Source organism: Chryseobacterium shigense (genome assembly GCF_014207845.1).
In the GTDB taxonomy this organism is placed as follows: Bacteria; Bacteroidota; Bacteroidia; order Flavobacteriales; family Weeksellaceae; genus Chryseobacterium; species Chryseobacterium shigense_A.
The window spans coordinates 1-115,343 of record NZ_JACHLC010000006.1; the positions used below are offsets into that span (position 1 = coordinate 1).

General features: G+C 37.0%; 122 protein-coding genes, 1 tRNA gene and 1 other RNA gene (1 of these 124 running past the window's edge). 69 read left to right on the forward strand and 55 right to left on the reverse strand.

Annotation, left to right across the window (positions count from 1 at the left end; all coding sequences use genetic code 11):
- From HNP36_RS17250 to HNP36_RS17275, 6 genes are all read left to right on the forward strand, one after another.
- The coding region (locus tag HNP36_RS17250; protein ID WP_184166414.1) for an RHS repeat-associated core domain-containing protein at positions 1 to 2,460 on the forward strand (2,460 nt) is incomplete at its 5' end.
- Complete coding sequence (locus tag HNP36_RS17255) at positions 2,460 to 2,891, forward strand: hypothetical protein (RefSeq protein ID WP_184166410.1); 432 nt, start codon at positions 2,460 to 2,462, stop codon at positions 2,889 to 2,891. The genes HNP36_RS17250 and HNP36_RS17255, both read left to right, overlap by 1 nt.
- Before the next feature lie 12 nt (positions 2,892 to 2,903).
- Positions 2,904 to 3,353 carry a hypothetical protein gene (locus HNP36_RS17260; RefSeq protein WP_184166407.1) on the forward strand — a complete coding sequence of 150 codons (450 nt, stop codon included), beginning with the start codon at positions 2,904 to 2,906 and terminating at the stop codon, positions 3,351 to 3,353.
- A gap of 142 nt (positions 3,354 to 3,495) precedes the next feature.
- Positions 3,496 to 3,681, forward strand: coding sequence for a hypothetical protein (locus HNP36_RS17265; RefSeq protein ID WP_184166404.1), 186 nt, complete (start codon positions 3,496 to 3,498; stop codon positions 3,679 to 3,681).
- 206 nt (positions 3,682 to 3,887) lie between these two features.
- Positions 3,888 to 4,763 (forward strand): reprolysin-like metallopeptidase, encoded by an 876-nt coding sequence (locus HNP36_RS17270; protein WP_184166401.1) that lies wholly within the window; start codon positions 3,888 to 3,890, stop codon positions 4,761 to 4,763.
- A 1-nt stretch (position 4,764) separates the two neighbouring features.
- Positions 4,765 to 5,064 carry a hypothetical protein gene (locus tag HNP36_RS17275; protein ID WP_184166398.1) on the forward strand — a complete coding sequence of 100 codons (300 nt, stop codon included), beginning with the start codon at positions 4,765 to 4,767 and terminating at the stop codon, positions 5,062 to 5,064.
- Positions 5,065 to 5,495: 431 nt separating this feature from the next.
- On the opposite strand, the gene HNP36_RS17280 is transcribed toward HNP36_RS17275, so the two are convergent.
- Positions 5,496 to 5,569: transfer RNA gene (locus HNP36_RS17280), tRNA-Gln, on the reverse strand.
- A gap of 257 nt (positions 5,570 to 5,826) precedes the next feature.
- On the opposite strand from HNP36_RS17280, the gene der reads away from it, so the two are divergent.
- Together der and upp are read left to right on the forward strand one after the other, a co-directional pair.
- Positions 5,827 to 7,137, forward strand: coding sequence for a ribosome biogenesis GTPase Der (gene der / locus HNP36_RS17285; RefSeq protein WP_184166395.1), 1,311 nt, complete (start codon positions 5,827 to 5,829; stop codon positions 7,135 to 7,137).
- 80 nt (positions 7,138 to 7,217) lie between these two features.
- Positions 7,218 to 7,871 (forward strand): uracil phosphoribosyltransferase, encoded by a 654-nt coding sequence (upp, locus tag HNP36_RS17290; RefSeq protein ID WP_184166392.1) that lies wholly within the window; start codon positions 7,218 to 7,220, stop codon positions 7,869 to 7,871.
- Between the two features lie 3 nt (positions 7,872 to 7,874).
- Here upp and HNP36_RS17295 read toward each other — a convergent pair whose 3' ends face one another.
- The 3 genes from HNP36_RS17295 to HNP36_RS17305 form a co-directional block, all read right to left on the reverse strand.
- Entirely contained in the window at positions 7,875 to 8,564 is a 690-nt protein-coding gene (locus tag HNP36_RS17295; RefSeq protein WP_184166389.1) for an alpha/beta fold hydrolase, read from the reverse strand.
- Positions 8,565 to 8,723: 159 nt separating this feature from the next.
- On the reverse strand, positions 8,724 to 9,377 hold the full coding sequence (locus HNP36_RS17300; RefSeq protein ID WP_184166386.1) for a ComF family protein: 654 nt from the start codon (positions 9,375 to 9,377) through the stop codon (positions 8,724 to 8,726).
- Positions 9,378 to 9,427: 50 nt separating this feature from the next.
- Positions 9,428 to 10,912, reverse strand: a complete 1,485-nt coding sequence (locus HNP36_RS17305) for a helix-turn-helix domain-containing protein (protein WP_184166383.1) — start codon at positions 10,910 to 10,912, stop codon at positions 9,428 to 9,430.
- Between the two features lie 124 nt (positions 10,913 to 11,036).
- Here HNP36_RS17305 and aceB point away from each other — a divergent pair, with 124 nt between their 5' ends.
- The 8 genes from aceB (at position 11,037) to HNP36_RS17345 (ending at position 18,190) form a co-directional block, all read left to right on the forward strand.
- Positions 11,037 to 12,614 (forward strand): malate synthase A, encoded by a 1,578-nt coding sequence (gene aceB, locus HNP36_RS17310; RefSeq protein WP_184166380.1) that lies wholly within the window; start codon positions 11,037 to 11,039, stop codon positions 12,612 to 12,614.
- Between the two features lie 159 nt (positions 12,615 to 12,773).
- Positions 12,774 to 14,054, forward strand: a complete 1,281-nt coding sequence (aceA, locus tag HNP36_RS17315; RefSeq protein ID WP_184166377.1) for an isocitrate lyase — start codon at positions 12,774 to 12,776, stop codon at positions 14,052 to 14,054.
- Positions 14,055 to 14,174: 120 nt separating this feature from the next.
- Positions 14,175 to 14,564: an acyl-CoA thioesterase gene (locus tag HNP36_RS17320; RefSeq protein ID WP_184166374.1), complete on the forward strand. Its 390-nt coding sequence runs from the start codon at positions 14,175 to 14,177 to the stop codon at positions 14,562 to 14,564.
- A 93-nt stretch (positions 14,565 to 14,657) separates the two neighbouring features.
- Positions 14,658 to 15,104: a 6-pyruvoyl trahydropterin synthase family protein gene (locus HNP36_RS17325; protein ID WP_184166372.1), complete on the forward strand. Its 447-nt coding sequence runs from the start codon at positions 14,658 to 14,660 to the stop codon at positions 15,102 to 15,104.
- Between the two features lie 30 nt (positions 15,105 to 15,134).
- Positions 15,135 to 15,926 (forward strand): UDP-2,3-diacylglucosamine diphosphatase, encoded by a 792-nt coding sequence (locus HNP36_RS17330; RefSeq protein WP_184166370.1) that lies wholly within the window; start codon positions 15,135 to 15,137, stop codon positions 15,924 to 15,926.
- Between the two features lie 180 nt (positions 15,927 to 16,106).
- Positions 16,107 to 17,090, forward strand: coding sequence for an acyl transferase (locus HNP36_RS17335; protein ID WP_184166367.1), 984 nt, complete (start codon positions 16,107 to 16,109; stop codon positions 17,088 to 17,090).
- Between the two features lie 31 nt (positions 17,091 to 17,121).
- Positions 17,122 to 17,622, forward strand: a complete 501-nt coding sequence (locus HNP36_RS17340) for a phosphate ABC transporter permease (protein ID WP_184166364.1) — start codon at positions 17,122 to 17,124, stop codon at positions 17,620 to 17,622.
- A 22-nt stretch (positions 17,623 to 17,644) separates the two neighbouring features.
- Complete coding sequence (locus HNP36_RS17345) at positions 17,645 to 18,190, forward strand: hypothetical protein (protein ID WP_184166361.1); 546 nt, start codon at positions 17,645 to 17,647, stop codon at positions 18,188 to 18,190.
- A gap of 53 nt (positions 18,191 to 18,243) precedes the next feature.
- Here the strand turns inward: HNP36_RS17345 and HNP36_RS17350 are convergent, their stop codons facing one another.
- Both HNP36_RS17350 and aqpZ read right to left on the reverse strand, forming a co-directional pair.
- Positions 18,244 to 19,023: a T9SS type A sorting domain-containing protein gene (locus HNP36_RS17350; protein ID WP_184166358.1), complete on the reverse strand. Its 780-nt coding sequence runs from the start codon at positions 19,021 to 19,023 to the stop codon at positions 18,244 to 18,246.
- Positions 19,024 to 19,254: 231 nt separating this feature from the next.
- Positions 19,255 to 19,971 (reverse strand): aquaporin Z, encoded by a 717-nt coding sequence (gene aqpZ / locus HNP36_RS17355; protein ID WP_184166432.1) that lies wholly within the window; start codon positions 19,969 to 19,971, stop codon positions 19,255 to 19,257.
- A gap of 219 nt (positions 19,972 to 20,190) precedes the next feature.
- Here aqpZ and HNP36_RS17360 point away from each other — a divergent pair, with 219 nt between their 5' ends.
- From HNP36_RS17360 to HNP36_RS17405, 10 genes are all read left to right on the forward strand, one after another.
- Positions 20,191 to 20,811 carry a DUF5715 family protein gene (locus HNP36_RS17360; RefSeq protein WP_184166355.1) on the forward strand — a complete coding sequence of 207 codons (621 nt, stop codon included), beginning with the start codon at positions 20,191 to 20,193 and terminating at the stop codon, positions 20,809 to 20,811.
- Between the two features lie 151 nt (positions 20,812 to 20,962).
- On the forward strand, positions 20,963 to 21,700 hold the full coding sequence (locus HNP36_RS17365) for a hypothetical protein (protein ID WP_184166351.1): 738 nt from the start codon (positions 20,963 to 20,965) through the stop codon (positions 21,698 to 21,700).
- Positions 21,701 to 21,719: 19 nt separating this feature from the next.
- Positions 21,720 to 22,343, forward strand: coding sequence for a hypothetical protein (locus tag HNP36_RS17370; RefSeq protein WP_184166348.1), 624 nt, complete (start codon positions 21,720 to 21,722; stop codon positions 22,341 to 22,343).
- Positions 22,344 to 22,393: 50 nt separating this feature from the next.
- On the forward strand, positions 22,394 to 23,122 hold the full coding sequence (locus HNP36_RS17375; RefSeq protein WP_317168983.1) for a sensor histidine kinase: 729 nt from the start codon (positions 22,394 to 22,396) through the stop codon (positions 23,120 to 23,122).
- Positions 23,091 to 23,768 (forward strand): response regulator, encoded by a 678-nt coding sequence (locus HNP36_RS17380; RefSeq protein ID WP_184166345.1) that lies wholly within the window; start codon positions 23,091 to 23,093, stop codon positions 23,766 to 23,768. Before HNP36_RS17375 ends, HNP36_RS17380 begins: the two co-directional genes overlap by 32 nt.
- Positions 23,769 to 23,904: 136 nt before the next feature.
- On the forward strand, positions 23,905 to 25,245 hold the full coding sequence (locus HNP36_RS17385; RefSeq protein ID WP_184166342.1) for a T6SS phospholipase effector Tle1-like catalytic domain-containing protein: 1,341 nt from the start codon (positions 23,905 to 23,907) through the stop codon (positions 25,243 to 25,245).
- A gap of 264 nt (positions 25,246 to 25,509) precedes the next feature.
- Positions 25,510 to 27,438: an ABC-F family ATP-binding cassette domain-containing protein gene (locus HNP36_RS17390; protein ID WP_184166339.1), complete on the forward strand. Its 1,929-nt coding sequence runs from the start codon at positions 25,510 to 25,512 to the stop codon at positions 27,436 to 27,438.
- Between the two features lie 244 nt (positions 27,439 to 27,682).
- Positions 27,683 to 28,039, forward strand: coding sequence for a hypothetical protein (locus tag HNP36_RS17395; protein ID WP_184166330.1), 357 nt, complete (start codon positions 27,683 to 27,685; stop codon positions 28,037 to 28,039).
- 344 nt (positions 28,040 to 28,383) lie between these two features.
- Positions 28,384 to 30,768 carry a TonB-dependent receptor gene (locus HNP36_RS17400; RefSeq protein ID WP_184166328.1) on the forward strand — a complete coding sequence of 795 codons (2,385 nt, stop codon included), beginning with the start codon at positions 28,384 to 28,386 and terminating at the stop codon, positions 30,766 to 30,768.
- A gap of 48 nt (positions 30,769 to 30,816) precedes the next feature.
- Complete coding sequence (locus HNP36_RS17405) at positions 30,817 to 31,386, forward strand: hypothetical protein (RefSeq protein ID WP_184166326.1); 570 nt, start codon at positions 30,817 to 30,819, stop codon at positions 31,384 to 31,386.
- Positions 31,387 to 31,439: 53 nt separating this feature from the next.
- Here the strand turns inward: HNP36_RS17405 and HNP36_RS17410 are convergent, their stop codons facing one another.
- Positions 31,440 to 31,970, reverse strand: a complete 531-nt coding sequence (locus tag HNP36_RS17410) for a DoxX family protein (RefSeq protein WP_184166324.1) — start codon at positions 31,968 to 31,970, stop codon at positions 31,440 to 31,442.
- A gap of 357 nt (positions 31,971 to 32,327) precedes the next feature.
- Between HNP36_RS17410 and HNP36_RS17415 the strand changes: the two genes are divergently transcribed.
- A complete protein-coding gene (locus HNP36_RS17415) occupies positions 32,328 to 33,662 on the forward strand; it encodes a trigger factor (protein ID WP_184166321.1) in 1,335 nt (444 codons plus the stop codon).
- Positions 33,663 to 33,859: 197 nt separating this feature from the next.
- Positions 33,860 to 34,546: a hypothetical protein gene (locus tag HNP36_RS17420; RefSeq protein WP_184166318.1), complete on the forward strand. Its 687-nt coding sequence runs from the start codon at positions 33,860 to 33,862 to the stop codon at positions 34,544 to 34,546.
- Between the two features lie 107 nt (positions 34,547 to 34,653).
- On the opposite strand, the gene HNP36_RS17425 is transcribed toward HNP36_RS17420, so the two are convergent.
- Positions 34,654 to 35,238: a DUF3109 family protein gene (locus HNP36_RS17425; protein WP_184166315.1), complete on the reverse strand. Its 585-nt coding sequence runs from the start codon at positions 35,236 to 35,238 to the stop codon at positions 34,654 to 34,656.
- A gap of 5 nt (positions 35,239 to 35,243) precedes the next feature.
- Entirely contained in the window at positions 35,244 to 36,149 is a 906-nt protein-coding gene (locus HNP36_RS17430) for a DUF6427 family protein (RefSeq protein WP_184166312.1), read from the reverse strand.
- 42 nt (positions 36,150 to 36,191) lie between these two features.
- Between HNP36_RS17430 and HNP36_RS17435 the strand changes: the two genes are divergently transcribed.
- Entirely contained in the window at positions 36,192 to 36,425 is a 234-nt protein-coding gene (locus HNP36_RS17435; RefSeq protein ID WP_184166309.1) for a DUF6341 family protein, read from the forward strand.
- A gap of 78 nt (positions 36,426 to 36,503) precedes the next feature.
- Here the strand turns inward: HNP36_RS17435 and HNP36_RS17440 are convergent, their stop codons facing one another.
- From HNP36_RS17440 to HNP36_RS17460, 5 genes are all read right to left on the reverse strand, one after another.
- Complete coding sequence (locus tag HNP36_RS17440) at positions 36,504 to 36,941, reverse strand: universal stress protein (RefSeq protein ID WP_184166306.1); 438 nt, start codon at positions 36,939 to 36,941, stop codon at positions 36,504 to 36,506.
- A gap of 58 nt (positions 36,942 to 36,999) precedes the next feature.
- Positions 37,000 to 37,605, reverse strand: coding sequence for a fumarylacetoacetate hydrolase family protein (locus tag HNP36_RS17445; protein ID WP_184166303.1), 606 nt, complete (start codon positions 37,603 to 37,605; stop codon positions 37,000 to 37,002).
- Between the two features lie 50 nt (positions 37,606 to 37,655).
- Positions 37,656 to 38,078 carry a putative signal transducing protein gene (locus HNP36_RS17450; RefSeq protein ID WP_184166299.1) on the reverse strand — a complete coding sequence of 141 codons (423 nt, stop codon included), beginning with the start codon at positions 38,076 to 38,078 and terminating at the stop codon, positions 37,656 to 37,658.
- Positions 38,079 to 38,081: 3 nt separating this feature from the next.
- Positions 38,082 to 38,846 carry a 3'-5' exonuclease gene (locus tag HNP36_RS17455; protein WP_184166295.1) on the reverse strand — a complete coding sequence of 255 codons (765 nt, stop codon included), beginning with the start codon at positions 38,844 to 38,846 and terminating at the stop codon, positions 38,082 to 38,084.
- 106 nt (positions 38,847 to 38,952) lie between these two features.
- The gene (locus HNP36_RS17460) at positions 38,953 to 39,666 is read right to left on the reverse strand and encodes a CDP-alcohol phosphatidyltransferase family protein (protein ID WP_184166292.1); all 714 of its coding nucleotides are present in this window, start codon (positions 39,664 to 39,666) and stop codon (positions 38,953 to 38,955) included.
- 88 nt (positions 39,667 to 39,754) lie between these two features.
- Between HNP36_RS17460 and HNP36_RS17465 the strand changes: the two genes are divergently transcribed.
- The 13 genes from HNP36_RS17465 to HNP36_RS17525 all read left to right on the forward strand — a co-directional run bounded on the left by HNP36_RS17465 (position 39,755) and on the right by HNP36_RS17525 (position 53,644).
- Positions 39,755 to 41,683, forward strand: coding sequence for an LTA synthase family protein (locus tag HNP36_RS17465; protein WP_184166290.1), 1,929 nt, complete (start codon positions 39,755 to 39,757; stop codon positions 41,681 to 41,683).
- A 153-nt stretch (positions 41,684 to 41,836) separates the two neighbouring features.
- Entirely contained in the window at positions 41,837 to 42,256 is a 420-nt protein-coding gene (locus tag HNP36_RS17470; RefSeq protein WP_184166286.1) for a DUF2147 domain-containing protein, read from the forward strand.
- Positions 42,257 to 42,316: 60 nt separating this feature from the next.
- Positions 42,317 to 42,631, forward strand: coding sequence for a hypothetical protein (locus HNP36_RS17475; protein WP_184166283.1), 315 nt, complete (start codon positions 42,317 to 42,319; stop codon positions 42,629 to 42,631).
- Positions 42,632 to 42,700: 69 nt separating this feature from the next.
- Positions 42,701 to 43,681: a pyruvate dehydrogenase complex E1 component subunit beta gene (locus HNP36_RS17480; protein ID WP_184166280.1), complete on the forward strand. Its 981-nt coding sequence runs from the start codon at positions 42,701 to 42,703 to the stop codon at positions 43,679 to 43,681.
- A gap of 116 nt (positions 43,682 to 43,797) precedes the next feature.
- Positions 43,798 to 45,792 (forward strand): KUP/HAK/KT family potassium transporter, encoded by a 1,995-nt coding sequence (locus tag HNP36_RS17485; protein WP_184166277.1) that lies wholly within the window; start codon positions 43,798 to 43,800, stop codon positions 45,790 to 45,792.
- Between the two features lie 68 nt (positions 45,793 to 45,860).
- A complete protein-coding gene (locus HNP36_RS17490; RefSeq protein ID WP_034706517.1) occupies positions 45,861 to 46,334 on the forward strand; it encodes a Fur family transcriptional regulator in 474 nt (157 codons plus the stop codon).
- A gap of 3 nt (positions 46,335 to 46,337) precedes the next feature.
- A complete protein-coding gene (locus tag HNP36_RS17495; RefSeq protein ID WP_184166274.1) occupies positions 46,338 to 48,071 on the forward strand; it encodes an OstA-like protein in 1,734 nt (577 codons plus the stop codon).
- A 273-nt stretch (positions 48,072 to 48,344) separates the two neighbouring features.
- Positions 48,345 to 49,268: a hypothetical protein gene (locus HNP36_RS17500; RefSeq protein WP_184166272.1), complete on the forward strand. Its 924-nt coding sequence runs from the start codon at positions 48,345 to 48,347 to the stop codon at positions 49,266 to 49,268.
- Between the two features lies 1 nt (position 49,269).
- Positions 49,270 to 50,097: a hypothetical protein gene (locus tag HNP36_RS17505; protein ID WP_184166269.1), complete on the forward strand. Its 828-nt coding sequence runs from the start codon at positions 49,270 to 49,272 to the stop codon at positions 50,095 to 50,097.
- Positions 50,097 to 50,876: a hypothetical protein gene (locus HNP36_RS17510; RefSeq protein WP_184166266.1), complete on the forward strand. Its 780-nt coding sequence runs from the start codon at positions 50,097 to 50,099 to the stop codon at positions 50,874 to 50,876. Before HNP36_RS17505 ends, HNP36_RS17510 begins: the two co-directional genes overlap by 1 nt.
- Positions 50,877 to 51,004: 128 nt before the next feature.
- Positions 51,005 to 52,180 carry an aspartate aminotransferase family protein gene (locus HNP36_RS17515; RefSeq protein ID WP_184166426.1) on the forward strand — a complete coding sequence of 392 codons (1,176 nt, stop codon included), beginning with the start codon at positions 51,005 to 51,007 and terminating at the stop codon, positions 52,178 to 52,180.
- A 190-nt stretch (positions 52,181 to 52,370) separates the two neighbouring features.
- Positions 52,371 to 52,757 (forward strand): START-like domain-containing protein, encoded by a 387-nt coding sequence (locus tag HNP36_RS17520; RefSeq protein ID WP_040998091.1) that lies wholly within the window; start codon positions 52,371 to 52,373, stop codon positions 52,755 to 52,757.
- A 77-nt stretch (positions 52,758 to 52,834) separates the two neighbouring features.
- Positions 52,835 to 53,644, forward strand: a complete 810-nt coding sequence (locus HNP36_RS17525; protein WP_184166264.1) for an aminotransferase class IV — start codon at positions 52,835 to 52,837, stop codon at positions 53,642 to 53,644.
- Positions 53,645 to 53,726: 82 nt separating this feature from the next.
- Here HNP36_RS17525 and HNP36_RS17530 read toward each other — a convergent pair whose 3' ends face one another.
- Complete coding sequence (locus HNP36_RS17530) at positions 53,727 to 54,308, reverse strand: N-acetylmuramoyl-L-alanine amidase (protein WP_184166261.1); 582 nt, start codon at positions 54,306 to 54,308, stop codon at positions 53,727 to 53,729.
- Between the two features lie 106 nt (positions 54,309 to 54,414).
- The gene (locus HNP36_RS17535) at positions 54,415 to 54,963 is read right to left on the reverse strand and encodes a YqgE/AlgH family protein (RefSeq protein ID WP_184166242.1); all 549 of its coding nucleotides are present in this window, start codon (positions 54,961 to 54,963) and stop codon (positions 54,415 to 54,417) included.
- 24 nt (positions 54,964 to 54,987) lie between these two features.
- On the opposite strand from HNP36_RS17535, the gene pdxH reads away from it, so the two are divergent.
- A complete protein-coding gene (gene pdxH / locus HNP36_RS17540; protein WP_184166239.1) occupies positions 54,988 to 55,629 on the forward strand; it encodes a pyridoxamine 5'-phosphate oxidase in 642 nt (213 codons plus the stop codon).
- Positions 55,630 to 55,912: 283 nt separating this feature from the next.
- Here the strand turns inward: pdxH and HNP36_RS17545 are convergent, their stop codons facing one another.
- Entirely contained in the window at positions 55,913 to 56,203 is a 291-nt protein-coding gene (locus HNP36_RS17545; protein WP_002976900.1) for an HU family DNA-binding protein, read from the reverse strand.
- A gap of 398 nt (positions 56,204 to 56,601) precedes the next feature.
- Here HNP36_RS17545 and panD point away from each other — a divergent pair, with 398 nt between their 5' ends.
- The 6 genes from panD (at position 56,602) to HNP36_RS17575 (ending at position 61,248) form a co-directional block, all read left to right on the forward strand.
- Positions 56,602 to 56,952 carry an aspartate 1-decarboxylase gene (panD, locus tag HNP36_RS17550; protein ID WP_040998077.1) on the forward strand — a complete coding sequence of 117 codons (351 nt, stop codon included), beginning with the start codon at positions 56,602 to 56,604 and terminating at the stop codon, positions 56,950 to 56,952.
- Positions 56,953 to 56,955: 3 nt separating this feature from the next.
- Entirely contained in the window at positions 56,956 to 57,984 is a 1,029-nt protein-coding gene (locus HNP36_RS17555; protein WP_184166236.1) for a lysylphosphatidylglycerol synthase transmembrane domain-containing protein, read from the forward strand.
- Between the two features lie 196 nt (positions 57,985 to 58,180).
- Complete coding sequence (locus tag HNP36_RS17560) at positions 58,181 to 58,441, forward strand: TerD family protein (protein WP_228456428.1); 261 nt, start codon at positions 58,181 to 58,183, stop codon at positions 58,439 to 58,441.
- A 181-nt stretch (positions 58,442 to 58,622) separates the two neighbouring features.
- Positions 58,623 to 59,159: a vWA domain-containing protein gene (locus HNP36_RS17565; RefSeq protein WP_184166233.1), complete on the forward strand. Its 537-nt coding sequence runs from the start codon at positions 58,623 to 58,625 to the stop codon at positions 59,157 to 59,159.
- Positions 59,160 to 59,179: 20 nt separating this feature from the next.
- Entirely contained in the window at positions 59,180 to 59,734 is a 555-nt protein-coding gene (locus tag HNP36_RS17570) for a VWA domain-containing protein (protein WP_184166230.1), read from the forward strand.
- Positions 59,735 to 59,736: 2 nt separating this feature from the next.
- Positions 59,737 to 61,248 (forward strand): helix-hairpin-helix domain-containing protein, encoded by a 1,512-nt coding sequence (locus tag HNP36_RS17575; protein ID WP_184166227.1) that lies wholly within the window; start codon positions 59,737 to 59,739, stop codon positions 61,246 to 61,248.
- 111 nt (positions 61,249 to 61,359) lie between these two features.
- Here the strand turns inward: HNP36_RS17575 and HNP36_RS17580 are convergent, their stop codons facing one another.
- The 13 genes from HNP36_RS17580 to HNP36_RS17640 all read right to left on the reverse strand — a co-directional run bounded on the left by HNP36_RS17580 (position 61,360) and on the right by HNP36_RS17640 (position 72,756).
- On the reverse strand, positions 61,360 to 61,827 hold the full coding sequence (locus HNP36_RS17580; protein WP_184166224.1) for a GNAT family N-acetyltransferase: 468 nt from the start codon (positions 61,825 to 61,827) through the stop codon (positions 61,360 to 61,362).
- A 43-nt stretch (positions 61,828 to 61,870) separates the two neighbouring features.
- Positions 61,871 to 62,638: a hypothetical protein gene (locus HNP36_RS17585; RefSeq protein WP_184166220.1), complete on the reverse strand. Its 768-nt coding sequence runs from the start codon at positions 62,636 to 62,638 to the stop codon at positions 61,871 to 61,873.
- Between the two features lie 14 nt (positions 62,639 to 62,652).
- Positions 62,653 to 63,162, reverse strand: a complete 510-nt coding sequence (locus HNP36_RS17590; protein WP_194304150.1) for a 3'-5' exoribonuclease domain-containing protein — start codon at positions 63,160 to 63,162, stop codon at positions 62,653 to 62,655.
- 12 nt (positions 63,163 to 63,174) lie between these two features.
- Entirely contained in the window at positions 63,175 to 63,717 is a 543-nt protein-coding gene (locus tag HNP36_RS17595) for a hypothetical protein (RefSeq protein ID WP_184166215.1), read from the reverse strand.
- A gap of 57 nt (positions 63,718 to 63,774) precedes the next feature.
- Positions 63,775 to 64,968, reverse strand: a complete 1,194-nt coding sequence (gene tyrS, locus HNP36_RS17600; protein ID WP_184166212.1) for a tyrosine--tRNA ligase — start codon at positions 64,966 to 64,968, stop codon at positions 63,775 to 63,777.
- Positions 64,969 to 65,460: 492 nt separating this feature from the next.
- Complete coding sequence (locus HNP36_RS17605; RefSeq protein WP_184166209.1) at positions 65,461 to 66,081, reverse strand: TetR/AcrR family transcriptional regulator; 621 nt, start codon at positions 66,079 to 66,081, stop codon at positions 65,461 to 65,463.
- A gap of 193 nt (positions 66,082 to 66,274) precedes the next feature.
- Entirely contained in the window at positions 66,275 to 67,006 is a 732-nt protein-coding gene (locus HNP36_RS17610; protein ID WP_184166206.1) for a hypothetical protein, read from the reverse strand.
- Between the two features lie 27 nt (positions 67,007 to 67,033).
- A complete protein-coding gene (locus tag HNP36_RS17615; protein WP_184166203.1) occupies positions 67,034 to 67,654 on the reverse strand; it encodes a hypothetical protein in 621 nt (206 codons plus the stop codon).
- A gap of 140 nt (positions 67,655 to 67,794) precedes the next feature.
- The gene (locus HNP36_RS17620; protein WP_184166200.1) at positions 67,795 to 69,039 is read right to left on the reverse strand and encodes a hypothetical protein; all 1,245 of its coding nucleotides are present in this window, start codon (positions 69,037 to 69,039) and stop codon (positions 67,795 to 67,797) included.
- Positions 69,040 to 69,142: 103 nt separating this feature from the next.
- Positions 69,143 to 69,769 (reverse strand): hypothetical protein, encoded by a 627-nt coding sequence (locus HNP36_RS17625; protein ID WP_184166198.1) that lies wholly within the window; start codon positions 69,767 to 69,769, stop codon positions 69,143 to 69,145.
- Between the two features lie 51 nt (positions 69,770 to 69,820).
- On the reverse strand, positions 69,821 to 70,984 hold the full coding sequence (locus HNP36_RS17630) for a lactonase family protein (RefSeq protein ID WP_184166196.1): 1,164 nt from the start codon (positions 70,982 to 70,984) through the stop codon (positions 69,821 to 69,823).
- Positions 70,985 to 70,986: 2 nt separating this feature from the next.
- Positions 70,987 to 71,787 (reverse strand): DUF4919 domain-containing protein, encoded by an 801-nt coding sequence (locus HNP36_RS17635; RefSeq protein WP_184166193.1) that lies wholly within the window; start codon positions 71,785 to 71,787, stop codon positions 70,987 to 70,989.
- Between the two features lie 309 nt (positions 71,788 to 72,096).
- Positions 72,097 to 72,756, reverse strand: coding sequence for an NAD(P)H-dependent oxidoreductase (locus tag HNP36_RS17640; RefSeq protein WP_184166189.1), 660 nt, complete (start codon positions 72,754 to 72,756; stop codon positions 72,097 to 72,099).
- A gap of 99 nt (positions 72,757 to 72,855) precedes the next feature.
- On the opposite strand from HNP36_RS17640, the gene HNP36_RS17645 reads away from it, so the two are divergent.
- The gene (locus tag HNP36_RS17645; RefSeq protein ID WP_184166185.1) at positions 72,856 to 73,245 is read left to right on the forward strand and encodes a winged helix-turn-helix transcriptional regulator; all 390 of its coding nucleotides are present in this window, start codon (positions 72,856 to 72,858) and stop codon (positions 73,243 to 73,245) included.
- A gap of 25 nt (positions 73,246 to 73,270) precedes the next feature.
- Here the strand turns inward: HNP36_RS17645 and HNP36_RS17650 are convergent, their stop codons facing one another.
- Positions 73,271 to 74,095 carry an alpha/beta hydrolase gene (locus tag HNP36_RS17650; RefSeq protein WP_184166182.1) on the reverse strand — a complete coding sequence of 275 codons (825 nt, stop codon included), beginning with the start codon at positions 74,093 to 74,095 and terminating at the stop codon, positions 73,271 to 73,273.
- An 86-nt stretch (positions 74,096 to 74,181) separates the two neighbouring features.
- Here HNP36_RS17650 and HNP36_RS17655 point away from each other — a divergent pair, with 86 nt between their 5' ends.
- Positions 74,182 to 74,559, forward strand: a complete 378-nt coding sequence (locus HNP36_RS17655) for a winged helix-turn-helix transcriptional regulator (RefSeq protein ID WP_184166179.1) — start codon at positions 74,182 to 74,184, stop codon at positions 74,557 to 74,559.
- A gap of 29 nt (positions 74,560 to 74,588) precedes the next feature.
- On the opposite strand, the gene HNP36_RS17660 is transcribed toward HNP36_RS17655, so the two are convergent.
- The 6 genes from HNP36_RS17660 to HNP36_RS17685 all read right to left on the reverse strand — a co-directional run bounded on the left by HNP36_RS17660 (position 74,589) and on the right by HNP36_RS17685 (position 79,635).
- On the reverse strand, positions 74,589 to 75,023 hold the full coding sequence (locus HNP36_RS17660; protein ID WP_184166176.1) for a DUF1801 domain-containing protein: 435 nt from the start codon (positions 75,021 to 75,023) through the stop codon (positions 74,589 to 74,591).
- Between the two features lie 37 nt (positions 75,024 to 75,060).
- Positions 75,061 to 75,696: a DKNYY domain-containing protein gene (locus HNP36_RS17665; RefSeq protein WP_184166174.1), complete on the reverse strand. Its 636-nt coding sequence runs from the start codon at positions 75,694 to 75,696 to the stop codon at positions 75,061 to 75,063.
- Positions 75,697 to 75,729: 33 nt separating this feature from the next.
- Entirely contained in the window at positions 75,730 to 76,242 is a 513-nt protein-coding gene (locus HNP36_RS17670; RefSeq protein WP_184166171.1) for a hypothetical protein, read from the reverse strand.
- Positions 76,243 to 76,276: 34 nt separating this feature from the next.
- Positions 76,277 to 76,813, reverse strand: coding sequence for a hypothetical protein (locus HNP36_RS17675; RefSeq protein ID WP_184166167.1), 537 nt, complete (start codon positions 76,811 to 76,813; stop codon positions 76,277 to 76,279).
- Positions 76,814 to 77,001: 188 nt separating this feature from the next.
- Positions 77,002 to 77,328, reverse strand: a complete 327-nt coding sequence (locus tag HNP36_RS17680) for a hypothetical protein (protein ID WP_184166164.1) — start codon at positions 77,326 to 77,328, stop codon at positions 77,002 to 77,004.
- Between the two features lie 258 nt (positions 77,329 to 77,586).
- Positions 77,587 to 79,635 (reverse strand): M3 family metallopeptidase, encoded by a 2,049-nt coding sequence (locus HNP36_RS17685; protein ID WP_184166161.1) that lies wholly within the window; start codon positions 79,633 to 79,635, stop codon positions 77,587 to 77,589.
- Between the two features lie 263 nt (positions 79,636 to 79,898).
- Between HNP36_RS17685 and HNP36_RS17690 the strand changes: the two genes are divergently transcribed.
- Positions 79,899 to 80,429 (forward strand): SRPBCC family protein, encoded by a 531-nt coding sequence (locus HNP36_RS17690; RefSeq protein WP_184166158.1) that lies wholly within the window; start codon positions 79,899 to 79,901, stop codon positions 80,427 to 80,429.
- A gap of 102 nt (positions 80,430 to 80,531) precedes the next feature.
- Here HNP36_RS17690 and HNP36_RS17695 read toward each other — a convergent pair whose 3' ends face one another.
- Positions 80,532 to 81,830, reverse strand: coding sequence for a M24 family metallopeptidase (locus tag HNP36_RS17695; protein ID WP_184166155.1), 1,299 nt, complete (start codon positions 81,828 to 81,830; stop codon positions 80,532 to 80,534).
- 75 nt (positions 81,831 to 81,905) lie between these two features.
- On the opposite strand from HNP36_RS17695, the gene HNP36_RS17700 reads away from it, so the two are divergent.
- From HNP36_RS17700 to HNP36_RS17710, 3 genes are all read left to right on the forward strand, one after another.
- A complete protein-coding gene (locus HNP36_RS17700; RefSeq protein ID WP_184166152.1) occupies positions 81,906 to 82,355 on the forward strand; it encodes a hypothetical protein in 450 nt (149 codons plus the stop codon).
- A gap of 134 nt (positions 82,356 to 82,489) precedes the next feature.
- Positions 82,490 to 83,128: a DoxX family membrane protein gene (locus tag HNP36_RS17705; protein ID WP_184166149.1), complete on the forward strand. Its 639-nt coding sequence runs from the start codon at positions 82,490 to 82,492 to the stop codon at positions 83,126 to 83,128.
- A gap of 41 nt (positions 83,129 to 83,169) precedes the next feature.
- On the forward strand, positions 83,170 to 83,682 hold the full coding sequence (locus HNP36_RS17710; protein ID WP_184166147.1) for a nitroreductase: 513 nt from the start codon (positions 83,170 to 83,172) through the stop codon (positions 83,680 to 83,682).
- A gap of 22 nt (positions 83,683 to 83,704) precedes the next feature.
- Here HNP36_RS17710 and HNP36_RS17715 read toward each other — a convergent pair whose 3' ends face one another.
- Entirely contained in the window at positions 83,705 to 84,181 is a 477-nt protein-coding gene (locus HNP36_RS17715; RefSeq protein ID WP_184166145.1) for an AAA family ATPase, read from the reverse strand.
- Positions 84,182 to 84,381: 200 nt separating this feature from the next.
- Between HNP36_RS17715 and HNP36_RS17720 the strand changes: the two genes are divergently transcribed.
- Positions 84,382 to 84,945: a 30S ribosomal protein S16 gene (locus HNP36_RS17720; protein ID WP_184166143.1), complete on the forward strand. Its 564-nt coding sequence runs from the start codon at positions 84,382 to 84,384 to the stop codon at positions 84,943 to 84,945.
- A 12-nt stretch (positions 84,946 to 84,957) separates the two neighbouring features.
- Positions 84,958 to 85,500, forward strand: coding sequence for a ribosome maturation factor RimM (gene rimM / locus HNP36_RS17725; RefSeq protein WP_184166141.1), 543 nt, complete (start codon positions 84,958 to 84,960; stop codon positions 85,498 to 85,500).
- On the opposite strand, the gene HNP36_RS17730 is transcribed toward rimM, so the two are convergent.
- Positions 85,501 to 86,559 carry a hypothetical protein gene (locus HNP36_RS17730; RefSeq protein WP_184166139.1) on the reverse strand — a complete coding sequence of 353 codons (1,059 nt, stop codon included), beginning with the start codon at positions 86,557 to 86,559 and terminating at the stop codon, positions 85,501 to 85,503.
- A gap of 151 nt (positions 86,560 to 86,710) precedes the next feature.
- The gene (locus HNP36_RS17735; RefSeq protein WP_317168985.1) at positions 86,711 to 87,655 is read right to left on the reverse strand and encodes an XRE family transcriptional regulator; all 945 of its coding nucleotides are present in this window, start codon (positions 87,653 to 87,655) and stop codon (positions 86,711 to 86,713) included.
- Between the two features lie 89 nt (positions 87,656 to 87,744).
- Here HNP36_RS17735 and HNP36_RS17740 point away from each other — a divergent pair, with 89 nt between their 5' ends.
- The 4 genes from HNP36_RS17740 (at position 87,745) to rpoN (ending at position 92,332) form a co-directional block, all read left to right on the forward strand.
- Positions 87,745 to 88,386 (forward strand): LA_2272 family surface repeat-containing protein, encoded by a 642-nt coding sequence (locus tag HNP36_RS17740; RefSeq protein ID WP_184166137.1) that lies wholly within the window; start codon positions 87,745 to 87,747, stop codon positions 88,384 to 88,386.
- Entirely contained in the window at positions 88,383 to 88,982 is a 600-nt protein-coding gene (locus HNP36_RS17745; protein WP_184166136.1) for a CDP-alcohol phosphatidyltransferase family protein, read from the forward strand. Before HNP36_RS17740 ends, HNP36_RS17745 begins: the two co-directional genes overlap by 4 nt.
- Positions 88,983 to 89,261: 279 nt before the next feature.
- On the forward strand, positions 89,262 to 90,710 hold the full coding sequence (gene asnS, locus HNP36_RS17750; protein ID WP_184166134.1) for an asparagine--tRNA ligase: 1,449 nt from the start codon (positions 89,262 to 89,264) through the stop codon (positions 90,708 to 90,710).
- Between the two features lie 158 nt (positions 90,711 to 90,868).
- Positions 90,869 to 92,332 (forward strand): RNA polymerase factor sigma-54, encoded by a 1,464-nt coding sequence (gene rpoN, locus HNP36_RS17755; RefSeq protein WP_184166133.1) that lies wholly within the window; start codon positions 90,869 to 90,871, stop codon positions 92,330 to 92,332.
- Positions 92,333 to 92,627: 295 nt separating this feature from the next.
- On the opposite strand, the gene HNP36_RS17760 is transcribed toward rpoN, so the two are convergent.
- The 3 genes from HNP36_RS17760 to HNP36_RS17770 are packed head-to-tail and all read right to left on the reverse strand — an operon-like array spanning position 92,628 to position 95,473.
- A complete protein-coding gene (locus HNP36_RS17760) occupies positions 92,628 to 94,256 on the reverse strand; it encodes an AMP-binding protein (RefSeq protein WP_184166132.1) in 1,629 nt (542 codons plus the stop codon).
- Between the two features lie 58 nt (positions 94,257 to 94,314).
- Positions 94,315 to 94,989, reverse strand: coding sequence for a beta-carotene 15,15'-monooxygenase (locus tag HNP36_RS17765; protein WP_184166131.1), 675 nt, complete (start codon positions 94,987 to 94,989; stop codon positions 94,315 to 94,317).
- The gene (locus HNP36_RS17770) at positions 94,982 to 95,473 is read right to left on the reverse strand and encodes an RNA polymerase sigma factor (protein WP_184166130.1); all 492 of its coding nucleotides are present in this window, start codon (positions 95,471 to 95,473) and stop codon (positions 94,982 to 94,984) included. Before HNP36_RS17770 ends, HNP36_RS17765 begins: the two co-directional genes overlap by 8 nt.
- 157 nt (positions 95,474 to 95,630) lie before the next feature.
- Here HNP36_RS17770 and rnpB point away from each other — a divergent pair.
- An RNA gene (gene rnpB / locus HNP36_RS17775) (RNase P RNA component class A) lies at positions 95,631 to 95,954 on the forward strand.
- A gap of 135 nt (positions 95,955 to 96,089) precedes the next feature.
- Here rnpB and HNP36_RS17780 read toward each other — a convergent pair.
- Together HNP36_RS17780 and HNP36_RS17785 are read right to left on the reverse strand one after the other, a co-directional pair.
- Complete coding sequence (locus tag HNP36_RS17780; RefSeq protein WP_184166129.1) at positions 96,090 to 96,959, reverse strand: polyphosphate kinase 2 family protein; 870 nt, start codon at positions 96,957 to 96,959, stop codon at positions 96,090 to 96,092.
- A 78-nt stretch (positions 96,960 to 97,037) separates the two neighbouring features.
- The gene (locus tag HNP36_RS17785; protein WP_040997965.1) at positions 97,038 to 97,502 is read right to left on the reverse strand and encodes a DUF1573 domain-containing protein; all 465 of its coding nucleotides are present in this window, start codon (positions 97,500 to 97,502) and stop codon (positions 97,038 to 97,040) included.
- Positions 97,503 to 97,630: 128 nt separating this feature from the next.
- Between HNP36_RS17785 and HNP36_RS17790 the strand changes: the two genes are divergently transcribed.
- From HNP36_RS17790 to HNP36_RS17820, 7 genes are all read left to right on the forward strand, one after another.
- Positions 97,631 to 100,333 carry a valine--tRNA ligase gene (locus tag HNP36_RS17790; RefSeq protein WP_184166128.1) on the forward strand — a complete coding sequence of 901 codons (2,703 nt, stop codon included), beginning with the start codon at positions 97,631 to 97,633 and terminating at the stop codon, positions 100,331 to 100,333.
- 68 nt (positions 100,334 to 100,401) lie between these two features.
- Positions 100,402 to 100,752, forward strand: a complete 351-nt coding sequence (locus tag HNP36_RS17795) for a GIY-YIG nuclease family protein (protein WP_184166112.1) — start codon at positions 100,402 to 100,404, stop codon at positions 100,750 to 100,752.
- A 14-nt stretch (positions 100,753 to 100,766) separates the two neighbouring features.
- Positions 100,767 to 101,402, forward strand: coding sequence for a DUF4241 domain-containing protein (locus HNP36_RS17800; RefSeq protein ID WP_184166109.1), 636 nt, complete (start codon positions 100,767 to 100,769; stop codon positions 101,400 to 101,402).
- Positions 101,403 to 101,466: 64 nt separating this feature from the next.
- Positions 101,467 to 102,357 carry a ribokinase gene (locus HNP36_RS17805; protein WP_184166106.1) on the forward strand — a complete coding sequence of 297 codons (891 nt, stop codon included), beginning with the start codon at positions 101,467 to 101,469 and terminating at the stop codon, positions 102,355 to 102,357.
- Between the two features lie 91 nt (positions 102,358 to 102,448).
- On the forward strand, positions 102,449 to 103,294 hold the full coding sequence (locus tag HNP36_RS17810) for a serine aminopeptidase domain-containing protein (RefSeq protein ID WP_184166103.1): 846 nt from the start codon (positions 102,449 to 102,451) through the stop codon (positions 103,292 to 103,294).
- Entirely contained in the window at positions 103,291 to 103,935 is a 645-nt protein-coding gene (locus HNP36_RS17815) for an HD domain-containing protein (RefSeq protein WP_184166100.1), read from the forward strand. The genes HNP36_RS17810 and HNP36_RS17815 overlap by 4 nt, the downstream gene beginning before the upstream one ends.
- Before the next feature lie 38 nt (positions 103,936 to 103,973).
- The gene (locus HNP36_RS17820; protein ID WP_184166097.1) at positions 103,974 to 104,564 is read left to right on the forward strand and encodes a hypothetical protein; all 591 of its coding nucleotides are present in this window, start codon (positions 103,974 to 103,976) and stop codon (positions 104,562 to 104,564) included.
- Positions 104,565 to 104,618: 54 nt separating this feature from the next.
- On the opposite strand, the gene HNP36_RS17825 is transcribed toward HNP36_RS17820, so the two are convergent.
- The 9 genes from HNP36_RS17825 to HNP36_RS17865 form a co-directional block, all read right to left on the reverse strand.
- The gene (locus HNP36_RS17825) at positions 104,619 to 104,849 is read right to left on the reverse strand and encodes a hypothetical protein (protein ID WP_184166094.1); all 231 of its coding nucleotides are present in this window, start codon (positions 104,847 to 104,849) and stop codon (positions 104,619 to 104,621) included.
- Positions 104,850 to 104,976: 127 nt separating this feature from the next.
- Positions 104,977 to 105,867, reverse strand: a complete 891-nt coding sequence (locus HNP36_RS17830; RefSeq protein WP_184166091.1) for a DUF72 domain-containing protein — start codon at positions 105,865 to 105,867, stop codon at positions 104,977 to 104,979.
- 89 nt (positions 105,868 to 105,956) lie between these two features.
- Entirely contained in the window at positions 105,957 to 107,924 is a 1,968-nt protein-coding gene (locus HNP36_RS17835) for a T9SS type A sorting domain-containing protein (RefSeq protein ID WP_184166088.1), read from the reverse strand.
- Positions 107,925 to 108,088: 164 nt separating this feature from the next.
- Positions 108,089 to 109,657 carry a hypothetical protein gene (locus HNP36_RS17840; RefSeq protein ID WP_184166085.1) on the reverse strand — a complete coding sequence of 523 codons (1,569 nt, stop codon included), beginning with the start codon at positions 109,655 to 109,657 and terminating at the stop codon, positions 108,089 to 108,091.
- Between the two features lie 6 nt (positions 109,658 to 109,663).
- Entirely contained in the window at positions 109,664 to 110,236 is a 573-nt protein-coding gene (locus HNP36_RS17845) for a hypothetical protein (protein WP_184166082.1), read from the reverse strand.
- Positions 110,237 to 110,984: 748 nt separating this feature from the next.
- On the reverse strand, positions 110,985 to 111,803 hold the full coding sequence (locus HNP36_RS17850; RefSeq protein WP_184166079.1) for a hypothetical protein: 819 nt from the start codon (positions 111,801 to 111,803) through the stop codon (positions 110,985 to 110,987).
- A gap of 8 nt (positions 111,804 to 111,811) precedes the next feature.
- Entirely contained in the window at positions 111,812 to 112,615 is an 804-nt protein-coding gene (locus HNP36_RS17855) for a hypothetical protein (RefSeq protein ID WP_184166076.1), read from the reverse strand.
- Positions 112,616 to 112,617: 2 nt separating this feature from the next.
- Positions 112,618 to 113,442, reverse strand: a complete 825-nt coding sequence (locus tag HNP36_RS17860; RefSeq protein WP_184166073.1) for a hypothetical protein — start codon at positions 113,440 to 113,442, stop codon at positions 112,618 to 112,620.
- Positions 113,443 to 113,691: 249 nt separating this feature from the next.
- Positions 113,692 to 115,343: the 3' portion of a ribonucleoside-diphosphate reductase subunit alpha gene (locus HNP36_RS17865; protein ID WP_317168987.1), read on the reverse strand. It continues 16 nt past the right edge of the window; 1,652 of the gene's 1,668 nt are visible here — the last part of the coding sequence; the start codon falls outside the window, past its right edge; it ends in the stop codon at positions 113,692 to 113,694.

The window sequence follows — 115,343 nt, forward strand, 5'->3', positions numbered from 1 at the left end:
GATACCTATCCTCCATACAGTTTCAATCCTTCCTTCCCGTCAACCATCCAGGGAGAACCCACCTTGTCCGATGCTCCGTCCACAGATGGCAGGAGTACCAAGGGACTTCCCGTAATGAGTCTTGTAAAAAACATTGAAGACGATAACTGGACAAGGAATTATACCTATTATGATAAAAAAGGTAGAGTAATCGGAACCCATTCTATCAATCACCTGGGAGGATATACCAGAAGTGAAACTCAACTGGATTTTGCGGGGGTTCCTCAACAGATTCTTACCTTTCAGGTGAGAAAAGGAGGCGAATCAGGTGTTATGGTGAAAGAAAGATTTGTGTATGATAATCAAAACAGGCTAAAACAGCATTACCACCAGGTAGACGACAGGCCGGAGGAACTGCTGGCAGAAAACACCTACAACGAATTATCACAGCTGACCAATAAAAAAGTGGGAAATAACCTTCAAAGCATTGATTATGCTTACAATATCCGTGGCTGGATGACAGACATTAATAAAAACCAGATGCTCCTTCCTGATCTGGGAGGCAAGCTGTTTTCCTACAAAATCAAATACAACCAGAAGGACGGCATTGAAAATCCTGATTCAGCACAATTTCCGGGGAAAAACGTAAAGGCAAAATACAACGGGAATATCGCAGAAGTAGATTGGCGGGCTGTTGAATCTCTGGGAGCCAATCCACCTATAGAGCCAAAAAGATATGGTTATGCTTATGATGGATTAAACAGGTTAACGGCAGGATACTACCAGAACCCTAATAATACAGGAAGCAAAGAAAATACAGAATCAATAGACTATGATTTAAATGGAAATATTACCAGTCTTTACAGGACATCAGTGATGGAAAATGGTAGTACTACCGCAACCATGATTGATAACCTTGCCTATACCTATGTAGGAAATCAGGCTGTAAGGATTAAAGATAACAGCGAAAACAGTACAGGGTATGAAGGCACGGCAGGCTTCCCTATCGATTACGACCTGAATGGAAATATGAAAAACATGCTGGATAAACAGATTACAGGAATTAACTATAATTATCTGAATCTTCCTTCTGTTATGAACATTGGCTTTGATCAGATAACCACCCAGATTAAAACAAATTATCGTGCTGACGGAGTAAAGCTTAGAAAAGAAAGCACCAAAAGCTCTGTGGGAATTTCAGGGACAGATGTAACCACACAGGTTACAGATTACCTGGACGGTTTTCAGTATTTTAAATCTACTTCTACAGGTTCAGGAGGTAATGGTGACATAGATCTTTCAGACAGTATGCTTTCAAGAGCTATGGAACCGCAGGCTTTTTCAAAGGATCCAGGAGACCTGTCTATCATGACAATGGCAACGCCTGATTTGCAGTTCTTTCCTACCGCAGAAGGATTTTATGATTATATAAAAAATCAATATATTTACAGTTATGTGGATCATTTAGGAAATGTGAGATTAAGTTTTGGAAGAAACAGCGCAGGAGGTCTTGAGATTATGGATGCCAACGATTATTATCCTTTTGGGATGAGCCATTTAAAAACCGGAAATGCCTATTTTGGGATGGGTTCATATAAGGCATATAAGTACAATGGTAAGGAATTGCAAGAGACTGGTATGTATGATTACGGAGCAAGAATGTATATGGCGGATATTGGACGTTGGGGTGTGGTAGATCCATTGGCGGAAAAGATGACGAGACATAGTCCATATAATTATGCATGGAACAATCCAATTATGTTTGTCGATCCAGATGGAAGATTTGCAATTCCCCCAGATGATTATATTGATGCTTCAACAGGTAAATATCTGGGCAGCGATGGAGCTGCAACAACTAATGCAAGAGTCATATATAAACAAGATTGGAATAGTATCACTTCCGAAAAAGGAAGTTCTACATCGGCCGATGCTATGGCTGCTTTACAAAAGAGTAGCTCAATAATAACTGTTAATACTACTCAGATTAGTACTGACTTGAACAATGCAAATAAGGAAACGATTGCAGATCAAACAAAAGAAAGGCAAGTTTATTTAGGTATTGATGTGACACGAGGAGATATTCCAACTGCACAAGTAACTTCAGTAAGAGGACCAGACGGAATAGATGGGGAGACCGTATTCAGCATTGATAAATTTGAAGATAGAAGCGGTAATATTATAAAACAGACTGTTTCTGGGACTAATCTAATCTCACTAGGACAAGCGCATACACACAATCTTATTACAACTCCTGGAATGGAAAATGGTATAGGTACATCAGCAAAAGATGTGAAAACAGCCAAAGAATATAATACATCAATATATGCAGTAGATTCATGGACTGGTGCGAAACCGGGAGGAAATGCTATTCACAGAGTTACAGGAAATGGAACCCAAACAAATAATGTAGGTACAACCACAGGATTTAATATGGGGCACGACGCATTGAAAAATTTTATAGAAAAACAAAAAGCTCGATAATGAAAAACATTATATTACTTTTACTACTAAACTTTTGTTTATTTAGTTGCTACTCTCAAAAGACAAATTCAGAGATTGTATATTTTTTACCTTCTACTGTCAGAGTGAAAATATTAGAAAAATTAAAAACAATAAATGACTCCGATAAAACTTCTTTTGTACTAGGAAATGATGAATTTGGAAATTATATTATTTATATTAATTCAACAAAAGAAAGTAAATTCTGGGTAGAAAATACAAATAGAGTTTTGTTTTTGGATGGTAAATTTTATCCACTAATATTTGAAACTGATGAATATTTCTCTTATCCGGAAAGCAAAACTCTAATTATGGAGAAAATGGCAAAAGAAGAAGGAATAAGAAAAATAACAACAATTAGAGATAATGTATTTTCTGTAAAATTCACAATCAACGGGGAAATAATTAATTAACAATGTTGATAGATGAAAAAAACATTACTACTATTATTATTATTATTATTATTAAATTTTTGCTTGTTTAATTGTTACTCTCAAAAATCGAATTCAGATATAATATATTTTTTACCTAATTCTGTCAATGATGTACTTAACAAAGAAATTCAAAAAAGAAATAATAATAAAGAAATTTATTTAGTTTTAGATAAAGACAATTCAGATACTTATATAATATATCTAAATGAGATTCCCAGTTCTGCGGAAAATATTTGGGTTAAGTATAGTAATAGAGCTGTTTTTTTACAAGGAAGACTAATACCTCTTTATTTTTATTCCGATGAATATTTTTCATTTGCAGAACGAGGAAATAAAGTTTTGAAAAAACTAGGAACAGAAGAAACTATAAAAAAAAATATAAGTATTAGAGAAAATTCATTCAGAGTTAAATTTAAACTGGGAGGAGAAATCACAAAGTAACAAACAATAAAAGGGCAGGATGATGTTTCAAATTTATTGCTACAACTAAATTCAGAATATCAAAGAACATTTAAAAGTACATAGATAAGTGAACCCGAAGGTTCACTTATCTATTTTTTAGATTATATTGAAACATGAAAGCATGATGGATAAACAGATTACAGGAATCAGCTACAATTTCTTAAACCTTCCTGATGTTTTGAATATTGGTTTAGACCCGATAACCAGCCAGATAAAGACAAATTACCGTGCAGACGGCGTAAAACTGAGAAAAGAAAATATAAAAACTTCCGTAGGAATTGCAGGGGTCATGTTCCAAACATGTTAGTAATAAATTATAGCGTTGATTTTCAACGCTATATTCTAAAAAATTAAATAAAGTTTGAAAATTCGAAATGATATTTTGATAGTCGAAATAGAAAAAAATTGAAAATAAGCTACTTAAAATATTGAGAATCATACAAAGTGTTTCAAACGTGTTGGTAAGAAGATCAGTATATTTACCAGTATAAAGACCATTTAGGAAATGCCAGGGTGAGTTATGCAAGAAATAATAGTACAGGAAGTATTGAAATAACGGATAGCAACGATTATTATCCATTTGGGATGAATCATTTAAAGACAGGGAATGCTTATTTTGGAGCTGGAAAGTATCAGAATTATAAATATCAGGAACAGGAATTACAAGAAACAGGTTTTTATAGTTTTAAATGGAGAAATTACATGCTGGATGTAGGAAGATTTTTTAATATATATCCTCTATCAGAAAAATATAGTTATCAATCACATTATAATTTCTCTGAAAACAGAGTCATTGATGCAAGGGAATTGGAGGGACTTGAAGCTAAATTGATAAAGGATGCAGAGGTAAATTTGCAAGTGTCTAATAATCCATTTAAATTGAGTGTAGAATATACTCCAGCAAAATATGAACTAAAAGCAAATGTTATTCAGGGGGCTTTTTCAAACCTAGACGTACAACAAAAACTTTCAACAGTGGAAAACAATTTTAAATCGAAAGGGTTTGATCTAACAATTATCCAAGATAGTAATGCAACTTATAATATTGATATGACATTTCCAGGACAATCTGTAGTTGTGAATAATAGTGATGGTACGACTACAATGGGAATTGTTACAGGAGATGCACCACAAGGAAACCCTATCACAGCTACAGTAAATGCAAAGGATGGAAATCCAGATACAATTACTCATGAAATAGGGCATACATTTGGCTTGCCACATATTTGGGAATCAGATTCTGGAGTTAGTAATACACCTGCAAATATTAACAACAGGATGAACTCTTATGAAAACCCAACGACTTCAATGAAAGGACTTGGCAATGAATTTAATACAAATCAAATACAGACAATCAAAGCAAATTCATTCAGATTAAAAAATAAATAAAATGAAAAAAATATTTTTTTTAGTAAACATATTATTCATTTGTAATAGTTGTTTAGCGCAAAGTAATATTAATTTTTATTACCAAGATAAAACTCAAGCAACAGAAACAGATAGTATTGGCTATAAATTTTACATAGAAAATACTCCAAAAGAACTACAGAAAAAAGACAACGAAGTTTTATTATTTCTTAATAATTCTGCTTTTATAGGTGATGTAATTACGATTAATGATAAAAGTTATAATTTTGATCAATATTCCTGCGGCTATAGGCAAATAAGAGTCCTTAAAAAAAGGAGATAGTAATTATCTCTAAGAAAAAAGGGAAAATGAGGTTTAATTTAAAAAAAGGAATTGATAATATAATTATTAATGGAGATTTTGATAATAAGTGGAGTGTTACATTTTCAGAATACTTCCCAGTATTAGAATGTATATGAATTAATATTCATGCTTCAAACATCTTAGTGAAAAATACTGATTTTCTTAATATGTTGGTGATAAAATCCAAGAAATCATTGGTGTTGTGAAAAATATTTTATTTGATTCCCCTTTAGAATAAACTTATGTTTTAACCCAAAAGTTGAAAAACAATAACGTAAACTCCCATCTAAAAAATGCTAATCAGCTGTCAAATCTTTTTTAAAAATTAGAATTGGCCTCGATCTTCGTCAAAATATGTATGAAATTAAAAAAGCAATACTCTGATTTATAGAATATTGCTTTAATTTAAATGGTAGACCCACAGGGATTCGAACCCCAGATGACTGAACCAAAATCAGTAGTGTTACCGCTACACCATGGGTCTTTGTTTATTTTGGTGGCGCGAAATTATAAAAAATATTTCATTGAAAAAATATTTTGTGAGAGCAAAATGGCAGTAAAAGTTGGTTGTTTCCATAATTCAATGATTTTTAATAAAATAGGAAATAAGATTTTTTGATTCAAAAACAGTTTTATGAAAGGTGCTTTTCAACAGCTAAATAATAAAACCTTATCTTTGCAAAAAATTGGGCTCCAAAAGTTGGAGATACCCATTAATAATTTCATTTATTAAACATTTTTATGTCAAATATTGTCGCAATCGTTGGGCGTCCCAACGTAGGAAAATCCACACTTTTTAACCGATTACTAGAAAGGAGAGAAGCTATCGTAGATTCTACAGCCGGTGTTACCAGGGACCGTCATTATGGGAAATCCGATTGGAACGGTGTAGATTTTACAGTTATAGATACCGGCGGATATGATGTAGGAACGGATGATATTTTCGAAGAAGAGATCCGCAAGCAGGTTCAGCTGGCAGTAGATGAAGCTACCTCTATCATTTTTATGATGAATGTAGAAGAAGGTCTTACTGATACCGATTATGAGATCTATCGTCTTTTAAGAAGATCAAATAAGCCGATCTACATTGTAATCAATAAAGTGGATTCAGCAAAAGAAGAGCTTCCCGCTACAGAATTTTACCAGTTGGGAATCGATAAATATTATACACTTTCTTCCGCAACAGGTTCAGGCACAGGAGATCTTTTGGATGATATCGTTAAAGACTTCCCGACAACAGAATATAAAGATCCTTTTGAAGGATTGCCTAAGATCACTATTGCGGGCCGTCCAAACGTAGGGAAATCTACTTTGACCAATGCTTTACTTGATGTGGAAAGAAATATCGTAACAGATATTGCAGGGACAACAAGAGACAGTATTCAGACCCTTTACAATAAGTTTGGGCACGAGTTTGTATTGGTAGACACTGCCGGGATGAGAAGAAAATCCAAGGTTAATGAAGACCTGGAATTCTATTCCGTAATGAGGTCTATCCGTTCCATTGAATATTCGGATGTGGTAATCGTTATGGTAGACGCTACATTAGGATGGGAATCCCAGGATATGAATATCTTCGGACTGGCTCAGAAAAACAGGAAAGGAATTGTAATTCTGGTGAACAAATGGGATCTTGTTGAAGACAAACAGACCAATACCATGCGTGACTTCGAAAAATCAATCAAAGATAAAATCGGACAGTTCCATGATATTCCTATTTTGTTCATTTCAGCCTTAACGAAGCAGAGAATTCTAAAAGCAGTGGAAGTTGCCATGCAGGTATATGAAGACCGTAAAAAGAAGATCAAAACTTCAAAACTGAATGAAGTAATGCTTCCTATCTTTGAGCAGACACCGCCACCGGCCAACAAAGGAAAATATATTAAAATCAAATACTGTGTACAGCTTCCTACGCCGTCACCGCAGTTTGTGTTTTTCTGCAACCTGCCTCAGTATGTGAAAGAACCTTACAAAAGATTTACTGAAAACCAATTGAGAAAAGAATTCGGGTTTACCGGAGTTCCGATTGAAGTATATTTCAGACAGAAATAAAAAATGATCCCTTTCAGATGTTTTCTGAGAGGGATTTTATTCATATAAAATTTAATATTTTAAAAAGCTTTTTCAGAATAATGAATACAACTGTGTTATCAAAACAATTTTCTTTGGTAAACTCCTGGATCAATGAGCTTAGGAATATAGACATCCAGCACGATAGAATGAGATTCCGTAGGAATATGGAACGTATTGGTGAAATTGCAGCTTTTGAGATCAGCAAAGGACTCGAATATAAAGAAGTGGAAATTCAAACTCCTTTAGATAAAATTAAAGTTCAGGAAATAGCAGTTCAGCCGGTAATCACCACCATTTTAAGAGCAGGAGTACCTTTATTTGAAGGGATTCTGAATTATCTGGACAGGGCAGACTGTGGTTTCGTTGCCGCTTACAGAAAGCATGATGCGAATGATTATTTCTCTATCAAACAGGATTATCTTACCTGTCCGAATATCGAAGGAAGACCGCTGATTGTTGCTGATCCCATGTTGGCAACCGGAGCTTCACTGATCGAAGCTATCAAAGACCTTCTGACCAACGGAACACCTACGCAACTGCATATTGTGGCTGCAATAGCCTCCAGACAGGGAGTGGAAACCATTGAAAAAGCTTATCCTGATGCAAAAATTTGGGTAGGAGCCATTGATGAAGGATTGACCTCAAAAGGGTATATCACACCAGGTCTTGGTGATGCCGGAGATCTCAGCTATGGCGAAAAACTGCAACGATAAATATTAAGAAAGGTTCCAGAAATCTTTCATCAGATCAAATAATAAATTTGGCCGTACTTTTTCCATAGGATGCTTTGTGTCCGGAAGTATGGCCAGTTTTGCATTCGGAATACTCCGGTAGGCATTTACGCTTTCCTCTATACTCACCATATTATCCTTATCTCCGGTCATAATCTGTACAGGAATGGTAATGGCCCAAAGACTGCTTTCATTCAACGGAGGATTTTTTCCAAGCGAAATCATCATATCGGCAATGGCAGGCAGCAGTTGTTTCCATTTTGTACCATGTTGATTTTCCAGCTGTTCGGCATATTTCGGAACTTTCAATAGAATGGATTCAGGATCAAGCATTTTACTCTCTTTTAAAGCCTGACGCTCGGTCCATTCGAATTTTGTCCCTAAAGTCATAACGGAATTAATTCTTTCAGGAAACCTTAAAGCACAGCAAAGAGCTGCATAACCTCCCATACTGTGACCAAAAACATGAACATCCTGTAAATCTTCTTTCTCCAGGTAAGCCCTTACTTCATCAGAATATTTTTCAATACTGATGCCGTTTTCCGGAAGTTCCGTATTTCCATGTCCTGAAAATAAAAACGAATGAATGGTAAAATATTTTGACAGTTCCTTTTCATAAGGCTTAAAAATATCACTGTGTCCCAGTGCACCATGCAGTAAAAGCAGATTTTTCATGATTAATAGTTTACCGGAAAATTAAGAAAAAGAATTGGAAATTAAGTTTGAAACCAGATGGTTTTAGGGTACAGGCACTAATTGTATGAATAGATCAATAATTATCAACCAGCAACAATCAATAAATAGCTACCCTCAGACTCTCAAACTCAAATCCCATTAAGCATCCACCGACATCACCAGAACACTTACCCTATTATCTCCCGCATTTAAGATTTCCCAGGCAATTGATGAAACCGTGTTCCCCGTTGTAAAAACATCATCAATTAAAAGAATATGCTTTCCTGAAATAGATTTTGAAATGGAAAAAGGATTTACTGTTTCCAGGCGGTGTTTTTTGTCTTTTAACGCCTGTGCTTTTGAGTAGTGGTTTCTTTTAACCAGTTCATGATCAAATGGGATGTTATAAAATGCTGATAAAGTCTCTGTAAATAAATGTAATTGGTTGTACCCTCTCTCCTTCATCTTTTTTGGATGGAGCGGGACGGATACCAGCATATCTGGTTTTTCTTCTTTAAAATCAAGACGTTCTGTTGTCCAGCCGGCAAGGGTTTTCCCGGCATTTTCCCTGCTTTTATATTTCAGTTCGTGAATGAGTTTCCTGCTTAAGCCGTTTTCCTCAAACTTCATTAAAGCATAGGTATTTTCAACCGGAAACAGGAGTTTACACCTTTCTTTAATAATATTTTCAGTAAAATAATCAAAATGAGTAAAATGAATCTGCTCAAAACATAAGCTGCAAGCCAAAAGATCTGCATCTATAATCCGGTTGCAGTGAATGCAGCGGTTCGGGAAAAATAAATCTAATATCATTTGTGTGTGTTTAATGAAAAATTAAAAAGTAAATATAAGATTTGTATTCACTATTTATCAACTGTCAGTTGTTTCCTGATCTTTTCAATAGCGTTCTTCATGCTGAGGTTAAACTGTTCTTTTTCCAGTCGGACGGGCGGTGCCTGCCTCACTTCACAGTCTGCAATACTGCAGGATTCGCAGGTAACTCCCACGTTGATTGTTTTTAAACTCGGAGACTTTACAAAGCCAATTTTTTTTGTAGTTTGTGTATTCAATAAAATTCCAAGACAATAACTTCGGTTGCTGCCATCTGAAAAAGGATTCTTCTGTGACGTTGAAATAACAAGATAGCTTACTCCCTGATCTTTATAATGGGAGATCTGGGCATCCGTAAGAGTTTCATTTTCCTTTAAATGATGAAGGTTTTTTACTGCAATCCATCTTCGGCAATAATGCTCGTTCGTAGCATTGGCATGCGGGGCTTGCTGGTGGTTCAGGTGAAGTTCCTTTAAAATCTGGATTTTGTCTGAATTCTTTTTCTTGACCAGGCACAGGTAAAACAAATCCTTAATACCCAGTTCAGAAGAAAGCAGATTCGTAAGTCTGTAATAAAAAGTTTCAGGAGAATCTGTGAAATTTTCAATCAGTTCCTCAAAGCTTTTAGGGTCCCATGTATGCTGGAGCAGGAATTCTGTGGTTTTTTCAATAGTCTGATTCCTGGAGATCAGTAAAGCTCCGGCAAAATATGAAGCATAAAAATTGTTCAGAATTTCCTCGAAACTGCCGAAATCCAGCCATGAATAAGTGTTCGGGCGGATCTTCAGCTCCAGAACGTTAAATCCTATTTCCTTAGCCAGAATAAATGTCCTCTGGTCCTTTTCAAGTTTCTGGTTCAGCAGTAAAAGCTTCTGTTCGGGAATAAAAAGGGAACGCAGATTGTCCAGGGTGCCAAACTGTTCAAAATCTTCAGATCTTATGCTGTATTTGAATTTTTCAGTAAGAATATTTTCCAAAAAAGAAGCCCGCAGGTCTTTGCTGATGTCAAGTCCGTTTTCCTTAATAAATTCCACAGTTTTTTCTTCAATTTCAGGGAAGTAATTGTCATAAAGCTCCTGGAAAGACCTGAGTACGGCAAAATAAAAGCGTTCTTTTCCCAAATTATAATTCTGGGAAATTTCAATCAGTGCATTGATAAAAGCAGTTACTTTTTTGGGAGCATCACTGATAATGCTGATAAGATTGTTTTTATTGATACCAAACAGATCCAGCGGGACTTCCTTAAAAAAATCCGATTGAAGAATTTCATTGAAAGGCGCCAGGCTCTTATCCAGTTTCGTAGATACCAATTCGTCAAAAGTGCAGCCCAAAGATTCCGAGAGCTGAATAATCTTATCATGTTTCGGATATTTTTTTCCGTTTTCTATCTCATTTAAATAAGATTTGGACAAACCTGTCTTTACGGCAAGATCCTGCAGAGACCAGTTTTTCTTTTGTCTCAGCTGCTTTAGCTTCAGTCCGAATACCGTTTTGATAAAATCACTTTCTGAATTCATATTCAAATATAAAAAATGAAAGCGATTATTCGCATAATAAATTTTGAAAATATTTAGCGAACGTTCGCTATTTGTGAAAATTTTTATTTATGTTTGTAACATCAAATCACAAAATCAGCAGATTATGGAAACAAAAACTCAACTTAAAATAAAAGCACAAAAGCAGTTTGAAGAGGTTTTTACCCAGGAACTGACAGATTTTTTAGTTACTCTTCACCAGAATTTTAATCAAAAAAGATTAGCACTTTTAGAAGAAAGAAAAAATACACAGCAGTTTTTTGACCAGGGAAATCTTCCCGGATTTTTATCTGAAACTGAAGAAATGAGAAATAGTAGCTGGACTTGCGCTCCGCTCCCGGACGATCTGTTAGACAGAAGAGTGGAAATTACCGGACCGGTAGACCGGAAAATGATCATCAATGCATTGAATTCCGGGGCATCTACTTTTATGGCTGATTTTGAGGACAGCAGTTCGCCAACATGGGAAAACTGCATTCAGGGACAGATTAATCTTGCAGATGCAGTAAGACGTAATATAGATTTTACCGCTGAAAACGGAAAACCTTACCGGCTTAATGAAAAAACAGCTGTTCTTCAGGTTCGTCCAAGAGGGCTGCATTTGCCGGAAAAGCATATTGAAATCAATGGAGAAGAAGCATCAGGCTCTTTAACCGATTTTGGAATTTACTTTTTTAACAACGCAGAACAATTGCTGAAAAATGGGAGCGGTCCATATTTTTATCTGCCCAAATTAGAACATTACAAAGAAGCCCGATGGTGGAATGAAGTCTTTGTTTTTGCACAGAATTACCTGGAAATTCCTGAAGGTACCATTAAAGCTACCGTTTTAATTGAAACCATTACCGCTTCATTTCAGATTGACGAAATTTTATTTGAATTAAAAGAACACAGTGCCGGCCTGAATTGCGGAAGATGGGATTATATTTTCTCATTCATTAAAAAATTCAGAAACCTTCCTGAATTTATGGTTCCGGACAGGGATCAGGTAACAATGGCTTCCCCTTTTATGAGTGCTTATTCAAAAAGAGTGATCGAGAGCTGCCATAAAAGAAATGTTCATGCAATAGGGGGAATGGCTGCACAGATTCCCGTGAAAAACGATGATGAAGCGAATGAAGCCGCTTTTGAAAAAGTAAGAAAAGATAAGGAAAGAGAAGTGAAAAACGGCCACGATGGAACCTGGGTGGCCCATCCTGCTTTAGTTTCTGTAGCGAAAGAAATCTTTGATCAGTATATGCCTCAACAGAATCAGATCGCCAAGAAATTGGAATACCATATCAAAGAAACGGATCTGCTGGAAGTTCCGCAGGGTGAAATCACAGAGAAAGGGGTAAGGAAAAATATCAACGTTGGTATTCTCTACCTTGAAAGTTGGTTGATAGGAACTGGTGCTGCGGCCATTTATAACCTCATGGAAGATGCTGCTACCGCTGAAATTTCAAGAACGCAATTGTGGCAATGGCTGAAAAATGATGCGAAACTGGACAATGATGTTACTTTAACCCGCGAAATGATTCTCCAATGGGAAGCCGAAGAAATAGAAAACATTGAAAAATATGTAGGCGAACAGCGTTTCAAAAACGGAAAGTTCAATCTTGCCAAAGAGCTTTTCAATGAGCTGGTATTTTCAGAAAAATTTGAAGAATTCCTGACTCTGAAAGCATATCCCTTTATTGAGTAAGAGTGTCTGAGTGTTCGAGTGTAGGAGAATAAGAGTGCTTCAAAGTGAAAAAGCTTTTATATGATAAAGAAAATTTTTTGAAAAATAAACTGCAACTCAAAACTCTAAAACCCTAAAACTCTATTGCCTTTTAACCTAAAACAAATAAATCCAAATATTATGAAAACAAGACAAGAACAGATCCATGCTTTAGAACAGGATTGGCTGAATAATCCACGCTGGAATGGAGTAAAAAGAACATATACGGCTGAAGAAGTGTTAAAGCTTCGCGGTTCATACAACATTGATTATACCATTGCTACAGAAATGTCAAAAAAATTCTGGGACAAACTGAATAACCAGGATTATGTAGCCGGACTTGGTGCATTAACAGGAAATCAGGCTGTTCAGGAAGTTGATGCAGGATTGGAAGCAATCTATCTTTCAGGATGGCAGGTGGCTGCAGATGCAAACCTTTCAGGGGAAATGTATCCTGACCAGTCATTATACCCGGCTAATTCAGTGCCTTCTGTGGTCAAGAAGATCAATAATGCGTTGCTGAGAGCAGATCAGATCCAGTCGGTGAGCGGAAATGGAAATAAAGAATACCTGGTTCCTATTATTGCGGATGCAGAAGCCGGATTCGGAGGAAACCTGAACGCTTTTGAACTGATGAAGCAAATGATTGAAGCAGGTGCAGCAGCCGTACACTTTGAAGACCAGCTTTCTTCAGCAAAAAAATGCGGACATCTTGGAGGAAAAGTTTTGGTTCCTACTCAGGAAGCTATTAATAAACTGATTGCAGCGCGTCTGGCTTCGGATGTATTAGGTGTGCCAAGTATCATTATTGCAAGAACAGATGCGGATGCAGCAGATCTTTTAACTTCTGATATTGATGACAGGGATAAAAAATTTGTAACCGGAGAAAGAACTTCCGAAGGTTTTTATGTAGTGAACAATGGAGTAGAACAGGGAATTGACCGCGGTCTTTCCTATGCTCCCTATGCAGACCTGATCTGGATGGAAACCTCAAATCCCGATCTGGAACAGGCAAGAAGATTTGCAGAAGGAATTCATGCTCAGTTTCCGGGAAAAATGCTGGCGTATAACTGTTCGCCGTCATTTAACTGGGCAGCCAGACTAAGCGTGGAAGAAATGTCCAGCTTCCGGGAAGAGCTTGCCAAAATGGGTTATAAATTCCAGTTCATTACACTGGCTGGCTTCCATGCGCTGAATACTGCAATGTTTGAACTTGCTTTGGCTTATAAAGAAAGAGGAATGGCAGGGTATTCCGAGCTTCAGGAACGTGAGTTTGCTCTTCAGCAGAAAGGTTTCAGAGCTGTAAAGCACCAGTCTTTTGTTGGAACGGGATACTTTGATGAGATCCAGAATGTAGTAACGAATGGCTCTTCAGCAACGGTAGCCATGAAAGATTCCACAGAAACAGCACAGTTTCATTAATCATTTTCCATATTTGAAATTTTAGATGTGAACCTTCTCAGCTTTGGGAAGGTTTTTGGTTTGGAATGAAAAATAAAAATTTAAAGTCCATATATTTGATAAGTAATGAAGCCGAAAAAAATGAATTTAATGTATCAGAAACAGATTCAGGTTACAGAAGAGCATATAGACCGGAACAATCATGTCAATAATGTGCAATATGTACATTGGGTAGAGGAAATTGCAGGCGAACATTGGGAAAGTGTAAAACAGAAAACAGATTATCCTGAAGATATCTGGATGCTTGTCGATCATCATATCCAATACAAAAAACAGGTTTATCTCGGAGATATAATTACTGTTAAAACCTATCCGAAAGCTCCTGAAGGAATTAAACAGCCCAGAAAAGTTGAGTTTTATTGTAATGATAAACTTGTTGTAGATTCAAGTACGCTTTGGGTTCTGATTGATGCGAAAACCCAAAAAATGAAAAGGCTGGAAAGTAATTGGCTGGATAAGCTTAAGGGATAGCTATTCAGTAATCATATAGAAGAACAATTGCTGCAATTTGTTTTTCAGATTCAATGCGCAACTTATATTTATGTTTTGTCATATCTTTGCATCATGATACGTATTACAAAAATTTTCACATTCGAAACAGCCCACGTGCTGTACAATTACGATGGGAAATGTAAAAATATGCATGGACATTCCTATAAGCTGTTTGTAACGGTGAAAGGAAGACCGGTTAATGATCTGGAAAATTCCAAAAATGGGATGGTAGTGGATTTTGGAGATATTAAAAGTATCGTGAAATCCGAAATTGTGGATGTATGGGATCATGCAGTCCTTGTCAATGCTTTATCTCCGCATAAGCTGCTGGGTGAAGACCTGGAAAGTAAAGGACATAAAGTGATTTACTGCAGCTTTCAACCCACTTGTGAAAATATGCTATATGCTATTGCTGCAAAAATAAAATCAAAACTTCCGGCTGAGGTTTCTCTGGCCTATCTTAAACTTCACGAAACTGAAAACTCCTATGGAGAATGGTTTGCGGAGGACAATAAGTAACCATCATTTACTCATAAAAAATTCAGACCGGTGTTAAAAACGACCATTAATTTAGAACCTGGAAAAAAGGTGTATTTTGCCTCAGATCAGCATTTTGGTGCTCCTAGCCCTAAGCAAAGCAAAGCGAGGGAAGAGAAATTTATCCGCTGGATGGATGAGATCAAAGAAGATGCACAGGTTTTGTTTTTAATGGGTGATCTTTTTGATTTCTGGCACGAATGGAAACATGTTATTCCGAAAGGTTATGTGCGTGTTTTGGGAAAGATAGCAGAATTAAAAGACAGGGGAATTCATATTTATTTCTTTGTAGGAAACCATGATCTATGGATGAAAGACTACCTTGAAGAAGAAATAGGATGCACCGTTTTTTACAAGAAGCAGTATTTTGAAATGGGTGGAAAGCAGTTTCTGCTGGCTCATGGAGATGGTCTCGGTCCCGGTGACAAAGGCTATAAAAGAATGAAAAAACTGTTTACAAATCCGGTGGCACAATGGTTTTTCAAGTGGCTGCATCCCGATATCGCCATGAAGGTGGCATTATACCTTTCGCAGAAAAATAAGATGATCTCCGGGGAAGAAGACAAAGCATTTTTAGGAGAAGATAAAGAATTCCTCATCATCTATTCAAAAGAAAAGTTAAAGACTCAGAATATTGATTATTTTATCTATGGTCACCGCCACCTGCCTATGGTGCTGGATCTTGAACAGAAAGCAAAATATATCAATCTTGGCGATTGGATTTCCTATTTTACCTATGGAGTTTTTGAAAAAGATTTTGAGCTGAAAACCTTTGCAGACGGGACAAAAAAAAATTACCCCTAAAAGAGGTAACTTTCGAATGAACCGAAATCCATTCTTGTTTTTAATCCATATTCCGGATAGGTAATTGCAAGAAGTTTACCAAAGTGTAACTTTTTGATTAAAAAAATATTAAAAAAACATACTTTTTATATAATTAGCTCATTGTGAGTTGATAATAAGTTTAAAATAGTCTTTGCGAAATTGAAAAATATATTCAATATACAGACAGAACATGACTTCCTGGATGCATCATTGGCAGCTTTTCGTTACCAGTATGACCATATTGAGATATACAGAAAGTTTGTAGATTTCCTGAAAATAAACCCGGATGAGGTTAGCAGTCTGGAAAAAATTCCTTTTCTGCCGATAGAAATGTTTAAAAATCATCAGATTTTAGACAAAAATGCTACAGCTGACCTGTTTTTTCAGAGCTCCGGAACAACACAGATGAATCTTTCAAAGCATTATATTGCAGATCATGCTCTGTACGAAGAAAGTATCTGTAAAAGTTTTGAACAGTTCATAGGAAAACCGGAAGATTTTATTTTTCTCGGTTTGCTTCCAAGCTACCTGGAGAAACAGAATTCTTCCCTGATCTATATGGTAGATTACCTCATGAAAAAATCTGCAAAGCCTGAGAACGGCTATTTTCTTTACAACCATTCCGAACTGTTTCAGCTTTTAAACACTTTGAAAGATCAAAAAGTAATCCTTTTCGGGGTATCCTTTGCTTTGCTGGATTTCCTGGATTCTGTAACATCTATGGAGCTTTCAATTTCCGGATCTCAGAATCTTACGGTTATTGAAACCGGGGGAATGAAAGGTAGAAAAGAAGAAATGACCAAAGATGAGCTGTTGAAAATTCTTCAGGATGGTTTTAAAACAGAAAAGATCTATTCGGAATATTCAATGACGGAATTGCTTTCACAGGCATATTCCTTAGGAAATAATGAATATAAATGCCCGAACTGGATGAAAATACTCGTTAGAAATGCAGAAGACCCTTTCTCTTATGAAAAAGAAGGAAGAACCGGGGCAATAAATATTATAGATCTGGCCAATATCCATTCATGCTGCTTTATCGCAACACAGGATCTAGGGAAAACCCTTCCGGAAGATAAATTTCAGGTATTGGGAAGGATAGACCATTCCGATATCCGCGGATGCAGCTTATTGGTTTCCTGACATCAGAATCAATCAAATAACAACTTTTACTATGGACCGGACGAAAATTTTCTTTTTCTTTTTAATCTTAATAGGTTTATCTGATCTGTGTTCTGCACAGGAAAAAACGGAAAAAGACATCTGGTCCGGAACCTATCTGGTAAATGAAATCAATAACGGAGTTTCCGGAACGGTAGATACTCTGCTTATTGCCAGGATTGAAAATGCTGATCCGAAGAAAATTCCTGCTAAAGAAGAGTCAGATTTAATCCGGTGGTCCATGACATCCAAAAGAGATGGAGATAAGGATAAGATCAAGGTTAAACGGTTTTTATTTGATGTGGAAAATGACTATAACGGCTATGAAGAATTTGGCTGGACAAACCTGCACAAAGAAGGAAAAATGAACTGTATTGACGGCGGACATTTCTTCATCTGCCAGACACAGCCCGGCACTACTGTTACATTTGGAAAAGATGAAACCTACTTTACCAAAACAGGCGTTTTCGGAATATGGCTGCATTACGGTGTGGTAGAACTTAAAAAAGAATAATCCTGATTTAAATTAAATTCGAATGCTGAAAATAGAAGAGCTTGTTCACGCTTATATCCATTCCCACTGCGATTTTGAGAAAGAAATTGTATTGACGAATTATTTCCAGGCCGACTGGGAAGCAGATATGCTGTTCATAGATTCCGATGGTTTCAGCCATGAAATAGAAATTAAGCTTTCAAAAAGTGATTTTAAGAACGATTTCAAAAAATCATACCTTAATAAAGATACCGGTGAAAAATTCCTGAAACACGATAAGATCTCATGCGGCGACTATATCTGTAATGCTTTCAGTTTCCTTCTTCCGATGGGTATGATAGAACATTCCACGATTCCCGAGCATTGCGGAATCATCGAGTTTTACCATAATGAAGATACCTGGGAAACCGAATTTTACCTTATCCGCAGCCCCAGAAAGGTACATGAAGATTCTTACTGGAAACTGAATGACAAAGATCTTTTTATCCGGAAAATGGCCCTGAACCTATTGCAGCGTAAATTGGAAATCAAAGGAAAACATGAAGAACTTATTTTCAAAAATCCCTTTGATATCAAAAAAAGCAAATAAAAAAAGCTCCTGCATTGTGCAGGAGTCAGTTCTGAAATATAATGAAAACATTATTAGTTTTTTACCGTTTTTAGAGTTCCGCTTGCTCCGTTGCTGGACTGCCATTTAATGATGTAAGTTCCCTCCAGGTTATTTTGAAGATCAATTGGTAGTTTGTTTAATCCTGCTGATATATCCGTAGTATATGCTCTGACAACTTTTCCGTGAATATCAATTACACTTATTGAAATCTTTTCCTTATCCGCAGCTGTATAATAAAGCTCACTTATTCCCATATCCGGATTCGATACGATTGCTGTCTTAGGCTGTGACACTGCCTGCTTTGATACTGTGCCGCCGCCGGGAACACATAGATAACATTCAAATCTGGCAACGCCAATGACGTATTGATTCGGTCCTGTACAGGCAATATCTATTCCGTATCCAAACTGCCCGGGATAATAGATCATGGTAGGCTCTGAAGGAATTGAAGTATGCTCCCCAATTGCAGTTGGGAGTGGATAGTATCCACTATATAAACTAGATGGATTGCTAAAGCTTACTTTGCCGTATCTGGTTGGAGGAGGGGTTCCGGGAAGTGAAAAAGTGACAGGGAAATTGTAATTTCTTGCAGTGCTGATATCCGGAGGAAAAGGAGTCGCAAGCCGTTCATTGGAGCCTATTTTCATATCGAATTTAACATCAGTATGAGCATGACCGGGTACGTTTTCAGCAAAGATATCATTTCTGGTAACGGTGATGTTGTAGGTTGGTGCAGGAGCTGTATTTTTTTGTGCATCCAATTGATTTTGGCAAACCAATACAAAGAATAATAAAAAGAGAATTTTTTTCATTTTAGTTAAATTTTAAGTTATTATTTAATCTGTCTTAATAATCTGTACTGTAAAAATGAAACTTATAATTCTCGTAATCAACGGATAATTAGTAAGCGTAGATGATTATTCAATAAGTGTTTCCGTTTCTTTTATAAATGTAAATAGTTGCTTATAAATAGTTATGTCAGATATTACTACAAAAAAATCCTGTCGGCAGACAGGATTTTGTATTGAAATCAAAAAATTATATTAATCGGTAACTTCAGCTGTATCTCTCTGAAGAAGGAATTTGTAAATTAATCCTCCTGCGATACCTCCTAAAATAGGTGCTGCCCAGAACAGCCAAAGCTGAGACATGGCAAGCCCGCCGGTGAAAACAGCCTGAGAAAGAGATCTTGCAGGGTTTACCGAAGTATTGGTAATAGGAATAGAGATAAGGTGGATTAAAGTAAGAGCCAAACCGATAGCAATACCGGCAAATTTTCCGTTAGCCCACTTGTCTGTAGCTCCCATGATAACGATCAGGAAGAAAGCGGTTAATAAAAATTCCGCAAGGAATGCTGCTCCCATACTGAACGCTTTACCGTTGTAAACCGCCTCGTCATAGAAGTTTGTGGCGAAAGCTCCCGGTTTTGAAAAATCTACAGCTCCCGAGCCGTTAAGGATCACATACAGTGCTCCAGCTGCTACAAGCGCTCCAAGACACTGTGCTACAATGTAAGGGACAAGGTCTTTGGCTGAGAATCTGCCTCCTGCTAAAAGCCCGAAAGAAACAGCCGGATTGAAGTGCCCGCCTGAAATATGCCCTACAGCATAAGCCATTGTAAGAACCGTAAGACCGAAGGCCAGAGAAACTCCTAAAAGCCCGATACCTATGTCAGGAACTCCGGCAGCAAAAACTGCACTTCCACAACCGCCGAAAACAAGCCAAAATGTGCCGAAAAATTCAGCAAAAAGTTTTTTTATCATAATGTTTATCATTTAAATGTATCTCAAATGTAAAATTTAAATTTTAAAATAAAAAGATAAAACTTAAAATTTTTTTAAGATTTGATAATATAAAATTATGTATTCGCCAATTTGGTTTAATGTTTGTTGGGAATTTTTTTGTGAAGATATGCTTCGTAAGTTGAATGATATATCATAAATGTTTATCTTTCGTTTAGTAATTTAAAAGCGTGGTTAATGAGAAAGTTTTTTTGTGCAGCCTTTGTGCCCTTTATTTATAACTTTTATTATGCGCAGGCTGCAAAAAAAGTGCTTCCCTGCTATGATCTGACATCTGTACTGAAAGTAGAGCCTACTGCTCTCTATAAGCCGCACCTGGATGCATCCAAGAGCTTTAACGTAAAATTACTGAAAGATTCCAAAACAGTACAGAAATATATAGGCAGCGGAAAATTCCATAAAATCAAAAAAAACGGAAAAGGATACAAGGTTCAGAAGCTGGATTACAGCAGGCCTTATTTGGTTTCAAAAGCGAAATCCACCCTTGAAAAGATGGGAGCCAGATTCAGCAAAGAAACAAAAGGGCATACTTTTACTGTTTCATCCATCACAAGAACGCTTGAAGACCAGTGCAGGCTGAGAAGAGTCAATTCAAACGCCTCATTAGGGATTAGTTCTCATAATTATGGAAATTCATTTGATATTTCCTACATCAGATTCAATGATGTATTGAAATACAATCCTAAAATGGAGATCGCGCTGGAGAAAGTTTTAAAATATTATGCAGCGGCCGGCAGGATTTATTACATTAAAGAAAGACAACAAAGCTGTTATCACATCACCGTGAGGAATTATTAACGCCATCAACATATTTCAAAGCACTTTGTAACCTGGAAAATTTTATTTATTGATATTAAATTTATTTCACAAATAATAAATTTATGATGCGATTATTTGTGCGGAAGGTTTAGTTTGTATAATTTTATGCAACTAAATAAACCATGAACTTATGAACGAGAACGATTACAGACTGGCAGTCGCCGAATGGGGCAGCTATGTATCAGATTATAACAGAATCGCAAATCTGATTCCTACCAATTACATTTTTGACCTCTCCGGAGAACAGATCACAAAGATCAAAGACAAAAACAAATATGTGGATGTCTGTGCAGAAGCAGGTGTATTTAACGGTGAAATGGTCCTTATCTTTCTTCCTCTGGATGCGCAGGGACACGTAGATAAAAGCGTTACCGAATATGAGTACACTGTTTTGTCTCCTCTTAAATATGATCTTAGACTGCAGGAAACAAAAGAATTTACTGTTGTTAAAAATGCTATCCTTTCCAGCGATCTTACCAAAATAGATGACAATACAAATATGGTTCTTCCGGTATCCGATCAGCCGATTCTGGATCAGGATATTGCCGTAGAAGCTATTCAGCGCTGGAGAAACGAAGGAATGGAATGGTTCTTTCGTGAATGCAATGAGTTCGGAGGGGAAAGAATTTTCAGAAGATTCTATATTCCTATGGAAGATCTTTGCCATCCTGAACCCGAGGTTACAGGTATAAAATGCTCATTCGGGCTCAGGTACAATGATATTTACCAGAGAATGCTGGTCACACTGATCTTTATTTCTTTCCATGAATTGTTGCAGGAAGGAAGCAGTGCAAAAACCATTTCAAATACCTATGACTGGGCAAAACCGTGTCCTCCTGTATGCCGTATCCCTGAACTCGGATCATAACTATGTAGTATAGAAAGGAATGACAGATTTTTTTAAAGCAATTTTATTCCTGAACTATGGCCTGCTTCTGACCATCATACTTTTGGGAGCAGCAAAATACCGTATACTGAATAACAAAGAAAAGCAATATTTTCACTGTATTGCTTTTCTTTTTTTTATTGAATTGCTGAACCTTGTTCTGCCTTACGTTTTCAATCTTAATGATACCTCATTTCTTTATCCTTTGTACATAGCCGGGGAATTTTTCCTTGTCACGGCATTATTCATCAGAAAACTGGAACTTCCAAAATATTTCTTCGGAATAACTTTACTGCTGGCGTGTGGATTTATGGTGTCGAAATATGTATTTAACTATCCGTTCAACAGTGATATTGTAAAAGTAATATCAAATATCATTATTATCTGCCTTTCAGGATTTGCGTTGCTGCGGGAAATCAGGGATACTTCTGTAAAGAACCGTTTTCTTCTCGTGGATTCCTGTATTTTTTTCTACTATTCCGTTTCCGTATTTATTTTTATTATCCAGCATCAGCTGGCCAACCTTTCGGAAAACGATTATTATATTATTCTCAGTGCGAATAATATCCTGTCAAGCATTTTATACTGTTCATTTTTATATACCTTCATCAGATTAAAGAAGTAACCTTAAATATCAGCCTGCTCATCCTTATAATTGTTACCATAACAGTTATAGTGGCTTTTATTCTCTTAGCTTACCGATCTTTTATCAGCAGGATTATTAAAGAAAAGAATGTCCAGCACGAAGCAGAAGTCCTTCATCAGAAAAAGCTGGTGCTTGAAAACATCAAAGCCCAGGAAGAAGAAAGAAAAAGAATAGCGGTAATGATTCATGATGACATCGGGAACAGGCTCAATATCCTTTCTTTATGGCTGAATAATCTTGATACAAAAGGTGATGAGGTCATCAAGAAAAATATTTACAGCCAAATGTCGTCCCTTATTGATGCATCACGAAGTATTTCCCATTCCTTATATCCTGTAAATCTGGAATCCGTGGGATTTGTTCTTTATGTGGAAGAACTGATTGCCAACCTTTCCCATAAGATCAATATTTCCATGCAGGTAATGCCCGGATTTGAAAAAAAGGATATCTTTATAGAAGTACAGCTGTACCGTATCATCCAGGAATTTACCACCAATGTCATCAAGCATTCTACAGCCACAGACATATGGATCTACATCAAAGATTATCCTCAGCATATGGCAGTTGTTATTTCCGATAACGGGCAGGGTTTTGATTATAATCTCGTGAAAAAAGGCATGGGCATCAAAAATATTGAGTCCAGGATCAAATCCATGAACGCCACCCATAAATGGAAAAGTCTATTGAATAAAGGAAGCCGTTTAATCATTTTAATTCCAAGAAACCATGAATTCCCAAATCAAAATAGCCTTAATTGATGATGAACAGCTCATCCTTGAAGGGGTAAAAATGCTGCTCTCGAATGAAAAGAATATTTCTGTATGCCTTACTTCTAATAACGGCCCGGATTTTATTGAAAAACTGGGAAACCTCCCCGGTGATGAATTTCCGCAAATAGCCCTTGTTGATGTACAGATGCAGCCCATGAACGGTTTTGAGCTGGTGGAAATTCTCAAAGAAAAATATCCCGATCTCAGAATTATTATTCTTTCCTCCCATTACAAAACTTCCATTTTGGGATATATGGTTAAATTAGGCGTTTCGGCGTTTCTTCCTAAGAATTCAGACAGGAAAACCTTCATCGATGCCATTACAATGGTCTACAAAAATGGAGTTTTCTTTACTGCAGAAGATCACCAGATGCTGTTTACCTACATGAACAGTTCGGCAAAAAAGAAATCTCTTTTTGAAATGGATGATGAACTTTCCGAAAGAGAAAAAGATGTCGTAAAACTGATCTGCCAGGAATATACCAATAATGAAATCGGGGAAAAGCTCTTCATCAGTCCCAGAACAGTCGAAAGTCATAGGCAGCGGATTCTGGAAAAGATCGGAGCCAAAAATACGGTCGGTATTGTTATTTATGCCGTAGTGAACAACATATATTCACTGGATAAAATGTAATTCCGTAGAAATACTGAATTTTTTATTTGGTATTTTTCACGCTAGCATTGCTGTTGCTTCTTCCGTTAATTTGAAAAATAATTTTTACAGGTTCCCATCACTGTAAAAATTTTCAATAATTAAACAAAACACAACAATGGAAAATAATACCATACTGCCTGTCGGAATTTTTTTTGACGGAACCGGAAACAACGGGATCAATGCAGCTTCGCCCGAGATGCCTCCAGCAGATAATGAAAGTTACAAAGGAGCGCCTACCAATATTTACAAACTATTCAATTTATTCAGCGGAACTCATAAATTATATATAGAAGGAATAGGAACAGTCACCGGAGATGAAGACAGCAATTTTGCGATGGCTACCTGCGTTAATCCTCCGGATGCGCAAGGATATTCTTCAGATGATAAACTGCAGAAAGCCAGTGATTTTGTAGGAAATATAGTTAAAAACAAAAACATCGATTATCATTTTTATATCTATGGATTCAGCAGAGGAAGTATGCTGGCAAGAGAATTCTGTAACCAGCTTGTTGCGAATTACCCTACAGTCAATGTAACTATAAAATTTTTGGGAGTATTTGATACTGTTGAATCCAAGCCTTTTAATATATACGACATGAGTTTACCTCAGGAAGTGGAGAACGCCCTTCATATATGCGCTGTCAATGAATGCAGGTTCTTTTTTCCGCTCACCGGTTTTTTTGAGAATTCAGCAAATATGCAGGATACCCAAACAGAAACAGCAGGCTCCGTATGGAAAGAAATCTTTGTTCCGGGTGCCCATGCCGATGTAGGAGGTGGATATCTGCAGGCTCCGCAGTCAGTCTATATTTCTACAGATTTTATTAATGTCAACGATTTGCAGAATTATGTTTCAGATGTAAGAAATGCAAAAACCGATGCCGAAGGAAAAAAAATCTGGGATTCACTGCTTTCAGATTTTCAGGTTGAAAAAGGAGTTATTCTTTCCCAGGCTTATGTTTCCAGAGAATTGGTCTTTAATACACTTCCGTTTGTGTACGGAAGAATAATGCTGGACGAAACCAATAATGGGATGTCAGGAATTTTCAGTACAGATCTTATCCATTCAGGTCTTCAGATTGAGGAAGATGCTTTTCTGACTGGTTTTTATACAGATCTTGCAGCATATGTTAAAAGTTTTTCACCAGCTATGAAACCTCAGTATGATTATGCAGATTTTGCAGACTATACCCATATTTCTGCCAATTTCGGACTGTATCATGAAGATGTATTACAAAGATCGGCAGATGAGATAGAAGCAGAACTTATCAACATTGGCCTGAATGTACCCAGCAGCATATCAGCAGAGCGCGGGATTCAACCCCAGCTTCTTACCGATCTGCATCTTCCGGAAGACAGTTTTGTAGTGGACTTTCTCTACGGAACCAATGTCCCCAATAATGATATCTGGAGCCGTACCATCGAAATGAAATCTTTTGCCATAGAACAGGATTAGATCCATAATATTAGTACTTTTCAGTTTTAAATTTAGGTTGCAAAGGGATGTCCGGAAGGGCATCTCTTTTTTGTAAAAGGTAAAAATATAAGAGAGATGATAGTAAATTCACCGATATCATTATCCGCTTTTCTCACTTACTTTGTCTTTTCGCCTTCTAACCTCTTCCCTCCACAACTTTTTTATTTCTCTGCTATTCATTTCTTTTTCCGTACTTTTGCACCCGGAAATTCAATTATTCATCATTAATTTTTATTTAATAAAATGCTTTCGGTTCAAGGTTTAGGATTACACCACTCAGGAAACTACCTGTTTCAAAATACAAATTTCACCATTAAAAAGGATGATAAAGTAGGGCTCGTCGGAAAAAACGGAGCAGGAAAATCTACTTTATTGAAGATGCTTTCCGGAGAAATTAATTTCTATGAAGGAAACGTCGTTCCGGAAGGAAATGTTACCATCGGTTTCCTGAAGCAGGATCTCGATTTTGTAAAAGGAAGAACCGTTTGGAATGAAACAATGCAGGCTTTTGAGCAAATCAATGCCTGGAAATCCGAGCTGGAGGATGTAAACCATCAGTTGGCGACAAGAACCGATTACGAAAGTGATTCCTACACGGATCTTATCAATAAAATGACCGAGCTGAATGATCTTTTAATGAACCACGATGCCTACAACCTCGAAGGCGACATGGAGAAAATATTATTCGGTTTAGGTTTTAAAGCGGATGATTTCCATAAAATTACCGATGAATTTTCCGGAGGGTGGAGAATGAGAATTGAGCTGGCCAAACTATTGCTTCAAAAGAACGATATCATGCTTCTCGATGAGCCTACCAACCACCTTGATATGGAATCCATCATCTGGCTGGAAAACTTCCTGAAAGATTATCCCGGAGCCATTGTTCTGGTGAGTCACGATAAACAGTTCATGACTGCGGTATGCAACAGGACTTTTGATATCAACAATAAAAAAGTTGACGACTATAAAGCCAATTATTCAAAATATCTGGTAATGCGTGAAGAGCGCCGCGAAAAACTGGTTCAGGCTAAGAAAAACCAGGATGCGGAGATCAAGCAGATGGAGGATAACATCAATAAGTTCCGTGCCAGTGCTACAAAAGCATCATTTGCGCAGTCGCTTATTAAAAAGCTAGATAAAATTGAGCGTATTGAGGTTGATAATGAAGACGTTTCAAAATTCAATATCCGTTTCGTACAGTCCATGGTTCCCGGAAAAGTTATTTTTGAGGCCGATCATTTAGGAAAAGCATACGGAAACAAACAGATTTTTGATGATGTAGACTTTATTGTTCAGAGAGGAGACAGGATTGCCCTTTTAGGACAGAACGGGCAGGGAAAAACCACCTTAGCCAAAATCCTTGCCGGAGATATCAAAGATTATATAGGAACATGGAATTTGGGGCACAATGTAAACATAGGATACTTTGCCCAAAACCAGGAAGAAGTGCTGACTCCTAATAAAACGGTTCTGGAAGAAGCTGAAGACGCTGCAACAGAAGAAACAAGACCGAGAGTAAGAGACCTTCTGGGATCTTTCCTTTTCCAGGGAGAGGCGGTAACCAAGAAAACAAAAGTACTTTCCGGGGGAGAAAGAAACCGTCTGGCACTTTGTAAATTGTTACTTCGTCCTTTCAACACGCTGATTATGGATGAGCCTACCAACCACCTTGATATTCAGTCCAAAGAGATTATCAAACTGGCTCTGCAGAATTTTGAAGGAACTTTGATCGTAATTTCGCACGACAGGGAATTCCTGGACGGACTTTGTGATAAAATCTACGAATTCCGTGACGGAAGAATGAAAGAATTCCTTGGAAGCGTTGGTGAATACCTTGAGTACAGACAAAAAGAAACCCTTAGGGAAATATCTGCTGAAAAAGCAAAACTTCACGGTGAAGAGGAAAAAGTTGAGAAAAAACCGGTTCCGAAAGAAGTGAAGGTTGAAGAGAAATCCTCAACCATTGTAAGTAAAGAACAAAAAAATGTTCAGAATAAATTAAAGAAAGTAGAAGAAAAAATTTCTGAGCTTGAAACTGAAATTGAAAAGATGGAAGCTTCATTCACAAAAGAAAATCCTTCTGAAGAAACTTTGGAAAAGTACAACAAGGCTAAAGAAGAATTGGACGTTGCTTTACAGGAATGGGAACATCTGGGTTCTCAGCTGGCTTAATTTTTTTGAATTAAAATATAACAATCCTTCGACTTCGCTCAGGATGACATCCAATACAAAATAGTACGGTTATATATTATAGAAATGTCATCCTGAGCGAAGTCGAAGGATTTTTACATACAATCATACCCATCAAAGTATCTTTTTGTAACAAAAAAATATTTATCCCTACTTATAAAACAGTTTTATAAAGGTTTTAAGAAAACTTAATTTAAAACTTAAATTATTTTTATAATTTTACAAGATGATTTTTAAGGAAAGCAGAAATCTGAAGAACTTTATCTCCAAACTTTTGTTTGGGATATACTTCATTGCCTTGTTTTCCCAAAGTTTTCACCATCATGATGCTGTCGATAATTTTAAGAGCTTCAATCTTAAGAAGACAGAAAACACTATGTCCAAAACTTCAGCTAAAGAAAAGCCCGGCGACTGTCTGGCATGTCATTTCTTAGCTACAGGTCATACATTGGTTCCTGAAGAATTCAGTTTTACTTTTGAAAATTTTACGCATCAGGTAAAACAGACCATTGCTGTTCAGGAAAAAATATGGTCTCAGACCAAATTTACTTTTCAGCTCCGGGGGCCTCCCGCAGTTGCATAAATCATAGATTTTTTTATTGGCTTTAATTGGTTTAAAGTTCAATATCCGGGTTTTTATTAATTATTGAGTATCGGATGAACTGCCGGGGTTTTAGTTTCGTGATGCGGGATTCGGTTCTGAGTTTCAGGGTTTGATTACTGGTTGGAAATTGTTAATATGTGTTATTAAGTTTTCTTCAAGCTCTATCCTTAATCTTATATCCGAAGTCTGACATCTGACATCTGAAATCTCATTAATTAATACACTTTACTTTGTACAGCCACATTGTACAATTTAAGTAACCCATCAACAAAATTTTTACGAAAAAATATACCTGGAAAAGGTATGCAATCAATCTATAGACAATGAAATTGATATATAGCCTGATGTTGGTTCTGTGTGGACTGACATTGATAAATGCACAAAAAACTTACACAGTAGAAGGAACTGTTCAGGATTTTCACGATAAAACCATGCTGGAAAATGCAGTGATAAACGTTGGCGGATTCACGGCGAAAACGGACAGTAAAGGTAAGTTTACGTTTAATAAAATTCCAGCAGGAAAATACATACTCATTGCCAAACATCCTGATTGTAGTGATTATACTGAAAATATAGGAGTCAATCAGGATTTACATTTGGTAATTACGCTGGAGCACCATACCAAGGATATTGAGACGGTGACGATCCATGGAAATCATAAATCTAACGGGTCTTTAATCATCAAAACACTCGATAAATCTGAAATAGAGAGAAATTCTACAGATAATCTGGGGAATTTACTGTCAAAAATTTCCGGGGTTACTACTTTAAAGACCGGAAATAATATTTCAAAACCTGTTATTCATGGACTGTACGGAAGCAGAATTTCTATTTTAAACAATGGAGTTAAGCTTGCAGAACAGGAATGGGGTGTAGAGCATGCACCCAATGTTGACATTAATAATTTCCAGCATATTGATGTGATAAAAGGAGCTTCTGCATTGAAATACGGAAGTGATGCCATTGGTGGAGTTGTAGTACTGGAGCCTGAGATTTTCCCTAAAAAAGATACCATAAAAGGCTCAGTAGGGCTTACCGGAATTTCCAATGGCAGAGGACTGGGATTGGATGTAGATGTTGCCAAGACCTGGGAAAACGGTTGGGCTGTAAAAACCCGTGGCAGCATCAAAAAATTAGGAGATCAGAGCGCTCCGGATTATAATCTGAAGAATACGGGAATGGATTTTTCTTCCTTTAATTTTACAGTTCAGAATAATACATACGAAAGAGGAATTTCTTTTGATTACTATCTCACGAACCAGAATATCGGAATTCTGAGAGATTCCCATGTTTCCACTTCAGGTGATTATGACAGGGCTATGACTGCCAATCCACCCGTTTACTCCGGCAAATTCAGTTATGATATTGATAATCCGAGACAGGTTGTAGAGCATCATATCGCAAAAGTATCTGCATTTAAAAGGTTTGCCAATATCGGGAAACTTTCCGCTACGTATAGCTACCAGTACAATCACAGGCAGGAATATGATATCAGAAGAGGAGAATTGAACGATACACCTTCTTTGGATCTGGAACTGATGACACACCAGTTTAACCTGAACGATTTATTGGAAAGGGAAAAATGGTCTCTGGAAACTGGAATTGATGCGGGTTTTCAAAACAATTATTCAGATCCGGCAACAAAAGCGAGACGTTTGATTCCTAACTATGATAAATATTCTGCGGGAGTTTATTCTGTTTTTAAATATAAAATTTCTCATGATTTTAATTTTGAAGCAGGAGCAAGATATGACTTCACCCGTTATGATGTTACCAAATGGTATGACAAAAGTGACTGGGATAAATTATATGCTGACACTTTTCCACAATTTTATGTAAGGCAGGATGAAAACAGAGTGTTGACGCGTCCTAAGCTTAATTATAATAATGTTTCTTTCAATGCGGGTCTGGAATACCGTCCGGGTTCCAATTTTGATCTGAAATTTAATTATGCAAAAGTAGGAAGATCCCCGAATATTGCAGAACTGTTTTCAGACGGGCTGCATCATTCCGCAGGTGTGATTGAAACCGGAAATATGGCACTGAAAAATGAACAGGGACATCAGTTTAATGTAACGGTAGATTCAAAAATTAATGTTCTGAAAGGACTGAATATTTCTGTAAATCCATATTTTTTCATCACTAAAAACTTTATCAATCAGGTTCCGGTAGGAATTAAAGGAACTATCAGAGGGGTGTTTCCTGAGTGGGCCTATCAACAGATTGATGCCAAAATGTACGGAGTAGACCTGGATATTAACTGGAAACTTACGGATGACCTTACCTATGTAGGAAAAGGAAGCTATGTACATGGCCAGGACGATACCAATAATGAGCCTCTGATCCTGATGATGCCCCCGAATTTTTCCAATGCATTGCAGTTTAAAAAAGAAAAATGGAATAATTTCTATTTTACCCTTGAAAATCAGACATTTTTAAAGCAAACCAGATTCCCGATCAGGAATGTTCCGCTGGAACTTTATGTAGATGGCGAGCTGGTGGATAAAATGATTGATTTAAGTACACCGCCAGGCGGTTATTCCCTTTGGAATATCCAGACGGGAATCAATATCAGTAAAAATCTTTCCGCAGGACTTATCGTAAATAATATTTTTAATACCTCATACAGGGATTATCTGAACCGGTTGAGATTCTTTGCAGATGAGGCGGGAAGAAACTTTATTGTAAACTTTAGATACAGATTCTAAAGATTCAGAACAATTAAATTAAAATTTTACAATCTTAAAATTCTTAACATGAACAAACTATTCAATACTAAAAATATCATCAGCTTATTAGCTGTTTTATTCATCACAATTACCGTTATTTCCTGCCAGAGAGACGGTTCTGCAGAAGAAGATGACCTTCCTCAGGAAGAGCTTACCAACATTGTTTTACTGGTTACGGAAGACGGGACATCCAATACTAAAACCTATGACTACAGCATCGGGGCAGGAGGGATCCCCACAATTCCTTTAACAGACGGAAAATCTTATACCGTAGAAGCAAAATTCAGAAACGGAAATGAGGATGCTACAGGAGAAATTATTGATGCTAAAAACGAGCACTTCCTTATTTTTGACTTTCCAAAATCAAATATCAACATTACCAGACTGGATGGTAACGACCTGAGAAATGACGGAAAAAGAGTAGGGCTGAGAACAAAATGGGATGTTGTAAAAGCTGTTGACGGAGCCGCTCCGTTCCTGAAACTAACCCTGATCCATTCGCCTGAAAGTGTAAATGATGCAAAATCAGGAACAGCCTGGGGAAGTGTAACAGGTGGAGAAACAGATGCAGAAGCTACCTATAACCTGAGTAATTAGAAATACTTCATATAATGAAAAAACCGCTGATATCTTCAGCGGTTTTTATTTTGTTAAAGTATAAAAGCATTCAGTAAAAAAGTAATCAGATAAAACATTACTACAAAAATTAGTGTAGTACATAGGGTAATATATAAGATTTGCTTGATTAGATTATTGGAATTAATTCCTTTTGGAACTCGTGCAAATGCTTTTATACCATCGATTAATGCTGTACGGTTTAGCCATAAAATAAAGAAAACGATTAATTGTAATGTAACAGCGCCGAAAATTGCCGGAACTTCATAAAAATAATCCTGCAAAATTACATTAGTCAGAAGAGAAGTTAAAAACAGGCACCCTGTAATCCTTGTTTTGGGGATAAGCAGTAAAACCGCTCCCAATACTTCAAAGATTCCCAGGGTTATAACAAATGGTTTGGAGTAAGAATAAAACTCCCACATTATTTTCATTCCTTTAAATTTTTCATCCACAGAATGATTGAACTGTGAATATTTGCCTGTACCGAACAAAATCATCATTCCTGCAACATACAGACAGCAGGACCATTCCAGAATGGTAAAAAAATCATTTTTTTTAAGCATTATAATATTTTTAAAGATTGGTTTTAAATCTCAATCAATTGATATGCAAAAGCTTAATTTGATGAATTGAGTTTATATTTTACGCCAAAAAGTCTTGAAATTATTGTTTTTTTATCTGTTTAAAATATTAAATCAAAATCTGTCGCAATAATCTGTCTACTTCTATACAAAATAGAAAACAGATTTATGATTGTTTTATTAGAAAATAACTGGGTAAAATTGAAGATTTAGAAGCTAAATTCTGAGTGTATATACAATTATATCATCTTTATAAATATTTGAATACTAAGAATTGATGAGAAATGGGTAATTCTCATAAAAATTTCATATTTTTGCAACCTAAAATTTTAATCAATAATGAAGGTTACCGCACAAAACCATGATGATGTAAGTGCATTACTTACAGTGACATTGGAAAAATCTGACTACAAAGAAAAAGTAGAAAAGCAGTTGATTAATTATGCTAAAAATGCGCAAGTTCCTGGTTTCAGAAAAGGGAAAGTGCCTTTAAGTATGGTTAAAAAACAATATGAAGCAGGTATTGCATTCGAAGAAATCAACAAACAGGTTTCTGACGCACTGAACGGCTATGTTAACGAAAACAAGTTAAGATTGGTTGGACAGCCTGTTCCTCAGCCAGTAAACCAACTGGATTACAATGCTGACAAAATTGAAGTTGCTTTTGAAGTAGGGTATGAGCCTGAATTCACTATAGATTTAGCTAAATATGAAGCTCCTCACTATAAAGTAGAAGCTTCCGACAAAGAAATTACAAAGAGCATTGAGAACATGCAGAGACGTTTTGCAGAGCAGGTTCCTCAGGATAAGATCACTAAAGATTCTTACATAGCTCTTGAAGTTTCCCAGGTTGTAGAAGAAGATGCTGAAGGAGAGCACCACCACCATCCAAAGAACGTTACCATTACTGCTGAAAACAAAGATGCTTTCAAATTGGTAAAATCTTTGAAAATGGACGGTTCTGTAAAAGTATCTAAGGAAACTCTTGCAGGTGATGAAGGACTGGCTAAAGAATTAGGATTCAGCAAAGAAGAAGTTGAGCACTTACACCACGCTGAAGTGGAAGTTAAAGTAAAAGACTTCTATTCATTGAACCTGGCTGAGCTTAATCAGGATCTATTCGATAAAGTATACGGAGAAGGAACAATCAAGTCTGAAGATGAGCTTAAAGAAAAAGTAAAGTCTGAATTGGATGAGTACTTCCAGCAGAATGCAGACGTTCACTATGTGAATAAAGTATTGGAGCAGGTTACTGAAAAAGAAGAAGTAAAACTTCCTGAAGATTTCCTTGTAAAATGGTTATTATTCTCTAACCAGAACATCCAGTCTGAAGAGCAGGCTAAAGAAATTCTTAATGCAGAGAAAAGCCAGTTAAGATACCAGATCATTGAAGGTAAATTAATGACTGACAACGAAATCCAGTTAGACTATGCTGATGTATTGGCACAGGCTGAGCAGTTGGTAAGAAATCAGCTGGCTATCTACGGAATCCACCACTTAGGTGATGAAGAAATCCAGAAATATGCTGTTGAAATGTTGAAAGATCAGGAGCAGGTAAGACAAATTTCTTCTGAAGTGGCTATGGCTAAACTAAAGGATGTAATCCTTGAAAAAGCATCTAAAAAAGAAACTAAAATCTCTCACGACGAGTTTTTAGAAGAACTTAAAAAATAATTTATTCCGATATAAATATTTTAAAACCTCCGGCTTTTCGGAGGTTTTTTTATTTCTGTCAACAATACTTTCATCCGATATTCTTAAAAAATCTTAATATATCAAACTCAAAATCCTCAGATATTCCCTGTAAATACAGACCGTCTATTGTAATGTGGTCATTATTCCTATATTTACATCCTAAACTTATTAGAGATATGAAAAAGATCATCATTCCGTTTTTCTGTGCCGTACTGTTCTCAGCTCCGGCAGCAGCCCAGCAAACCAGTGCAGCTCCCGCAAAGACGGAAGTCGTGAAATCTAAACTGACCCCAAAAGATGTTGTTGACAACTACTTTAAAGCTTTGGGAGGTAAAGCGAAACTGGAAGCAGTAAAATCTTCAGTTACAGATAATACATTTAACATTCAGGGTATGGATGTTACTATGAGCACCCTGAAAATGGGAAATAAATTTAAATCTGTACAATCTGCAATGGGACAGAAAGTTACCCAGGTATTTGACGGTGAAAAAGGTTACATAGAAAGAGCAGGCCAGAAAACCGATTTCCCTGCTGAAAATATTGCTGACCTGAAAAAAGGAACCACTATTGAAGCATTGGCTTTTGATCCTTCAAACTTTAAAGATGTTACAACAGAAAAACTGAACGGTAAAGACTATAACGTGTTATCTTCCGAAAAAGGTAAATTTTACTTTGATGCTGCTACCGGACTTTTATACCGATCTTCTGTAGGTGAAGGAAGTGTTACTATACAAGACTATATGACTGTAGAAAGTATAAAATTTCCTTCTGTAGTGGATATTGATGGAAAAGGCCAGAAAGTAACTATAAAAACAACCAAAATTGTCCTAAATAATGGTGTTTCTGAAGCAGATTTTAAATAAAAAAAGATCATAGTAAACTAAAAAAAGCCGGAAGAATCTCCGGCTTTTTTTATGTGTGAGTAATTTTAACTCAAATTTAACTTCTTAAGAGTCCGCTGGGGCTTTAATTAAGAACCGTATGCTGCTTTCCATTCATCAGCGGCTTCACATAGAACGTTGTAGAAGTCTTCACCATACTTTCTGGTCAGCGGAGTTTTCAGGAACTTGTAAACAGGGACCTGCAGTTCTTTTCCAAGGGTACAGGCATCACTGCAGACATTCCATTCATGGTAATTAAGGGCCGTAAAAGTGGAGTACTCTGTAATACGGATCGGGTAGAGGTGGCAGGAAATTGGTTTCTGCCAGTCTACAGCACCGTCTTCATAGGCTTTTTCAATACCGCATTTGGTAATTCCTTTTTCATCAAAAGTTACATAGGCACATTCGCGGTCTTCTACCATAGGTGTAACGTACATTCCGTCCATAGGGTCCGTAGTCCATGTTCCCTGTTCTTCAAGGGCTTTGATGCCTTCCTGGGTAAGATAGGGCTTTATTTTATCAAAAATACGGTCTAAAATCTCAAGTTCATCCTTGTCTAGCGGAGCTCCTACATCTCCTTCCACGCAACACGCACCTTTACATTTCGTAAGGTTGCAAACAAATTCTTCGGAAAATATATCCTCTGAAATCAATTTATCGTCTATCTGAATCATAATCTTTAAAATAAATTAAAATACGTTCCTGCTTTAAAAGCAATCAAACTTATAATAATAAGCCATAAGCTTACCTCCCGCATCCAGTATTTTGGCAGAAATCTCATCATCCTGCTCAGGATAATACTTGCCGGGAATGCCAGAAGCAGTAAATACTCATAGCTTTTATTCATATACAGAATAATGGTTACCAGCTGCGCCAGTGAAAATACCAGCAGAAAGGTATATTTATATCGGCTTATCGGGCTTTTCTTGTTATAGTTTTTAAAATGGTCGTATACTGCATAAATAAGCATCAGCAGAACCGGGATCAAAGGCAGCATTTCGGTATAATCCGTCATTGGCTTCATTTTTCCAAACGGGAAATAATCAATATTCCATGTTGTAAAATGGAAAAAGAACATGATGGAGAAATAGCTGAAAGCAATCAGTATAATTCCCAAAAGAAACCTGAAAAGATTCAGGCTTATTTTCTGAGAAGTTGCAATCACGTGAACCACTACGAAAAGGGCCATGGGCCAGGTAGTAGGAAGAAAAATAAAATTCAGCGCAACAATGGCTCCTACCAGAACATAGGATTTTTTTCTTATGTCCTCATCCGCACTTGTTAAAAGCAGTAAAAGAAAGGAATTGGTAAGCAGGGAAACGGCAATTCCTATATCCAGATTTCCCGGATAAAGTCCAAAAATAAAAAATGTGTATAAAAATAACGGAAGATGCGTCTGATAATTAAGTGCAATACTGTGAAAACAAAAATATCCCAAAGCAATCCCCAGAAAAGTTATTCCGGCAATGGCAGCTTCGTAAGTGTTGAAATTCAGTATGTTAAATATTATGACTACTAAAAGAAGAAAACCAATATAAACAGGAATTGAAAAAATATTGCTTTCTTTTGAAAGTAATTTAAACATTTTTTATAAATTTGTACAAAGTTAATTTAAAAAAGGAAAATAATGACGTCTTTCTGGTTATTCTTAAGTAAAGTTTTCAAATGGACATTCGGTTTTTTTGATACATTTGGAAATGTTCTCAACTGGATTTTATTTATCGTTTGCTGTGCATTGTTTACTTACTGGTGCTATGTGCTGGTTGTAACACTTGGTGGTGATAAAGATAAAGACTATTATTCCCCTACTGAGGGCAAGAACCCTTATTACGATCCAAAGATCTACAAAAAAGAAGGTTAATTAATTGGTTATATAGTAAAAAACCGATCGGACTTTAGTCTGATCGGTTTTTTTATTAACGATTAAAATTTACTTTTTCTAGTCGTGGATAGGAAGCACCAGTACCGGTACATGAGAATCTTTCGTAAGCCCCTTTGTTAAGCTTCCTACAAAAACATCATATATTCCGCTCCTTCCGTGTGATCCCATTACGATATAATCGGCATTTTTAGCCTTTGCATATTCCAGGATGGTATCTTTTGCAATGCCTTGTTTTAAAAGATGCTCACAGTCTATATCATGAGCAATAATTCTCTGCTCAATCTTGTTAAGCTGTACCAGTTCTTCTCTGATCTCGTTGGCTTCTACTTCAGGAAAATATTGATATCCCATATCACCGATAGCAAAACCGATATCCGAAGGTGCTACGTGAATCAGAAAAATTCTGCCGTTCAGCTGTTTTGCAAATTTTACGGCTCCTTCTACGAGCTGTTCTGTTTTGTCCCCAAAATCTACGGGTAGTACAATATTTATCATGACCTTTAATTTTGTTATTTAAAGATATGAAAAATTGCCTAATTTTTATGTTAAATACTTATAATATTCGGATATCAAGAATTTTATCATCTTTCAGGTAAGCTTCCAGGATATCATTCTCATTCACCTTTCCCACTCCTTTTGGAGTTCCTGTGAAAATAAGGTCTCCTACCCTTAATGTGAAATATTGGGAAGCAAAAGCAATAATATCATCAAAACTGAAGATCATGTCCTTTGTATTGCCGTCCTGAACTTTTTCTCTGTTCTGAAGTAAGGAGAACTGTAACTCTTCAAGATCATAATTTTCTTTACTGAAAAAGTTTCCTACCACCGCAGAACCGTCAAAACCTTTGGCAAGTTCCCATGGAAGACCTTTGGATTTAAGCTCGCTCTGAAGATCCCTTGCCGTAAAATCTATTCCAAGGCTGATCTCTTCATAATGCTTGTGGGCCATCTCTTTCTGAATATATTTCCCACCTTTTGAAATCTTTACAACAACTTCCAGTTCATAATGGACATCATTTGAAAATTCAGGAATATAGAAATCATTTCCCTTTAAAACTGCTGTATCCGGCTTCATAAAAATCACCGGTTTTTCAGGGATTTCGTTTCCTAATTCTTTTGCATGCTCGCTGTAGTTTCTTCCTATGCAGATGATTTTCATAAATCTTTACTATTTTTAAACCTGATACGGTGATATCAGATGTTTATTTTTTAACGTTTAAACTCATTGCCACAATAATAACAGTGGTACAAATTCGCAGGAACTTTTACAGGTAACCCTATAAGCAATACACTGATCCCGAAGATTCCGCCAAGCTTTTCGTCCTGGTAAATATGGTTGGAGCCACATTTCGGACATACAAAATCAAATTCCGGATTGGCAATGGTATGTTCTACTTCCAGCGAATAAGCCTCATTGTCATTATAATCCTTCAGGATCTGTTTTGCCTTTTCCAGATCATCCTCAAAAACCTGAAGCTGAATACCGCCTACGGCCTGTGAAAGCAGCCAGTCCGACTGGATAAGCTGTTCGTTGGCAATAAAACCATTGACTCCGTTTTCGGCAAGGATCTGCTTGTCCCTGTTGGCTTCAAGGGCAGTTTCATAAAATTTAAAGCGGACCAGATTTGACATTTTTTAAAATTTACCTGAAAGTTGGATCTTTGTAAATACCTTCTTGGTATATAACGGGAAATCTGCATTCTGAAGCCATCCGTAATACCCTAAATCTTTCTGGAAAACAGCTTTTACAACCTGTCCTTTATACTTTCCGAAGTTGAAAACGGCTTCCGATTTTTCATTATATCCTATAAATCCTGCAAGATCAGCATTTTTATTATGAAATGTGAACTCGCTCAAAGGCGCAATTTCATTTGGAATATCATCATATTTTCCAACCTGTGCATCCAGAACCTCAAAAGTAGCCATCACATCGGCCTCTGCAGAATGAGCATTTTCTAAGGTTTTTCCACAGTAAAACTGATAGGCGGCGCCTAAATTTCTCGGTTCCTTTTTGTGAAAAATGGTCTGTGCATCTACCAGTCTGAATTTACTCAGATCAAAATCTATTTCCACTCTCAATAATTCTTCTGCCAGAAGCGGAACATCGAATCTGTTTGAGTTAAAACCTCCAAGATCACTTCCTGAAAGCATTTCCATAATTTTAGGCGCAATTTCCCTGAATGTTGGAGCATCTTTTATATCTTCATCATAAATTCCGTGAATTTCACTGGATTCAACAGGAATTGGCATTTCCGGATTTACACGCCATGTTTTGCTTTCTCTGGATGCATCCGGATTTACTTTTAAAATACAGATTTCTACAATCCTGTCTTTCCCGATGTTGGTTCCTGTAGTTTCAAGGTCAAAAATGCAGAGTGGTTTATGGAGTTTTAAATTCATGTTCTTAATTTGAAAATTTGATAATGTGTTAATTTGAAAATGTGCTGATTTCTATCCCTTACTTCTAAAGTCTGATATCTGATGTCTGATGTCTGACATCTGAAATCTACCCCAACTGCTTCTGGAAAACCAGCGATACTAATATATAATAAATAACAAGCATAGGAATTCCTACGATCTGAAATATAATCAGGATGGCAATTCCACCGCCCAGTAAAATGATTTTAGGATAATTGTCCTGTAACTTTTTCGATTTGAATTTCATGGCCATCATCTTGATCGGGCTGATCAGAAGCCATGAAGTTATAATGGTCAGCAGTACCAGGAACAATGAATTGTTAAAAAGGAATTCAAAATTTCCCGTTTCTTTAAAAGCATAATACAACCCGAACAGCAGTACCGTATTAGTCGGAGTATTCAGTCCCTTAAAATAATAACGCTGTTCCTCATCAAGATTAAAGATAGCCAGTCTGAGACATGAAAAAACAGTCACCAGAAGGCCAATATAACTGATATCGAAAGGAAGATGCAGTCCCGGAATTTCATTCCCGAACGGCTCCAGTGCTTTGTACATCGTAAGACCAGGAATCAATCCGAAGCTTACCATATCCGCAAGGGAGTCCAGTTGAAGCCCCAGATTGGAATTCGATTTTACAGCCCGTGCCACAAACCCGTCAAAAAAATCGAAGATCGAAGAGAGAATAAGACAGATGGCGGTAGTCTGGTAATCCCCCAGAATAAGATGGATTGCCCCTACACAGCCTGCAAATAAATTCGCAAGGGTGAGCAGATTGGCAAGATTATTTTTTATGAAATTCATCCAGCAAAAGTACAGTTTTTCCAAATTTTATACTGAAATATTATGAAGGAAAAAATACATTAATATGATTTTGATGTAAATTTGCCGAATGAAATTTTTTAAAGAATTTAGAAAACAAGAAGTTCTGGCTCTTTTGTACCGGATTTTCTTAGCTTATGTTTTTTATCAGATCGCCCGGTTTTTGTTCTGGTATTTCAATAAAGAACTCATCAGGGTAGATTCCGTTTCAGATTATTTCAGCCTGGCATTTCATGGGATTGCTTTTGATACAACGGCAATTCTATACGTTAATGCCTTATTTATTCTGTTAAGCCTTGTCCCGATTGTCATCAATACAAAGAAAGGATATCAGTCCGTTTTATTCTGGCTGTACTTTATTACCAACGGGATTGCCTACGCTATGAATTTCGGGGATTTTGTCTACTATAAATTTGCCCAGGCAAGATTAACATCTACCGCAATGCAGGTCGCCAAACATGAATCTAATCTTTTTAAAGTGTTCACTGTTTCTGTAGTGCAGCATCCTTTTGTGCTGATATGGTTTGTTGTTTTAATGGCGCTTTGGGTTTTCCTGTACAAAAAAGTGAAAATTACAGAGCAGAAGCCTGTAAAACTTATCCCATACTTTATCTGGTCAGTACTTGTCCTTTGTGGTACGGCTGTTTTGGTTGTCGGAGGAATCCGTGGTGATTTCAAACACAGTACAAGACCTATTAATTTAGTGGATGCCAACCGTTTTGTAGTCAATCCCCTGCAGGGAAATATTGTTTTGAACAGTACATTTTCATTTTTCAGGACATTAGGAACCAATAATTTTAAAGAAGTTCACTTTGTAGATGAAAAATTTATTACAGACAATGTTCAGCCTTATAAAATATATGACCGAAAAGTAGAAAACCGTCCCAATATTGTCATTTTTATTGTTGAATCTTTTGGGAGGGAATATTCAGGGGCCTTCAATAAAGATAAAAATATAAACGGTTACGTTTCCTATACACCGTTCATTGACAGCCTTGCCGGCCAGAGTTTGATTTTTCCCAATACCTTTGCCAACGGAAGACAGTCCATTCATGGCATGAGCAGCGTTTTGGCAGGTATTCCAAGTCTTACCGATGCGTTTACAAGCTCTCCGTATTCCAATCAGAAAATCCAGTCCATTGTGTCGGTTTGTAATGATCTGGGCTATGACACTTCTTTTTATCACGGAGCACCAAACGGATCAATGGGATTCCTCGGATTTGGTAATATTCTAGGTTTTAAACATTACTTCGGCAAGAATGAATACAATCATGATGAAGATTTCGATGGTATGTGGGCGATATGGGACGAACCTTTTCTCCAGTATTTTGCAAAAAATGTTGGAAAAAAACAGCCTTTTATGACTACGGTTTTCACAGCTTCATCACATCACCCGTTTAAAATTCCTGAAAAATATAAAGGGAAATTTAAAAAAGGAACTATAGAAATGCACGAGCCGATCCAGTACACGGATTATGCCATCAAAAAATATTTTGAAACCGCTAAAAAGGAGCCATGGTTCAATAATACCATTTTTGTTTTCACAGGAGACCATACCAACCAGATTGCTTACGGTGAATATGAAAAGGCTATGAACCGTTTTGCCGTTCCTTTGATATTGTATTCCCCAAATCCGGAATACAATCTTAAAGGTGTGAATCCGGAATTGGCCCAGCAAATTGATATTTATCCTACACTGGCAGACCTTATCGGGTACAATAAACAGATCAGAAGCTGGGGAAAAAGCCTCGTGAGTGATAAACAGTATCCTTCAATTATTGTGAATTCAGACGGAAGTACAGAGCAGTTTATCATAGGAAATCATATGTACCGTTTCGATGGTAAGGAAATTACAGGGATATATGAAAAGAATGATCTTGGATTTGCCAATAACCTGATGGGAAAACTGAAAACACCTGAAACAGAAAAAGAAATGCAGACAGCAAAGGCCTGGTATCAGGATTATATGGACAGGGTAATCAACAGGAAACTTCATTAGTGTTTAGCAAATGTTTAAACTGTTGATTTTGGTATAAGTGTTGTTATATAATGCGAAGGATAATAAAAGTTTTTGTTTGTTTAAAATTAATTTATATTTTTAGCAGTAAATAGACAACAAAAATCTTTTATTGGAATTAAAACTATAAGAAATATGAAAAAAGTATTGTTAACATTCGCGCTTTCTCTGTTTGGTGTATTGTCATTTGCACAGATTGAAGGAAAGTGGAAGACCATAGATGACGAGACAAAACAGGCTAAGTCTATTGTTGAGATCTATAAAAAATCAGACGGGAAGTACTACGGAAAAGTTTCCCAGCTTCTTATAAAACCTGCAGACCCTAACTGTACAGGATGTAAGGATGACAGAAAAGGGAAACCGGTTTTAGGGCTGGAAATCATCAGAGGTCTTAAAAAAGACGGTGACGAATTTACCGGAGGAACCATTACCGATCCTAAAACAGGTAAAACTTACAAATGTACCATTACCAGAAGTGGAGATAAGCTTAATGTAAGAGGGTATATGGGAGTTTCGATATTGGGAAGAACTCAAACTTGGGATAAAGTAAACTAATCAGGTTTAAATAGAATTTTAAAACGGCATTTCAGAGATGAGATGCCGTTTGTTTCAGTAATGAAAGGCATTTTAAATTTACGAAAGGTTATTTTAGGATACGCCGGAATTTCTTTCCTGTTAATTATTGTAGATAATTTGATTCATTTCAGACACAATGTGAGGGATTTTATGGCTGGTTTTCGTGATGGTAGCGAGTTTAATGCTTATCACAAAACAAACCCGGATACCCTTACTCCGGAATTGGGAAATTATATTGTTTTTGCGGTTGTTGTTATCATTACGGTGTATTTTATTTATCTCATTTACAAAAAAACGTATGGCAGAATCCTGTCTCATCTCAGAAAAAACTACAGAGAACTCAGCCGGACATAAGAAAATCCTTTTTTGTTATGTGTATAATAAAAAAACACTATTTTTGTACTCTAAATTTTTCAAATAAATATGGCAGAATATACTTTTCGTGAGGTAATTGCACAGGCAATGAGCGAGGAAATGCGTAAAGACGAATCTATCTTTTTAATGGGGGAGGAAGTGGCAGAATACAATGGTGCATACAAAGCTTCAAAAGGAATGCTGGATGAATTTGGCCCTAAAAGAGTAATTGACACACCTATTGCAGAACTTGGTTTTACAGGAATTGCTGTAGGAGCTGCAATGAATGGTAACAGGCCAATTGTAGAGTATATGACATTCAATTTCTCGTTGGTAGGTATTGACCAGATTATCAACAATGCTGCAAAGATCCGTCAGATGAGTGGCGGTCAGTGGAACTGTCCAATCGTTTTTCGTGGTCCTACTGCTTCTGCAGGTCAGTTAGGTGCAACACACTCTCAGGCTTTTGAAAACTGGTTCGCCAATATTCCGGGCCTTAAAGTTGTAGTTCCTTCAAACCCATATGACGCAAAAGGATTATTGAAAACTGCTATCCAGGATAACGATCCGGTAATTTTCATGGAATCCGAGCAGATGTATGGTGACAAAATGGAAATCCCTGAAGAAGAATATTACCTGCCAATAGGTAAAGCAGATATCAAAAGAGAAGGTACAGACGTTACTTTGGTTTCTTTCGGTAAAATCATGAAGCTGGCTATTCAGGCTGCTGAAGATATGGCTAAAGAAGGAATCTCTGTAGAAGTGATTGACCTTAGAACCGTTCGCCCTCTTGACTTTGATACCGTTTTAGCTTCCGTTAAAAAAACAAACAGACTGGTAATCCTGGAAGAAGCCTGGCCATTTGCTTCAGTATCTTCCGAAATTACATATATGGTACAGCAGAAAGCATTCGATTATCTGGATGCACCTATCAAGAGAATCACTACTCCTGATGCACCTGCACCATATTCAGCTGCATTATTTGCAGAATGGTTCCCTAAACTTGAAAAAGTAAAAGAGGAAATCAAAAAAGCGATGTACGTAAAATAATTATGATAGAGAAAAACTTCCGAAAGGAAGTTTTTTCATTTATTATATTCATGAAGAATAGTTCTTGACGTCATAAAATTAGTATAAATTTGCGCGTTTAAAATAAATAAGCTGATATGGCAGACGTTACAGAAGATGGTTATCATTTTGATATAAAAAAACTTTCTTTTATTGGAGTTTTAGTTTCTCTAGGAATTGTGTTCGGGGACATCGGAACATCACCGCTTTACGTAATGAAAGCGATTGTAAATGCAAAAGGCGAGGGCAGTACTATGCCTTTCAACGAATACATTGAAGGAGCCCTTTCATGTATTATCTGGACACTTACCCTGCAGACCACAATAAAATATGTGATCATTGCCTTAAGGGCAGATAACAAAGGAGAAGGAGGTATTCTCGCCCTATTCTCGCTGGTTAAGAACCTAAAAAAAGGATGGCTGTACCTTATTGCTATTATAGGGGCCGCAGCATTGATTGCAGATGGGGTAATTACACCATCGCTTACAGTAATGTCAGCTATCGAAGGTCTTGAGATATATAATCCCCATACCCCTGTTGTTCCCATTACCATCGGTATTCTGATTGTAATTTTTGTGGTACAGCAATTTGGGACCAGCTTCATCGGGAAGTTTTTCGGCCCTGTGATGGTAGTCTGGTTTTTAGTTTTAGGGGGACTCGGAGTAATGCATTTAACTGAAAACTTTGAAATTCTGAGATCTTTCAACCCTTATTATGCCTACAAGCTTATTGTGAATTCTCCTAGCGCAATTGTTATCCTTGGTGCAGTTTTCCTTTGTACAACAGGAGCAGAAGCTCTTTACTCAGACTTAGGACACTGTGGTGCCAAAAACATAAGAGTAAGCTGGGGATTCGTTAAAATCATGCTTATTCTGAACTATCTCGGACAAGGAGCTTGGCTTTTAACCAATCACGGAAAACCTGGTTTTTCCGTAGTTAACCCATTCTTTGGAATTATGGAGGAATGGATGATTGTACCGGGAGTAATTCTGGCCACTGCAGCAGCAATTATTGCAAGCCAGGCATTGATTACAGGTTCATTTACCATTTTCTCAGAAGCAATGTCCCTTAATTTATGGCCTAATCAGAAAATTGATTATCCTTCCGGGGTTAAAGGGCAGATGTATATCCCGAGAATTAACTGGGGACTTCTTATTCTTTGTATCATTGTTGTCCTTCACTTCAGAGAATCAGGAAAAATGGAAGCCGCTTACGGACTTTCCATTACAGTAACCATGCTCATGACAACGGTTCTTCTGGTTTTCTGGTTATTAAAACACAGAGTAAGCAAAGTATTAATTGTACTTTTTGCCTTAGTATATATGGCTATTGAACTGGGATTCTTCAGTGCGAATATCATCAAGTTCATGGAAGGAGGCTGGATCACGGTAGTGTTGGCCGGCTCCATCGGAATCTCTATGTATGCATGGTATAATGGAAGATTAATAAAAACAAGATTTATCCAGTTCGTTAAAATTGAAAAATACGTATCCATTCTTAAAGATATGAAGCTGGATGAAAGCATCCCTAAATATGCTACCAACCTTGCTTACCTGAGTCGTGCCAAAAGAAATGATGAGGTGGAATCAAAAATCATTTATTCCATCATCAAAAAGCAGCCGAAAAGAGCAGATCATTACTTTATATTAAGTATTGTCAATCAGGAAGATCCATATACTTTCAGGTATACCGTAGATGAAATTCTGCCGGGAACAGTATATAAAATCAATTTCCTTTTAGGATTTAAGGTAGACCGTAGGATCAACGACTATTTCAACATGGTACTCAAAGACCTTATGGCAGACGGAACCATTCCTTCAAGAAGCAGCCATCCGTCTCTTAGAGCCCACAACATTCCGCCGGACCTGAAATATGTAATTATAGATAATACGTATATTAATGATATACTTTTAACTGTTAAACAGAAGATTATACTCAATATCTACAACTTTGTGAAGTATATCGGAAGTGATGATTTCAAAGCCTGGGGAGTATCTTCGCACAACGTAGAAGTAGAATCTGCGCCTATTACCGAACTTACGGTTTATGACAGCAAGATTGAGCAGTCCGGCTACTTCCGTCATAATTCCTAAAAAAGTGCAGTACCAAACCATAAGGCTTATTTAAATAAAAATCAATAAATTTGTAGATAATTTTTTTGATGGATACAGTACAAAAAGAAAAAAATATTGCTTTGATCAAGGATGTTTTAAGAAATTACCTTTTGGAAAAGGGATTCAGAAACACGCCTGAAAGATATACGATATTAGAAGAGATTTACAGTATGGATCATCACTTCAATGTGGATGATCTGTACCTCCTTATGATGCAGAAGAAATATCATGTTTCAAAAGCAACCATTTATAACACTATTGAAATTTTCCTTGATGCAGGCCTGATCCGTAAGCATCAGTTTGGAGAAAAAACATTGACTTCTTCATCTTACGAAAAGTCTTATTTTGACAAACAGCATGACCACCTGGTAATCTACAAAAAAGGCTCAGACAAAGAAATTGAGGAAATTATAGAATTCTGCGACCCGAGAATTCAGGGAATTAAAGAAGCAATTGAAGAAGCATTTGGCGTAAATATTGATTCGCATTCACTGTATTTCTATGGTACTAAGAATGATTAATCAATGAGAATAATCCTTTTTCTGTTAATTTTTATTTCTGCGTTAAGCTCTGCACAGGACAATAAAACCACGCAGATGGATCCTTATATCCAAAATAAAGGAAAACCCATACCCGCAGTAAGACCTGAAGATAAAGTAAAGATCATTCACTCCGATGAATTCAGGAAAGATACCAAGTACGAGGGAAACCAGTACATGGTAGGCCATGTTCAGATAGAACATCAGGGATCTGTTCTCTATGCTGATGAGGTTATTCTTTATAACGACCAGAGTCTTGTAAAAGCCATTGGTAATGCTAAACTTCAGAATGCAGACGGTTCCGTAATTACGGCCAATGAAATGGAGTATAATGGAGTAACCCAGAAAGGAGTTGCCAGGAAAAATGTAGTTCTTACCGACCCGAAACAGACAATTAAAACCGATATTCTTTACTATGACAGGCTTGCCAATCAGGCATATTTTGATACCGGAGGAACAATTTCCGATGGGCAGAATGTAATGTATACAAAGTCGGCAACCTATTTCCTGAACACAAAAATGATAGATTTTGTAGGAAATGTAAAGATCGATAATCCGGATTATATTATTGAAGGCCCCAACATAAAACAGAACCAGAATACCAAGGTAGCTGAATTTTTTGGGCCTACAACCATTACCAACCGGGCTAATCCTAAAAACCGTATTTATACAGAGAGAGGAACCTACAGGATGGACACCAAGGAAGCTTTCCTTACTAAAAATTCCAAGATCTTTTATAATGACAAAATCCTTACCGGGGACGATATGTATTTTAATAACATAACTGGATTTGGTAAAGCAACCGGGAATGTAACGCTTGATGACCCTTTGGAAAAAAGATATATCAAAGGAGGGTACGGAGAAGTATTCCAGAAAAAAGATTCTGCGATGATGACCAAAGGCCCGTATGCCGTAAAGATCATGGAAAAAGATTCTATCTATTTTGCCGCAGAAAAAATTCTTTCCTATCAGAAACCCGATGCAGCAGATATAACCCTAAAGAAAAGCTTTTTAAGAGCTTATAAAAAAGCCCGTATTTTTAAATCAAATGCACAGGGGAGAGCAGATTCCATTGCCTTCAATGAAACAGACGGAATCATGCACATGTATACCAATCCTATTCTTTGGAGCGGTGAAAAACAGGTGACCGGAGATAAAGTTGAAGCATATTTTAATACCAAGACCGAAAATATAGATTCACTCAAAGTGATTGGCAATGCTTTGGCAATCAGTAAAGTAGATTCATTAAGCCTCAAAGATGAATTCAACCAGGTAAAAGGTAAATTCATGACTGTCTACTATGAGAATAATGATATCAAAGAAGCCAGAGTAGTGGGAAATGCCCAGTCAATTGTTTATGTGGACGATGTGGACCAGGAGACCAAGCAACCGCAGAGAATAGGAATTACACTTTCTACATGCGGAATCATAGGAGCCTTATTTGAAGAAAAAGGGTTACAGATTGTTTCATGCAGTATAGGAGCAAATTCTGATACCTATCCTATGAGTAAAATAGAACCTGAAAAAAGAAAATTTTCTGATTTCAACTGGAATACCAAAGACAGGATCAGAAAATGGCAGGATATCCTTGTAGACAGCCCTAATTATGAAGAAATAAAATATACTTCTGATAATGAGCTGTTTAATCAGGCGCAGGAAACCATAGATAAAGAAAGAGCTAAAGAAGAAGCAAAAAAACCTAAAAGGGTTAGAAAATAAACCCAATTTTTTTAAAATAGAAATATAAATCGCCATTTTTTGACTATGAAATGGTGATTTATTTGTTTTTAAGGCCGCGAAAATGACCAAAATAATGTAATTATTTTACATTATTTTCAATTTTACAACAATTGTTTACCATCTGAATCCCGCATCAAATCTAAGTTTTATACTTTATTTTTTTATTTAACATTATTTTTTTTGTGAATGATATCATTTGAGTTGTAATATTTTATAAATTTATTACACCAAGAATGATAAAAAAAATTAGAAATGAAAAGCAAGTATTTTCTCTTGGCCCTTATTTTTTGCTTCGTAAGGGTTATCGCACAGGTTGGGATTTCGAAAACCGCAGGTTTTCAGCCTGACACAAGAACGCTTCTGCATGTAAAACAGGACAACAACGCGGCCCGGATGCCCAGGGCTAACACAGCTGCAGTATTGCCAACATCTGCTACCGGTACAACAGGCAACGGTACCCAGGGCTCCATTATTTTCAATAAGGAAACCGGGAGTATAGTACAGAATGACGGCACAGTCTGGAAAATATCGGATCCTATTGTCACGACCTTGAAGAATAACAAAATGGCACGTTTCATAAGAAGTGCAGCCATAACAGCAGATTGTGGAACATGCGGATTCGGTTGTGGGGGGGTAAACAGGCTTTGCCCACAGGCAGGAGGCGCAATAGATGTCCCTTTTACAAGTTCCAGTCCCAGTTATAATGATATTTCTTCAGATGTTTCCCTTGCATCGGCTACAAGTAATGTCATTAACATTAAAACAAGAGGACTGTATAAAATTTCCTTTAAAAGTGGTGCTATAGACGTTAAGACACCATCTTTATGCGTAGGGGTAACAATTAATCTGTATTCAAAGGTTGATCTGGAAACAAGTACTGCCGCAGCTCCTGCCACATGGAGACCTATTACAAACAATACCACAAGTTCTACCAGTGGAGCATTATCCTTAGGCAGTCTGACTCCCGGAGCCATTGATGTAGGACAGTCGTTGGTGCTTACTTATGTGGGAAGCTTTGAGGCGGGTGACAATTTAAGACTCAGATTTTATGGAAATCAAAATATCGGAACAGGAGTTTGTACCGGTATTATTGGAGGGAATGTATTGTCTTTCTCAATGAATACTACGGGAAGCGGTGTATCAGAAATTATTGTTGAAAAAATAAATATGCAATAAGATGAAAAAGCTAGTATTAATTGTAGTGCTTTTATTTCAATACGGTTTAAACGCACAGGTAGTAATTGGAGACAATATTGTCAGTAATACAAACATAGTGAAGGTTAAAGACGGTACAAGAGGAGTAATACTTCCATATTCCAATACTTATACTACTTTCCCAAAATATGATGTTGCATCTACAGATCTCTTTAGTGATTATCCTAACCTGGTAGGTGGTCTTATTTACAGTAAGGCCGATGATCAGTATTATAAATACGATGGTTTTGCCTGGAACCCGGCAAGACAGATACAGGGAATTTTTCAGCCTAAAGGCTCAAGATTGGGAATTTCATCAGGAATTACAATACCCTGTTTAGCTTTTGGTCTTGGGATATGCCTTTCCTTAGGCTCTCCGGTTTATCTTGCACCAGATAATAAAAGCCAGGTCCTTGTTGATAACCTGCTTCTGAAAAATGCAAGTTCAGTAACGATAAAGCAGAATGGAATGTATGACATAGCAGCAGCCTTGGGTTTCACAGGGGGAAGTGTAGGAGCCCAGATAGGAATCACGGAATTTAAATTAACCCTGCAGGCTAAATACACATCATCTTCGGACTGGGAGACTATCGTTACCAAGACCAACTATTCCATTGTGTTTATCATTGATACCCAGGGCAGTAAAACATCCAGTTTTGCTCAAACAGTATCCCTGCCTGCCGGTGCAGAACTGAGAGTTGTTCCTACTATAACAACAATAGGAGGTTCAGGAGGATCTTTGGCTGCCTATGGAACAGATACCAGTTCTATCAACTCATATATTGGAGCACGTTTAATTAAAGCCTATTAATGATGAAAAAATATATTTTCTGCCTGTTTTTGTTTTCATTAAGCATTTACAGCGCACAGGTCAATTTTACAAATATACCCAACCCTGATTCCAATGCTAACGGGAATGATCAGGTAATGATGTATATAACAAATACAAATGAAGCAACCGGGGTGAAAGGTTTCGGCCTGCCTGCCGTTGAAACAGCAGCAGATTTGCCTTACACCGGAGTAAATGCTCCTTCAACAAGGATAGAGGAACTGAGAGGGATGCTCCTGTTCGTAAAAAGTACAGGTCAGGTAATGGTATTCGATGGACTTGTCTGGAGCAAAGCCTTTGAAATTGAATCTGATAATATTTCCAGATTCACAATAAACCCTGTCAGTACAACTTCCGGTTCTGTAATGCTCCCTATCAATTCTTCAATTGATAAGCCTAACTTTTTAGCAGATCCCTTAAAGCTTAAAACAAATGCTGCAACAACAGGAGCAGATCTGAACAGGCTTTATATTCGCCAGACAGGCTTGTACAGAATTAATGTAAACCTGAATTTTACAGGTGCTGCAGGAGCGTTTAGCAGCAGATTAGGGGCCAGCTTGTATGTCAATGATGCTAAGAGGTTCCAGCTCCTGGAAAATACGGTGAATTTTGACGGTACCATCAGAAAAATCAGTTTAGACTTTTCAGTATATGCAGTGCAGGGGCAGTATATTACTTTAGAGGCGATCTCCGAAGTTGGAGGGACAACAGCTTATAATGTAATTAGCAACAGCTTTGTAACAGTTGAAAAAGTATTGTAAAACAACATTCTGTTTTAATATTAATATTACCCTTGGATTTCTGAGGGTAATTTTTTTATTCAGGGCTGATAATTTCTGCATGTGCTGAATCTTTTTTAGCTTTGCTGAAAATTTTTGCAACAATGGAAATGCACAAAGACTTTTTTATATATCAGGCACAGACCACAAAATTTGCAGCAGGTTTTGAAGTTGAAAAAGCGGAAGGAAGCTATATCTACGGAACAGATGGAAAAAAATACCTTGATTTCGTAGCAGGTGTTTCTGCCAATACTTTGGGGCATTCGCATCCTAAAGTTGTGGAAGCCATCAAAGAACAGGCAGACAAATATCTGCATGTAATGGTATACGGAGAATATGCACAGGAAAAGCCGGTAGCATTATGCAAACTTCTGGCAGAAGCAACCCCTGATCCTCTGGAAATTACCTATCTGGTAAACAGCGGTGCAGAAGCTATCGACGGGAGCCTTAAACTGGCTAAACGGTATACAGGAAGAGAAGAAATTATTTCCTTCAAAAATTCATATCACGGGAATACACACGGTGCACTGAGCGTATCCGGTAACGAAACCCATAAAAGAGAATTCCGTCCACTGTTACCAATGATAAGCTTTATAGAATTCAACAGTGAAAATGATCTTGATAAAATTACAGATAAAACAGCCTGCGTCATCCTGGAAACCATTCAGGGAGCAGCAGGATTTCTAGTTCCTGAAAAAGATTATCTGATTAAACTTAAAAAAAGATGTGAAGAAGTAGGGGCGCTTCTTATTCTTGATGAAATTCAGCCGGGTTTTGGAAGAACCGGTAAATTATTCTCTTTTGAGCATTTCGGAATTGTCCCTGATATTCTTGTAATGGGCAAAGGAATGGGAGGCGGAGTTCCGGTTGGCGCTTTTATGAGTTCCAGTGAAATTATGGAAACCCTGTCACACTCTCCAAAATTAGGGCATATTACAACATTCGGAGGAAACCCTCTTATTGCAGCCGCCAGTTATGCCACTTTGAAAGAAGTTCTGGAAAGCGGTCTCATGAATGAAACTGCTGAAAAAGAAAGACTGTTCAGAGAACTTCTTGTACATCCTAAAATCAAAAATATTAACGGAAAAGGCCTGATGCTTGCCGTTAACCTCGGAACACCCGAATACACCCTTGAAACGGCTAAAAAATGCATGGAAAAAGGGCTTATTGTCTTCTGGCAGCTCTACAGAAATGAATACATGAGAATTTCACCGCCACTTACAATTTCTATGGAAGAAATCAGACAGGGATGTCAAATCATACTGGATGTTTTAAACGGAAAATAAACAGTACAATCTCTCCGGAAACGGAGAGATTTTTTATGGATCGCACGGCAGTTTCAGGTCTGAAAATGATATTCAATATATATTTAAAATCCGTGATAAATATCATGAAGATTCTTTAAAAAAATAACTGCTTTTTAGTGTAATAAAAAAATTAATTTATATATTGCGGGACGATAAAAACAAAGATTATATGGCGAAACATAAAGTCCATTACGAATTTCCAATGCATTGTTTATCAGAGATTTTATATGAATATCTGGCGACGGCAGAGGGATTATCTGAATGGTTTGCGGATGAGGTAACAGAGAAAGGCGATGATTTCTTTTTTAGCTGGGGCGGAGGGCCTGCTGAAAAGGCCACTTTGATTAGATATAAGCCTGAAGGTTTCGTACGTTTTAGATGGGAGGAAGATGAAGGAACTAAGAACTTCTTTGAGATGACAATCACAATAGATGATATTACAGAAGATCTGGCTCTGAACATAACGGATTTCTGTGAAGAAGGTGATGAACAGGAGAATGCATTGTATTGGGAAAACCTTATAGAAAACCTTAGAATAAAATTAGGTGCGGCTTAAGCCGGACACTAGTAAATGGTAAAACTGATGAACGATTTATCGTTCATTATTTTTTTATAAATAAATCACTTCAAAAATTGGAAAATCAATATTTTACATCAGACGGATTAAATGTAAAGAACAGAGCCTTCCTTTTGGGAGACGCAGTAAAAGTTTCTTTCTTTGTGAGAAACGGAGGACTCATCATGGATGAAGAATGCTATTTCTTTTTAATGGCCTCCATGAGAAAGATGAGAATGAACATTCCGCTTACCTATACCCTGGAATTTTTCCAGACTCTTTTTCATAAAGATGTTATTGACGGAAGAGGAATAAAAAACGGAATCATTAATTTTCAGGTTTTCAGGAATAATGATGCGGTGACAGTTTCAAAATCTTCAGTATCCTATTTTTATGAAGTAACAGAGCTGGAAGATGTTCTTTCAGTTCACCACAGACCTCTGGAAGTAGACCTTACCAAGGAAATCAATGTGAACAATAATCTGTTGAGCAATATCAGGGTTCATTGTGCAGAAAATATTTATGGCGGTATCTATGCGGAAGAAAATGATCTGGATGATGTTATTCTGCTTAATCCAAATAAAAGAATTGCACGCACCACTTCCGGGAATCTTTTATTTCTGGAAGGAAATGTGATCAAAATTCCGAAACAGTCCGAAGGAGCATACATCTCTCCTTTAATGGAAAATTTTGTTACCTTTTTACATAAAAATAACCTTGCAGATATTCAGGAACACGAAATTATTGCTTTTGAATCACAGAAAGCCGAAGAGATTTTAATGATCTCCGACGAAAAAGGCATATTTTCTGTAGGTAAAATAAGAAATAAAACTTTTGAAAGCTCCCGTTTTAAAGAAATGGTGGAAAGCTGGAAAAATAGTTTTTAAAATTGACAAACCCGGTAAACAACAAAGTACCCAAGTCCTTTACCGGGTTTTATTCTGAGTAAATCAGAAATTGTTTCTTTATTTAGTATTCACGGATAATTTCTGTGAATTTTTGAGCGATTTCTTTCTGCCCGTTTTCGCTGGTAATATATTCCCTGTCCCTGGTATTATTTATAAAACCAAGTTCTACCAATACTGCGGGAGCTTTTGTTTCCCTCAGCATATAAAGATTTTTTTCTTCAATCTTACGGACATCAAATTTTTTGGAAATTTTTTCAGCAAGCTTTTTGGAATTGTCAGTATTCTGAATGTAAACTTCAGTTCCCTGTTTGGGAGTTTCCTTTTGAGGACTGTTATTTACATGAAGAGAAATAACAAATTCCGGATTCAGCTTGTTGATCAGGGCTGCTCTTTCACCAAGAGTAGGGTATGTATCAGAATCTCTCGTTAAAACCACCTCATACTGATCCTGGTTTTCATTGAACTTCCGGATCTCTTTGGCAATATTTATGGTAATCTCTTTTTCAACGTACTTTTCGAAGACAGTTCCCATATCATTTCCGCCGTGTCCGGCATCTATAACAATAATTTTTTTATTGACGGGAGCAAAAGATAAAAATGAAGCAGAAAACGCTGATAAAGCAAGTAGTTTGATTCCTTTCATTTCAATGATTTTTGGTTTTTCAAATAACGGGAATTCTTTCTTTAAAATTGGTTAACGTAATCTTAAAATTTGTTAATCTTTTTAAATCTATCAGTTGGGAATTCAGTTAGTTAAGAGAAATGTCCTCAGGTGAGTTGGCCCAGAGAAGATATTCCCCGCCCAGATTCTGCATAATCGACTTCCAAAGCGTCTGGTCGTTGGGAAGAGTATAATCCAGATTATAGATATCCACCACGGTCCACATTTTCCTTTGTACTTCATCATCCAGCTGTGCAGCAGACCATCCGGAGTATCCTGAAAAGATTTTCACATCATCAATACTCAGTTCCTTATTAAGAACAGCGCTGATGATACTTTCAATATCCTCTGTAATATAAAAGTCCTTGCTGATTTCAGAATAAACTTCAGTTACCTTCTTCTTTTTAACGATAAAAAAGACCTTATCATTTTCAACAGGTCCGCCGTCATAGACCTCTATTTTGAAGTCAAAAAAATTTTTGAACTTATTACTCATCTGGCTGTTTTTCTTGTTCAATATCAAACCAAATGCACCGCTTTCGTTATGCTCAACGATCAGCACCACCGATCTCGAAAAAATATCGCCGGAAATGTCAGGTGTGGAAATTAATATTTTACCTTTGTATGAGTAATTCATACTCAAATTTAATAAAAAATATTTATGGAAAACCTGCACAATAAAAGAAAAGTGTATGAGAAATCCCAACTTATTGAAAGTGAGATAAAACAAAATCCGATTGAACAGTTCAGAGACTGGTTTTTGGATGCCAGTGAAAGCCCGGCAGTCTCTGAAGCCAATGCTATGGCGGTTTCCACAGTAGAAGAAGACGGATGTCCGAGGACAAGAATGGTGCTGCTTAAAGAATATACCTATGAAGGATTTATTTTTTATACCAATTACAACAGCAGAAAAGGAAAGGCAATAAATAGCAATCATAAAGCCTGTCTGCATTTTTTCTGGCCCAACCTTGAGAGGCAAATAATCATTAAAGCCAATCTTGAAAAAATCGCTGAAAACCTTAGTGACGGGTATTTCCATTCCAGACCTAAAGGAAGTCAGCTGGGAGCTGTTGTTTCGCCCCAGAGCCAGGTGATTCCGGATAGAGAATTTCTGGAAAAAAAATTAAAAGAACTGGAAAAAGAATACGAAAACAGCGAAGTGCCAAGACCTGTCAACTGGGGTGGATACATTGCCAAACCTTACGAAATTGAATTCTGGCAGGGAAGACCAAACCGCCTCCACGACAGAATTATCTATCAGCTTGAAGATCTGGACTGGAAAATTTCACGACTGGCACCATAAAGGATCAAAGGCTGGATTGATTGTAGATGAAATAAATTTTTATGATTTCTATTATAATTATAAAAGATTCTAATCTGAACCTGTTATTTACAAATCATTTAAAATTCAATAGGAGCGGGCTTTAGCTCGCTTTTTAATTGCCACGCAGTACAACGGCTTTAGCCAAAACCATCATTGGTATTTATGCGGGGGTCAATATCTCTGGTGCTGAGACTCCTGACGAATACCACACAAAAAAGGCCGCTTCCTGAGAAACGGCCTGTGAGTTTTTTAATCTGAATGATTATTTTTTCTTAGCACCAGAAACTGCATTGGATAAATCAGCTCCTGCCTTGAATTTAGCAACTTTTTTAGCAGCAATTTTGATTGGTTTTTTAGTTGCAGGGTTGATCCCTTGTCTGGCAGCTCTCTCAGCTACTGAGAAAGTTCCGAATCCTACTAAAGAAACTTTTCCGTCTTTTTTCTTTAGGGTAGTAGTTACATTACCAATGAATGATTCTAGAGCAGCTTTTGCTGCAACTTTAGTGATTCCTGCATCTTTTGCGATTGCGTCGATTAATTCAGACTTGTTCATAATTTTTAATATTAAGTTAGTTCGTAATTATAGCAAATATAATACTATTTTCTAATTGTGCAATTATTTTATTAAAAGTTGTAAAATATTTTTGCTTTTTGATGAAAACAGTTAAAATATGATAATTTGATTTTTTACTAAAAATCTACGTTAGCGCTCACTAAAATCGTGCCAAATGCTTATGAGTATTGACTTTAGCAAAAAAAGAATATTATTTCCTGTATTTATTAAATCCTAAATTACGTATAAAGTATTAATATTTTTAACGATATGTTTGCTGATTTTATAAACAATGTCTTGAAAACTTGTGTAATGCAAAATTAAATAGCTGGGTTTGTGGGACTTTTAAAATGATTTCAAAAGTCCGATTTATTAATTTTTATTAATAAATTTGCAGAATGTTAATAGAAGTTTTCAAGTCTAAGATCCACAGGGTACGGGTTACAGCCTCGGACCTTAATTATATTGGGAGTATAACGATTGATGAAGATCTTATAGAAGCTGCCGGTCTGGTAGTGGGAGAAAGGGTCTATATCGTCAACGTAAATAATGGAGAGCGTTTTGATACCTACGTTATCAAAGGAAAAAGAAAATCCGGGGAGGTATGCCTGAACGGGCCTGCTGCAAGGAAGGTACAGAAAGATGATATCATCATTATCATTGCCTATGCACAGATGACACCTGAAGAAGCAAAAGTATTCCAGCCGAAAATCGTTTTTCCTGATGAAAAGACCAATCTTCTAACCTGATCCATGGAGAAAAAAACAAAGAGTCCTTTAAAATCAATACTTACAATAGTAATATCGCTTGCTTTTGCAGGCTTTTTTTTATGGCTTGCCTTAAAAGGACTTGATTTTAAAGTGATCAGGGCATCTCTGGCAAAAGCAAATTATGCATGGGTATTATTTGCTTCTGTTTTTGGGATTCTCGCTTACTGGTTCAGGGCTGTACGCTGGAATCTGATGCTCGAACCCATGGGACACAGGATTTCTAATTCAAACTCGCTTTGGTCCATATCTTTCGGGTACCTGATGAATCTTACCATTCCTAGAAGTGGTGAAGTGGCAAGGGCTACCGCTTTATATGGAGTGGAAAAAGTACCGGTGGATCAGTCTTTCGGAACCATTATTCTTGAAAGAGTGGTGGATCTTATCTGTATGCTGGGCTTTTTAGGGCTTACACTTTTATTCAAATACGAAGCTATCCTGTCCTTTTATGAAAATTCAGGATTTAATATTAACCCCAATAAAATACTGTTAATTCTTCTGATACCCGTGGTAGGAACTGTTCTGTTCTTTGTTTTCAAAAAGAAACTGGCAGATGTTCCGTTCCTGGGAAAGATTGTAAGCTTTATTGATGGGATCTTCCAGGGATTAACAACTATCTTTAAATTAAAAGAAAAAGGGAAGTTCATCCTTTATACTGTAGGAATATGGGTTTGTTACTATTTTGCAGCTTATCTCGTATGTTTTGCTCTTCCTGAAACCTCTAATTTTACTATTGCTGACGGCTTTTTCATCATTGTTGTCGGCACTTTGGGGATGATTATTCCTGCCAGTGGTGGGATTGGAGCATTTAACCTGGCAATGAAATACGGTTTTATGGCTTTGTTTATCTCAATGGGGAAAAGCGCTGATTTAGGTGGTGAAATGGGGCTTACCTATTCATTTATTTCACTTCCGTTACAAATCACTATTATGCTGGTGATGGGACTTATTTCTATCCCGATGCTTGCAAAGGCAAGAGAAAAAGCAGTTTCTGATAAGGAGTTTGAAAACTAATTCAATACTAAACTCTAAGAAAATAAATACAGGTCCGGTTTTAGCCGGACTTTTTTGTGCTGTAACCGGAAAAGCCAATCAAAAATATAAACCGTGTATTCCTTTCCTTATCACTTTCTTTTTATATGTTAAAACCCTCATAAAATCAAATATTTATTTTGTTAACCGTGTGTCAGTCATTTAGAAAATATTGTTTTTGGTTACCATTTATCAGGGAAAACAGAATAACCAGCATTTTGGAATGATAGAAAATGCCTTTATCAGAGCAGTAGATGCCAAAGGAAAAGAAATTACAAAATACAGCCTTTCAGGAGATGCAAGCATGAACGGAAAATGTGCCATGGTTTTTGCCGAAGCATACCGTCACAATGGCGACTGGAAGTTCCGTGCTATAGGAGAACCTCATCATACAGATAACTTTATTGAGATCCTGAAACAGTACGCGTACAGCAATTAAACCTGAATTTTATCAAACTTAAAAGCCGGCAGGGAAGTTTTCAACTTCCGCTGCCGGCTTCAGAATTCATATTATCTTACCTTGAGCAGGAGACTTTTAGCATACTTTTTACTGGATACTTCCGGTTCCATGAACGGGGCCCATCCAGGCACTTAATAATGGATTTAACGGACTGATAAGCATGCTCCGTGCTGATCCCCAGGCAATGGACAACCTTCATCTCAGCGTGATCACCTTTGACCGTAAAGTTAGAAACATCATTCCGCTGACTGATCTGGCCAGCTTTTATCCTATGGAGATTACCTGTCCGGACAGTGGCCCTACCCATACCGGTGCGGCTTTGGAAATGGTTTCGGAGCTGGTAAAAAAAGAACTGATCAGAGGTTCTTCGGATGGAAAAGATGACTGGAAACCGCTACTGTTTATATTTACAGACGGAAAACCATCAGATATCCAGAAATACAGACAGATGATCCCTGTAATCAGAGGCCTGGAATTCGGGGCTATTGTAGGCTGTGCCGCAGGGCCGAAAGCAGATGAACAGTTTTTGAAGGAGCTTACAGATCATGTGGTAAAGCTGGACACTACCGATGCCATTACACTTTCCTCATTTTTCAAATGGGTAAGCTCATCCATTACGATGGGAGGAAAATCACAGGGAACGGGAGAAAGCGCACCATTGCCGCCACCGCCTTCCGAGCTTAATATTATTATCTAAATCACTTGTCTTTATAAATCATGAGAAGACTGCCTATTTATTTTTTAGTCGATGTTTCCGAATCTATGGTTGGAGAGCCTATTGAGCAGGTTCAGGAAGGCATCGCCAATATCATCAGGGAATTAAAAAAAGACCCTTATTCACTTGAAACAGTTTACATTTCCATTATAGGTTTCGCAGGTGAGGCTGAGGTTATTACCCCGATGCAGGATATTATCAGTTTTTATCCTCCGAAAATTCCTATCGGAAGCGGAACATCGTTGTCTCAGGGACTGATTAAAGTAATGGATTGTATAGACCGGGATATCGTAAAAACAACCTATGAAAGAAAAGGCGACTGGAAACCTATTGTTTTTCTTTTTACAGACGGAGTTCCTACCGATGATGCCACAAAAGCTATAGAAAGGTGGAATAATAAATATCATGGGAAATCCAATACCATAGCCGGAAATAATAATGACCGCACAAAAGTAGATTTTATGAACGATACCGACATCGATCAGCAGCTTCTTACTTGGACAGATTTCTGGAGCCGCGGAAATCATGACGACAGAACATTGGCTATAATTTATTAAACATGAAAAAGACCGTTAAAGTTATTTCCATTCTGGATCATACAAAATCTTATGAGTATGTTGATGAAAGCCCAATCCGTGGCGGGGTAAAAGACGTCTACTTTTCGCCTGAAAGGGAATATGTGGTTGCCTTTTACAGGAATCCTCTGGATGAAGGACAGAAAGAGCGTATTATGAGAATTGTTTCCACTTATCTGGAAAATATTAAAAACGGAAATTCATCAGATTACTTTCTGAACGAAATATTCAGATGGCCGTATGATATTGTAGAAAAAAATAAGCTGACGGGTATTGTAGTTCCCATTTATCATGATAAATTCTCTTTTGCCAAAGGATATATCGGATCGGATAATATCCAGGGACAGGACAAAGTAGGAAAATGGTTCACGGCACCGATGTTCAGAAACCAACAATATCCTTTAAGGCTGGATCATTCCGAGCTTGGGGATTGGCTGAGTTATTTCCAGATTACCATTAATATCAGCAGGGGAGTAAAAAAACTTCATCAGATGGGGCTGGCACATTCCGATCTTTCCTATAACAATATCCTGATAGATCCCGTTACGAAATCTGCCTGTATTATTGACATAGACGGATTGGTTGTTCCAAAATTATTCCCTCCCGAAGTTATCGGGACCGCTGATTTTATTGCCCCTGAAGTCTTAAAGACCAAGCACTTGGGTATGCAGGACCCCGGAAGACATCTGCCCAATCAGAAAACCGATCTTCACGCATTGGCAGTCCTCATCTATATGTACCTGTTCCGCAGGCACCCTTTAAGAGGAGGAAAGATCTGGGATCTTGATTCTGAAAAGGATGAGATTATTTCTATGGGAGAAAAAGCCCTGTTTATAGAACATTCTGCCGATTCCAATAATCAGGTGAAACCCGACCATCTGAGGAAATGGGACGCGTTCTGGGGCGATCCGCAGAAAATTCCTTTTACCGCAGCCGGACCTTACCTCTCCGAATTGTTTAAAAAAGCTTTTATAGATGGGCTTCATGACCCGATCAGACGTCCTACAGCCAATGAATGGGAAACTGCATTACTCAAAACCGCCGATCTGATACAGCCATGCCACAACCCGGAATGTACGGAAAAATGGTATGTATTCGACAATAGCAGCAACCCGAAATGTCCTTTCTGTGGTACACCGCATCAGGGAACGCTTCCGGTTCTGGATCTGTATTTTAAGTTTGATGATGAAGTATGGAAGCCTGAAAACCACAGGCTGATGGTGTATAACAACCAATATTTATTCAAATGGCATGTTTCCAGAAAAGTGATCAGAAATGAAAATCTTACGATGCAGGATAAAATGCAGGTAGGTTATTTTACCTTTCATCATGGAAAATGGGTGTTTGTTAATCAAAGCCTGACTTCTATGAAAGATGTTACGGAGCAGAAAGAAATTCCGCCGGGATCTATGGTTGAACTGACGGATGGAAAGAAAATACTTTTGTCTGCGGAAGAAGGTGGAAGACTGGTATTGGTAACGATGGCGAATCAGTAAACTGTATTTTGAACCACCCCGTCAAAAATTCGTTGAATTTTTGCCACCCCTCCAAGGGAGGGGAATTTAGGTATCAAGTAATTATTGTTTTTTTTAACAATCATGAAATATTTATCTACTGAAGGGGCTGAGGCTCTCGAAGCCACCCTGAAATTCCATAAAAAAGGAATGCTCATCCTCGTTTACTGTTTTAAAACCTAAGCTTGTATATAAATGTTGGGCTTTATTTGTTTTTAATACACTTAATGATACTGTTTTTTCTTCTGCGGAAGATTCTGTGAGAATATTGCCCAAAATCTTTTTTCCAAGGCCTTTTCCCTGCTGGCCGGGATCAATCTGAAGCTGAAGAACTTCTGTTTTATGACCGGTTCTGCTGATCTTCAATAATCCTACAGGTTCATTGTTTAAAAGAATGATGTTGGCTTTGTCGAACTGGTAAAGAATCCTCTGAAGCGTAGCCTCTCTGTCTGTTGGAAGATGGGAAGCTGAATAATGAGGATTCATCGTTTTTGTTCTCAGGTCAAGAAGATAGTCGATATCATTTTCTGTGGCTTTCCTGTAGGTGATGGCAGTATTCATAAGATATTTGTGAAGTTCAGTTTAAAAGCAGGTTGTATCAGAATCATGAATCTAAGATAACAATTCTTGGGTTTTTATTGAGGTCAATAAGAGATTTCATTTCCAGGGACTTCAGGAAAAAATCGTATGCGTAATAAACTGTCTGCGCCTCAGGCCCGCTGTCGTCTGTAGAAATGATGTCCTTCAGATAAATAAATTCATTTTCAACTTCTTCGGATAAAAGGGAGTTGTTGATATTTTCAGCTTTTATTTCATCAATAACCTTTTTTTCATTTTCCGTGAAATCATGACCATATTCGTTTAATTTTTCGGACAATATTTTTTCTGTTAAAAGGATCATATAATCATTAAAACAAAGAAAATCCTTTGAATCTATATTGATTCCGCCATCCACATCTCTCATTTCTTCTATCGGGAAATATTGAGTATAATTTCCATACTGGAACATGTAACTGGTACATACCGTTGAGGTGGGAAGCTCATAAAGCAGCAAGATCCCGTAATGCTTACAGAGGTCAAGAAAGTGATTTTCTCTTACTGAATAGCTTTCTCTTTCAAATGCAGAATGTATTTCATCGCTCAGGAAAAGATTGATCTCAAACAGTTCATCAGCAGTGATCATATTGATATCACTTTTAACAGTTCCCAATATCTTATCAAAGCTGATTTCATAGCCGGATAGGTCTTTTTTCCTGTTTTTCAGATATTCTCTGAAGGTACCGGTGTGAAATATCCTGTGCTGAAGATCCTTATAAAGATAGGCGGAGGCCTTTTCCTTATCAAACCTATAAATCTCGGTGTTTCTTCCCATGAGTTTTCCCTGAATTATTTCAAAACAATTTTAAGCCCCATCTCTTTTTTCATATGCAGCAGAACTTCTGCATTTCCCCTTGCATCATCTACGGGATTGTGTGTATGCTCCGTTTTACGGAGATGTTTCCACTGTGCAAACGTATCTTTTTCAAGACCGCAGTACAGGTCAGACAACCTTCTTGAAGAATATCCGAAAGGATTTTTTCCGGTAAAATGATGGAAGTACCAGCAGATGAACATCCAGTCGAAACCATTATTATCACTGATAAAAATAGGTCTTCCTTTTGAATTTTCTTTAATCCACTGCTCAAAAGCCGGCATGACTTCTTCAGGATCATCAAAACTCATCGTTTCTTCCCTGCTGAAGCCTGAAACAGCCAGTGCATCGGGATTAAACTGCTCTGAAACAGGTTTCAGTTTTCCGTAAAAAGTAGTATCCAGTTCCTCATTTACAAGGACTGCTCCAAAACAGATCATTGAAAAATCTCCGGGAATCGGGCCATCCGATTCAATATCGACCATGAAATAACTCACTTAATCAAATTTTATGTTTCTGCTGTTCATGTATTCTTCATCAACCTCTTCTCTTTCCAAACGGTCAGGATATATAGAGATTTTTATGAATTTATTTTCGGAACTGTCTGCAACGAACAGTTCACTGCCATTTAATTTTACTTTTTTGCTGAAGCCTTTCGTAATGATTTCTTCTGCCTTTAGGGTATCAACATTGAACACAAAAAGCCTTTGCCCGTGTTTGTCCTGATATTGAGTAATAAGAAAATTTTCAAAAAACTGTAAATGTCCTCCCGATGAGGGCTGTCCCATTGTATTAATAGGAGGCCGCCAATTGATGATTATGTCTCTGTTTATTTTTATTCTTATCAGTTCATTTCCCGCTTCGTTGCTCTGCCACCATGCAAAAACACCCTGATTGTTGCTTGCTGTACTGTATCTGTATATTTCAATTTCAGCACCGAAAGCATCTTTCCAGAAAATCCGGTCTTCCTCAATTGTAAAATCAGGAACCGTGAGATAGAGCTCTTCTTCTATGATGCTGAAAATTTCTTCTGTGGTCATTACTTTTTTCTTTAATAAGACGAATATATTGAAAATTATTCTCGCAAATCTGAAGTTTTATACAAGTTCGAAAAAACTTCTTTTCCCGATTTTTATTTTCGTCTCAGCCAATAGCTCAATCTCTTCATCAGGATTCATTATTTTTATGGTATTGATCTGAATTCCTCCGTTTTGGATAAGCCTTCGTACCGCCGATTTGCTGAGGTCGTTTCTGAGTTGGCTGCAAAGCTCTGTCAGCGTTATTCTTTCATTCTGAAACAGATTTAAGGCAACAGGTTCATAGGCTTTTTCTTCCATGTTTTTACTTTGAAACTGGCTGCTGAAAAATTTCTCTGCAAGTTCCGCTGCGGTTTCATTATGGTATTGAGCAATAATATTTTTGGCAATGAGCTTTTTGATGTTCATTGGATTTTCACCGTTTTCCAGTTTTAATTTTAAAGCTGCCTTTTCCTCAATTAAAAAATCAGAAGCAAGATCAATAAATTCTTCAATCAGGCTATCCGGAATCGACATGGTTTTGCCGAACATTTCATTGGGTTCATCAGTAAGTCCGATGGTATTGTTAAGCGATTTACTCATTTTTTCCTTACCGTCAAGGCCCTTCAGCAGAGGCATACACATTACGGTTTGAGCCGTCATTTGATGAACTTCCTGCAACTGTCTTCCCATTGTACAGTTGAAAAGCTGATCCGTTCCGCCCATTTCAATATCGCATTCAATCTGTACGGAATCAAAGCCCTGAAGAATAGGGTAAACAAGCTCGTGCATTGCGATGGGAGTATTTTCTGTAAACCTTTTGCTGAAATCGTTTCTGTGCATCAGCTGTGCAACGGTGACTTTCGATAAAAGCCCGATAACTTCCGGGAAACTAAGCAGGTCCAGCCAATCTGAATTAAAGACAATTCTGGTTTTCTCTACATCAATAACTTTCGAAAGCTGGTTAATGTAAGTCTGTGAATTATGCTCTACTTCTTCAAAACTTAACGGTTTTCGTGCTTTATTTTTTCCTGTGGGATCACCGATCCTTGCCGTAAAGCTTCCTACTACAATAACAATCTGATGGCCCAGATCCTGAAACTGTTTCAGTTTTTTAAGAACTACAGCATGACCTATATGGAGATCCGGAGCTGTAGGATCAAACCCCAGTTTTATAATTAGTTTCCTGTTTTCCTCTTCAGCCAGTTTCAGTTTCTGTTCCAGACCGTTTTCCGGAAGAATGATGGCTGCATTTTCTTTTAATGTACTGATCATGTTTATTTGATTTTAAAATAAAAAAGCCCGGACAATATTGCCCGGGCTCTATATGATATATAAGATTATTCTCGTTAGATAACAGATATAGAAAGTCTTCCCGAACGATTCGCCGGGGAGTAATACTCACTGAAAAAAGGAAGACGTAATATGCTGTTCAAATGTTTCATTAGTAATGTAAAGGTAGAAAAAATCTGGTATTGTTCCAATATTTAAGCCACTAAAATCCGCTGTAAAGTTCCATATCAGTTAAGATTTATCAAAAAAAATTACTGTTCTCAACAGTTTATTAATCTTAATGGCTTAAAATAAAGGTTTCAAAACAATTTTACTTAGCGCTCTTGCAGCCAATACCATGCCATACATCTTCTCAGAAATCAATTAAAGGTTAAAAACAGGCTGTGAATAAGTGTTCCCAATCTGCTCTTTCCATATCTCAACCTCTGTGGGAAATGATTTGTGCTAAGTCCATAATTGTTTCTGATGAATCTATTAACCGATGTATTTTTCTTCGTACAGTTTCTGCTGTTCAGCAGTAAGTAGCGGATAGAAAAGGTTCATCTGTATCAGGGCGTAATATTCTACGGCTTTATCTTTTTCAAATTTAAAAGCGAGGCTGTTATGAATAATCCAGTTGTCTGCGATAATAAATATTTGAGTGGTAAGGCCTCTAAGGATAAAATCAGGGATATCGTCTCTGAAAATATTGTTTTTCTGAAAGCCTTTGAAGATCATCTGAAATTCGTCTTTTCTGCTCTCGTTGATAGATTCGTACTGGGATTCTATGGCCGGAATATGTTTTAGAATATCAAAGAAATTCATGAAAATAAAACGGAAAGAATAAAAAACTTCATATGTGGAAAAAGTAAAGTAGTAGAGGTCTTCCAGTGTTTTGTTTTCTGTTTTGTGTAAATTATTCAGGATAACGTCCATTTTAAGAACCAATTCAGAAAAAAGGATCTTGATAATATCTTCGGAATGCTTGAAATGATAGTGCAGATTTCCCGGACTCATATTAAGTTCAGCTGCAATGTGTCTTGTTGTGATATTGTTGTAGCCGTTTTCATTGAAAAGCTCCATTGCTTTTTCCAATATTTTGTCCTTTGTTTTCATTGTTCAAATATAAGTGAGTTTGAACCATATTTCAAAATTAGAACATTTGTTCTAATTTTAGTATATTTGCTTTTTAAAGCTATCAGGATGGAAGGAAAGAAAATGTTCAACTACGAAAACACTGAAAACAAAGACTCCATATGTATCGGCTTATCTGGCAGGAGGTATGCTTTATTATTTTTTTAAGCCTGTGTTATTGAACTTTTTCAAAAGTGATGGTATTTAATACGTTTCTATAGGTTGTATATTCAATGATAAGCCGGTTGTTCCGGACAGAATATTTAAATGATAGAATCATATCTCCCGAACTGAATTCTATTTTATCTTTTTCTGCGGTGTATCCAAAAGTAATAACCCCGTTTTTACAGCGAAATGAAAACTTATTATAACCAAAATTCACAGACTGGATTTCATCGGTTGGAATTTCTCCTATTCTTCTGTTTTCAGGCAAGCTTGTATAGATTGTATCTTCCGGGTATTTTGATGCAGAAATGGTTCCGGAACTTATGGCTTTCCAGTTTCCAATCAGTTTTTTTCGCTCTGTTTCGGTTTTTTCTGCTATAGATACAGCCGTTTTCATATCATACATCTGGAAGGATTCTTTGTAAAAGCTTCCATAATAGCCTCTGCCTTTTATAACAATTTTATTGGAATCAATAACTTTAATCTGGAATAATTCCTTATCCCGGTCATATAATTTTAATCCTTTTAAACTTAGATTTTTGTTAAGCAAGTATTGTTTTCCCCAAACAGTAGTACGTGCTGCATGGCCATTGTCAAAATATAAAAACTCCCGCCAATGATCATTTTGCTCAGTGATTAATGAATCCGAAAGCCATTCACCATTGAAGAATCCGGGATCATAATCTTTGCTGCATGAGATCAGGAGAAATCCTGAACAGATCAGGATAATTCCGGGTTTCATTTTTTGCAGAAGAATAATCAGAATCATCTAATGATCGAGTTGTATGATAGATCCCTTGTAAAACTTAGTTAAGTCATACAATTCTCCGAAATAATGCTGCAGATCAAGATTATTATCCGGACCTGGCCCTTTCATACGGAACTGATCTTCTGCAAGTTCATATAAAGAAGGATGATCTGCCTTTAAATAATGGGGAAGTGTTGAGGAGTTTCCTTTTTGCTTTAGGGCAATATCTGAGAAGAAAAGTCCGAAAACAAGGAATTGGTTGAAATTTTGAGAATCCATCATAAAATCCAGATCCTGTTTGGAATAATTTTCATAATCTGTAAGCAGTTCCTGAAATGTTTTTACATTCTGTTCCTTAGGTATTTCATAAAAAAGATCAAGACCATGGATAAAAAGCTGGGTTTTGGCTTCTTCACGGTCTGAAGGATAAATACTGCTGAACCAGGTAAAAATACCTGAAAGCTCTTCTTTGGTAAGGTTTTCTACAGAATCTTTTACTTTATTTTTAATGATTTCAAGGCTTACTCTGGCATCGGCCTGAAGAAAATTCAAGATGTTTTCCTCTTCGCGGCAAAGTTTATTGTACAAATTGATTTTTGCAATATTTGGATTGGTCTTGATGAAATAAAGTTCTTCTGCCATTGCTTCTATACCACCTGATCTTTTCCAAAATGGTAATTAAAGATACAAAATATGTTGCGACTAAAATTAAAAATGTTATGCAGCGGATTATTAATCATTTTTTGTTTACGAATGCTTCTGTCGCTAACTACGGCTGGGTTTTATCCGTAATATGTAATTTCATAAGATCTGAACCATTTCCGGTTTCCTTTCTCTGATGCATCCTCATAATAGATCAGGTTGCCATTTGAATCAAAAATATGGGTGAATTTTTGCCCATGTTCATTTTCCTGGATTTCAATTCTGTTTCCATTTTCATAAGAAATGTTGGTTACGCTTTTACTGTCACCGGTTGTTATCTTTTTGATGATCCTGTTTTCACTGTCAAATTCATAGGCATACCTGTAACTTCCACCGAAATCATGGTTCTTTTCAGTTTCGTAATAACTGTGCGCAATTAGAAGCCCCTCATCATTATATTGGCTGGCACTGGATTTTACCCTTGTGAGCTCTTTTTCATTAAAATACGGCCAATACATATATTGTTCATTGGAAATTTCACGGCCGGCATGATCATATTGTACATCCGTAAATTCATCAAAAAAATCAACAGGCGGATATCCGGAGAGTTCCTTGCCATCCATATCATACCTGAACTCGCTAAGGAATTTTTTAATATCATCAATGTGAGCAAAGGTATTATCCAGAGGGAAAACTGAACTTTCAGGCAGGTCATTGTGATCAATTTTTTTCAGATCTTTCACTGTAATCCGTGTGGCTCTTTCTGTATTATAGGTTTCGGGATGGTCTATAGAATCATTACCTGCTTCATATCTTGAAAATTTAAAACTTTGTAAAATTCTGCTCTTTTCATCCAGAATCATATACCTCAATTTGACTAATCTTTTTTCTGCATCAAATGATTTTCTTGTTATTGTATTTTCATGATAAAAATATTTAACAGTATAAATTGTATCGCCGTGATCTGAAAAAGATATTTCCTCAACAGCCTGATTATTCCCGTTAAATTGTTTTTGAAAAAGAATAACTTCATCTTTAGAAAAGCGTATCCGTTTTCCTGTTGAATTATATTCGATGGATGTTTTGCCAATTTCTTTCTTTTCTAACAGGTTGTGTTCAAGATCATAATATTCCGTTCTGTTCCTGTTTCCCGATGAATCAGAATAGTGGAGCAGAATCATTTCAGGAGTATTTTCTCCCAACCGGTGAACTTCTCTCACTTGCATGCCGTCTTTCTCATACCTTTTTTCTATACTGCTCAGAATCCCCTTTTTATATAGTTTTATTTCTGAAATTTCCCCTTCAGGTAAGTACAGGCTTTCCCTCAGAATAATTCCTGAGATGTATTCCTTTACAGATTTTACCTTTCCGTGAAACTTATCCATTGTTTTGAATTTTAGCATAATTAAAGAATGAAATATACAGAAACCTGGCTGCCCATACAATTCTGTATGCTCAGAGTTTTTAATCGAAAGAGTTTAGTAAAGCTTATCCCGGATCAGGTTTTTCAAATTTTCTGATCCATTCTTCCGGTTTTAGTATTTCAGAGTAATTGTCAGTTTCCAGTTGAGTTAAATACTGATATATTTCTTCGGTGACAAAAAGCAGGATGCTGGGAAACCTGCCGATAATGTAGCATTTTTCAGGGGATTTTATTTTAGACAGTTCCCGGTTTATTATTTCAGTAAAGCTGAACAAGAGTAATTCATCCTGCAGATATGGGTATTCTATTGTATGCGTTAACCCATTAATACTTACTATCAGGCTGTTGAGCTCACTTTTTTCATCATGCTTTATAGGATCATCAAACGCAATGGAAAGTCCTATGACTTGTAAAAAATCAATAAAATCAATTTTATTGCCGGACCCTGCACTTATACAAAATTCTTCCCATTTATCATCTCTGCCTCTTTGATCGATGTCTAAAGTACTTTTGTCAATATTGTGATCTGCTAAAAAGCTCCTTTTGTCATGTGCGAAAGTGAACTTATTGATTAATTTATTCAACCCTGTCCGGTTGGAAGAATACAGTTGTATGGCTTTTTCAAATTCGTTTTTTTCATCAGGAGTATTGTACTTAAAATAGCCGATATGGTTTAATAGGTCTATGAGCATGTTTTTCTGTTAGTACATCAAGTTACACATTTTCCGATATATAAACACTTGCTAATACTTTCTGATTTTCACGCTGGAAACCCCAAACATTTTTGTTCTTCTTCCCACCTTTTTTAATAAGCCTGTTTCAGGATTACGTCTGAATACAAATGCATCTCCACTGGCTGCGTTGGCTGCAATTAAGAATTTTCCTGTTTCATCCATATCAAAAACCCTTAACTGTTTACCAAAAGTAGGCTGATAACCGATATTTTTTAATGTTCCATCTTCCAGGACCGAGAAAATGGCAATATTATTTTCGTATCCCCGGTTGGATGCATACAGAAATTTACCATCCGGAGAGATATGGATATCAGAGCTTTCAAAATCCTCTTTGTATCTGTCGGTATGAGTGGCAATTCTCTGAATGCTTTCCAGACTGGAATTTGCATACAGGTAAGCATCAATTGTTCCTGATAGCTCATTAATGCAGTAGGCAAATTTTCCATTGGGATGAAAGGTTAAATGTCTTGGTCCGCTTCCTGAAACGGATGATATATAAGGTTGTTGTGCCGCTTGCAGAGGTTCCGTTTTATCACTGTCGAATGTATAAGACCTGATTTTATCTGCCCCGAGATCAGGTAAAAACAGCTGTTTGAAATCAGGAGAAAAAACAGCAGCATGAACGTGTGATCTATCCTGTCTTTGTTTATTGATGCTTCCTTCCGAAAACTGAAAATTCTGTACATATGGCTGTATAGTTCCGTTTTCAGATACCGGATATACCGAGACACTGCCTTCGGTATAATTGGCATTAACCAGCCATTTACCGTTTTTATGTGCCATTACATAAACCGGGTTTTCGCCACCGCTTTTCTGACTGTTTATAAAGGTCAGTTTTCCATCTTCGGGATTGAACGCAAAGCTGCTTACGCTTCCTGCATTGGGAGTTTTACTTTCTGTACAGGCAAAAACATATTGGGCATCCGGAGATAACGTGAGAAATGAAGGGTTTAAAATTCCTTTTACAGAGGTTACCTTGGATAGTTTTCCCTTGATGGTATCCAGTTGATACACATACAGCCCTTCAGTTGCTTTATCACGGTTAAATGAGCCAAAAAACACATACGTTTTCTGGGAATATAAATGAATGGAGGTTACAAGCAGGATGATGAGGGATAATGTGCTTTTCAATTTTAGGAATGGTTTTTTAAGCTGTTTTATTTGATTGGTCATTTTTACTGTTCTATTTTGTAATCTTCGGGACTTAAAGACGGCAGCCAGTGCGTCATATCTGAAAAGCGCATGATGTGGAAGCAGTCGTAGCCTCCCAGAAGTTTTTTCTCGGTGGTCAGGATTAGCCTTACCTTTTTGGGAAAACAGTCGAATTTTGCTTCATAAATGGATAATCCTTCAAAAAAATTATTAAGAATATATGGACTTTTACGGCTTCCGTCCCCATATTTCAGTACAGATTTAATGATTTTGACCATCATTGAAAAATGAAGGCCGGACAAATTATTATCTCCAAGACGTTTGTATGCATAAGACATTTCCTTGTGGGCGGTTATATTGTTGGGACTTTGGATAAGTATCTTTTTAGCTGTTTCTATAGCTTCGCTGTACTGTTTGTCTTCATTAAACTTATATGCTTTACCTGCCAAACTATCCAGATATGCCGGATTGATTGTACCGGTCTGGATTTTATATCTGGTGAGGCTTATCATTTGCTCTGCAGATACCAGGGTATCCAGTTTTGCGATCTGGGCCTCAATGTTCTTGAAGTAATAAACGGAATTTTTATCAGTTGATTCACTTAAAGAAACTTTGAATTGGGGAATAATATTTTGTGCCTCCTCATTTTCAGTGTTATTACTTCTTTTGATTTGAGAGACTTCTATGGGTTTAACTGTACTTTTTGTATTTCCGGCATTATAATTCTGAACTTCTTCAGGAGTTGGAGGTAACGGTGGAGCTTGTCCAAAACTGAAATTGAATAGAAGGAGAATAAGAAAAGTAAGGGAGTAGTTTTTTGTCATTCTTTATAAATTATATAGCGATGCAACTTTAAAATTAAGCAATTCCGTTCCTGGATTTGTCTTTTAGGGTTTTAAAGCTTTTTTATCAGGTTGTCTTTACTGCCTCATGAGTTTGCAGAGCTGCCAAATATAATACTTCAATTTGGTTTATAACATATTCACCGATCTGAAATTCATTAAAAATTTCAACCAAATATTCTTTATAAAAAGAAAATAGAGAGAAGCTTTAATTTCTTACTTTCAGTTATTAAAACATCTCTGCTAAAATTGTAAGAAAGCTCAGTTGATAACTTCTCCCTGTGATGTAATCTATCCTAGTTTTTCTACGGTTTCTTTTTCGAGATTGGTTAACCTTTCAGACCAATTTTGTAGTGCGGTTTCCCTTTCGTCATCGGTAAGCCGTTCCACAGAATAAATGATTTCCGGCTGTAAAACGGTAAAACCCAGAAATTCAAGGATTCCACGGTGTATCGGAAATAAAATTGAGTGTATCTCACCGTATCTGTCTTCGACATAATTTTTTTCAGGACCGCCGGTTGTTACAGAAAGCATTGCTGTTTTTCCTGCTGAAAATCCATTGCTGAAAATTTTACCGTTGTCGTAGAGTTTTCCCATTGTAAAAACTTTATCAATCCAGCCTTTTAAAATGGCCGGAACCGAAAACCAGTACAGCGGAAACTGCCAGATCATTATTTCGCACCATTCAATCTTTTCCTGTTCAGCAACAATATCCGGCATCAATGTAGCGTGCTGTAAAGCAAATAGCTCTTCATCCTGCTGCTTGAAATAATCCGGATTTTTCAGCCGGGTGAAATTTTGTTTTCCGCTTACCGGGTGATAATTTTCTTTGTATAAATTGGTAGTTTTAACTTCGTGGCCCTCTTTTTCCAACGTTCTGACAGCGGTATTAAACATTGCTGCGTTGAAGCTTTTTTCTTCCGGATGGGCAAGGATAATAAGTATTTTCATTTTCTTAAATTTGTACTATAATAAATTGAGTTACAAAAGTATTTTTAGTACTTTAAACCTGCAATAACTATCTAAACGGATAGGCTAAATACAATTGAAATGAAAACAGAATGTATTGGTGATAAGGTAAAACTGAAAGGAAAGACCTACCCATGTACGGTAAGCCTTACGATGGATCTGGTAGGCGGAAAATGGAAAACCGTAATACTTTACCATCTGAAAAACGAGGCTAAAAGATATAGTGAACTTCGTAAAGAACTGGCAACAGTTACGGAAATGACTTTGAGTTTACAGTTGAAACAGCTGGAAAAAGACGGTTTGGTGTCAAGAAAAGTTTTTGGCAAAAAACCGCCTGTTAAAGTTGTGTACAGCCTGACTGAACTTGGAAAAACCTTTGTTCCTGTGTTGGAAGCCATTACAGAATGGGGCAATCAGGTTGTTCTTGAAAATGGGGAGTTTATAAATAGGCCGGAAAAAGAAATTAATTAAATTTTATAGTGGTAAATCAGGGCTTTTATTTTTTCAGATGCTGTTGGAAATAGATAAAATGATGCCCAATAGATTTGCTCCAGTATTCCGTATTATGATCGCCCGGCTGGCTGATGAAGGTTGCGGGGATTTTCATGCTGTCAGTCTGATGTTTGAGATTTACAGAATTTGAATATAGAATATCCTCCGTTCCGCAGTCAAAAATAAATGCTTTCTTAAAATCCGGATGTTGTTTCAATAGTGTTGAGATACTGTATTGGTTCCAGTTTACGGTTTTTGAATTGCCGATATTTATTGTCATATCGTTTATCAGCCTGTTTGTCTGCCAAAATTGTTGGCTTACTTTCTGAAAACCGGAATAATCAATTTCCAGAGCTCCGCTTGTGGAACCTGCTGTATTAAAGTAATCTGAATGTAAAATGAAATACCGCAAAGCTCCGTAACCGCCCATACTTAAACCGCTGATGAAAATATTTTTGTCATCAATATGGAAAGAACGGTGCACTTTCGGTACTAATTCTTTAAAGAAAAAATCTTCATACCGCGAATTTTTATTCACCGGGCTGTTGATGTAGAAAGATGTAAACCCGTCTGGTGTAACGATGATAAAACCATATTGGTCAGCCAGCTTTTGCAGGTCCGTTGTTTGTGACCATTGCCCGTAATCCTCGCTATATCCGTGAAAAAGATAAACCAAAGGGTATTTTTCTGTTTCCTTATATGCTTTCGGTTTAAAAACCAGAACGGTATCAGGTTGTGCCAGGTATCCTGATTTCATAATCCATTTTTCCTGTGCTTTTGATGAAACTGTCGCCAATAATCCAATCATGATCAATAATATTTTGTTCATATTTCGTATTTTTATTACAAAATTCAGCAAGCAGTTTGTTGTGTGCAATAACGAACAAAATTGTGAGCCGTTAAAAACAATTGATTATGCGTAAAGAAAATTCCACCAATGCAATAAATGAAAAATTTTTGTTTCAGGTTTGTGAGCTGAACTCGGCGATTGCAATGATCGGAGGCCGCTGGAAGTCGCAGATTGTTTATTCTGTTTCACAGGGAAACAACCGCTTTCACCTGCTGAAAAAAGAGTTGCCGAATATTTCTGAACAGGTCCTGAGCCGGCAGCTTAAAGAACTGGAAATCCATGCGGTAATTGTCAGAAAAGAAATTCCCGGAACTGTTCCTGCGGGGATTAAATATGTTTTGACTAATAAAGGGCAGGACTTGGTTCCTATTCTGGAAAGCCTTTGCGATTGGGTAAAAACTTATGCTGAAGGTAAAGAAATCTCCGTTTGTCCGATGTCATAATATTTAAGAACGATTCAGCTTTAAAAGGATCAATTATCTTTTTCATCCTGTTCAAACCCGTCCCGTATGGCGGCTTTGAGTATTTCGATGTTTATGTCTTTCAGAGCCTTGAACTTAATGCAGTATCCGGTCACGCTTGCTTTTCCGATTTCCTGTCCATATGTTTTAGCTAAGTAAGTTTTATCGCTGATGGTGAGAATATAGATGGAGATTCCTGTTGTATTGGCACTCATACCGATTTGATAAAATTCCTGGGTTTTTCCACCTGCATACTGCATGGTTTGAAGCCCATATCCGATATTAGGATTGGAAACCGTTTTGTTTTCATCGTTTTTGCCATCAAGGAACCATAATTTGCAGGCTGGCTTTATTTCCAGAATAATCCGGTGAAGTTCCTGCATATCGCTACATTTGGGTTCGGGCTGGCTGGTGATGTATTCGGTGATTTGTTTTTGGATGGTCATGTGGATTCTATTGCTTTTGTAAAGGAATTCAGGAGGATTAATTTACCAATTCAAATTTATATTTTCTTTGGTTACATTCCATCTCAAAAATCTGTCCTTTGCTGTTAAGTTTAAAGTTTGTTTTATTGGGAACAAAGTCATCAATTATTTCTGTTCCGTCATAAAAATAATTTTTGTCAGCTCCATATTTATATTGTCCCGGCAGAATTTTGAATGTTTTATTGTCTGCTTTATCAAGTTTTGAAATCTGCATTCCTCCGCTTACAGGTCTGTAATAATAAATATAATTTTTGTCTTTTGCGTACCATCCGTCAAGTGGCTCAAATGTTAAGGGGTCTACATCCTGTGAAAAAGAGCCATTGAAGTATTCTATTTCTTTTAAATGCCCATTAATTTCTCTCTGAGCTTCAGTTTTTTCGTATAAATGCCCTGTTTTGCTTTTATAAAATTGATTTTTAATGTGGACAAGCTTAATACTGTCTTTCGATTCAAATTCTGCTGAGCAGTTGCAACTGTCGGAATGTTTGGCCAAAAAAATGTCATTTGCAGCAAATTGAGATTTTCCTGTTTTTATAGATTTATTGTGTAAGGTGTTCTTTTCATTGGTCTGGTTACAGCTTTTCAGAAAGAAAGAAGTGGCTGAAAAAAAAAGTAATTTACTTACTAATTTCATTTTTTGTTGGATAAACATAGTCGAGTTTGTGTTTTAATTTACTTCTTTTATAAGTAAAATTTTATTCTTCAGATACAGGCACCCTCCATTATTGGTTCCAAAAATGAGATCAGGATGAATACTTTTCAGGCTGTCAGACTGCTCTAGTTCGGAAAGAGTTTCCTTATCAAGCCAACTGAATGTAAAATGATGCTTTTGGTAATTTGAAACCGGAAGGCTTGCATTTTGATCGGTTTCCCGTATTTTTTCCATTGTTTTGTCATCAAAATATAGCAAAGCTTCCAGAAAAGAATCGGAAGGGCCGGGAACTCTTCCTCCTGAATTATCAATAAATGTATATTTAAATTTAACTTTTTCAGGCCTGAATTCTGATAGATTAATCAGTTTTTCAAGCTGATTGATGTCCGTTGAAATTTCAGTGGTAATATTCTTCTTCTTTTCAGTTTTAACCTTTGGTTCATTTTCAAAATTAACATCATTTTTATTCTTTTCTTTACAGGAAGAGAAGATTAAAATAATTAAACAAAAAATCAGATTCCGGTTCATTGGTGGGAATTTGTTTGTATTACAGATAACGGTTTTATCTGCGTTTATTTATATTGATGACTCTTTCTATTCTCGGGCGGTTGTACCGCTGAAGAAAAACAGGATATATATTCAGTAAAATATTTGAAGTCAACAGCCATAAGGATTTAATAATTCCAAACTTAACTGCTGCAAAAATGTTAAATCCCAGAACGATAATCATGATAATCAGATGCCCCAGTTCATCCTGTTTTGTCCGGTAATAAAGATTCGCTAAAGCTGCTGCATTTTTTTTTACGGGTTTGGATTTTTTGTTCAGCTTTTCCCAGCCCACAGCAACTAATAGTTTTCGGTAAACATTAATTCCAAGCGATTCGTATATTTTTCCCTTCTTTTCCCAGGCTTTTTCCTGGAAGTAGGGCGAATTCAGCTTGCTTTTCATTGTTTCTGTAAAAGTAAGTGTACATGCCATCAGCATAAAGTTCAGGGCCAGGGCAAAAGAAAAGCCGTCCATCCTGATATAATGGACCAGAGCATAAACCAGCCCAATCGTAATGATTGAAATCAGGGTTAGAGTTAAGAGTTTTTTCATGGAGTTTTTTTATTCAGATTCTATAATGTTTCCAATAGTCCGGAATCTCCATACTTTTTAACAGGTAACATCATAAAAACTGATTCCAAATTTAATGGAAAATGCTTAATAATCTCTCCTGAAATAATGTGTTTTACAATTTTTCTTTATTTTTTCTAAGATATATTTCACTTTTAGCGGTAAATATTTTATTTGACAATGCTGTATGTATAATCCTTTAATAGGTATCTGTGGCTTGCTTCTTCAAGATCGGTTCCTTTGGGTTCAGGTATGCCCTGTTGAAGTACCGGATCATTTTCATTGGGGATAAAAACAGGGAGATCATTTTTCTCTATGATAGTTCCTGTCACTTTCACGGTTTTCAGATTATTGTCATTTACGTAATATCCTTCCGGCCAGCTATCCATTCCGTCCATCCAGATATTTTCTCCATTATCTGTAATCAGTATCGCACCGAGTTTCATATTTACGGTTTGCCCGGTAACGGTTATATTTTTCCCGATATATTTTTTCAAATCTTTATTTTGCAGATTTTCTTTTCCTGTTCTCTTTATATCTGAACAAGCATAAACGCAAAATATGCAGAGAATTAAAATTTTTTTTACCGTTAATATCTTTTTCATTATTGATGTGTGTTGAGCTAATTTATGTATTCTTATGGAAATATAAGTTAAAATTCATACAACATCTGGTATTCTTGCAACTTGCCTTCACTGAAACGAAAAAAGAACAGCTATTGACTGTTCTTTCTATATTTATCACAATTATATTTATTATCCAAATGCCCTTTTCAGTAAGCTTTCCACTTTCGGTTCGCTTCCTCTGAAACTTTTATACAGCTCCATTGGGTCCTTTGTTCCGCCGGAAGAAAGAAGCACTTTGTATTTCTCTGCGGTTTCATGATTGAAAATTCCTGTTTCCTTAAAATACTGGAATGCATCCGCATCCAGAACTTCTGCCCATTTATAAGAATAGTAGCCGGCAGAATATCCGCCCTGGAAAATATGGGAGAAACTTGGACTCATAGCTGTTTCAGGATTTACGGGATAAAGTGTTGTTGCCTTTGTATATTTATCCTCAAAAGCCTTTACACTTTCAGTTTCCAGTTCTTTTACCTTTGTATGGTAATTCATATCCAGAAGCCCGAAACCAAGCTGTCTCATGGTCTGGTAACCTTCCATGAAATTTTTAGACTGTTCAATTTTCTCGATTTTTTCGTCCGGAAGTACTTCTCCGGTTTTATAATGTCTGGCAAATGTTTTCAGGAATTCCGGCTCGTAACAGAAGTTTTCCAGGAATTGAGAAGGAAGTTCCACGAAATCCCATTTTACAGAAGTTCCGGAAAGGTTTGGATATTGTGTATCTGCCAGCATTCCGTGAAGTGCATGCCCGAATTCATGGAACAAAGTTGTTACTTCCTGGAATGTCAGTAAGCTCGGTGTATCTTTCGTTGGTTTGCTGAAATTACAGACAATAGAGATGTGCGGACGGGAATTTTCACCGTCTTTTTTATACTGACTTTTGTAGCAGGTCATCCATGCACCGGCTCTTTTCCCTTTTCTCGGGAAATAGTCTACATAAAGCAATGCCTTGAAATCCCTTGCTGTGTGGCCGCTGGTAGAAACTGCACTCAGCTCTTTTACTTCATATATTTTTACATCATTATGGTATTTGGGAAGGTCATTTCTTTCCTCAAAAGTAAGTCCGAAGAGTTTTTCAGCCAGTCCAAAAACCGCATCCTGTACCTGATCTAACGGAAAATACGGCTTCAGTTCCTCATCATTAAAATCATATTTCTGTTTTCTTAATTTTTCTGCGTAGAAAGCGTGATCGTATCCCTGAAGTTCATCTATTCCGTCAGCTTTGGCTAAAGATCTCAGCTCATCTGTTTCTTTATCTGCGTAGGGTTTTGCTTTCGTTAAAAGTTCATTTAAAAAATCAAAGACTTTCACCGGAGATTTTGCCATTCTTTCTTCCAGAACATAATCTGCATAATTCTGGTAACCTAATAATTCCGCTTTCTGCTGTTTTAATTGAAGGAGTTCTTTAATAAGTTCCTGATTGTCGAATTCTCCGCCATTAAAAGATTTTTTGCCGTTGGCAAGGGCAATTTCTTTTCTCAGTTCACGGTTTTCAGCATATGTCATGAAAGGAATGTAGCTTGGATACTGTAACGTAACTACCCAGCCTTCCAGTTCTCTTTCTTTGGCTTCTTCGGCATATTGTTCAAGGATAGCTTCGGGGATTCCGGCCAGATCTGCTTTATTTGTAATATGCTTAAAATAAGCATTGGTAGACGCTAAAACATTCTGCCCGAACTGAAGTGATTTCAAAGAGAGATCCATATTGATCTTCTGTAACTTTTCCTTGCCTTCTTTATCAAGCAGGGCACCACTTCTTACAAAGCCTTTATAGGTTTCATTCAGCAGCATTTCCTGTTCTTCATTCAGCGTATATTTTTCCTTCTCGTCATATACTTTTTTAATCTTGCTGAAAAGGGCTTCATTTTGAGAGATTTTTGAAGAATATTCTGTTAAAAGCGGGGAAACTTCCTGTGCGATTTTTTGAATTTCATCACTTGTTTCTGCAGAGTTCAGATTGAAAAAAATACTTGAAACCACTTCAAGCTGCTCCCCCGAATAAGCCAATGCCTCAATAACATTTTCAAAAGTGGGAGAGGCGGGATTGTTTACAATAGTATTGATTTCATCTTCAGATTTTGTAATTAAATCCTTGAATGCAGGAAGAAAATCTTCATTTTTAATACCGTCAAAAGGGGCTGCGTGATATGGTGTATTGAATTTCTCTGTTAAAATATTCATTTTTCTATTTTTATGTATGGTAAATTTAATAATTCATCGGGAATCAGAGCTGAAATACACAAAAATAATGCCCGGATACCAAGATGTGACAAAAATGCTTTATCTTTAATAATCTTGTCATATGAAAAGAAGCAATGTAAGTGGAATGACTAATTTTGAAAACAATAAAACCACAATACATTAGTCCGGTAAAGCTGTAATTTTCATGTTAAATGAATTTTTGTGGTTGAAAAAATAGAAAATAAACTCAAAATATCAAAACTATGAAAACACTCTTAAAAATTCTTGGCGTAATTATCCTTCTGGCGGTAGTATATGTAATTATTGCAATGCTGGCATTCAGTAAAGATTATCATTTTGAAAAATCTGTGGTGATTAATGCTCCAAAAGAAAAAGTATGGCAGCATGTAGGCTCACTGAAAGAGTATAATGTCTGGGACCCGTTTTCCAAAGCGGACAAAGATATTGTAATTACCTATTCCGGAACTGGTGACAAAGTGGGAGACTCCTATCACTGGAAAGGAAATGACAAAGTAGGAGAGGGCGAACAGTCTGTTACTGAAATTGTACCCAATGAAAAACTGATTACCAAGCTTCATTTTATCAAACCTTTTGAAGGTGATGCTAAAGCAAACCTTATTTTAACTCCTGAAGGGAACGGAACCAAAGTTACCTGGTCAATAGATAACGAGCTGAACACCATGATGAAGATCATGAAACCTATGATGGATAGTAATATGAATACGATGTTTGAGCAGGGACTCGGAGATCTTAAAAAAATTGCTGAAAAATAAAAGAATAAGCCTTGCGGAACGCAAGGCTTATTCTTTTAAAATGAGTTTTTGTACTAAATCAATAAGCTTCATCAGCTATATTGGCTTTCTTTTTTTTGGTGTTTAGTATTCTGTTTTGGCTATACAGTTTGTAAGATTTTCGTTGCCATCATTCTTAATCAGGATATTATCTTCTATACGGACTCCGCCGATATCGTACCACTTTTTGAGCTCCGTCCAGTTGATATCATCATAAAATTTCTTCTGCTGATAAGCACTTTCGAGAATGGCAGGCATAAAATAGCAGCCTGGTTCTACGGTAATTAAATGGTTTTCTTCCAGTTCCAGATCAACCCTTAACCGAGCTCCGAAATATGTTTTCGGATTTAGGTTTTCTTCCTGCCCTGTATCACGGACTCTCAGGCCTACTAGATGCCCTACTCCGTGAGAATAGAAAAGGGAGACAATTTCTTTTTCGATCAGGTCGCTGAGGTTTCCTTTTAAAATGCCAAGCTGCAGAAGACCTTCTGTAATCACTTTAGCCGAATGGATATGGACATCTCTCCAGAAAACTCCGGCTTTTGACATAGCTACACATTCATGATAAGCTTTCAATACAATAGAATAGAGATCTTTATGTTGTGAAGACATTTCTCCGGAAGAATAAAATGTTCTGGTAACATCTACACAGTAATCAAAAATATCTGCTCCGGCATCTACCAATACAAATTCATTTTCTTTGATTATTTTTTGAGAAGGCAATGCATGCAGAATCGCTGAATTGCTCCCGCTTCCCACAATAGTTTCGTAAGGAACCGTATGGGCTCCGTTTCTGAAAATTTCCGATTCATAAGCGATCTGGAGTTCCCTTTCCGTCATTCCCGGCTGCAGGACAGAAGTTATTTTCTGATATCCTGAATTGGCGATTTCTGCAATATGCCGGATAAAACTAACCTCAGAAGCATCTTTTTTCCTCCTTGTTTTATCCAATAAAGTTTTCAGTTCAAAAGCTTCAGGTGAAGCATCTTTTGCCTGTCCTAAATGGAAGATCCGTGAAAAACGATGGTTTTCCAGAAAATTTTCCAGACTGTTGATATTTTTCCCCTGTGATGAAATCAGAATGTCATTCTTTTCTCCTTCCCAGAAAATCTCTTCATTGGAAATCTCTTTGTGAAACTCAATCCATCCAAGGTCTTTACTGTATAATAAAATCTCTGTTTCGCGTCTTCTTAAAGTCAGCCAGAAATAGGCAGGATGGGGTAAAAAAGGATAAGTAGAATCGAGCCCTCCGGGTTTCTGGATAGGTTCTCCTGAGTGGATCAGTACGGCTTCGTTTGTTTTCAATACTGTATCCCATTGGGAACTCATCTGCTGTTTCCTTGTTTTGATCTGCTCTTCTGAAAAATATTTATTGTGAATCATTGATCTGTTTTATGTGAAACGAAAATATTAATTATTATTTTAAAAAATTATTATCTTTATGTAAAGATTAGATTCATGGAGAAGATCGTATTTGAGAAAAGTGATATAAGGGATTATGTGAAAACCGTGATTTCTGAAAAAATAGAAAAGCTTAAAAAATTTATAGAGTTTACTTTAGAAGCAAGCCGTGATATTAAAAAGACCCCTAAATATGACAGTATGAGAGAGGAGATGCAGGAGGAAATTTACCAGATGCAGCGCCAGCTGGGTGCCTTGAACGATCTTAAAAGAAACATGTCAAAGGTGCTGAATACTTCTACAGAAAAAGTGCAGCTTGGTTCTCTGGTGATTACCAACAAAGCACGTTTTTATATCTCGGTTTCTCTGGGAGAATTCTTTTATGAAGGTGACAGGTTTTATGCCATTTCCCCGGAAAGCCCTATGGCCAAAAAAATGATGGGAATGAGATCCGGCGATGCTTTTACATTGAATAATATCCATCAGAAAATTGTGGAAGTGATTTGATTTTGAAGCTTAGAGTTAAGAGCCAAGAACCAAGATTTCATGCAAGGAAGCCTTTTAGTGATATTTCTCCCAACTGATTTGCAAGCTAATAATCTTCAAACGTTCAAACACGACCACTCGAAAACTAACCAACTATGACATTTCAAAAGCTTCGTACCAACAGATGGAATCATTGGATCATCATTCATGTAAGATATTTGGTGGGATTCGCATTTTTTCCTTCCGGTCTCACAAAATTGGCAGGGAACAGATTTACTTCAATTTCAACGGATACTCCTATCGGGTACTTTTTTGAAGCCATGTACCGGACAGGATTTTACTGGAATTTCCTTGGACTTTGCCAGATCACAGCTGGAATTTTATTGATGACACAGCGCTACGCACTCTTAGGTGCCCTTATGTTCCTTGCGATATTGAGTAATATCTGGATTATTACCATCAGTCTTTCCTTTACCGGAACCTGGGTAATCACTTCCCTGATGATGGTCGCTGTTATCACATTACTGGTCTGGGATTATTATAAACTGGCACCCATTTTTAGTTATAACCGTTCAATGACCATACCCTCTTATCCTGACCCGGATCGAATGTGGATCAATGCAGGTATTATTTATACAGCTTGTCTTATGGGACTGTCTTTGCCCGGACCTGTGCATAAAGATTGGGGACAATGGATTTCAAGAATATTGGTTTTAGCGGTATTTCTTACATTTCTGGTTTCTAACTACAAAATGTATAAAAAGCGTAGTCTGTTGTTAAAAAATCAGGTATAGATTAATGTAATGCATTCAATTACATATTGTAAATTTGCAGTATGAATAATGCAGAAATTTTAAAACAAATCATAGAGCAGAGAAGAAGCATCTTTCCAAAAGATTATTCTGAAAATGAAATACCTCAGGAAATAATAGACGAGATTATACACTCGGCAACATTGGCTCCGAATCATAAGCGTACAAAACCTTGGCGTTTCAAGACTTTCAAAGGAGAAGAAAAAGCAAAATTAGCTTCAGAAATGCAGGCTATTTACAAAGCGACACAATCTGAACAGACTTTTTTAGAGAAAAAATACCAGGATATTGGTTTTAAAATCAATAAAGCCAATGCCGTAGTTTCCATTGTGGTTAATTTCAGCGGCATGGTTCCGGAATGGGAAGAGATCGCAGCCGTTTCCATGGCAGTTCAGAATATGTATCTTACCTGTACAGCCAATAATATAGGATGCTACTGGAGTTCTCCGGCTATTGTAAATCATCTTAAAGAATCTTTAACCATTGAGGAAAACCAGAAATGCCTGGGGCTTTTCTATATGGGTTCAATACATTAAAAATATTCAAGATTTTTTTATTTTACCGGGGTGATGCCAATTGTTCAAGCGAGGCTGCTATTTCTTCAACCGTCATCACTTCAGTATTAAATTCAAAATCGGCACCTTCCTGTAACAAAGGCTGGATGTTTTCAAAGTTCCAGATAATTTCGTCGCGCTCATGGGGTAATTGCCCATATGGATTGGAAGTTCGAGTGGAAACCCTTTCAAGAATGGTTTCAATTGAGGAGGAAAGTAACAGGATATGATCAAAAAAAGGATAGAGATTCACCTGATTGGAACAGCACCCGGCTATAAAAACAGGTGAAATAAGCGGTTTTGAAACTGATTTTTTTATTTTTTCTTCCTTTAATAGCCATTCCGGGGTATCACCTGATAAGGAAAGTTCCTTCCAGTCTCCATAATCGGTGTCAATGGCTGTAAAGCCCTTTTCGCTGAGATGTTGAATAACGGATGACTTTCCTGTTCCCGACATTCCTGTAATGTAAATGCTTTTCATTCCAATCAGTTTTTGGGCTAAAGATAAAGCATAATTTCCAGCCGGAATTATTAAAACAGCAGTTTCCGGACAGTTTCACGGATATGCTTTTTTAGCATTTTACAATAATTACATTTTTGCATTGATAGATTGGATTTTTTGTTTATCTTTGCACTCTTAAATATTTAACTGGGACGAGTTCCCATAAAATTCACAACATTATGTCAGTAAAAATCAGATTACAAAGACACGGTAAAAAAGGTAAGCCTTTCTTCCACATCGTGGTTGCAGATTCTAGAGCTAGAAGAGATGGTAGATTCATCGAGAAACTAGGAACTTACAACCCAATTACTAACCCTGCAACTATCGATTTGAACGTTGATTCTGCTGTAAAGTGGTTAAACAACGGTGCTCAGCCAACTGATACTGCAAGAGCGATCCTTTCTTATAAAGGTGCCCTTTACAAAAAACACTTACAAGGTGGTGTTGCTAAAGGAGCTTTTGATGAGGCTGAAGCTGAGAAAAGATTCAATGCTTGGTTAGAAGCAAAAGAACAAAAAGTACAAGGTAAAGTTGAAGGTTTATCTAAAGCTGGAGCTGACGCTAAGAAAGCTGCTTTAGAAGCTGAAGCTAAAGTAAACGAAGCTAGAATCGCTGCTGCTGCACAAGCTGAGGCTGATGCTAAAGCTGCTGAAGAAGCTGCTAATGCACCTGCTGAAGAAGTTGCTGAAGCTACAGAAGGAGAAGCTCCTGCTGCTGAAACTGAAGAAAACACTGAAGCTTAAGACCCAACCTGTATGCGTAAAGAAGATTGCTATTTATTAGGAAAAATCACGCGCAGACATGGCCTTGCGGGAAATGTTATCCTTAAACTGGATACCGACCAACCCGAGCTTTACAATAAATTGGAATCAATATTCGTTGAAATCAACGGATTATTGGTTCCTTTTTTTATTGCAAAATCATCATGGAGCAAAAATGACGCTCTGAATATTGCCTTCAAAAACTCTACCGAAGCATTGGTAGATCAATCTTTAGGGAAAAGTGTCTACTTGCCGCTTTCCAGTCTTCCAACACTTTCAGGGAAGCAGTTTTATTATCACGAAATCATTGGTTTCGATATTCTTGATGAGAATGATAAAGAATGCGGCGTGATAAGATCTGTAAACGACCAGACCGCTCAAAACTATTTCGTAACCAACCTGGACGGAAAAGAAGTGGTAATCCCTATCATTAAAGACTGGATTCTTGAAGTGAACCGGGAAGAAAGGTTTATCAAAATGCAGCTTCCGGAAGGACTTATCGATGTCTTTTTAGTTTCTTCTAAAAAAGACGAATAATCAGTTTTTCAGATAATAAATCTGGAACTTACCCTCTTTCAAATTACTTACCAGAAAATATTTTCCTGTTTTTGCCTGTATAGGATCAGAAGCGATTATTTTTGTATGATCCTCTTTGGTAGAAACCGTTTTATTTCCAACTTTCACATCATAATAATACATATAGACCGGAGTATATCCGAAGGAACCTACAAAATGATTCCCTCTGCTGAACCATTGGTTCCCTGAGACTATTTTATCCTTTATTTTAAATGATACAGAATCTATATATTCTTTACCGATTTCGGGTGAAAAATTGTTTTCCTTCTGAGACAGCTTTATTTTCGGACGAAGCTTGATATAGAAAGGGTCAGCTTCCTCAGAGAATACAGTAGAATCCTTGACATTCAGCTCCTGTAAAAGATTTGAAGATACAAAATACGTATTTTTCTGCCCCGGATTAAACAGGTAACTGTCACTGTATTTTGCATAATCCCCAATTCCGGCGCTCATTTCATCGGGAATCAAAAGGATTTGACTGACTTTATCTAAAATGTTTTTCTGAAGAATAGCCTGTTCATCCGCTATTTTTCCGAATACCACAGAATCTTTCTCAGGTTCTCCGGGGTGGAAAAGGTGTTCATATTTTTTCTTTACATTATCCAGATCATAGAAAGGAAGGATCTCTTTGTAACGGAAATCCGGAGCCATATATTTCCTGTTATTCGCATACAGGTTACCTCCCGGGTCCGTAAAAGCAAGGTTATTGATATTCGGGGCATTTTTCCATGCTTCCGCAATAACCAGTTTACCATTATTTATGATGAAAAGTCTGTTCGTATTATTTTTATAAGAATCCAATCTCGGAAAACTGTATATAAAGAGATTATTACCTTTCACTAAATAAGTACAGTTGTCTTTTTGGGAAAGCGGAAGTTCCATAACCTTCTCCAAAAGAACGTTTTTATCTGAAAAATGGGGAAATTCAGGAATTTCAGGATGCTTGTCTTCTTCTATATCGGTTTTAGGGCTATAGCATGATGATAAGATAAAAAGAGACAGTAAAAGTGAAATTCTCATGGTTTGTTTTTACTAAAGATACATTTTTTTACCTTGTTCGGTTATATTCAGATTATCTTTATTCATTATCTATTATCAGGATTAAATAGGCCTGGAAACGAAACATTTCATTGGTTTTTCAGAAAAGTTCCCCGTTATGAAGATTTTCATATTATAGTTTCTGTTTTAAACTTTCAATCTGTTCATACATCTTATTGAAAAATATTTTTCTGTCGCGGTTTCCGGAAGTATTCAGGGATTTTGAGTTTTTAATCTGATGTTCAAAATAATTCTTTGTTTCACCGCAGGTTTTTGCATCATTAATCAGAATGTACCCAAACGTATTCACCGGTATGGCGAAAAGTGACTGGTTCGGATGATGCAGGAAGATATCATTGGAAAGATGCATCAGTTCATTTTCATATAAATGAAACTTGGGATTGTTTTCCGTCTTTTGTTCAATATACTTTATAAGTTCCTCCAGCTCTTTCAGAATGATCCTGCCTTCATTCTTTTGTAAAAGTCCGGTTTCGTAATAAAATAAAACCTGTTGCAGAATACTGGAAATCGTTCTGTCGTTCCACAATTCCACCACATTTTGCGCTTCATATTTTTTCTTTAATTCCTGTGTATTCGATTCAAAATAAGGAGGTGAAAACTGCAGAAAAGGAATAAAAACCTGTTTGGCATTCAGCAGATTCATCCACACATAGATCTTAAAACGGGAAAGCAATGTATCTGAAAGCGTATAAAAAAACGGAATATCCTTCGCCGAATAATAAATAGTCATCCCATCAGAAAGCGGCAGATTTTCAAAAATACTGAGATTATTCCGGAAAAAAGACTGCAGATCCTCTGTTGTTTCTACTGCTGAGGTTTTCTGAACCACAAGCTGCTGGTCCGAGGTGATAAACTGATTGAGGGAAATCTGGTAATATTTAGCCAGTTCCAATGCCTCTTCAAAGCTGAATTTCGCTTTCAGAGACGTTCTTCTGTGTGCAGCATCATAACTTATATTGAGAATATTCGCAATCTCATCATTCAGAGACTGATTACCTATTTTTCTGCGGATTTCCTTAAGGAGAAGTTCCTGGTACATGTTTTTTGTGATTTTCACAAATGTACTTATTTATTTTAATTTTTTTTCGCATTCGGATTGGCGTTTTTCACAGATAATTTTGGAGTATAATTTTAAAACAATGAGTTATGAAAATAAAATTTTTAATGATGATTGGCCTGTTTACAGGAAGTATCATTAATGCTCAGGACAGTTTGAATACTAAATCGGATAAGCCCAGGCTTATTGGATTTTCACCTTCCAAAAAAACAAAAAATGTTAATGGGGTGCTTATTAAGTATTATGATGAGATTGATCATGAAATACAGCCTAAGAAAGTTAATGGTATTGGATTGGGATTTAACGGCCTGGGGATTTTCTTTCCCGCATTGCTGCTCGTAAGTATCCCGTCTATAGATAATTGGGCGATTAATGATATTGGTTCGGAACCTTTGCCGGATAAAATGAATAAAATTAATGGAATGCAGCTGTCCATTATTAATATGGAACCTACGGTTACCAACGGCCTGGAAGTAAATATATCCAGCAACATCAGTGCCCTTTCGGTGACAAATGGAGTTGCTTTTTCACCATTGTATAATTTCCATCACACCACAAAAGGAGCTGTTGTTTCCACTTTTGCGAATGTAAGCCGGAAATGCAGAGGTGTTCAGATTTCACTGTTTAACGTATGTAAAGATTCAAGAGGAATCCAGATTGGCCTTTGGAATGAAAATGAAAGAAGGAAGCTTCCTTTAATCAACTGGAATTTTAAAAATAAAAAATCATGAAAAAGCTGCCCTATATACTTATTGCAACCAGATTTATCCTTGCTCCTGTTATTCTGTTACTGGCTTATTTAAAAGGGCCAGAACCAAGATTCCTGATTTTGGCATTAATGTATTTCGGATTATTAACGGATATCTTCGATGGAATTATTGCCCGGAAAACCGGAGTTTCATCAGAAAAATTACGAAGATTAGACAGTCAGACCGATTTGGTTTTCTGGCTTTCATTAGGATTTGCCGCCTATTTTCTCAATCCAGAATTAATTAAAAATGAATGGCCGGGAATTCTGTTAATCTTCATTATGGAAGCGCTCTGCTACATTGTCAGTCTCTCGAAGTTCCGGAAGGAAACCTGTACCCATGCTTTTTTGTCAAAAATGTGGGGACTGAGCCTGCTCATTGCTTTTACTTACCTGATCGGGTTTCAGCAAACAGGCTGGGCATTTTATCTTGCCGTAGGATTGGGGTTTATATCTCATATTGATGTGATCCTGATTGTTTTGCTGCTTCCAAAATGGCAGTATGATGTTCCAAGTTCCTATCACGCCTGGAAAATCCGGAACGGGAAACAGAGAAAAAAGACCGTATTTTTTAATTAAAGTAAGGAAGATTGAAGCTGGAAGAGGGAAGTTATGCAAGCCGGAAAGAACGACTTTTATGATTTTTAAAGAATAATTCAGTAAACTCTGTAACCATTAGAAGTTTTAGGACCTATATTAACTTCCCTCTTCCATTCCTTCCCATCATATTCGCAACATAGTTTTTGATTAATATATTTTGATAATGGTTTTTTAAAAATACAGCGTAATCATCAAGTTGCGCTGTTTTTTTGTAACTTTGCAGACGTTAATTTTTATAAGAAAATTTATAATCAACAAATGAAAAAGCAGACAATTAAGGAAATCCTACAGGATTACAAGAAAGTATTACATCATGACATTACGGTTTACGGTTGGGTAAGAACATTCCGTGCCAATCGTTTCATAGCACTTAATGATGGTTCTACGATTAATAATTTGCAGATTGTTGTTGATTTTGAAAATTTCGACGAAGAGATTATCAGTAAAATCAGTACGGCAGCTTCTTTAAAAGTAGTTGGTGAAGTGGTGGAAAGCCAGGGAGCAGGACAAAGTGTTGAAATTGTGGCGAAAAAGATCATTATTTTAGGAGATAACTTTACTGAAGAAAGAGACAAAACTATTCTTCAGCCTAAAAAACACTCTTTGGAAGTGTTGAGAGATCAGGCCCATTTAAGATTCAGAACAAATTTATTCGGAGCTGTTTTCAGAGTGCGTCATGCAGTAAGTTTTGCCGTGCATTCTTTCTTTAACAAAAACCAGTTCTTCTACATCAATACACCTGTAATTACCGGAGCTGATGCAGAAGGAGCAGGAGAAATGTTCGGAGTAACCAACTTTGACCTGAACAACATCCCAAGAACAGAAGACGGCGAAATTGATTTTGCACAGGATTTCTTCGGAAGAAAAACCAATCTTACGGTTTCCGGACAGCTTGAAGGAGAAACAGCCGCAATGGGATTAGGCAGAATTTATACATTCGGGCCAACTTTCCGTGCTGAAAATTCAAACACCACAAGACACCTTGCCGAATTCTGGATGATAGAGCCGGAAGTGGCATTCAACAACCTTGAAGATAACATCGACCTTGCGGAAGATTTCTTAAAATATGTAATTCAGTATGTTCTTGACAACTGTAAAGATGATCTTGAATTCCTGGATAAACGCTTTGAGGAAGAGCAAAAAACAAAAGCAGAAAAAGACAGGGCGAAAGAAGGGCTTATTGAAAAACTTCAGAATGTTGTGGCTAAACGTTTCAAGCGTGTAAGCTATACGGAAGCCATCGAAATCCTGTTGAACTCGAAAGAAAATAAAAAAGGAAAATTCCAGTATCCGGTGGAAAGCTGGGGGACAGATCTTCAGTCTGAACACGAAAGATACCTGGTTGAAAAGCATTTTGAAAGCCCGGTAGTGCTGTTCGATTATCCTAAAGAGATCAAAGCCTTCTACATGAAGCTGAACGAAGACAATAAGACCGTTGCGGCAATGGACGTTCTTTTCCCGGGAATCGGGGAGATCATCGGAGGATCAGAAAGAGAAGCAAGATTAGATGTATTAAAACAAAAAATGGCAGATATGCATGTAGACGAGCACGAACTTTGGTGGTACCTTGATACCCGTAAATTCGGTTCCGTACCACATGCAGGTTTCGGTTTAGGATTGGAAAGACTGGTTCTTTTCGTAACGGGAATGACGAATATCAGAGACGTGATTCCTTTCCCTAGAACACCGAAAAGCGCTGAATTCTAGAACAATAAAAAAGCCTTAATGTAAAAATTAAGGCTTTTTTTATTTTCTAATAGTTTATTAAGTTAAAAGTATAATGCAAAAATCATGCTAAATGTGTTTTTTTTCAAATTAATTCATTAAATTCGTAGAATATGTTATGTTAAAACACAGGGACTAATATGCTTAAACAACACTTACAACTCAAATTAGGACAGAAGCTGGCCCCTCAGCAGATCCAGTTGATGAAGCTCATCCAGCTTCACACATTGGAATTCGAGGAGGAGCTGGAAAGAGAGCTCGAGGAGAATCCTGCTTTGGAAATTGTAAAGGAAGATTCTAAAGAGGATGATTATTCTTCTATTGAAGATGCTTATCAGGACGAAGGTACAGAAAGTATTGAAACGGATTTTGACGTCAATGAGTATATCTATGACGACGAACCCAGCTATAAAACAGCATCCAGCAACTATTCTCCGGACGATGAAGAATTTGATAATGAAAGCCTTTTAACAGAAGGTCAGTCATTATATGATTACCTGCTGGAACAGATTCATTTAGTAAATATCAGCGAAGAAGACGAAAGAATTGCAGAATATATCATCGGAAATTTAGATACGGACGGGTATTTAAGAAGAGAGATCAAAGCGATTGTAGATGACCTTGCTTTCTCACAGGGGATTTATACTACAAGAGAAAAAGTGGAGGACATCCTTGAAAACTATATTCAGAAGCTTGATCCGCCAGGTGTTGGTGCAAGAGGACTTCAGGAATGCCTGCTGCTTCAGATTGAGAAAAAAGTGAGCTCTGATAAGGCGGTTTCTCTGGCTGCCAATATTTTAAGACATCAGTTCGATGCCCTTACCAATAAGCATTACAATAAGATTATCCAGAAATATGATATAGAGGAAGACGATCTTAAAGACGCTCTGGATGAGATCTCTAAACTTTCACCGAAAGTAGGAGGAAATTTTGATACACAAACCATCACCATCAATCAGGAAATTATCCCGGATTTTGTAATTCAGGTGAAAGACGGTTTAGTGATTCCGATGCTGAACAGTAAAAATGCCCCGACATTGAGAGTTTCAGAAGAATACAAGGATATTTTAACCACCTATTCCCACGATAAAAACTCTTCTGAACATAAACAGGCGGCATTATTCATCAAGCAGAAATTAGATGCTGCAAAATGGTATATAGATGCAATTAACCAGCGTCAGAACACATTATTGCAGACTATTACAGCAATTGTAAAATTCCAGAAGGATTATTTCATTACAGGCGACGAAAAATCGCTGAAGCCTATGATCCTTAAAGATGTGGCAGATATTACCGGATTTGATATTTCTACCATTTCAAGAGTAGTAAAAAGCAAGTATGCCGATACTCCGAACGGGATCGTTTACCTGAAAGACCTCTTCTCGGACAGTTTAACCAACGATGATGGTGAAGAAGTGTCTACAAAAGAGATCAAAACACATCTTCAGGAAGTAATCGGTAAAGAAAACAAAAGAAAACCTCTTACAGATGATGCTTTGGTAGTCATGCTGAAAGAACAGGGCTACAATATCGCCAGAAGAACAATCGCCAAATACCGTGAACAGCTTAATATCCCGGTAGCAAGATTGAGAAAAGAACTGTAATAAGTTATACAGTATACAATATAAAAAAGCCCGGTATTTCTGGGCTTTTTGTATTTCTTTAACATAAGTCGGTTTAATTGATAATGAAGTAAAACCTGCTCAATCTTCTAGAATTTTTAACGCAAAGTTTTCATTATCATATTCTATATTTAAGTGAGCTAAGAAAGATCAATTTCATTGATCTGACTAAGCGGCCGTTATTCATACAGCTTAATCAACGGCGTAGCCGGTTACTTTGCATTCCTTAAAATTAAATATATTTAGAATAAAACTTTGCGTTTAAAAAAATATATAACTAGGAACGTTGCTTCAAAGCATCCAGCTGTAACTCTTTGATAGAAACCTCCCGCATTTCCACCTTTCTTATTTTCCCTGAAATAGTCATAGGAAACTCATCTACAAATTTCCAGTATTTCGGAACCTTATAATGGGCAATTTTCCCCTTGCAATATTCTAAAAGTTCAGTTTCCGTTACATCAAACCCTTTTCTCACTTTTACCCAGGCCATCACTTCCTCCCCGAATTTTTCACTGGGAACTCCAATAATCTGCACATCCAGGATATTCGGATAGGTGTATAGGAAATCTTCAACTTCTTTTGGGGAAATATTTTCACCGCCGCGAATGATGAGATCTTTTATTCTTCCTGATATAGTAATGTAGCCATCATCATCCATGACAGCCATATCGCCGGTGTGCATCCACCGGGCATCATCCAGAACCTTTTTGGTATTTTCCGGATCATTCCAGTATTTCAGCATTACTGAATAGCCTCTTGTACAGAGCTCGCCATGTTCACCGCGTTCCAGTATTTTTCCGTTTTCATCAATGATTTTGATTTCAAGATGATCCTGAACGGTTCCCACGGTACTGACCTGTTTTTCCAAAGGTGTTCCTATCAGGGTTTGGGTAGAAACAGGCGAAGTTTCCGTCATTCCATAGCAAATGCTCATTTCTTTAATATTCATAAGGCTTTCCACTTTTTTTATGATTTCAGGCGGACAAACAGACCCGGCCATGACACCGGTCCTTAAGTTTGAAAAATCATAAGTATCAAAATCTTTCACAGCCAGTTCAGCGATAAACATCGTTGGAACTCCGTATAAAGAAGTACATTTTTCTGTAGAAACTGTTTTTAACGTAATATCAGGATCAAAACTGTCATTAGGAACCACAATACACGCCCCATGAGCGGTACAGCATATATTTCCGATCACCATTCCGAAGCAATGATAGAACGGAACAGGAATACAGACACGGTCCTTTTCAGAATATTTTAAGCGTATTCCGATAAAGTATCCGTTATTTAAAATATTGTGATGGGAAAGGGTAACCCCTTTTGGAAAACCTGTTGTTCCGGAAGTATACTGGATATTTACGGGATCATCAAACTGCACATGTTCCTCAAAGCTGTGGAGCGTATCGTCTGAAATATCCTGTCCGTTATTTAAAAAATCTTCCCAATTATCGTCAAAGAAGATTTCGTGTTCCAGGCTGGGGCAAACTTCTTTGGCGTATTCCACCATTTCTTTATAATTACTCGTTTTAAAGCTTAAGGAAGAAAACATCAACCGGATTCCTGACTGGTTGATTACATAAGTAAGCTCATGAGTTCTGTAGGCTGGATTGATATTGACCAATATAGTACCTATCCTCGCTGTAGCATATTGAAGCAGTACCCATTCATAACGGTTTGAAGACCAGATTCCGATTCTGTCTCCTGATTTTGCACCCAAAAAAATTAAAGCTTTTGCAACCGCTGTGGTCTGATTATAAAATTCCTGATAGGTAGCCCTGTAATCCTGGTGAACACATACTAAAGCTTCCTGGTTTGGATATTTTTCAACGGTCTTTTTAAGATTTCCACCGATGGTTTGTCCCAATAATGGAATATTGGAAGTTCCATAGACGTAAGATAATGGCATAGTTTAAGATTTGGTGGAATAAAATTAATGAAAAATCTTGAATTGATGCCTGTTTATCCTAATTTTCCTGGGAATCTATGTCTTTAAGCTGTTTTAAATTTCTGTCCAGTTTTCTGATGATAATTCCGTACACAAGCCTGTAATAAAGCCAGATCAGGAGCACACATAATACCGTGCTTACAATAATCCCGATGATAACGATAATCAGGTTGGTGTTATCAGGCCGCACATTCTGGGAATTTAATGCATAGAAAATAAAGGCTGTAAACACAAATGTAAAAGCCACAAGCAGGGCAATACTGATCAGGATAAAAGCATTGACCGTTTTCTTGAATTTAATGATTCTTATAATAAGGCCCTTGAGATTTTCCTCAATTTTTATTTTACGGTAGTTCTGATAAAATTTAAAAACAAAATAAGCTGTAATTAAAAGGCTTAAAATTTTTATGGACAAATAAGCATGATCGAAATTAGTCTCTATTTCAGGGGATTTCTGGGCTCCCAGTTTTTCCAGTATCTTGCGGAAGCTGTCCGATTCCTCATCCTGAAAGAAATAAAATAGTCCAAGAACAGAAAAGAATAAAAATTCTGCCACACTGATCCAGAAAATATATTTCACATAATTTCGTGATTTTCTGTTCAGCATCTGAAGGATTTCATTACTGTCGTATTTCGGCTGAACAGGTTGCTCCTGCCACGTTTTCTTAAAGCTGTCTAAATCAAAATCAGGCATATTTTTGCATCTGTTCTTTAAGGGTTTTCTTTAATCTGTTCATTTTCACACGTGCATTTACTTCGGTAATCCCGAGGTTTTCTGCAATATCCTTGTAAGGCAAATCATCCAGATACATCATTACAATTGCTCTTTCTACGTTGGGAAGCGTTTTAATCACGGTGTACAGAAGCGAGATCTGCTGCTGCTTTTCGTCATCATCCTCTACAAAATCCCTGTGATTGATGTCCAGTTCATTCGTAGGAAGGCTTTTACTTTTTTTTCTGAAAAGAGTAATGGCTGTATTAAGGGCTACACGGTACATCCACGTAGAAATTTTAGAGTTCCCTTTGAAGGAATCATAGCTTCTCCAGAGTTGGAGAACAATTTCCTGGAAAAGATCTTCTTCATCTTCAAGAGAATTGGTATACAGGCGCGAAACTTTAATAATCAGGCCCTGATTATCTTTAATAAGCTGCGCAAATTCCTTTTCCTTTGAAGCCAATGTAGATGTGTAATTTTGTTGCACGAAGATAACGACAAAATCTCAATCTAACAATTTAATAATTTACCAATATAGCAATCCGAAAAACAGCATATTTTTATATTGTTAAACTGTTTACATAGGTAAATTGTTACATTAAATTGTATCTTTGCGGCCACGAGAAAGTCGGCTTGTTGATTCCTGTTTCGGCAGGGGTAGGAAAGTCCGGACACCATAGAGCAGCAAAGCGGATAACATCCGTCACCCGTGAGGGTAGGACAAGTGCAACAGAAAGCAGGTACAGTTCGGCTGTAGTGAAACCAGGTAAACTCTTTGCGGTGCAATGGTAAGTATATCGGTTCTTTTCAGTAATGAAAATAGGGGCGGCTCGTCCTGAAAGCCGAGGGGTAATCAGCTCAAGTTTTGCAGTAATGTAAGACGCAGATAAATAACAGGCACTTCTTCGGAAGCACAAAATCCGGCTTATAGATTTTCTCGTGATTTTTAAAGATATTATATTCAAAAATAAATAAAAGCGGAGATTGTTCTCCGCTTTTGATATTTAAAAACTACGTCAAAGTTTTCCTTTTGATAAATTGTGTATTACTACTTAATCATGATCATTTACGTTTCTTGATTACTCATTTTCAAGAATCTTTTTAGCTTCATCAAGCTCTGCTTTTTCCTTTTCTCCAATTTGAGGATATCTCAGATCCATCTTTTCAAGGGTATCAATAATGATCTGTATAGCAGCTACTCTTGCAAACCATTTATTGTCTGCAGGAAGTACATACCATGGAGCATAATCTTTTGAAGTTTCGTTGATAGCTTCTTCATAAGCTTCCATATATTGAGGGAAAAGTGCTCTTTCAGGAAGATCCCCAGCAGAGAATTTCCAGTTTTTTTCCTGCTCCTCTATTCTGTCTAACAGTCTTTTCTTCTGCTCGTCCTTGGAAACATTCAAAAATATTTTAACGATGGTTGTTCCATTCTGTGAAAGGTGTTTTTCAAAATTTCGGATGCTTTCATATCTGTTTTCCCAGAATTTATCGTCAAAATCCTTTACGGAAGACCATGTTTTCTCACTGAGGTTGTATTCTGGATGAACTTTACAAACCAGCACACTTTCATAATGAGACCGGTTAAAAATGCCGATCATTCCTTTCTGCGGTAAAGCCAGATAATGCCTCCAGATAAAATCGTGTGAATATTCTTTAGAACTTGGGGCTTTAAAGCTGGTAACACTGCAGCCCTGCGGATTTACACCTCCGAAAACATGCTCTATCAAGCTGTCTTTTCCTGCCGCATCCATCGCCTGAAGTACTACAAGCAAAGACTTGCTGCCATCTGCATAAAGTTTTTCCTGTAATTCGCGTAGCTTTTCTTTTTCCGCACTTAATAATTGTTCTCCTTCTTCTTTTGTAAGTTTTCCTTTATATTCTGTTGAAGTCTTTTTTATTGAAAATTTTCCTTTTATCAGGAAATCATCTGAAAAATTAGTATCCATAAACTGATTGTATTTTAATCTAAATGTAATAAAAAAACCGCCTTCATGGAAGACGGTTCTTTTATTTTTTAGTAGAGATTACTTTGCGGCAGCTTTTTTAGCAAGTTTAGCAGCTTTCTTTTCAGCTTTTGCTGCTGCTTTTTGTTCTTCAGCTGTTAATGGCTTCGGCTCAGGAGCATTAGCGTCAACATTACCTTTGATGTAAATTACGCTTCTGCTGTTGGCGGGGTCATTAGAGAAAACCTCGATCATTTTATTGAAAGGTCCGTTAATAGCAGTGTTATAACCTACTTTAATCTTAGCAGACTTTCCTGGCATGATAGGGTCCTGGCTGAACTCAGGCGTAGTACATCCGCAAGAAGGCTTTACGTTAGAAAGGATCAGAGGCTTGTCACCTGTATTCGTTACTGTAAAGAATCTTGTACCATCAGCACTTGGTTTAATAGTACCATAGTCGAAAGTAGTCTTGTCAAACGTAATTGTTTGTGCAGATGCCAATGCAAATGTTCCAAATAATGCAATTCCTGCAATTAATTTTTTCATATTCTTGAATGTTAATATGTTTGTTAGATAAATTTTGAGAAACAAAGTTAAAAATTATTTTAATTCATACTTAAAATTTTTTTTCTTTAGACTATTTTTGCAAATTGTAAGCAAAAGAAATAGAATTTATGCAGATTTCAGAAAAGTACAATCCACAGGAGACTGAACAGAAATGGTACAATTTCTGGATGGAGAACAAATACTTCCATTCAGAGCCTAATGACAAACCACCATATACTGTGGTAATTCCTCCGCCAAACGTAACGGGGATATTACACATGGGACATATGCTGAACAATACCATTCAAGATGTTCTCGTCCGCCGTGCAAGAATGCAGGGCTTTAATGCCTGCTGGATTCCGGGCACAGACCACGCTTCAATTGCCACTGAAGCCAAAGTTGTTGCTAAACTGAAATCCGAAGGAGTCAATAAATCAGATATTACCCGTGAAGAATTTTTAAAGCATGCCTGGGAATGGACCGATAAATATGGAGGAACCATTCTTGAGCAGCTGAAAAAATTAGGTTGTTCATGTGATTGGGACAGAACCCGCTTTACAATGGAAGAAAAACTTTCCCAGCAGGTAATCAAAAGTTTCGTAGATCTATACAATAAAGGATTGATCTACAGAGGCTACAGAATGGTAAATTGGGATCCCGAAGCAAAGACCAATATTTCTGATGAAGAAGTAATCTTTAAAGAACAGAACGGAAAACTGTACTTCCTTAAATATAAAATTGAAGGTTCGGAAGAATTCCTTTCCGTAGCTACCACACGTCCCGAGACTATTTTCGGGGATACAGCGGTATGTATCAATCCTAATGACGAAAGATATGCCCATCTTAAAGGTAAAAATGTAATTGTACCGATTGTAGACAGGGTAATTCCTATTATAGAAGATGAATATGTAGATATAGAATTCGGAACCGGGGCATTGAAAATTACACCGGCCCACGATACCAATGACTATGAGCTAGGACAGAAACATCAGTTGAAAATGATCGATGCTTTGGATGATGACGGAAACCTGAATGAACACGGCTTGCACTACGCAGGTAAAAATAGGTTTGACGTAAGAAAACAGATCGCGAAAGAACTGGAAGAAAAAGATCTTTTGTTAAAAGCAGAAGATTATGTGAACAAAGTAGGAACTTCAGAAAGAACAGGAGCCGTTATTGAACCTAAAGTTTCTGTTCAGTGGTTTTTAAAAATGTCTGAAATTGCCAAGCCGGCTTTGGATGTGGTAATGGATGATGAGGTGAAATTCTATCCTGAGAAGTTTAAAAATACCTACAAGCACTGGATGGAAAACATCCGCGACTGGAATATTTCCCGCCAGCTTTGGTGGGGACAGCAGATCCCTGCATTCTACTACGGAGATGGTGAAAATGATTTTGTAGTTGCGGAAAATATCGAAGATGCTTTGGCTCTGGCTAAAGAAAAAACAGGAAATTCGAGTCTCGGAATATCTGATCTGAAACAGGACGAAGATGCTCTTGATACATGGTTTTCATCATGGTTATGGCCAATATCTGTATTCGATGGTCTGCTTGATCCTGAAAATAAAGATATCAATTATTACTATCCAACTTCCGACCTTGTTACGGGTCCGGATATTATTTTCTTCTGGGTAGCCAGAATGATTATGGCCGGATTGGAATACAGAAAAGAAGTACCGTTCAAAAACGTTTATTTTACGGGGATTGTAAGGGATAAGATTGGCAGAAAAATGTCCAAATCGCTTGGGAATTCACCAGATCCATTAGATTTAATAGAACGTTATGGAGCTGATGCTGTAAGAGTGGGAATTATGATGAGTTCAGCAGCTGGAAATGATTTAAAATTCGATTCTGAGCAAATTGACGAAGAAGGAAATGTTTTAACTGAAAAGCAGATAAAACAAAGGATGGAAGAAGGGAAAGATGCTATTTATACTTCTCCGCTTTGTGACCTGGGAAGAAATTTCGGAACAAAAATTTGGAATGCTTTCCGATTGATCAATATGTGGAGTCATGAAGATAAGCTGGTTAATTCAACCGAAACTCAAACAATAGAATGGTTTGAAAATCAATTGAATAAATCGATTTCTGAAATTAATGACCAATTCGGGAAATTCAGAATTTCAGATGCTTTACATTTAATTCAAAAATTAGTTAAAGACGATTTTTGCGGTTGGTACCTGGAAGCAATCAAACCAAATTATGGAGAAGGAATTTCTAAAGAAGTTTATCAAAAAACAATATATTTCTTTGAAGAGCTAATGAAATTGCTCCATCCGTTCATGCCTTTCTTAACAGAGGAACTATGGCAGACTATTTCGGAAAGAAACACAGAAGATGCATTAATTATTGCCCAGCAGAAAAAAGAAGGAGCCTTTAATGAAGAGATCATTAAAAACTTTGAAACTGCAGGAGAATTGATCTCAGGAGTTAGAAATTACCGTCAGACGAAAGGAATTTCTCCAAAAGAAACTGTTGAGATCTACACAAATGCTTCAGAATTTGCAAACGAATCCGTAATTAAAAAACTGGCAAATGTTTCCGAAATTCATTTCGGAGCAAAAACGGATAAGCCAAGCTTTACATTCCTTGTTGGTGCAACTGAAGTTTCTATTCCTTTAAGTGAAAACCTGGATTTGGGTGAAGAGAAAAAGAAAACTGAAGAAGAGCTAAAATATTTAAAAGGATTTTTAACTTCTGTAGATAAAAAACTTTCCAATGAAAAGTTTGTAGCGAATGCCAAACCCGAAGTTGTAGAAGTAGAGCGCCAGAAACAAAAAGATGCTCAGGATAAAATTGCTATTTTGGAAGAGAAACTGAAAAGTTTGTAAATATAAAAGATAGATAGTAAGTTTGTCGGAATGTCAGGCTGAGCGGAGTCGAAGCCTGTCATCTTAAAATGAAACAATACTTTGTATATATTTTAAAATGTTCCGATGGCTCTTACTATACAGGAGTTACTCATAATATTGAGACCAGATTGGCTCAGCATCAGTCTGGAAGATTTCCTGAAAGTTATACTCACAAAAGAAGACCGGTTGAACTAGTCTTCTTTTGTGAATTTAATGATGTTACTCAGGCTATTTTATTTGAAAATCAAGTAAAAGGATGGAGCCGAAAGAAAAAAGAAGCCATTATCAATGATAATTGGGAAAAGCTGAAAGAATTATCTGTTTGCCAAAATAAAAGTCACTCGGATAATTTTGAAAAAAAAGAAGGCTTCGACTCCGCTCAGCCTGACACAGTTTAAACAACAAAAATTAAATGACACACATAGAAAACATAAAAAAACTATTCTCAAAAAACTTTGTAGAAAGCCCTTTATTAGAGAGCTTTGAAGTTGGGAAACTCTACCTTTCAAGCGGAAAGCTCGTTGCCTGTGATCCCCTCATCACCAACGATATGCTGCCGTTTTCTACAGAATTTCCGAAAGGGAATTTTTCTGTTTTACTGCATAAAGAAAGAGAAAGCAACTGTGTAGCCTATGCAGAGGTTATTTTCAGTAATACAGCAATTGCCGAATGGAAAATGGCTGTTACAGAAGGTCAGGACGTAAAAGACCTTGCTGAAGAAGAAGTTTTCGGGTACCCTGTGGAAAGCGGGATGGGATGCCTTATGGATGCAGATACCCAGAACAGCCTTAACGAACTTGAAAAAAGATTATACCATAGTAAAGGAGTAGATTTCATGGGAATATATGAAGAATTTTTTCATGATTATTTCTTTGATGAGAAAGGAGCTATAGATCAGTATGCTTTTCTAAAGCCGGCCGGAGATCATCCCGGTACTATTTTTGCCTTTGAAACAGGATACGGTGAAGGCTTTTATGCCAGCTATATTGCTTATGATAAAGATCACAAACCTGTGAAGATAATTACTGAATTTATTGAAATAAGTTAATTAAATTAGTTACTTTTGAAACTTATTTTTCAATATATTATATTAAACTAACATAAAAACACCAATGAATTTCTCATCAGAACAACCCAAAATTATTGTTGTAGGAAGCTCTTCAATCGATCTGGTTTTAGAAACTGAAAAAATCCCTCAAACCAATGAAACCGTTTTAGCCGTTAATTCAGACAGTTATTTCGGTGGAAAAGGTGCCAATCAGGCAGTAGGAACCGCTAGACTTGGTGCCAGCGTTTATTTTATAGGATGTGTAGGAATGGACCCTTTGGGGCAGCAGATCATGCGAAACCTTGTAGGTGAAGGAATCAATGTAGGTTTCGTTCATGAAACTGATATGGAATCCACGGGCACTGCATATGTAACGACCAGCCACGGAAATGCCGCTATCGTAGTAGTTCCGGCAGCTAACAAACGCCTTAGTATTCAGCATATAGAAGAAGCAGACCGTTATTTTCATACGGTAGATCTTATACTTGTTCAGCTTGAAGTAGCTATGGAAGTTGTGGAGTATACGGTAAGAAAAGCCAAAAAGTATGGTAAAAAAGTAGGACTTTATGCCTCACCGGCAATGAGGATCAGCGAAGGAATTATCGAAAACGTAGATTTTATCATCGCAAAAAGCAGTGAATTACATACTGTTTTCGGGGAAGATAAAAGAGAAGAGATCCTGAAAAAATATTTCAATAAAGTTTTTGTAAGGGATGATACCAATTCAACCATCTATTTTGACGGAACAGAAATGAAGTACTATAGGAATGACAAGGATGAAACCGCTTACAAAATGGGAATGGGTGATGCTTTTACTTCAGGATTTGCTATAGCACTCTGCCACGGGAACTCTGTTGAAGACTGCGTAAAATTCGGAAACGAGGTTTCTTCAAGGGTTTCAGGAGGTAAAGGCTCGCAAACAGGACTTCCTAGAATGTCCGATTTCTTTTCCTAAAGCTATTTGCCACATATCGAAACTTAGAAACTTAACATAAAAATATAAGTAAAATTTCCACTTTTATAGTGGATTTTTTCTTTTTACAACTATGGAAAAACTGGAACTTATCACAAAAGACTATATACCTTTGGCGGTTCACCTTTTCAGGCCTGATAAAAGCAACGGAAAGCTGCTTCTCATCAATTCTGCAACAGGGGTAAAACAGCAGGTCTATTTCTCGTTTGCCCGTTTCTTTTCAGAACATGGGTTTACAGTTATTTCCTATGATTACAGGGGAATCGGGCTTTCAAAACCGAAAAATATGAAAGGTTTCAAGGCTTCCATGAGAATCTGGGGTTCTGAAGATTATAAAACGCTGACCCGGTATATCAAAACAGAATTTCCGGAATATAAAAAATACTGCCTGGGGCATTCTGTAGGTGCGCTGATTCTTGGAATGAATGAAGATTCAACCATGTTTGATGAATTCGTTTTTGTGGGAACCCAGAATGCATTTGTAGGAAACCTGAAATTCAGGACCAAAGTAGAAGCTTATCTCGGATTTGGAATTGCCCAGCCACTAACTACCGGATTGTTAGGCTATTTCCCCGCCAATTGGTTTGGACTTGGAGAAAGTCTTCCAAAAAATTGTGCATATGACTGGAGAACCTTAATTTTAAACAGGAAATCAACCAACAGACTGTTGGAGAAAATTGATGACTATTCTAAAAATTTGACCCAGAAAGTGTTTGTAATCCGGGCGGAAGATGATGTGTGGCTGACAGAAAAAGGAGTATTAAGCCTTTTAAACAATACATATCCCAACCTTAAGCCTTCCTACAGGCTGGTAAAAATATCCGAATCTGACCAGAAAGAAATAGGACATGTCAATTTTTTTAGAAGCTATAATAAAAAACTCTGGAACATTATTTTAAACGAATTGACAGATCAATGAAGAGTACAATTGAAAACACCGTAGAATTTGTAAAGAAAAAATTGGAAGGCGCTGAAGCAGGACATGACTGGTACCACATTGAAAGGGTATGGAAACTGTCGAAAAAAATTGCAGAAACAGAAAACTGTAATCAGGATGTGGTAGAATTTTCTGCGCTGTTACACGATATTGCTGACCCAAAGTTTCATAACGGAGATGAAACTATAGCCCCGAAAATTGCAGGAGAATTTCTGGAAGAACAGCAGGTTCCTGAAGATATAATCGAAAAGGTATTATTCATTATTAAAAATATTTCGTTTAAAAACAGAGGCGAGTTGCCGGCTGAGCTGCCTGTTGAACTTAAAATTGTTCAGGATGCAGACCGTATAGATGCTATCGGGGCTATTGGGATTGGAAGGACCTTTAATTTCGGAGGCTTTAAAAATAACCTCATGTATGATCCTGAAATTAAGCCCAGCCTGAATATGTCCAAAGATGAGTATAAAAAATCCAACGGCACAACAATTAATCATTTCTATGAAAAGCTCCTGCTTTTAAAAGATATGATGAATACCCAAAAAGGAAAAGAGTTGGCCCAGGAAAGACACGATTATATGCTTGGATTCCTTGACCAGTTTTACAAAGAATGGAATGTAGATTAACATTCCCCTGAAAAATCTTAAATCAGTATCTTTGCAGTATGGTATTTATCATTTTTGTTATCTTCTGGGCTTGTGTTCTTTCTCTGGTTTTATATAAAGTAGAATCAGGAAGGATGGCAAAATGGGCAAAGCTGTTTCGCATTCTTACGGTAGTTTTTTCAATTTCAACTTTTACGTATTGGTTTATTAAAAAAAGTGCGGTAAGTTTTGTAGACAATTCGGTGGGGCTGCAGGTTGTTAATAAACTTCCCCAGACACTGGATTTTTACCTTATAAAAGTGGATACCGCTCAGAACGGCAACCTGGAACCTAAACATATCGGAAAAATCCGTCCGGAATATTACAGGATAGAGTATCTCAAAATGGATCAGTCTGATGAATACTGGATCATAGGATATCTGGGTAAAAAGAATATGGTTTACTTTTCCCAGCACGCTGTTCCGAATAAAAATATCGACCAGATAGTGGAAGTTCAGAATTATATCAACCAAAGTGTAAAACTTTCGGAAACCGCAAAAAAGCAGGTTGAAGCTTATAATTATGAAAATGCAAAACTGGGAATCTGGGTTACTTTAGACTTTCTTCTGCTTTTCCTGAACCTTGTACTGCTACTGAGAAAAAACAAATAAACAATGAGCGGTAGGTAATATATTTAAAAATTACTTACTGCTCATTACTTATACTTATGGATAGTCAAGGATCTGCATAATTTTTTCTTTGAACTCTTCCGGACAGCTTTTTACCAGCTTATCTTTATTCTGTTTGTTTATCTGATGGGGTTCCAGCCATTCCGTACGGTTTACGCTCAGGCTATGATTGTCATAAACCCTTTTTATTTTATGGTCCTCATAAAATGTATATTCGTCACCAAGCCAGTTGCTGGCAATGCTGATTGTGCAAATTTCTTTTTCCATGGCATTTGTATTTAAAATACCGTGCTCTTTTTATGAACAGCAGTTATATCCTAAATTACTAAATTTTTTCAACAAAAACAGCTTTTTTGCAGGATTTATTGAAAAATGGAATGTATTTTCATTACTGTTAGAATAATGTTCCGTTATTATCAGTAGCCATTTGCGGAATATGAATATCTGTTTTCCACTCTTCATTCATCTTTTTGATGAAGTAGGCAGATAATAGGGGAGATGCTTTTTCAATATTCTGATGCACAAAGAAATAGACATTCTGAAGACCTTCTTTTTTCCACTTTGTCAAATGCTGCATCCAGTCATCCAGCCTGTTGTAATCACTTTCTGCATTGGCACCTACATATCTTATAAAGGCGTTGGGTGTGGTAAGGCGCATATGAAGCATATCCCTTCTTCCTGCGGTGTCTACTATAATATTTGTAATATGATGAGTTTCGAAAAGCTCACAGGTTGTATTGAAAATCTCTTCGTCAGTAAACCATTCGGTATTGCGGAGCTCAATGGCCAGGGGAACTTCTTTAGGCCAGTCTTTCACAAATTTCTCCAGTCTGTCATAATCCTTAGGTTTGAAATTATCATGAAGCTGTAGAAAAGCCATGCCTAATTTCTGGTCAAAGTTCATAACAGCTGATGCAAATTGGGTAACCGGTTCTGTTACATCAATCAGTCTTCTGAAATGAGAAACAGTATTCGTGATCTTTGGGAAAAACTTAAAATTATCGGGCGTTTTTTCTTTCCAGACTGCCACCTGTTCAGGGGTAGGCATTCCGTAGAAAGTGGCATTCAGTTCAATAGAATTAAATTGTTTGGCGTAGTAGGTAAGCTCATCTTTGGTTCCTTTAGGATAAAATCCTTTAAGATCGGTTTTATTCCATTTTGCACATCCGATGGAAATATTTTCAAGTCCTTTTTTATTCTGGTTCAAAATTTCCTTAGTTCTGGAATGATCTTTAGGAAGCGTGAAATCTATTTTCGACGGGTCTTCTACTTGTCCGAATTTCATAGCTGAATTTTTAAGAATTTAACTTTTAAACAAATATAAAACAAAAACCATAGAAATTTCTATGGTTTTGTTGTTTAAAATGTTTGGAATTAATCCTTTATTATTTTCTTTGATATTTCTTTTTCTCCTGCTGTTATTTTAATTGTATAAACTCCATTCGGGTAAGGAGATAAATCAATTCTGACTAAGTTTTGGCTGGAATTCCAATTTGATATTATTTTCCCCTGCCCATCAAATAATTTTATATTTTTAATGATATCCGAAGATTTTACTTGAATGAAATCTTTTGCTGGGTTAGGAGAAATTGTGATGTCGGTTTTTGTTAATAAATTATCTATTGTCTTTAAAACACCCCCTCCACAATTGGCAGTGAAAGCAATATTGGGAAATGTATTTTGTAGCTGGACTAATTGTGCTGCATCTACACACATAGACAGATTACTGTTGTTATTGGAAAAATAAGCATTTTCTACAGAGCCGTTTTTGATATTTGCATAAGTAAGATTGGCATTACTATTAAGATTAAGAGAATTAAGTACAATACAGTCGGATGCAATAAGTTCCATGATTTTTGTATTGGTAACGGTCAGGTTTTGAAGCGCTGTACACTGTAATATATTTAAAGTGTTCAGGTTTGAAAAAGAAGGAATTGTAGAACTGTCAGGAGGGAGATTTAAAGTTTGTAGGGCTGAACAGTTCTGTAGATTTAAACTTTTCAAATTAAAATTTCCATTGATCTGTAAATCAGTTAATGCAATACAATTTTGTGCAGTGATACTTTGTAAATCAAAATGAGAAGCAGACGATAAGCCGGACTGAATAATTATATCTGATTTCAGAGTATTAAGATTGGCCAGATTACTCACATTTAAGGTCGTCATGTATCCGCACGAATTAGTAATGTCAATTTTTTGTAAAGCAGTTGCTGCGGTGAAATTAACAGTATTGGTAATAGGCTGGTTAAAAGCTTTTAATACTTTAAGTTTTGGCAAACCTGAAAGATTCAGAGAAGTGAGATCACCAAAATAGGTCGTTGAATTAGTATAATAAACATTCCTGTTATAAAACGAACAGTCAAGTTCTTCCAGATTAATCAGTCCGGCTGTTGAAAAATTAACAGTTGGTGAGTTAAGCCCTTTTATTTTTTTCAAAGAAGTACAGCCATTTAAATTAACTGATGTAAAATAAGCTCCTGTGGTATTATAATGATCCGTATCTGCAACAATTTCCTCAAGATTGGTACAGTTGTTGGCAATCAGTTCAATATTCTGATTAATGTAATTTGGTGCACTAGCTCCTGTGTTTCCTAAAATTGATATTTTTGTAATGCTGTTAAGATTGGGAACAGATATTTTCTTTAAAAATTTGCAGGAATTGAATGTTAAAGTACTGATACTTGAATTTTCAATATATATTTCCGTCAGCTCGGCCAGATCAATAATTGCATTACCATTAATTTGTGTACAGTTCTTTATTTTCAAAACATTCTCATCTGTTGACCATGGATTAAGAGAACTTTGATAGGCTATTATATCTGCAATATTCTGAATCCCTGAGCAGCTATCAAACGAAAGATTGATCGGAGACGGAATATACTGCCCTGGCTGGTTAGCATCATAATAATGTGGTCTTCCTTTTACCTTTCTTATTTTGCTATTGTTAATAAAACTGATATTGGCCGATTTTGTAATCTCAATATATAATTCTTCTACATTTGGGAAAAGCAATGCATCAGTGATTCCATCAGGTAAATGGCTGTTATAATAAGCCAGATTGATGTTATTTATATCGCTTGGGTCGCCATTGGGATCAATATACATTTGATTAGGATCCTGATTTATCGAAAGTATTTTTACCTGCTGCGCCTCCGAAACCTGAATTTCCCCATCTCCGTTTGTATCTACGGCAATAGGATTTCCGTTGGCATCCTTTGTAATATCATTGCTTGTAGCGGAGCTTAAAATTAAAGCTTTAAACTTAGAATCTGTAAAATTTAAATTTTGAGAGTAAGCCACAGAAAAGCAGCTTACCGATAAGGTAAGAAAGATTTTTTTCATTTAATTGTGTTTTTTATATTGAAACTATAATTCTAATTCTTATGAATTAATTTAATTGTGCAAAAATATTTTTTTTTTTGAAAAAGACACATTTTTATATAAAACAAAACCGTAGAAGCTTCTACGGTTTTATCAATTTGTAATTAAATTAATTTGTCTTTATCTTATTTTACACCCTGTGTTACCATCTTGTTCGAAATAACAGAATAGATACAACCGGTTGTTTTTAAACTAACAGTAATTGTACCCGGAACAGATCGGTAGGCAGTATCGCCGTAAGGTTCAATAATCTTTCCGTTTGAATCTTTTACAGTTCTTCCTTTAACAGAATACGTCATAGTTGCTGTTCCTGTAAATCCGCTTGAAGGATTGAAAGTAACAATACCATTAGCTTTATTGTAAGTCCAGGTTCCCTGTGGAGTTACTTTTTTGCGGTACAGTGTAAGATCCGTATCACTGGTTTTTGTAAAACTGAAGGTTGAATAATCTATATTGGCATTGCTCGCTGTTGGCGGAGTAGTAATGCTGATTGCTCCTTTGTAAGCTATGTCGTTATTGAACACCGGGATATTTACCGGTTGGAACTTACAGGTAGAAGTTACATCGTCATTCGTAACAGCAGCATACGGAAGGGTCAGTTTCACATTTCTGATGATATGTTGCTGAAAAGCTCCCCCTGTAGCGGCTGCAAAACCAAGTTTCAAAACAGCCGGAACCGTTGCATCCAGAGTTTGGGCGGTAGCAGCTCCTTCAGTGTCTGAAGTGTTAAAGTCAGTCGTTTGCGGATTTGCATTTTCAGTATAAGGAACCGAAGTTTTATAGTGGTAATAATTGATTACGTTGATAGGCGTTCCGTTTTGGGCGGTCTGGATATCCACTTTTATATCAAATCCGTCCGTTGTGGTTGGAGTTGTAAAATGGGGAATCAGGTCAAGATATACCTTTCTGAGCTCTCCGGAATTATTCCTGAGGTCAAATAAAGTGGGAAGCGAATTGGAAGTCGCCAGATAACTTCTGTCGGTTTGCAGTATTCTGCCTACTGCACCGGAATTGCTTAAGGTAGAACGTGTAACCAATACAGGATAACCTGTATATCCTAATCCTAAACCGTTTGAATTGATGGCAGCACCTCTTGCCCCTCTTAAGGTAACATGGCTTGTTGCCTCGCCCCAGGTTACTCCTGATATACCATTGATTCTGGATTCACCCTGAAAACGTTTAGATTTGAAATTCCCGAACTCATCCAAAGCAATCCCCAGGTAAGCCCCCGATAAACCTGCTTTCCTTTGACTTGCGTAAGTATTCTGTGTTCTGTTATAAGAATACCCGATACCCGCACCCGGTGCTCCAATGGTAGGACTTGCTACTGACCCGTCGTAAAGGAAAAAAGATAAACCGTCTCCATAAGTACTGCCTAATGGTGTACCGTTTTTCATATCATATTCAAATTCAACATGAAGCCCGTTTACTGAAGTGAAGGTTCTTCCGTTGATAAACAATCCTCCGAACTGTCCTGAGCTGGCAGGAGTAAGCTGTACTCCCGTAGAAGTATGGGACGCACTTCCCTGTATGGTAAGTTCAGATGCTGAAGAAGCATTCATTAACGAACTTGAATAGGAATAGAACCCGTAAATACTTGCTACTTCAGTACTGTCTGTCTGAGCATACATGAAGTTGGTAAGCATTATGAAAACCAGGCTCATCAGAGATAACCCTTTAAAATTCTTTTTCATGGCTGCTTATTTTACAACAAATACAATGTTGATGAAAGATGCTGAAGTGGCATTTGATAAAACATCGTAACTTAATACGCCCGAGCTGCTGATGCTGTTTATTTTGAAAACAGAAGTATCATAACCCGTTACATAGTAGTACAGATCTGTTGCATTTGGAAAAAACGGAATTGTAGCCGGAGCCGATGCACTTCTTGCATTGGCAGGTACATTAGAAAACTGGTTTTTGTACAAAGTATACAGATCTTTTGTTTGTCCCGTTGCTGGGGTAGTTGTATCAAAAACTACACTCGGCATGTAGAAAAATTTGGCTACATACGGAGATAAACATACCCAGTCCGGAGCAGCAGGAGTTCCTACATTTTGGCTGATACATTTTTTGTTGGTATCAAAAATAACCAGTCCTGTAGCGGGATTTGTAACTGTTGCAAGGTTGCTGACTCTCGGTAAAAGAACTCCCTTGGAAGTACTTGTGATATCTAAAACGGAACTTGTGTCAGGTGTTGATGTGTTAATACCCACCTGTGCGGTAATGGTGCAAAAAGCCATTACCAAAACTAAAGTGATAATTTTGTGCATTTTCGAAATAATTTTTTTTGTGTTTGTTCTATTAACAAATTTCCTGCCAATAGAAGATTAATTGTTCAATTTGTATTTTTTATTTATTTTATATTGCTAATGAAATGTATTTATAATTAATTAAAAAATAAAAAAACTTCATTAGATTTAAATTTTTCATTTAGTGATTTGACCAGAGTTGTTTTCTATATGTTTTCTTCTCTGTTTGAATATTGTAGCATTCCATGTTTGTTTTGTGTTTTTATGAATGCTTTATAATTTTTAATAATTGAAAAATGTATTATTTTAATTAATTCTTTACTTTTAATGAAAAATAATTAATATCTGAAATTATGTGAGATTTATTTAATTATATTGGTTTAATGTATAATTAAATAAAATTTTTAAGGCTCTTTTTGTGTTAATTTGAATAATAGATTTTCAATTTTTTTTATCATTGCTTTACTTGAAGAGTGTTTTTACTTAATAAATTTTAAACAAATGTATGTAAAAATATATTATGATAATAACCAAAGACCTGTGTTATAAGGACTTGATTCACTATTATGGGAGTGAGGAGCGAATATTTTCAGTGTTAATGAACGATTACAGCAAAATTAAATTTCAAAATCATAAATGTTAAAATTTGTTAAAATTTAATTATTAAATGATTTCGTCCTGTTTTTTCATCCAAAATGAAAAAAGCCATAGATATCCTATGGCCTGGTATAGTTTATTTTTATTACAATTCTTTTAGATAATAGCAGTCTTATAGTCCGAGATAAACAAATACATAAGCTGAAAGATATTTGGGTTCCAGATTTAAAGGAGTATTTGAACCTCCTGTGGAAACAGAAAATGTATGGGCATGAGCTCCTGTGCTGGAAGTTGTTGAAGTTGTGGCATCATTATCTACAACTGTCATGTTGCTTCCTCCTTCTGAGCTGTTTGTAGTTCCGCTTGCTCGGTCATTGTAAGTGTGGTTATGTGTTCCTGAGCTTACGGTAGTAGTATTGTAGGTGACATTAGGAAGATTAGCCTGCGTAAGAGCTGTACTGGTGCTTCCTCCTGTTGAGCCCAAAGTTTCAGATCCAGATCTGGATTTCAGATATCTGTCTGAACTGTTGGGTAACGTTGTGGAAAAGCCTAAAGAAGCAGCCCTGGTCTGTACAGCTGCAGGAAGTGTTGAGACTGCTCTTCCGTTCAGAAGATACCATCCGTCATGATCCGGAGCAGTACTGCTGTATTTAATGTCTCCAACAGTTGGAAGCTGTACTTCCAGTTTGTTCCAGTTTATTCCGTCATTGTAATAAAAACCGGGAGTTACGCCTGTGAGTGCTGTTGTTGTTGTATTGGTATTGTATACTGTCATTCCGGCAATATGGCCAGGAAGCGGGCTTGCATTATTGGTTGCTGTAAGGGAAACCTTTGGCATCAGAAGACCTTTATTTTGACCTTGAGAATAAAGCTCAAGAATTGCCTGTGTATTGGGAACAGGGGAAGGAGAGGTTCCGACTGTTATGAGTACCTGCGCGTTCGCTATGTTGAAAGTGGCGAGCAGAAGTATGATATAATTAATTCTTTTCATGAGATATTTTATTTTCCTAAGTAGATGAAGTACTGCACTACCATATGTTTCGGGTATTGGGAGATTGCTGTGCTGCTTCCTCCGCTGGCTACGGAAAAAGTGTGGCTATGATCTCCTGCAGCACCTGTAGTTCTGGTTTCCGTATTAATGGTTCTTGTGGTAGCAAGGCTTCCTGCATTATAGTTCCAGTAATTCACTCCTCTGTTGGTGTAGGTGTGGCTATGGGCTCCGTTTGTACTGGTATTTCCTGTGAATGTAAGATTCGGAAGATTGGCCTGGGAAAGGGTGTATGAGCTGGCTCCTCCTGTTGCTGCAAAAGATTCTGATGCGTTTTTTCCTTTTAAAAGCCTGTCAGATGTATTAGGAATACTGGTAGCAAAACCCAATGTTGTTGCGTTGGCTTGTGCGGAAGCGGAAAGAGTTGATGTGTTTCTCCCGTTCATCAGATACCATCCTTCATGATCTGCATTTATCATACTGGATTTAATATCTCCGATTTTTGGAATATCTGTATTAACAGACATCAGAACCCATTTTGATCCGTCATTGTAATATAGGCCGGGAATTACATCGTTTGGGGCTGTTCCTGCAGTAGCAATATTGTATACCCATATGCCTTCCGTATGGGCGGCAAGTGGGGTGGCAGACAATGTTGATGTTAATGAGATCTGATTCATTAAAAGTCCTTTATTATTGCTGTTTAGTTCCAGAACTGCCGAATTTGAAGGGTTTGATGTACCTATACCCACCTGCGATTTTGCGGGTGAAAAAAATAATAGTCCGAGAAGTGTATATAAATAATTTTTTTTCATGATTAGTTTCCTAAATAGATAAAAACATTAGTGATAATATTGTTCGGTATTAGGTTTACCGGTTGGCTTGTTCCGCCCAAAGAGAAAGAAAGGGTATGGGTATGAGCTCCTGCGTTGTCGGTATTGGTATCGATACTTGCTGTGTTGGAGACCGGGTTGTTCGTTCCGCTTACTACCCCGTTGGCTGCAGTGTTTTGCGGATTATCCGTATAGGTATGGGTATGACTTCCCGTTGTATTGGTGGAACCTGAAAAAGTAAAATTCGGAAGATTGGTCTGTGCAAGTGTAAAGGAATTGGCTCCTGCAGAGGTTCCGGGAGTGTCTGCTCCGCTTGTGCTTTTCAGATATCTGTCTGAAGCATCGGGAAGATTGGCGGCAAATCCTAAGGCTGTAGCTCTGGCTCTGGGATTTACTGCTAAAGTGCTTACCGCTCTTCCGTTGAGAAGATACCATCCGTTGTGGTCCGCACTTTGAAATCCGTTTTTAATATCTCCCGGCTGCGGGGATTTGGTGGTCATTTTTACCCATTGGGAACCATTATTGTAATATAGTCCGGGAGTTACATTATTCGGGGCGGTTCCTGCTGTAGCGGTGTTGAATACAATCATTCCGGCCACGTGAGACGAAAGCGGTGCGGCTGCATTGGTTGCCTGAAGGGCAAGTCTTGTCAGCAGAAAACCTTTATTGTTTGCTGAATTTTCTAAATGCAGAACGCTATCCGTATTAATTACTCCTGATGAATTTGAAATTTTGACCTGTGCATTTGCATTTATGGTAGGATATGACAGTAATATTAATAATACATTACTAATTAATATTTTTCTCATAAAATTAACTTTGAAATAATTTTTTTACAAATATATTGAATTTTTATTTATAATATTATCGATGGTTAATAATGGAAAGGCTTATTTTCACTATTTTGAGAATAAGGTATTAGGGTTTTCAATATTTATAGTATCTGGCTTAAAAAAAATAATAACAAACGGAAGATTAAAATTTTATTAAATCTTTAGTAAATATAAAAAGCACGCTAAAAAAGCGTGCTTTAGTATTATACTGATATTATTTATAGATTATGCTTCACAAGCAGAACAGGTCACAAAATTAACCATCATTTCTTTAGAAACAGAAGAACTTCTTTGATAATAAAGTGTTTTTACACCTTTTTTCCATGCTTCAATGTAAAGGTAGTTTACGTCTTTTACAGGCATTGTGGATGGGATCTGCAAGTTCAGGGACTGGGCCTGGTCGATATACTGCTGTCTTTGGGCAGCCTGAGAGATAATTTCCATCGGAGAGATCTCTTTGAATGTTTTGAAAACTGCTTTCTCATCATCCGTTAACTCTTTCAGGTGCTGTACGGAACCGTGGTTCAGCATAATCGTTCTCCATGTTTCCTCATTATCAAGACCTTTTTCTTCTAACAGTTTTGCTAAATATTTGTTCTTACGCATAAAGTTTCCTTTCGCAAGACCAGCTTTGTAGTAGTTGGAGGCAAACGGCTCAATTCCCGGAGAAGTCTGTCCTAGGATCGCAGAACTTGAAGTAGTAGGGGCAATAGCCATTGTGGTGGTATTTCTCAATCCGTACCCTTTTAATAATTCCGGTTCTCCGTAGATGTTGGCCAGTTCTCTTGAAGCGATATCCGCCTGTTCTTTGATGTGTCTGAAAGCTCTTGCATTGAACTGAGTCGCTTCAAAACTTTCAAACGGGATCATATTTTTCTGTAAATAAGAATGGTATCCCAAAACTCCCAATCCGAGAGCTCTGTGACGCATTGCGAAATTTCTGGCTCCCTGCAGGTAATAGTTTCCTTCCGTTTTTTCAATAAATTCGGATAAAACAGCATCCAGGAAGTAAATGGCTAATTTTACAGCGTCTGTATCTTTCCATTCATCATATAATTCTAAGTTCATGGATGACAGGCAGCAGATGAAAGATTCTTCTCTGGTAGAAGGAAGCATGATCTCAGAACATAAATTACTTGCATTAACAGTAAGTCCTAAATCTTTGTAAACCTGTGGCTTGTTTCTGTTAACATTATCTGTGAAGAAAATATACGGAAGACCTTTTTGCTGGCGGCTTTCAAGAACTCTTGCCCAGATCTTACGCTTATCCATATCACCGTCAATCATATCCTGCATCCAGTAATCAGGGACACAAATTCCCGTAAACAGGTTCTGGATAGGGCTTCCGATATCTTTGATTGATAAGAATTCTTCAATATCACCGTGGTCAATATCCAGATAAGCAGCAAACGCACCTCTTCTTACACCTCCCTGAGAAACCACATCCATCGCAGTATCGAATAATTTCATGAATGAAACCGCTCCTGAAGATTTTCCGTTATCCGTTACGGCTGTTCCCCTGTTTCTAAGCTCTCCGAAATACCCTGAAGTTCCGCCACCGATTTTAGTCTGCATAATTACTTCGCCCATTTTGTGGGTAATTCCTTCAATACTGTCCGGAATGTGAACGTTGAAGCAAGAGATAGGAAGACCTCTTTGTGTTCCCATATTCGCCCAGACAGGAGATGAGAAACTGATCCATCCTTTGGTGATCATTTCTTTGAAAGCAGCCTGTAATTCAGGCTTGTATAGTTTTTTTGCGGCTGCGGTGGTAATTCTGTCGATGGCTCCATCTACAGTTTCCCCTTTTAGCAGGTAGCCTCTGTTCAGCATCTGCTCAGACTCTTCATTGAGCCACCATATATTTGAATTTTGTT

Bases quoted from the DNA above. Each gene is read 5' to 3' on its own strand.
- HNP36_RS17480 (WP_184166280.1), top strand. From the start codon at position 42,701: ATGGCAGAATATACTTTTCGTGAGGTAATTGCACAGGCAATGAGCGAG.
- HNP36_RS17430 (WP_184166312.1), bottom strand. From the start codon at position 36,149: ATGTTTAAATTACTTTCAAAAGAAAGCAATATTTTTTCAATTCCTGTT.
- HNP36_RS17505 (WP_184166269.1), top strand. From the start codon at position 49,270: ATGAAAAAGCTAGTATTAATTGTAGTGCTTTTATTTCAATACGGTTTA.
- HNP36_RS17850 (WP_184166079.1), bottom strand. From the start codon at position 111,803: ATGAAAAGAATTAATTATATCATACTTCTGCTCGCCACTTTCAACATA.
- HNP36_RS17575 (WP_184166227.1), top strand. From the start codon at position 59,737: ATGAAAAAGACCGTTAAAGTTATTTCCATTCTGGATCATACAAAATCT.
- HNP36_RS17485 (WP_184166277.1), top strand. From the start codon at position 43,798: ATGGCAGACGTTACAGAAGATGGTTATCATTTTGATATAAAAAAACTT.
- HNP36_RS17555 (WP_184166236.1), top strand. From the start codon at position 56,956: ATGGAGAAAAAAACAAAGAGTCCTTTAAAATCAATACTTACAATAGTA.
- HNP36_RS17470 (WP_184166286.1), top strand. From the start codon at position 41,837: ATGAAAAAAGTATTGTTAACATTCGCGCTTTCTCTGTTTGGTGTATTG.
- panD (WP_040998077.1), top strand. From the start codon at position 56,602: ATGTTAATAGAAGTTTTCAAGTCTAAGATCCACAGGGTACGGGTTACA.
- HNP36_RS17515 (WP_184166426.1), top strand. From the start codon at position 51,005: ATGCACAAAGACTTTTTTATATATCAGGCACAGACCACAAAATTTGCA.
- HNP36_RS17500 (WP_184166272.1), top strand. From the start codon at position 48,345: ATGAAAAGCAAGTATTTTCTCTTGGCCCTTATTTTTTGCTTCGTAAGG.
- HNP36_RS17405 (WP_184166326.1), top strand. From the start codon at position 30,817: ATGAACAAACTATTCAATACTAAAAATATCATCAGCTTATTAGCTGTT.
- HNP36_RS17510 (WP_184166266.1), top strand. From the start codon at position 50,097: ATGATGAAAAAATATATTTTCTGCCTGTTTTTGTTTTCATTAAGCATT.
- HNP36_RS17325 (WP_184166372.1), top strand. From the start codon at position 14,658: ATGATACGTATTACAAAAATTTTCACATTCGAAACAGCCCACGTGCTG.
- rpoN (WP_184166133.1), top strand. From the start codon at position 90,869: ATGCTTAAACAACACTTACAACTCAAATTAGGACAGAAGCTGGCCCCT.
- HNP36_RS17705 (WP_184166149.1), top strand. From the start codon at position 82,490: ATGACATTTCAAAAGCTTCGTACCAACAGATGGAATCATTGGATCATC.
- HNP36_RS17535 (WP_184166242.1), bottom strand. From the start codon at position 54,963: ATGAATTACTCATACAAAGGTAAAATATTAATTTCCACACCTGACATT.
- HNP36_RS17815 (WP_184166100.1), top strand. From the start codon at position 103,291: ATGAAGAGTACAATTGAAAACACCGTAGAATTTGTAAAGAAAAAATTG.
- HNP36_RS17390 (WP_184166339.1), top strand. From the start codon at position 25,510: ATGCTTTCGGTTCAAGGTTTAGGATTACACCACTCAGGAAACTACCTG.
- HNP36_RS17345 (WP_184166361.1), top strand. From the start codon at position 17,645: ATGCTGAAAATAGAAGAGCTTGTTCACGCTTATATCCATTCCCACTGC.
- HNP36_RS17265 (WP_184166404.1), top strand. From the start codon at position 3,496: ATGATGGATAAACAGATTACAGGAATCAGCTACAATTTCTTAAACCTT.
- HNP36_RS17445 (WP_184166303.1), bottom strand. From the start codon at position 37,605: ATGAAAATCATCTGCATAGGAAGAAACTACAGCGAGCATGCAAAAGAA.
- HNP36_RS17830 (WP_184166091.1), bottom strand. From the start codon at position 105,867: ATGAAATTCGGACAAGTAGAAGACCCGTCGAAAATAGATTTCACGCTT.
- HNP36_RS17495 (WP_184166274.1), top strand. From the start codon at position 46,338: ATGAGAATAATCCTTTTTCTGTTAATTTTTATTTCTGCGTTAAGCTCT.
- HNP36_RS17455 (WP_184166295.1), bottom strand. From the start codon at position 38,846: ATGAATTTAAAACTCCATAAACCACTCTGCATTTTTGACCTTGAAACT.
- HNP36_RS17685 (WP_184166161.1), bottom strand. From the start codon at position 79,635: ATGAATATTTTAACAGAGAAATTCAATACACCATATCACGCAGCCCCT.
- HNP36_RS17340 (WP_184166364.1), top strand. From the start codon at position 17,122: ATGGACCGGACGAAAATTTTCTTTTTCTTTTTAATCTTAATAGGTTTA.
- HNP36_RS17400 (WP_184166328.1), top strand. From the start codon at position 28,384: ATGAAATTGATATATAGCCTGATGTTGGTTCTGTGTGGACTGACATTG.
- asnS (WP_184166134.1), top strand. From the start codon at position 89,262: ATGAAAAAGCAGACAATTAAGGAAATCCTACAGGATTACAAGAAAGTA.
- HNP36_RS17660 (WP_184166176.1), bottom strand. From the start codon at position 75,023: ATGACCATCCAAAAACAAATCACCGAATACATCACCAGCCAGCCCGAA.
- HNP36_RS17715 (WP_184166145.1), bottom strand. From the start codon at position 84,181: ATGAAAAGCATTTACATTACAGGAATGTCGGGAACAGGAAAGTCATCC.
- HNP36_RS17785 (WP_040997965.1), bottom strand. From the start codon at position 97,502: ATGAAAAAATTAATTGCAGGAATTGCATTATTTGGAACATTTGCATTG.
- HNP36_RS17350 (WP_184166358.1), bottom strand. From the start codon at position 19,023: ATGAAAAAAATTCTCTTTTTATTATTCTTTGTATTGGTTTGCCAAAAT.
- tyrS (WP_184166212.1), bottom strand. From the start codon at position 64,968: ATGATCAGTACATTAAAAGAAAATGCAGCCATCATTCTTCCGGAAAAC.
- HNP36_RS17670 (WP_184166171.1), bottom strand. From the start codon at position 76,242: ATGAACCGGAATCTGATTTTTTGTTTAATTATTTTAATCTTCTCTTCC.
- HNP36_RS17565 (WP_184166233.1), top strand. From the start codon at position 58,623: ATGCTCCGTGCTGATCCCCAGGCAATGGACAACCTTCATCTCAGCGTG.
- HNP36_RS17545 (WP_002976900.1), bottom strand. From the start codon at position 56,203: ATGAACAAGTCTGAATTAATCGACGCAATCGCAAAAGATGCAGGAATC.
- HNP36_RS17635 (WP_184166193.1), bottom strand. From the start codon at position 71,787: ATGACAAAAAACTACTCCCTTACTTTTCTTATTCTCCTTCTATTCAAT.
- HNP36_RS17730 (WP_184166139.1), bottom strand. From the start codon at position 86,559: ATGAGAATTTCACTTTTACTGTCTCTTTTTATCTTATCATCATGCTAT.
- HNP36_RS17645 (WP_184166185.1), top strand. From the start codon at position 72,856: ATGAAAACAGAATGTATTGGTGATAAGGTAAAACTGAAAGGAAAGACC.
- HNP36_RS17365 (WP_184166351.1), top strand. From the start codon at position 20,963: ATGAACGAGAACGATTACAGACTGGCAGTCGCCGAATGGGGCAGCTAT.
- HNP36_RS17260 (WP_184166407.1), top strand. From the start codon at position 2,904: ATGAAAAAAACATTACTACTATTATTATTATTATTATTATTAAATTTT.
- HNP36_RS17435 (WP_184166309.1), top strand. From the start codon at position 36,192: ATGACGTCTTTCTGGTTATTCTTAAGTAAAGTTTTCAAATGGACATTC.
- HNP36_RS17380 (WP_184166345.1), top strand. From the start codon at position 23,091: ATGAATTCCCAAATCAAAATAGCCTTAATTGATGATGAACAGCTCATC.
- HNP36_RS17855 (WP_184166076.1), bottom strand. From the start codon at position 112,615: ATGAAAAAAAATTATTTATATACACTTCTCGGACTATTATTTTTTTCA.
- HNP36_RS17860 (WP_184166073.1), bottom strand. From the start codon at position 113,442: ATGAGAAAAATATTAATTAGTAATGTATTATTAATATTACTGTCATAT.
- HNP36_RS17580 (WP_184166224.1), bottom strand. From the start codon at position 61,827: ATGAATACTGCCATCACCTACAGGAAAGCCACAGAAAATGATATCGAC.
- HNP36_RS17745 (WP_184166136.1), top strand. From the start codon at position 88,383: ATGAAAAAGCTGCCCTATATACTTATTGCAACCAGATTTATCCTTGCT.
- HNP36_RS17450 (WP_184166299.1), bottom strand. From the start codon at position 38,078: ATGTCAAATCTGGTCCGCTTTAAATTTTATGAAACTGCCCTTGAAGCC.
- HNP36_RS17835 (WP_184166088.1), bottom strand. From the start codon at position 107,924: ATGAAAAAAATCTTTCTTACCTTATCGGTAAGCTGCTTTTCTGTGGCT.
- HNP36_RS17530 (WP_184166261.1), bottom strand. From the start codon at position 54,308: ATGAAAGGAATCAAACTACTTGCTTTATCAGCGTTTTCTGCTTCATTT.
- HNP36_RS17625 (WP_184166198.1), bottom strand. From the start codon at position 69,769: ATGCTCATAGACCTATTAAACCATATCGGCTATTTTAAGTACAATACT.
- HNP36_RS17425 (WP_184166315.1), bottom strand. From the start codon at position 35,238: ATGATTCAGATAGACGATAAATTGATTTCAGAGGATATATTTTCCGAA.
- HNP36_RS17305 (WP_184166383.1), bottom strand. From the start codon at position 10,912: ATGAATTCAGAAAGTGATTTTATCAAAACGGTATTCGGACTGAAGCTA.
- HNP36_RS17465 (WP_184166290.1), top strand. From the start codon at position 39,755: ATGAAATTTTTTAAAGAATTTAGAAAACAAGAAGTTCTGGCTCTTTTG.
- HNP36_RS17595 (WP_184166215.1), bottom strand. From the start codon at position 63,717: ATGACCACAGAAGAAATTTTCAGCATCATAGAAGAAGAGCTCTATCTC.
- HNP36_RS17840 (WP_184166085.1), bottom strand. From the start codon at position 109,657: ATGAAAAAGAATTTTAAAGGGTTATCTCTGATGAGCCTGGTTTTCATA.
- HNP36_RS17690 (WP_184166158.1), top strand. From the start codon at position 79,899: ATGAAAACACTCTTAAAAATTCTTGGCGTAATTATCCTTCTGGCGGTA.
- HNP36_RS17780 (WP_184166129.1), bottom strand. From the start codon at position 96,959: ATGGATACTAATTTTTCAGATGATTTCCTGATAAAAGGAAAATTTTCA.
- HNP36_RS17295 (WP_184166389.1), bottom strand. From the start codon at position 8,564: ATGAAAAATCTGCTTTTACTGCATGGTGCACTGGGACACAGTGATATT.
- HNP36_RS17825 (WP_184166094.1), bottom strand. From the start codon at position 104,849: ATGGAAAAAGAAATTTGCACAATCAGCATTGCCAGCAACTGGCTTGGT.
- HNP36_RS17800 (WP_184166109.1), top strand. From the start codon at position 100,767: ATGACACACATAGAAAACATAAAAAAACTATTCTCAAAAAACTTTGTA.
- HNP36_RS17460 (WP_184166292.1), bottom strand. From the start codon at position 39,666: ATGAATTTCATAAAAAATAATCTTGCCAATCTGCTCACCCTTGCGAAT.
- HNP36_RS17475 (WP_184166283.1), top strand. From the start codon at position 42,317: ATGAAAGGCATTTTAAATTTACGAAAGGTTATTTTAGGATACGCCGGA.
- HNP36_RS17675 (WP_184166167.1), bottom strand. From the start codon at position 76,813: ATGAAAAAACTCTTAACTCTAACCCTGATTTCAATCATTACGATTGGG.
- HNP36_RS17520 (WP_040998091.1), top strand. From the start codon at position 52,371: ATGGCGAAACATAAAGTCCATTACGAATTTCCAATGCATTGTTTATCA.
- HNP36_RS17695 (WP_184166155.1), bottom strand. From the start codon at position 81,830: ATGATTCACAATAAATATTTTTCAGAAGAGCAGATCAAAACAAGGAAA.
- aceA (WP_184166377.1), top strand. From the start codon at position 12,774: ATGAAAACAAGACAAGAACAGATCCATGCTTTAGAACAGGATTGGCTG.
- HNP36_RS17590 (WP_194304150.1), bottom strand. From the start codon at position 63,162: ATGGTCGATATTGAATCGGATGGCCCGATTCCCGGAGATTTTTCAATG.
- HNP36_RS17300 (WP_184166386.1), bottom strand. From the start codon at position 9,377: ATGATATTAGATTTATTTTTCCCGAACCGCTGCATTCACTGCAACCGG.
- HNP36_RS17360 (WP_184166355.1), top strand. From the start codon at position 20,191: ATGAGAAAGTTTTTTTGTGCAGCCTTTGTGCCCTTTATTTATAACTTT.
- HNP36_RS17440 (WP_184166306.1), bottom strand. From the start codon at position 36,941: ATGATAAATATTGTACTACCCGTAGATTTTGGGGACAAAACAGAACAG.
- HNP36_RS17845 (WP_184166082.1), bottom strand. From the start codon at position 110,236: ATGCACAAAATTATCACTTTAGTTTTGGTAATGGCTTTTTGCACCATT.
- der (WP_184166395.1), top strand. From the start codon at position 5,827: ATGTCAAATATTGTCGCAATCGTTGGGCGTCCCAACGTAGGAAAATCC.
- HNP36_RS17790 (WP_184166128.1), top strand. From the start codon at position 97,631: ATGCAGATTTCAGAAAAGTACAATCCACAGGAGACTGAACAGAAATGG.
- HNP36_RS17665 (WP_184166174.1), bottom strand. From the start codon at position 75,696: ATGAAATTAGTAAGTAAATTACTTTTTTTTTCAGCCACTTCTTTCTTT.
- HNP36_RS17395 (WP_184166330.1), top strand. From the start codon at position 27,683: ATGATTTTTAAGGAAAGCAGAAATCTGAAGAACTTTATCTCCAAACTT.
- HNP36_RS17410 (WP_184166324.1), bottom strand. From the start codon at position 31,970: ATGCTTAAAAAAAATGATTTTTTTACCATTCTGGAATGGTCCTGCTGT.
- HNP36_RS17805 (WP_184166106.1), top strand. From the start codon at position 101,467: ATGAATTTCTCATCAGAACAACCCAAAATTATTGTTGTAGGAAGCTCT.
- HNP36_RS17640 (WP_184166189.1), bottom strand. From the start codon at position 72,756: ATGAAAATACTTATTATCCTTGCCCATCCGGAAGAAAAAAGCTTCAAC.
- HNP36_RS17620 (WP_184166200.1), bottom strand. From the start codon at position 69,039: ATGGATAAGTTTCACGGAAAGGTAAAATCTGTAAAGGAATACATCTCA.
- HNP36_RS17720 (WP_184166143.1), top strand. From the start codon at position 84,382: ATGTCAGTAAAAATCAGATTACAAAGACACGGTAAAAAAGGTAAGCCT.
- HNP36_RS17255 (WP_184166410.1), top strand. From the start codon at position 2,460: ATGAAAAACATTATATTACTTTTACTACTAAACTTTTGTTTATTTAGT.
- HNP36_RS17320 (WP_184166374.1), top strand. From the start codon at position 14,175: ATGAATTTAATGTATCAGAAACAGATTCAGGTTACAGAAGAGCATATA.
- HNP36_RS17655 (WP_184166179.1), top strand. From the start codon at position 74,182: ATGCGTAAAGAAAATTCCACCAATGCAATAAATGAAAAATTTTTGTTT.
- HNP36_RS17820 (WP_184166097.1), top strand. From the start codon at position 103,974: ATGGTATTTATCATTTTTGTTATCTTCTGGGCTTGTGTTCTTTCTCTG.
- HNP36_RS17610 (WP_184166206.1), bottom strand. From the start codon at position 67,006: ATGAAACCCGGAATTATCCTGATCTGTTCAGGATTTCTCCTGATCTCA.
- HNP36_RS17415 (WP_184166321.1), top strand. From the start codon at position 32,328: ATGAAGGTTACCGCACAAAACCATGATGATGTAAGTGCATTACTTACA.
- HNP36_RS17740 (WP_184166137.1), top strand. From the start codon at position 87,745: ATGAAAATAAAATTTTTAATGATGATTGGCCTGTTTACAGGAAGTATC.
- HNP36_RS17420 (WP_184166318.1), top strand. From the start codon at position 33,860: ATGAAAAAGATCATCATTCCGTTTTTCTGTGCCGTACTGTTCTCAGCT.
- HNP36_RS17710 (WP_184166147.1), top strand. From the start codon at position 83,170: ATGAATAATGCAGAAATTTTAAAACAAATCATAGAGCAGAGAAGAAGC.
- HNP36_RS17615 (WP_184166203.1), bottom strand. From the start codon at position 67,654: ATGGCAGAAGAACTTTATTTCATCAAGACCAATCCAAATATTGCAAAA.
- HNP36_RS17385 (WP_184166342.1), top strand. From the start codon at position 23,905: ATGGAAAATAATACCATACTGCCTGTCGGAATTTTTTTTGACGGAACC.
- HNP36_RS17810 (WP_184166103.1), top strand. From the start codon at position 102,449: ATGGAAAAACTGGAACTTATCACAAAAGACTATATACCTTTGGCGGTT.
- HNP36_RS17490 (WP_034706517.1), top strand. From the start codon at position 45,861: ATGGATACAGTACAAAAAGAAAAAAATATTGCTTTGATCAAGGATGTT.
- HNP36_RS17570 (WP_184166230.1), top strand. From the start codon at position 59,180: ATGAGAAGACTGCCTATTTATTTTTTAGTCGATGTTTCCGAATCTATG.
- HNP36_RS17795 (WP_184166112.1), top strand. From the start codon at position 100,402: ATGAAACAATACTTTGTATATATTTTAAAATGTTCCGATGGCTCTTAC.
- upp (WP_184166392.1), top strand. From the start codon at position 7,218: ATGAATACAACTGTGTTATCAAAACAATTTTCTTTGGTAAACTCCTGG.
- pdxH (WP_184166239.1), top strand. From the start codon at position 54,988: ATGGAAAACCTGCACAATAAAAGAAAAGTGTATGAGAAATCCCAACTT.
- HNP36_RS17630 (WP_184166196.1), bottom strand. From the start codon at position 70,984: ATGACCAATCAAATAAAACAGCTTAAAAAACCATTCCTAAAATTGAAA.
- HNP36_RS17585 (WP_184166220.1), bottom strand. From the start codon at position 62,638: ATGGGAAGAAACACCGAGATTTATAGGTTTGATAAGGAAAAGGCCTCC.
- HNP36_RS17765 (WP_184166131.1), bottom strand. From the start codon at position 94,989: ATGCCTGATTTTGATTTAGACAGCTTTAAGAAAACGTGGCAGGAGCAA.
- rimM (WP_184166141.1), top strand. From the start codon at position 84,958: ATGCGTAAAGAAGATTGCTATTTATTAGGAAAAATCACGCGCAGACAT.
- HNP36_RS17605 (WP_184166209.1), bottom strand. From the start codon at position 66,081: ATGAAAACAAAGGACAAAATATTGGAAAAAGCAATGGAGCTTTTCAAT.
- HNP36_RS17700 (WP_184166152.1), top strand. From the start codon at position 81,906: ATGGAGAAGATCGTATTTGAGAAAAGTGATATAAGGGATTATGTGAAA.
- aceB (WP_184166380.1), top strand. From the start codon at position 11,037: ATGGAAACAAAAACTCAACTTAAAATAAAAGCACAAAAGCAGTTTGAA.
- HNP36_RS17275 (WP_184166398.1), top strand. From the start codon at position 4,765: ATGAAAAAAATATTTTTTTTAGTAAACATATTATTCATTTGTAATAGT.
- HNP36_RS17760 (WP_184166132.1), bottom strand. From the start codon at position 94,256: ATGCCATTATCTTACGTCTATGGAACTTCCAATATTCCATTATTGGGA.
- HNP36_RS17370 (WP_184166348.1), top strand. From the start codon at position 21,720: ATGACAGATTTTTTTAAAGCAATTTTATTCCTGAACTATGGCCTGCTT.
- HNP36_RS17650 (WP_184166182.1), bottom strand. From the start codon at position 74,095: ATGAACAAAATATTATTGATCATGATTGGATTATTGGCGACAGTTTCA.